Source organism: Comamonas sp. (genome assembly GCF_036643215.1).
In the GTDB taxonomy this organism is placed as follows: Bacteria; Pseudomonadota; Gammaproteobacteria; order Burkholderiales; family Burkholderiaceae_C; genus Comamonas.
Genome location: NZ_JAVXSJ010000003.1, coordinates 1 through 115,343, shown reverse-complemented (window position 1 = coordinate 115,343; position 115,343 = coordinate 1). Strand labels below are relative to the sequence as shown.

At 59.6% G+C, this 115,343-nt stretch carries 94 protein-coding genes, 1 pseudogene and 1 riboswitch (1 of these 96 running past the window's edge); of the genes and pseudogenes, 32 read left to right on the top strand and 63 right to left on the bottom strand.

The genetic code is table 11. The features are described 5' to 3' along the window. Positions 1-1,734: the 5' portion of an Hsp70 family protein gene (locus RSF91_RS03625; RefSeq protein ID WP_332567131.1), read on the bottom strand. 246 nt of this gene lie to the left of the window's left edge; only the first 1,734 of its 1,980 coding nucleotides appear in the window; its start codon is at positions 1,732-1,734; its stop codon lies off the left edge, out of view. 3 nt (positions 1,735-1,737) lie between these two features. Continuing rightward, on the bottom strand, positions 1,738-2,415 hold the full coding sequence (locus RSF91_RS03620) for a DUF2760 domain-containing protein (RefSeq protein WP_332567130.1): 678 nt from the start codon (positions 2,413-2,415) through the stop codon (positions 1,738-1,740). A gap of 264 nt (positions 2,416-2,679) precedes the next feature. Here RSF91_RS03620 and RSF91_RS03615 point away from each other — a divergent pair, with 264 nt between their 5' ends. The 3 genes from RSF91_RS03615 to RSF91_RS03605 all read left to right on the top strand — a co-directional run bounded on the left by RSF91_RS03615 (position 2,680) and on the right by RSF91_RS03605 (position 4,695). Then, entirely contained in the window at positions 2,680-2,859 is a 180-nt protein-coding gene (locus RSF91_RS03615) for a hypothetical protein (protein WP_332567129.1), read from the top strand. A gap of 147 nt (positions 2,860-3,006) precedes the next feature. Next, the gene (locus RSF91_RS03610; protein ID WP_332567128.1) at positions 3,007-3,906 is read left to right on the top strand and encodes a hypothetical protein; all 900 of its coding nucleotides are present in this window, start codon (positions 3,007-3,009) and stop codon (positions 3,904-3,906) included. 84 nt (positions 3,907-3,990) lie between these two features. Next, on the top strand, positions 3,991-4,695 hold the full coding sequence (locus RSF91_RS03605) for a riboflavin synthase subunit alpha (protein WP_332567127.1): 705 nt from the start codon (positions 3,991-3,993) through the stop codon (positions 4,693-4,695). A 106-nt stretch (positions 4,696-4,801) separates the two neighbouring features. On the opposite strand, the gene RSF91_RS03600 is transcribed toward RSF91_RS03605, so the two are convergent. The 5 genes from RSF91_RS03600 to RSF91_RS03580 all read right to left on the bottom strand — a co-directional run bounded on the left by RSF91_RS03600 (position 4,802) and on the right by RSF91_RS03580 (position 12,033). Beyond that, on the bottom strand, positions 4,802-6,739 hold the full coding sequence (locus tag RSF91_RS03600) for a sensor histidine kinase (RefSeq protein WP_332567126.1): 1,938 nt from the start codon (positions 6,737-6,739) through the stop codon (positions 4,802-4,804). 60 nt (positions 6,740-6,799) lie between these two features. Beyond that, entirely contained in the window at positions 6,800-9,283 is a 2,484-nt protein-coding gene (locus RSF91_RS03595) for a heavy metal translocating P-type ATPase (protein WP_332567125.1), read from the bottom strand. Between the two features lie 103 nt (positions 9,284-9,386). Next, on the bottom strand, positions 9,387-10,325 hold the full coding sequence (locus tag RSF91_RS03590) for a 2-hydroxyacid dehydrogenase (RefSeq protein WP_332567124.1): 939 nt from the start codon (positions 10,323-10,325) through the stop codon (positions 9,387-9,389). A gap of 74 nt (positions 10,326-10,399) precedes the next feature. After that, complete coding sequence (locus RSF91_RS03585) at positions 10,400-11,170, bottom strand: class II aldolase/adducin family protein (RefSeq protein ID WP_332567123.1); 771 nt, start codon at positions 11,168-11,170, stop codon at positions 10,400-10,402. Further along, positions 11,152-12,033: a TauD/TfdA dioxygenase family protein gene (locus tag RSF91_RS03580; protein ID WP_332567122.1), complete on the bottom strand. Its 882-nt coding sequence runs from the start codon at positions 12,031-12,033 to the stop codon at positions 11,152-11,154. Before RSF91_RS03580 ends, RSF91_RS03585 begins: the two co-directional genes overlap by 19 nt. Before the next feature lie 243 nt (positions 12,034-12,276). Between RSF91_RS03580 and RSF91_RS03575 the strand changes: the two genes are divergently transcribed. Then, positions 12,277-12,951, top strand: a complete 675-nt coding sequence (locus tag RSF91_RS03575; protein WP_332567121.1) for a TetR/AcrR family transcriptional regulator — start codon at positions 12,277-12,279, stop codon at positions 12,949-12,951. 17 nt (positions 12,952-12,968) lie between these two features. On the opposite strand, the gene RSF91_RS03570 is transcribed toward RSF91_RS03575, so the two are convergent. The 6 genes from RSF91_RS03570 to RSF91_RS03545 are packed head-to-tail and all read right to left on the bottom strand — an operon-like array spanning position 12,969 to position 19,483. Next, complete coding sequence (locus tag RSF91_RS03570; RefSeq protein ID WP_332567120.1) at positions 12,969-14,690, bottom strand: acetyl/propionyl/methylcrotonyl-CoA carboxylase subunit alpha; 1,722 nt, start codon at positions 14,688-14,690, stop codon at positions 12,969-12,971. A 9-nt stretch (positions 14,691-14,699) separates the two neighbouring features. Continuing rightward, positions 14,700-16,343, bottom strand: a complete 1,644-nt coding sequence (locus RSF91_RS03565) for an urea amidolyase family protein (protein ID WP_332567119.1) — start codon at positions 16,341-16,343, stop codon at positions 14,700-14,702. 5 nt (positions 16,344-16,348) lie between these two features. After that, positions 16,349-17,116 (bottom strand): LamB/YcsF family protein, encoded by a 768-nt coding sequence (locus RSF91_RS03560; RefSeq protein ID WP_332567118.1) that lies wholly within the window; start codon positions 17,114-17,116, stop codon positions 16,349-16,351. Positions 17,117-17,135: 19 nt separating this feature from the next. Next, positions 17,136-17,801, bottom strand: coding sequence for a pyroglutamyl-peptidase I (gene pcp, locus RSF91_RS03555; protein WP_332567117.1), 666 nt, complete (start codon positions 17,799-17,801; stop codon positions 17,136-17,138). Positions 17,802-17,813: 12 nt separating this feature from the next. Continuing rightward, a complete protein-coding gene (locus tag RSF91_RS03550; RefSeq protein WP_332567116.1) occupies positions 17,814-18,767 on the bottom strand; it encodes a DUF979 domain-containing protein in 954 nt (317 codons plus the stop codon). Then, positions 18,764-19,483, bottom strand: a complete 720-nt coding sequence (locus RSF91_RS03545) for a DUF969 domain-containing protein (RefSeq protein ID WP_332567115.1) — start codon at positions 19,481-19,483, stop codon at positions 18,764-18,766. The genes RSF91_RS03550 and RSF91_RS03545 overlap by 4 nt, the downstream gene beginning before the upstream one ends. 302 nt (positions 19,484-19,785) lie before the next feature. Here RSF91_RS03545 and RSF91_RS03540 point away from each other — a divergent pair, with 302 nt between their 5' ends. After that, the gene (locus tag RSF91_RS03540) at positions 19,786-20,463 is read left to right on the top strand and encodes a GntR family transcriptional regulator (RefSeq protein ID WP_099738895.1); all 678 of its coding nucleotides are present in this window, start codon (positions 19,786-19,788) and stop codon (positions 20,461-20,463) included. A gap of 186 nt (positions 20,464-20,649) precedes the next feature. Next, positions 20,650-21,930: a hypothetical protein gene (locus RSF91_RS03535; RefSeq protein WP_332567114.1), complete on the top strand. Its 1,281-nt coding sequence runs from the start codon at positions 20,650-20,652 to the stop codon at positions 21,928-21,930. 207 nt (positions 21,931-22,137) lie between these two features. On the opposite strand, the gene RSF91_RS03530 is transcribed toward RSF91_RS03535, so the two are convergent. Together RSF91_RS03530 and RSF91_RS03525 are read right to left on the bottom strand one after the other, a co-directional pair. Further along, positions 22,138-23,442 carry a sensor histidine kinase gene (locus RSF91_RS03530; RefSeq protein ID WP_332567113.1) on the bottom strand — a complete coding sequence of 435 codons (1,305 nt, stop codon included), beginning with the start codon at positions 23,440-23,442 and terminating at the stop codon, positions 22,138-22,140. Next, positions 23,435-24,127 carry a response regulator transcription factor gene (locus tag RSF91_RS03525; RefSeq protein WP_332567112.1) on the bottom strand — a complete coding sequence of 231 codons (693 nt, stop codon included), beginning with the start codon at positions 24,125-24,127 and terminating at the stop codon, positions 23,435-23,437. Before RSF91_RS03525 ends, RSF91_RS03530 begins: the two co-directional genes overlap by 8 nt. Positions 24,128-24,208: 81 nt before the next feature. Here RSF91_RS03525 and RSF91_RS03520 point away from each other — a divergent pair, with 81 nt between their 5' ends. Genes RSF91_RS03520 through RSF91_RS03500 form a run of 5 tightly spaced genes read left to right on the top strand, consistent with a single transcriptional unit; the run spans position 24,209 to position 29,479 of the window. Continuing rightward, complete coding sequence (locus tag RSF91_RS03520; RefSeq protein WP_332567111.1) at positions 24,209-26,266, top strand: TonB-dependent receptor domain-containing protein; 2,058 nt, start codon at positions 24,209-24,211, stop codon at positions 26,264-26,266. A gap of 13 nt (positions 26,267-26,279) precedes the next feature. Next, positions 26,280-26,624 (top strand): DUF3649 domain-containing protein, encoded by a 345-nt coding sequence (locus tag RSF91_RS03515; protein WP_332567110.1) that lies wholly within the window; start codon positions 26,280-26,282, stop codon positions 26,622-26,624. Between the two features lie 35 nt (positions 26,625-26,659). Next, positions 26,660-28,306: a PepSY-associated TM helix domain-containing protein gene (locus RSF91_RS03510; RefSeq protein ID WP_332567109.1), complete on the top strand. Its 1,647-nt coding sequence runs from the start codon at positions 26,660-26,662 to the stop codon at positions 28,304-28,306. Beyond that, on the top strand, positions 28,306-28,653 hold the full coding sequence (locus RSF91_RS03505) for a DUF3325 domain-containing protein (RefSeq protein WP_332567108.1): 348 nt from the start codon (positions 28,306-28,308) through the stop codon (positions 28,651-28,653). The genes RSF91_RS03510 and RSF91_RS03505 overlap by 1 nt, the downstream gene beginning before the upstream one ends. Positions 28,654-28,687: 34 nt before the next feature. Beyond that, positions 28,688-29,479 (top strand): DUF4198 domain-containing protein, encoded by a 792-nt coding sequence (locus RSF91_RS03500; RefSeq protein ID WP_332567107.1) that lies wholly within the window; start codon positions 28,688-28,690, stop codon positions 29,477-29,479. Positions 29,480-29,704: 225 nt separating this feature from the next. Here the strand turns inward: RSF91_RS03500 and glmS are convergent, their stop codons facing one another. Further along, positions 29,705-31,621 carry a glutamine--fructose-6-phosphate transaminase (isomerizing) gene (glmS, locus tag RSF91_RS03495; RefSeq protein WP_332567106.1) on the bottom strand — a complete coding sequence of 639 codons (1,917 nt, stop codon included), beginning with the start codon at positions 31,619-31,621 and terminating at the stop codon, positions 29,705-29,707. Positions 31,622-31,757: 136 nt separating this feature from the next. Here glmS and RSF91_RS03490 point away from each other — a divergent pair, with 136 nt between their 5' ends. After that, the gene (locus RSF91_RS03490; RefSeq protein ID WP_332567105.1) at positions 31,758-32,276 is read left to right on the top strand and encodes an Lrp/AsnC family transcriptional regulator; all 519 of its coding nucleotides are present in this window, start codon (positions 31,758-31,760) and stop codon (positions 32,274-32,276) included. Between the two features lie 98 nt (positions 32,277-32,374). Further along, entirely contained in the window at positions 32,375-33,511 is a 1,137-nt protein-coding gene (locus RSF91_RS03485) for a GGDEF domain-containing protein (RefSeq protein ID WP_332567104.1), read from the top strand. Between the two features lie 34 nt (positions 33,512-33,545). Here the strand turns inward: RSF91_RS03485 and RSF91_RS03480 are convergent, their stop codons facing one another. Both RSF91_RS03480 and glmU read right to left on the bottom strand, forming a co-directional pair. Beyond that, positions 33,546-34,340, bottom strand: a complete 795-nt coding sequence (locus RSF91_RS03480) for a sensor histidine kinase (protein WP_332567103.1) — start codon at positions 34,338-34,340, stop codon at positions 33,546-33,548. After that, positions 34,340-35,770, bottom strand: coding sequence for a bifunctional UDP-N-acetylglucosamine diphosphorylase/glucosamine-1-phosphate N-acetyltransferase GlmU (gene glmU, locus RSF91_RS03475; RefSeq protein ID WP_332567102.1), 1,431 nt, complete (start codon positions 35,768-35,770; stop codon positions 34,340-34,342). The genes RSF91_RS03480 and glmU overlap by 1 nt, the downstream gene beginning before the upstream one ends. Before the next feature lie 105 nt (positions 35,771-35,875). On the opposite strand from glmU, the gene RSF91_RS03470 reads away from it, so the two are divergent. Then, entirely contained in the window at positions 35,876-36,862 is a 987-nt protein-coding gene (locus RSF91_RS03470) for a LysR substrate-binding domain-containing protein (protein ID WP_332567101.1), read from the top strand. A gap of 187 nt (positions 36,863-37,049) precedes the next feature. Here RSF91_RS03470 and tyrS read toward each other — a convergent pair whose 3' ends face one another. After that, positions 37,050-38,282, bottom strand: coding sequence for a tyrosine--tRNA ligase (gene tyrS / locus RSF91_RS03465; protein ID WP_332567100.1), 1,233 nt, complete (start codon positions 38,280-38,282; stop codon positions 37,050-37,052). Positions 38,283-38,473: 191 nt separating this feature from the next. Here tyrS and RSF91_RS03460 point away from each other — a divergent pair, with 191 nt between their 5' ends. Continuing rightward, complete coding sequence (locus RSF91_RS03460) at positions 38,474-39,832, top strand: M23 family metallopeptidase (RefSeq protein WP_332567256.1); 1,359 nt, start codon at positions 38,474-38,476, stop codon at positions 39,830-39,832. A 136-nt stretch (positions 39,833-39,968) separates the two neighbouring features. Continuing rightward, positions 39,969-41,108: an anhydro-N-acetylmuramic acid kinase gene (locus RSF91_RS03455; protein WP_332567099.1), complete on the top strand. Its 1,140-nt coding sequence runs from the start codon at positions 39,969-39,971 to the stop codon at positions 41,106-41,108. A 46-nt stretch (positions 41,109-41,154) separates the two neighbouring features. Here the strand turns inward: RSF91_RS03455 and RSF91_RS03450 are convergent, their stop codons facing one another. The 7 genes from RSF91_RS03450 to rplM form a co-directional block, all read right to left on the bottom strand. Next, positions 41,155-42,456: an NCS2 family permease gene (locus RSF91_RS03450; protein WP_332567098.1), complete on the bottom strand. Its 1,302-nt coding sequence runs from the start codon at positions 42,454-42,456 to the stop codon at positions 41,155-41,157. Positions 42,457-42,567: 111 nt separating this feature from the next. Beyond that, positions 42,568-44,994, bottom strand: a complete 2,427-nt coding sequence (gene xdhB, locus RSF91_RS03445; protein ID WP_332567097.1) for a xanthine dehydrogenase molybdopterin binding subunit — start codon at positions 44,992-44,994, stop codon at positions 42,568-42,570. A 1-nt stretch (position 44,995) separates the two neighbouring features. Further along, positions 44,996-46,597 carry a xanthine dehydrogenase small subunit gene (gene xdhA / locus RSF91_RS03440; protein WP_332567096.1) on the bottom strand — a complete coding sequence of 534 codons (1,602 nt, stop codon included), beginning with the start codon at positions 46,595-46,597 and terminating at the stop codon, positions 44,996-44,998. 311 nt (positions 46,598-46,908) lie between these two features. Continuing rightward, positions 46,909-48,441: a multidrug transporter subunit MdtD gene (gene mdtD / locus RSF91_RS03435; RefSeq protein ID WP_442878795.1), complete on the bottom strand. Its 1,533-nt coding sequence runs from the start codon at positions 48,439-48,441 to the stop codon at positions 46,909-46,911. 7 nt (positions 48,442-48,448) lie between these two features. Next, complete coding sequence (gene erpA / locus RSF91_RS03430) at positions 48,449-48,814, bottom strand: iron-sulfur cluster insertion protein ErpA (protein WP_198460819.1); 366 nt, start codon at positions 48,812-48,814, stop codon at positions 48,449-48,451. A gap of 233 nt (positions 48,815-49,047) precedes the next feature. Continuing rightward, positions 49,048-49,440 (bottom strand): 30S ribosomal protein S9, encoded by a 393-nt coding sequence (gene rpsI, locus RSF91_RS03425; RefSeq protein WP_099738928.1) that lies wholly within the window; start codon positions 49,438-49,440, stop codon positions 49,048-49,050. Between the two features lie 9 nt (positions 49,441-49,449). Further along, complete coding sequence (gene rplM / locus RSF91_RS03420; RefSeq protein WP_332567094.1) at positions 49,450-49,878, bottom strand: 50S ribosomal protein L13; 429 nt, start codon at positions 49,876-49,878, stop codon at positions 49,450-49,452. A gap of 323 nt (positions 49,879-50,201) precedes the next feature. Between rplM and RSF91_RS03415 the strand changes: the two genes are divergently transcribed. Continuing rightward, complete coding sequence (locus RSF91_RS03415; protein ID WP_198460817.1) at positions 50,202-51,071, top strand: 23S rRNA (adenine(2030)-N(6))-methyltransferase RlmJ; 870 nt, start codon at positions 50,202-50,204, stop codon at positions 51,069-51,071. A 218-nt stretch (positions 51,072-51,289) separates the two neighbouring features. On the opposite strand, the gene RSF91_RS03410 is transcribed toward RSF91_RS03415, so the two are convergent. The 5 genes from RSF91_RS03410 to RSF91_RS03390 all read right to left on the bottom strand — a co-directional run bounded on the left by RSF91_RS03410 (position 51,290) and on the right by RSF91_RS03390 (position 57,352). Beyond that, the gene (locus RSF91_RS03410; RefSeq protein WP_332567255.1) at positions 51,290-51,973 is read right to left on the bottom strand and encodes a septal ring lytic transglycosylase RlpA family protein; all 684 of its coding nucleotides are present in this window, start codon (positions 51,971-51,973) and stop codon (positions 51,290-51,292) included. 139 nt (positions 51,974-52,112) lie between these two features. Next, complete coding sequence (gene metF / locus RSF91_RS03405) at positions 52,113-52,940, bottom strand: methylenetetrahydrofolate reductase [NAD(P)H] (RefSeq protein WP_332567093.1); 828 nt, start codon at positions 52,938-52,940, stop codon at positions 52,113-52,115. A 71-nt stretch (positions 52,941-53,011) separates the two neighbouring features. Next, entirely contained in the window at positions 53,012-54,211 is a 1,200-nt protein-coding gene (locus RSF91_RS03400; protein ID WP_332567092.1) for a TlyA family RNA methyltransferase, read from the bottom strand. 211 nt (positions 54,212-54,422) lie between these two features. Beyond that, complete coding sequence (gene ahcY, locus RSF91_RS03395) at positions 54,423-55,853, bottom strand: adenosylhomocysteinase (protein WP_332567091.1); 1,431 nt, start codon at positions 55,851-55,853, stop codon at positions 54,423-54,425. 76 nt (positions 55,854-55,929) lie between these two features. Next, positions 55,930-56,026: riboswitch (S-adenosyl-L-homocysteine riboswitch) on the bottom strand. 54 nt (positions 56,027-56,080) lie between these two features. Next, complete coding sequence (locus RSF91_RS03390) at positions 56,081-57,352, bottom strand: MFS transporter (RefSeq protein ID WP_332567090.1); 1,272 nt, start codon at positions 57,350-57,352, stop codon at positions 56,081-56,083. A 247-nt stretch (positions 57,353-57,599) separates the two neighbouring features. Between RSF91_RS03390 and RSF91_RS03385 the strand changes: the two genes are divergently transcribed. From RSF91_RS03385 to RSF91_RS03355, 8 genes and pseudogenes are all read left to right on the top strand, one after another. Continuing rightward, positions 57,600-59,228 (top strand): peptide chain release factor 3, encoded by a 1,629-nt coding sequence (locus tag RSF91_RS03385; protein ID WP_332567089.1) that lies wholly within the window; start codon positions 57,600-57,602, stop codon positions 59,226-59,228. A gap of 69 nt (positions 59,229-59,297) precedes the next feature. Beyond that, on the top strand, positions 59,298-60,098 hold the full coding sequence (locus tag RSF91_RS03380) for an HAD-IIB family hydrolase (protein ID WP_332567088.1): 801 nt from the start codon (positions 59,298-59,300) through the stop codon (positions 60,096-60,098). Between the two features lie 390 nt (positions 60,099-60,488). After that, positions 60,489-60,578: pseudogene (locus RSF91_RS19805) on the top strand (ESPR domain-containing protein); the annotation flags it as partial. A gap of 39 nt (positions 60,579-60,617) precedes the next feature. Then, positions 60,618-64,112 (top strand): autotransporter family protein, encoded by a 3,495-nt coding sequence (locus RSF91_RS03375; protein ID WP_332567087.1) that lies wholly within the window; start codon positions 60,618-60,620, stop codon positions 64,110-64,112. Positions 64,113-64,295: 183 nt separating this feature from the next. Further along, positions 64,296-65,282 (top strand): TRAP transporter substrate-binding protein, encoded by a 987-nt coding sequence (locus tag RSF91_RS03370; protein ID WP_332567086.1) that lies wholly within the window; start codon positions 64,296-64,298, stop codon positions 65,280-65,282. A 190-nt stretch (positions 65,283-65,472) separates the two neighbouring features. After that, entirely contained in the window at positions 65,473-65,988 is a 516-nt protein-coding gene (locus RSF91_RS03365) for a TRAP transporter small permease (RefSeq protein ID WP_332567085.1), read from the top strand. A 21-nt stretch (positions 65,989-66,009) separates the two neighbouring features. Continuing rightward, complete coding sequence (locus RSF91_RS03360) at positions 66,010-67,296, top strand: TRAP transporter large permease (protein WP_332567084.1); 1,287 nt, start codon at positions 66,010-66,012, stop codon at positions 67,294-67,296. A gap of 128 nt (positions 67,297-67,424) precedes the next feature. Beyond that, a complete protein-coding gene (locus RSF91_RS03355) occupies positions 67,425-67,937 on the top strand; it encodes a hypothetical protein (RefSeq protein WP_332567083.1) in 513 nt (170 codons plus the stop codon). Here RSF91_RS03355 and RSF91_RS03350 read toward each other — a convergent pair. The 6 genes from RSF91_RS03350 to RSF91_RS03325 all read right to left on the bottom strand — a co-directional run bounded on the left by RSF91_RS03350 (position 67,931) and on the right by RSF91_RS03325 (position 82,150). Continuing rightward, positions 67,931-68,536: a 4'-phosphopantetheinyl transferase family protein gene (locus RSF91_RS03350; RefSeq protein ID WP_332567082.1), complete on the bottom strand. Its 606-nt coding sequence runs from the start codon at positions 68,534-68,536 to the stop codon at positions 67,931-67,933. The genes RSF91_RS03355 and RSF91_RS03350 overlap by 7 nt on opposite strands. A gap of 4 nt (positions 68,537-68,540) precedes the next feature. After that, positions 68,541-72,614, bottom strand: a complete 4,074-nt coding sequence (locus RSF91_RS03345) for a Pls/PosA family non-ribosomal peptide synthetase (protein ID WP_332567081.1) — start codon at positions 72,612-72,614, stop codon at positions 68,541-68,543. Positions 72,615-72,746: 132 nt separating this feature from the next. Continuing rightward, on the bottom strand, positions 72,747-78,695 hold the full coding sequence (uvrA, locus tag RSF91_RS03340) for an excinuclease ABC subunit UvrA (protein WP_332567080.1): 5,949 nt from the start codon (positions 78,693-78,695) through the stop codon (positions 72,747-72,749). 150 nt (positions 78,696-78,845) lie between these two features. Then, on the bottom strand, positions 78,846-79,031 hold the full coding sequence (locus tag RSF91_RS03335) for a hypothetical protein (RefSeq protein ID WP_332567263.1): 186 nt from the start codon (positions 79,029-79,031) through the stop codon (positions 78,846-78,848). 168 nt (positions 79,032-79,199) lie between these two features. Beyond that, a complete protein-coding gene (locus RSF91_RS03330) occupies positions 79,200-80,210 on the bottom strand; it encodes a porin (protein ID WP_332567079.1) in 1,011 nt (336 codons plus the stop codon). Between the two features lie 257 nt (positions 80,211-80,467). Next, positions 80,468-82,150 (bottom strand): MFS transporter, encoded by a 1,683-nt coding sequence (locus RSF91_RS03325; RefSeq protein WP_332567078.1) that lies wholly within the window; start codon positions 82,148-82,150, stop codon positions 80,468-80,470. Positions 82,151-82,443: 293 nt separating this feature from the next. Between RSF91_RS03325 and RSF91_RS03320 the strand changes: the two genes are divergently transcribed. Then, positions 82,444-82,752 carry a DUF485 domain-containing protein gene (locus RSF91_RS03320; RefSeq protein ID WP_332567077.1) on the top strand — a complete coding sequence of 103 codons (309 nt, stop codon included), beginning with the start codon at positions 82,444-82,446 and terminating at the stop codon, positions 82,750-82,752. Then, complete coding sequence (locus RSF91_RS03315; protein WP_332567076.1) at positions 82,749-84,482, top strand: cation acetate symporter; 1,734 nt, start codon at positions 82,749-82,751, stop codon at positions 84,480-84,482. Before RSF91_RS03320 ends, RSF91_RS03315 begins: the two co-directional genes overlap by 4 nt. A gap of 108 nt (positions 84,483-84,590) precedes the next feature. Here the strand turns inward: RSF91_RS03315 and RSF91_RS03310 are convergent, their stop codons facing one another. Then, on the bottom strand, positions 84,591-85,511 hold the full coding sequence (locus RSF91_RS03310) for a LysR family transcriptional regulator (protein ID WP_332567075.1): 921 nt from the start codon (positions 85,509-85,511) through the stop codon (positions 84,591-84,593). A 391-nt stretch (positions 85,512-85,902) separates the two neighbouring features. Here RSF91_RS03310 and RSF91_RS03305 point away from each other — a divergent pair, with 391 nt between their 5' ends. Next, complete coding sequence (locus RSF91_RS03305) at positions 85,903-87,024, top strand: NADH:flavin oxidoreductase/NADH oxidase (RefSeq protein WP_332567074.1); 1,122 nt, start codon at positions 85,903-85,905, stop codon at positions 87,022-87,024. Between the two features lie 45 nt (positions 87,025-87,069). Here the strand turns inward: RSF91_RS03305 and RSF91_RS03300 are convergent, their stop codons facing one another. The 12 genes from RSF91_RS03300 to RSF91_RS03245 form a co-directional block, all read right to left on the bottom strand. Further along, on the bottom strand, positions 87,070-87,705 hold the full coding sequence (locus tag RSF91_RS03300) for a 2-hydroxychromene-2-carboxylate isomerase (protein WP_332567073.1): 636 nt from the start codon (positions 87,703-87,705) through the stop codon (positions 87,070-87,072). Positions 87,706-87,736: 31 nt separating this feature from the next. Further along, positions 87,737-88,036, bottom strand: a complete 300-nt coding sequence (locus RSF91_RS03295) for a DUF1289 domain-containing protein (protein ID WP_332567072.1) — start codon at positions 88,034-88,036, stop codon at positions 87,737-87,739. Next, positions 88,033-88,530, bottom strand: coding sequence for a YbaK/EbsC family protein (locus tag RSF91_RS03290; protein ID WP_332567071.1), 498 nt, complete (start codon positions 88,528-88,530; stop codon positions 88,033-88,035). The genes RSF91_RS03295 and RSF91_RS03290 overlap by 4 nt, the downstream gene beginning before the upstream one ends. Before the next feature lie 49 nt (positions 88,531-88,579). Then, on the bottom strand, positions 88,580-89,116 hold the full coding sequence (locus tag RSF91_RS03285) for a DUF2799 domain-containing protein (protein WP_332567070.1): 537 nt from the start codon (positions 89,114-89,116) through the stop codon (positions 88,580-88,582). A 42-nt stretch (positions 89,117-89,158) separates the two neighbouring features. Beyond that, positions 89,159-90,067, bottom strand: a complete 909-nt coding sequence (locus RSF91_RS03280) for a hydroxymethylglutaryl-CoA lyase (RefSeq protein ID WP_332567069.1) — start codon at positions 90,065-90,067, stop codon at positions 89,159-89,161. A gap of 142 nt (positions 90,068-90,209) precedes the next feature. After that, positions 90,210-91,133 (bottom strand): 2-hydroxyacid dehydrogenase, encoded by a 924-nt coding sequence (locus RSF91_RS03275; protein ID WP_332567068.1) that lies wholly within the window; start codon positions 91,131-91,133, stop codon positions 90,210-90,212. 177 nt (positions 91,134-91,310) lie between these two features. Beyond that, a complete protein-coding gene (locus RSF91_RS03270; protein WP_332567067.1) occupies positions 91,311-93,338 on the bottom strand; it encodes an acetyl/propionyl/methylcrotonyl-CoA carboxylase subunit alpha in 2,028 nt (675 codons plus the stop codon). Between the two features lie 60 nt (positions 93,339-93,398). After that, positions 93,399-94,151, bottom strand: a complete 753-nt coding sequence (locus RSF91_RS03265; RefSeq protein WP_332567066.1) for a DUF4126 domain-containing protein — start codon at positions 94,149-94,151, stop codon at positions 93,399-93,401. An 80-nt stretch (positions 94,152-94,231) separates the two neighbouring features. Next, positions 94,232-95,014, bottom strand: a complete 783-nt coding sequence (locus RSF91_RS03260) for an enoyl-CoA hydratase/isomerase family protein (RefSeq protein WP_332567065.1) — start codon at positions 95,012-95,014, stop codon at positions 94,232-94,234. Beyond that, on the bottom strand, positions 95,011-95,937 hold the full coding sequence (locus RSF91_RS03255; protein ID WP_332567064.1) for an alpha/beta hydrolase family protein: 927 nt from the start codon (positions 95,935-95,937) through the stop codon (positions 95,011-95,013). Before RSF91_RS03255 ends, RSF91_RS03260 begins: the two co-directional genes overlap by 4 nt. A 20-nt stretch (positions 95,938-95,957) precedes the next feature. After that, positions 95,958-97,565: a carboxyl transferase domain-containing protein gene (locus RSF91_RS03250; RefSeq protein WP_332567063.1), complete on the bottom strand. Its 1,608-nt coding sequence runs from the start codon at positions 97,563-97,565 to the stop codon at positions 95,958-95,960. 75 nt (positions 97,566-97,640) lie between these two features. Next, entirely contained in the window at positions 97,641-99,359 is a 1,719-nt protein-coding gene (locus tag RSF91_RS03245) for an AMP-binding protein (protein WP_332567062.1), read from the bottom strand. An 85-nt stretch (positions 99,360-99,444) separates the two neighbouring features. Here RSF91_RS03245 and RSF91_RS03240 point away from each other — a divergent pair, with 85 nt between their 5' ends. Together RSF91_RS03240 and RSF91_RS03235 are read left to right on the top strand one after the other, a co-directional pair. Further along, entirely contained in the window at positions 99,445-100,521 is a 1,077-nt protein-coding gene (locus RSF91_RS03240; RefSeq protein ID WP_332567061.1) for an AraC family transcriptional regulator, read from the top strand. Positions 100,522-100,535: 14 nt separating this feature from the next. Next, entirely contained in the window at positions 100,536-101,231 is a 696-nt protein-coding gene (locus RSF91_RS03235; RefSeq protein ID WP_332567060.1) for a DUF4336 domain-containing protein, read from the top strand. 13 nt (positions 101,232-101,244) lie between these two features. Here the strand turns inward: RSF91_RS03235 and RSF91_RS03230 are convergent, their stop codons facing one another. Together RSF91_RS03230 and RSF91_RS03225 are read right to left on the bottom strand one after the other, a co-directional pair. Beyond that, positions 101,245-101,970, bottom strand: coding sequence for an HAD family hydrolase (locus RSF91_RS03230; RefSeq protein WP_332567059.1), 726 nt, complete (start codon positions 101,968-101,970; stop codon positions 101,245-101,247). A gap of 160 nt (positions 101,971-102,130) precedes the next feature. Next, entirely contained in the window at positions 102,131-102,544 is a 414-nt protein-coding gene (locus RSF91_RS03225) for a YchJ family protein (RefSeq protein WP_332567058.1), read from the bottom strand. Between the two features lie 132 nt (positions 102,545-102,676). Between RSF91_RS03225 and RSF91_RS03220 the strand changes: the two genes are divergently transcribed. After that, complete coding sequence (locus RSF91_RS03220; protein ID WP_332567057.1) at positions 102,677-103,168, top strand: DUF421 domain-containing protein; 492 nt, start codon at positions 102,677-102,679, stop codon at positions 103,166-103,168. A gap of 2 nt (positions 103,169-103,170) precedes the next feature. On the opposite strand, the gene RSF91_RS03215 is transcribed toward RSF91_RS03220, so the two are convergent. From RSF91_RS03215 to RSF91_RS03165, 11 genes are all read right to left on the bottom strand, one after another. Then, positions 103,171-103,962 (bottom strand): alpha/beta fold hydrolase, encoded by a 792-nt coding sequence (locus RSF91_RS03215; RefSeq protein WP_332567056.1) that lies wholly within the window; start codon positions 103,960-103,962, stop codon positions 103,171-103,173. 179 nt (positions 103,963-104,141) lie between these two features. Further along, positions 104,142-105,272: an acyl-CoA dehydrogenase family protein gene (locus tag RSF91_RS03210; RefSeq protein WP_332567055.1), complete on the bottom strand. Its 1,131-nt coding sequence runs from the start codon at positions 105,270-105,272 to the stop codon at positions 104,142-104,144. A 46-nt stretch (positions 105,273-105,318) separates the two neighbouring features. After that, positions 105,319-105,990, bottom strand: coding sequence for an SDR family oxidoreductase (locus RSF91_RS03205; protein WP_332567054.1), 672 nt, complete (start codon positions 105,988-105,990; stop codon positions 105,319-105,321). A 77-nt stretch (positions 105,991-106,067) separates the two neighbouring features. Further along, the gene (locus RSF91_RS03200; RefSeq protein ID WP_332567053.1) at positions 106,068-106,697 is read right to left on the bottom strand and encodes an MSMEG_1061 family FMN-dependent PPOX-type flavoprotein; all 630 of its coding nucleotides are present in this window, start codon (positions 106,695-106,697) and stop codon (positions 106,068-106,070) included. Next, positions 106,694-107,806, bottom strand: coding sequence for a hypothetical protein (locus tag RSF91_RS03195; RefSeq protein ID WP_332567052.1), 1,113 nt, complete (start codon positions 107,804-107,806; stop codon positions 106,694-106,696). Before RSF91_RS03195 ends, RSF91_RS03200 begins: the two co-directional genes overlap by 4 nt. Positions 107,807-107,914: 108 nt before the next feature. Next, positions 107,915-109,099 carry an acetyl-CoA C-acyltransferase gene (locus RSF91_RS03190; protein WP_332567051.1) on the bottom strand — a complete coding sequence of 395 codons (1,185 nt, stop codon included), beginning with the start codon at positions 109,097-109,099 and terminating at the stop codon, positions 107,915-107,917. 41 nt (positions 109,100-109,140) lie between these two features. Continuing rightward, positions 109,141-110,988: a bifunctional isocitrate dehydrogenase kinase/phosphatase gene (gene aceK, locus RSF91_RS03185; protein ID WP_332567050.1), complete on the bottom strand. Its 1,848-nt coding sequence runs from the start codon at positions 110,986-110,988 to the stop codon at positions 109,141-109,143. 101 nt (positions 110,989-111,089) lie between these two features. Beyond that, positions 111,090-111,752: a carbonate dehydratase gene (can, locus tag RSF91_RS03180; RefSeq protein WP_332567049.1), complete on the bottom strand. Its 663-nt coding sequence runs from the start codon at positions 111,750-111,752 to the stop codon at positions 111,090-111,092. A 53-nt stretch (positions 111,753-111,805) separates the two neighbouring features. Then, positions 111,806-112,993 (bottom strand): isovaleryl-CoA dehydrogenase, encoded by a 1,188-nt coding sequence (locus RSF91_RS03175; RefSeq protein ID WP_198460770.1) that lies wholly within the window; start codon positions 112,991-112,993, stop codon positions 111,806-111,808. A 47-nt stretch (positions 112,994-113,040) separates the two neighbouring features. After that, a complete protein-coding gene (locus tag RSF91_RS03170) occupies positions 113,041-113,499 on the bottom strand; it encodes a PaaI family thioesterase (RefSeq protein WP_332567254.1) in 459 nt (152 codons plus the stop codon). 48 nt (positions 113,500-113,547) lie between these two features. After that, positions 113,548-113,952: a MerR family transcriptional regulator gene (locus RSF91_RS03165; RefSeq protein WP_332567048.1), complete on the bottom strand. Its 405-nt coding sequence runs from the start codon at positions 113,950-113,952 to the stop codon at positions 113,548-113,550. A 120-nt stretch (positions 113,953-114,072) separates the two neighbouring features. Here RSF91_RS03165 and RSF91_RS03160 point away from each other — a divergent pair, with 120 nt between their 5' ends. After that, positions 114,073-115,158, top strand: coding sequence for an MBL fold metallo-hydrolase (locus tag RSF91_RS03160; RefSeq protein ID WP_332567047.1), 1,086 nt, complete (start codon positions 114,073-114,075; stop codon positions 115,156-115,158). The last annotated feature ends 185 nt before the right edge of the window (positions 115,159-115,343 follow it).

Sequence of the window (115,343 nt, the reverse complement as noted above, 5' to 3'; positions counted from 1 at the left end):
GCGCACAGACGAGCCAAAGAAGCGCAGACGCACGGGCTCGCCCACAACCAGACCCAGCTCCAGATCGCTCAGCGCGACTTCGGTGCCCTCTTCCATGCCGAACGGTGCAAGGCACAGGGCGGACATGGGCGGCTCCATGCCGGGGATGGCGGGCATGTTCGATTCCACGCCTACGTAATACGACTGCGCCGTGCCGCCACGGATGCGCACGCCGCGGCCGCTGGTGGCGATGTGGCCGTAGTAGGCCGCGCCACGGGCTACGGCCAGATCCAGGTTGGCACCATCCAGCAAACGGGCGGGCTCACAAGCCTCTTCGTCCAGCCAGCCGTTGATGACTTCCAGAATGCGCTGCTCGATTTGCGGCGCCTTGAGCACGCCGCCGTTGAACAGAATGGCCGTGGGGTGCAGGAAGGTGGAGCCGTCGGTCTGCTCGGCGTTCAGGCCGTCAATATCGGCCAGTGCGTTGACCTGGCGGCTCAGGAAGGCAGCCAGATGGCGCGTGACTGCGGCATCTTGTGCATAGGGCAGGCCCAGCTGTGTAAGCGCTGCGCGGGCACGGGTCTGGGGCTTGGCGCTGACCGCGACCTTGGGGAAGAAGCCTTCGACCAGCATGGCCAGCACTTCGTCACGCGTGACTTCGGTGCGGATGCTGCCACCGATGAGCTTGCTGCCCCGGCTAGGCACAACCACAGGCACGGATTGCAGGTTCGCGTCGGCCAGCAATTGCTCTTTGGCCGCACGGCAGCCGTGTGCAAGAGCACGGGTTTGCCAGGCGTCGAGCTGCTTGCCCTCTTGCGCCAGCTTGCGGGCCACGCCGTAGGCCAGCGCCAGATCCATGTTGTCGCCGCCGAGCAAGATGTGCTCGCCCACGGCAATGCGTTGCAGCTCCAGATTGCCTTCGCGCTCACGCACAGCAATCAGCGAGAGGTCGGTGGTGCCGCCACCTACGTCCACCACCAGAATGATGTCGCCGTGCTGCACTTGCTTGCGCCATTGGCCGCCGCTGGCCTGAATCCAGCTGTAGAGCGCGGCTTGCGGCTCTTCCAGCAAAGTCAGGTTGGCAAAGCCAGCCGCCTTGCAGGCCTCGGCCGTCAGCTCACGCGCAGCGGGGTCAAACGATGCGGGGATGGTGACGGTGATGTCTTGCTGGGAAAACGGTGCCTCGGGGTGGGCTTGCTCCCACGCCCAGCGCAGGTGCTCCAGATAGCGAATCGAAGCGCTCAGCGGCGAGATGCGGCTGACTTCTTCGGGGGCATCGGCGGGCAGCAGGGGCGAGCGACGGTCCACGCCGGGGTGGCAGAGCCAGCTTTTGGCGCTGCTGACCAGACGGATGGGCGTGGCCGCGCCACGGCTGCGGGCGAATTCGCCGATGATGAAGTCGCTGGATGCGGCGCCGGGCAGCGTGCGCTCGGCCTCGCTCAGCTCGCTCTCATGCGGCAAGTACAAAAAGGATGGCAGCAGCGGCAAGGCTTGCACGCTGGCGGGCGCGGTGAGCTGGGGAAGGTCCAGCACGCCTTGCACCACCTTGTCGCCGTCGCTGGCAGTTTTGTCCACATAGGACAGTGCGCAGTGCGTGGTACCTAGGTCAATACCGATGCTGAACTGCGCACCAGAATTTTGAGTGTTGTTTTGGCCTGTAGCGCTTACAGGTTGAGCGGCAGCAGCTACAGAATCAGGAGTAGATACAGCATTTTGAGCCGCGCCGGATGCGGCGATGGAGGCAAACATATTCATGGCTTACAGCTCCACTTCAGCTTGGGCGATTACCTTGGCGGCCTGAATGTCGGTCAGCTGCGGCAGCTTCACGTCGGTGACCTGCCAGCCGCGGTGGCTCAGCGTGCCGGTGAACGGGGCCTGGCCGACCACATTGCCGGTCAGGCGCACGGAAGCGGCGTCAAAACCGGCTTGCAGGGTGATGCGGCTGCCTTCAGCTTCGCTACGCACGGGGGCAATGGCGAAATGCTCGCGCAGCACCTTACGGCAGCCTTCGTGCACTACGCGGGCGGCGGCACCAATTTCAGCGTCGGTGTATGGGGCCACGTCTTCTTGAATAAAGTCCACAAAACGGGCTTCGCGCTGCATCAGGCCCAGCAGCTGCAGGGCGGCCGTGTCGGTAGCCACCAGTTTTTCAACTTCGATGGTTTTTTCGACCAGCTTCTCGACGGGGACTTCAACACGTTTCTCTACCGTTTTTTCGACAATCTTCTCGACCGGCACTTCCACACGGACTTCGACAATCTTCTCGACTGGTACTTCAACGCGCACTTCCTTGGGGGCAACGTCAGCGGCAAAAGCCTCACCAGCGCGCACACGGGTCACATCGGCGGCCAGACGTCCGTTGCCGAGGATGGCGAAAAAGCTGCCGATCGCGATGGCGATGCGGCTTAAAAAAGAAGGGGGGGTGTTTTGAGTCATGACTGGTCTCAACGCCCAGACCCGATCAAGGCGGGTCTGTGGCTGCAATTTCAGGGCAAGGCGCTGTGCATTTCAAGGCTGTGGCCTGAGGGCCCAAGAGCCATGCGCGCGCCCGCAAGGGGAGCTGATGTTACCTAAAGCAACGATGCCTTGCGTTGCACACGGGAACCGGCGCGCCAAGGCGCTAACACGCCACGCATACCAGTGCACAAGACTGCAAAAAACCGAGAAGGCATAATTGCGGCTCTATTGCTCCATCTATCCATGGCCTGCACCCACCTTTCCACCGCCGCCCGTTTGCGCCGCTCTGCCTTGATTGCAGAGCTGCCTGCCCGTGCCTGCGCGCTGCGAAAGCTGCACACCTGCCGCCATGGCATTCCGACCGCATTCGTGAGCCTCAGCGGTGTCACGGCCATGCTTTCCGCCGCCGTGCGGATGGCATAGAGCAACGCTCTCACATCCTCCGCACGGCCTTCCAGAACAAGCACACCCCAGGTGCATGGGAAAGGTACGTCCAAGACCGCTACGGTCACGTCCTGCCACGCGCCGCACCTTGCTCAATGGACTCAGCGAACGACTCGGAGGTCAGCCATGGATATGGAACTCACACAGAATTTTTTGCGCGGGAAAAACCCTTGCGCCATGGGTTACCGCTGGTTTGTGCGCAACAACCTGAGCGGCGGCGACTATCAGGCCGCCATGGATACACAGGTGGCCGCAGGTCGTGTGGATGACGCCCGCTGGCTGCTGGAGAACTTTGGCGCGACCCATAGCGTGCTGGAAGTGGATCACCTTGAGGCAGACAACTTCGTCTACGCCGGCACGCTGATTGTGCGCGGCGATGTGCGCGTGCCGGGGCAGTTGCTGGTGGGCCGTGGCCTGCAGGTGGGCGGCGGCATACGCGCGGGCAAGCTTGAAGTGGGTGAAGACATTCAAAGCGGCGGCGCCATCTTCTGCAATGAGCTGCTGCAGGCAGGCGGCAGCATCAAGGCAGCGTGGAGCGTGGAAGTACAAGGCGATATGTCCGGCAATGCGCCCGCCCATATCCGCGCCGCAGAGCTGCGCGCGGGCTGGGAGCTGGTGTGCAGCGGCAATGTAGACATCAAGGGCGGCGCCCAGATTGACCGCGAAATCGACGTGCAAGGCACGCTGCGCTGCGGCAAGGGCCTGCGCGCCACAGGCGCGATCACCGTGCAAGGCTTGCTGGAGGTGGGCCACGGCATTGCCAGCAATGACCACATCGAGTGCGGCAACCATATTCAGGCGGGCTGGGGCATCAAGTCGCTGGGCGACATTCGCGCGGCCTGCAGCATTCGTACGGGCGAGACCCTGCAAGCCGATGGTGTGATTGCCGCCGGCCCCGGCTATGGCGTGTTTGCTGGCATGAATGTGCAGATGGATGCCTGGCCCGATTGTGCATGGGTGCGCGCCCTGAAAAAGCCTGAAAGCTTAATCAGCGGCTTCTGGGAAGGCCAGTCCGCCTTCGCCTGAAGCACTGCCGCAACGCAGGCAAAATAGCTGTTTTGAACCAAGGCCCGCGCCCTGCGCCCGCCTGTTGAGAAGAGAGACAGCCCCGTGTTCACCGGCATCATCCAAGCCGTGGCAAGCATTGCCGCGCTGCGCGACCAGGATGGTCTGCGCACCTTCACCATGGAATTCCCCGGAGGCTTTTGCGAGGATCTGGCCATTGGCGCCAGCGTCTCACACGACGGCGTGTGCCTGACGGTGACCGAAAACCTCTCGCCCACCAGCGCCACCTTTGATGTGATGCTGCAAAGCCTGAACATCACCACGCTGGGCCAGTACCAGGTGGGCGATGTCATCAATGTGGAACGCGCTGCCAAGGATGGCGCCGAGATTGGCGGCCACCCGTTGTCGGGCCATGTGGACTTCACCGCTCCGCTGCTGGAAATCGTCAAGACCGACACCAATCACAAGATCCGCTTTGGCATTCCTGAAGCCTTCCGCCCGTATGTGTTTGCCAAGGGCTATATCGCCGTCAATGGCGCCAGCCTCACGGTCGCTGAAGTCAACCGCAAGGAAGGCTGGTTCGAGGTCTGGCTGATTCCCGAAACTTTGCGCATGACGGTGTTTGGCGACAAAAAGGTGGGTGATCTGGTGAACATCGAGATCGAGCGCAGCACGCAAGTGGTGGTCGATACCGTTCGCGAAACGGTGGAAGCGAGTCTGGGCCGTTTGAAACCCGTACTCGAAGCGCTGCTGGCCGAAAAAGGCCTGAGCCTGGATGATTTTGTGGATGTGCCGCAGATCAAGAAGTGAGGCACTTCACCCGCAAAAAAGGCGCTGACTTCAGCGTCTTTTTCATATCAAATCAGCCTGCAGCGCTTATTTAATAAACGCAAGAAGCTCACAAATAAATAGCAAATCAAGTCTCCCAAAGCGGAATGACCTTGATGTGAATACACGCCGTTAACAGCGTGCAGCCCGGCTGCGACTGCACTTGCACCGATCCACCAATGCGGGCAATACGGGCCTGCATGCTGCGCATACCCACACTCATGCCGGCTTGCTGCACGGCATTCCAGTCAAAGCCCACGCCATCGTCTTGCACGCTCAACACCCATGTCTGCTCATCAGGCTGAACGCAGACCACCTGCACCTGCTGCGCACGGGAGTGCTTGATGATGTTGGCGAACGCCTCTTCCAGAAAACGCAGCATGCCCAGACATTGCAAAGCCGTGGGTGTGGCGCGCCACCGATCATCGACCTGCCACTGGGCCTGCATGTTCAGCTCATCCAGAATATGCGTGAAACGATGGCGCAGCGGTGCAATCCAGCGCGCAGGGGTTTCAGGCACCGTCACGCCGCTGCTGGAGCCCGTGTCAATCACCTGCCGCAAATCGTCACGCAAGGTCTTGAGCAGCGACATCACGCGGTCGTTCGACAGTTGCTGCGGCGCCTGCTCTATCAGCGCCATGGATCGCACCAGACTGCCACCCAGCCCGTCGTGCAGGTCATGGGCCAGTTGCACGCGCTCCTGCAGCTTGGCGCTTTGCAAGTCCTTGGCGTGCTGGCGCTCCAGCGCCTGAGCAAGATCGGCACGGGCCTGGGTCACATGCGCGGTCAGCTCCGCATTGAAGCCATCGACGCGCCGCATATGACTGGCCACCTGCCAGCCCAGCAACAAGGCCAGCAAAACCATGTTCAACGGCCAGCCGAGGTAGGACCAGGTCTGGTCGTTGTCCCAGTAGCGCAAGGCCACCCGGGTATCGTGCAAAGCCACCACGACCATTGCCGCGCACCCTGCGCCCAGCAAAAGGTGCGAGCGTGCGCGGGTGCGCAAGCCCTGGTAGATGGCGTACAGGCAGCCGCTCATGAACACCGCCGAGCCCCAGACCAGCGACAGATCGCTCATGCGCCGCGTGGGGCTGATCCCTGTCCACATATAAGCCACCCAGAGCGCCAACGCAACCCAGAGCGCACGCTCCAGATGGACTTTGCGCTGTCCGTGAAAGCGCAGCACAAAGCTCAAAAAGCAATGACCATAGAGCATGAAGAAAACCACGTTCAAGCGCGAGAGCCCCAGGCTGCTGATGCCAGGCCAGGGCTCCAGGCTGAGGACGACGCTTAGATAGAGCGTCCAGAAAATCTGCATCAACCCCATCCAGAGATAGATTTTTTCACGGCGCCGCCACAACCACACCGCCAGCGCCACACAGGCAATGGTCAGCGACAACCCTGCCGTCAGCACATAGCTGGTGCGCTGGTGCCAGTAGCGCGAAGCATAGGCATCCTGAATCGCGCTCATATCGCCCAGCTCGACATAGCCGACCCCCATGGCTTCGGCCTGCATGCCGACCACGCGGATCCACGCGGTCTGCACGGCCTGCGTGTCTTGCACAGACACAGGCCACCAGCGCGGCATATTCCAGCTGCGTGAGTACGGCTCCACCAAGGATTTATCGCTCCACAGCAGCATGTCGTTCCAGTACACCGTGCCCGCCGCGCGAATGCCGGACACGGCCAGCGCCAGTTGCGCATCGCCCGGTGCCACATCGGGTTGGCAATGCAGCTGCCAGTCAAGGCGATACCAGACGGGCACGCGCGAGCCTGGCCACAGCTGGCCGGAGTTGTGAGGAATCGATGCGCTCTGCCAGCCGTCGGCAGGTCGCCGGCCTTCATGGGTCTCAGGAGCGCCCCAGCTGCCCAGAAACTGTGGTGTGCAACCCAGCGCGGAAGAAGCGGCCAGGGCACTGCTGCAGGCCAGCACCCACAGCAATGCTGCGCCCAGCAGCCAGCGCTGCAGGGCAGACAAAAAACAAGGCATCCGCAATGCGGATGCCTGAGGGGATAGGCCGGTCATGGCCTGCATCGTAGAACAAAGCCTGCTGCGAAAGATGACACCGCAGCCAGCTTTCAGTATTTACAACACAGGCTTGAAACGCTTGAGTCGCAGCGCATTGCTCAGCACAAAAACGCTGGACAGCGCCATGGCCCCGGCCGCAAACACCGGCGACAGCAGCGTGCCGTTGAACGGATACAGCAGGCCAGCGGCGACGGGAATCAGCGCCACGTTATAGGCAAAAGCCCAGAACAGGTTTTCGCCAATGTTCTTCATCGTGGCCTTGGACAGTGCAATCGCATTGGGCACACCCGAGAGATCGCCGGACATCAGCACCACATCAGCCGCCTCAATCGCAATATCGGTGCCCGTGCCAATGGCGATGCCCACATCGGCCTCGGCCAGCGCAGGCGCATCGTTGATGCCGTCGCCCACATAGGCCAGCGTGCCGTGCTCCTGTTTCAGGCGCTGCACCGCATCCACTTTGCCGCCGGGCAGAACCTCGGCCACCACTTCATCAATCCCCAGCAGGCGCGCAATCGCTTCACCGGTGCGACGGTTGTCGCCGGTGATCATCACCACCTTCAGGCCCAGCGCATGCAAGGCATCAATCGCAGGTTTGGTGGTGTCTTTGATCGGGTCAGCCACGGCAATCATGGCGGCCAGCTGGCCGTTGATGGCGGCGTACAGCGGCGTCTTGCCTTCGTCGCCCAGACGACCCGATTCCGCTGCGAAGTCATCCACATTCAGACCCAGCTTGCGCATGAAGCGATCAGCGCCAATCTCGACCTTGCTGCCATCAACCACGGCACGCACACCAAAGCCAGTGACCGATTCAAAATCGCTGATGGCTGGAATCTGCAAGCCCTCGGCCTTGGCTGCATCCACAATGGCTCGCGCAATCGGGTGCTCGCTGCGGTCTTCCACAGCGGCAACCTGCGCCAGCACCTGGCCCCGCTCAAAGCCTGCGGCCAGCACCAGATCAGTCAGCTCGGGGCGGCCCTTGGTCAGCGTACCCGTCTTGTCCACGGCCACCACCTTGGCGTCCTTGAGCTGCTGCAAGGCTTCACCCTTGCGCAGCAACACGCCCATTTGCGCAGCGCGACCCGTGCCCACCATGATGGAAGTCGGTGTGGCCAGACCCATGGCGCAAGGGCAGGCAATGATGAGCACAGCCACGGCGTTGACCATCGCAAAGCTCAGCGCGGGATCAGGCCCCCAGATCAGCCAGACGCCAAAAGTCAGAAGCGCAGCGGCCATCACGGCCGGCACAAACCACATAGTGATCTTGTCCACCAGCGCCTGAATTGGCAGCTTGCTGCCCTGGGCCTGCTCCACCATGCGAATGATCTGCGCCAGCAGCGTATCGGCACCCACCTTGGTGGCCTTGAAGGCCAGCGCACCATTCTGGTTGACGGTACCGCCCACCACTTCAGCGCCCAGCATTTTCTCGACCGGAACGGGCTCGCCGCTGATCATGGATTCATCGACAAAGCTCTGGCCTTCGATGACTTCACCATCGACCGGAATGCGCTCACCGGGGCGTACCTCAATCACATCACCGGCATGCACCTGAGCAATGTCGACTTCCTGCACCACGCCATCGCGGCGCACGCGGGCAGTCTTGGCCTGCAGTTGCACCAGACGGCGAATGGCTTCCGAGGTATTACCTTTGGCCCTAGCCTCCAGAAAACGGCCCAGCAAGATCAGCGCCACGATGACAGCTGCAGCCTCAAAGTACACATTGACCGTGCCTGCTGGCAGCAACGTCGGCATGAAGGTAGCCACCACCGAATAGGCAAACGCCGCCGAGGTGCCCACCGCCACCAGCGAGTTCATGTCGGGCGCACCGCGCAGCAAGGCAGGAACACCCTTTTCAAAGAAGCGGCGACCAGGGCCAAACAGCACCAAGGCCGTCAGCACAAACTGGATGTACCAGCTGTTTTGCGTGCCAATCGTGCCCGCAATCCAGTGGTGAAAAGCGGGCACCATGTGGCCGCCCATTTCCAGCAGAAACACAGGCAGCGCAAACACGGTGGCAAAGATCAGAGAGCGCTTGAGCGACTCACGCTCCGCCGCCTGGCGCTGGGCGGTGGCATCTTCGCCAGCCACACCGGCGCTTTGCACCACGGGCTGGGCTTCGTAGCCCGCTTTTTCAATGGCGGCAATCAACGCGCTCACATCGGTATCGCCCTGCCACTGCACGCTGGCGCGCTCTGTCGCCAGGTTCACGGTGGCGCTTTGCACGCCGGGCACTTTCTTCAGCGCACGCTCCACCCGGCCCACGCAGGAAGCACAGGTCATGCCGCCGACTTGCAAGTCCACGCTTTGCGCGGGCACGGCATAGCCGGCTTTTTCAATAGCCGCCACGACCTGCGGCAAGATGACCGAAGCCTGAGCCGGGTCCTCGATGGTCAGGCTGGCCTTTTCAGTGGCCAGGTTGACCACCGCGCCTTGCACGCCCGGCACCTTTTTCAGCGCGCGTTCCACTCGGCCTACGCAGGATGCGCAGGTCATTCCTTCCACCGACAGCTCGAAAGCGCCGTTCTTCGTCAATGCATTCATGGCTTTCTCCATTCACGTTGATAGCCACTGTAGAGATTGACATCATGTAAAGGTCAAGCACCTGACTTAAACCTTGGTTAGCGTGGCAGAAACTTGATCTTGCTCAGTCTGTTGCGTCAGTCATGCCGAAGTGCTCAAGCAGATGCGTCTGCGCCTGCTCCAGCATGGCTTGTAGACCTTGCTGGGTAGCGCTGGCCATGTGCGGTGTGAGCACGATATTGGGCAACTCCCTCAAGGCGGGTGACACTTCGGGCTCGTTGACAAAGACATCCAGCGCTGCATAGGCAATCGTGCGGCTTTGCAGCGCCTGTACCAAAGCAGCCTCATCCACGATGGAGCCTCTGCCGATATTGACGATCACACCCTGCGGGCCAAGAGCCTGCAGCACCGAGGCATCAATCAATCCCTGCGTCTGCGAGCCTCCACTGGCGCAGACAACCAGAAAGTCCACCGCTGCGGCCAGCTCCTGCACGCTGTCATACCAGCGATATTTGATATCCGGTTTAGGAGTTCTGCCTGTGTAAGCGATCGACATATCAAAGGCCTGCGCGCGTCTGGCCACGGCGCTGCCGATGCGCCCCAGACCGACAATGCCCATGCACCGGCCTGAAAAGCGCATGCCGGGCGGATAACGCCCCTGCAACCAATGCCCCTGCTGCACAAACTGATGCGCCTGCACAATCTGTCGCGTGGCTGTCAGCAGCAAGGCCAAAGTGTGGTCCGCAATATCTTCGGTGGACACATCGGGCGTGTTACGCACTGCGATGCCTTGCGCCGCAGCAGCCTTCAGATCAATGCCGTCCATGCCCACACCGATAACAGAGATCATCTCCAGCGCAGGCCATTGCTGCATCTGCAATCTACTGACCGCAGACTGCGCGTTGCACAGCATGGCGCGCACCTTTGCAGCAAGGGTCAGGCGCTGTCCGGGGTCCAGCGCCGCATCGTCATGCAGCACAAAATTCTGGCTCAGTCGCTCACGCAGCTTGAGCGGAACGGGCGTCACCAGCAACAGATGAGGTCGCAGGCCTGGGTCAGTCATAAAAACAGCTTTCAGAAAAGCAAAAGAGTTCTTCACTTCCCACCAGCGATGCAGCAGAAAGTGAAGCATTGGGCTTACTCAAGCACTGAAGGATCGCGGCGGATTTCCTCCCTGCACATGGCTTCCCACAGGAAGGGGAAGCCATGCAGGTCCGTGCGCCCACCCGTGGCCTGCACCACCTCTGGCGACAGCGGGTTACCACCGCCCAGCGCCTGCACACGCCATGCCAGTCGGCAGCGCCATTCCAGCGTGATGGCACGCAGATGCGCCTGACGAACACTGCCGCCTACAACCACCGCACCATGGTTGGCAAGCAGCGCCCATTTGTTCTGCCCCAGCGCCGTGGCAACGGCATTGCCCAGTTCGCGCTGCTCTACCGTGCCGCGATACTCGTCATAGACCACAGGATCAGTATCAACCAGCGCCGAGGTCTGGTCATACACGGGCGGCACCTTGCCAGTGGCAGACCAGACCGAACTCCACTCGGGATGGTTGTGGATAACCACGCGCACATCGTGGCGCTTTTCATGCACATCCACATGCAACTGAATGGCGGGAGTGATGTTCCACTCGCCCTCGATCACATGACCTTTGGCATCCAGCCGCAAGATATCGGAGGCTGTCAGCTCGCTCCAAGTCAGCTCCCAGGGGTTGGCCAGATACGTTCCATCATCCAAGCGCAGCGTAATATGCCCCGCGATATGGTCGTTATAGCCTTCTCGCGACAGCACGCGGCATAGCAACGCCACCTGCTGGCGCTCCGTCAGCTCGGGCAGCAAAGGCTTGCGACCTGGGCGCGGTGCGTACTGGGAAAGCAGTTCCTGATTCAGACCGTCGTGGCGCATACGGCCTCCTTTTTCTCTTGCTTGTTGGTGGTAGCGGGCTGATGTGCGAACACCGATGCACGGTGCATGCGGCGCTGGTGCGGTGCGTAATCCATGATGGCGTTGTGCACCACACTGCGGTTGTCCCAGATCACCATGTCACCCACGCTCCAGCGGTGCTTGAAGAGAAACTCCACCTGCATGCAATGCCCATGCAGGTAAGCAAGAACGGCTCGGCTTTCGGCCTGCGACAGCCCCTCGATATGCGTGACATAGGTGGGACTGATGTAGAGCGCCTTGCGCCCGGTGAGCGGATGAACGCGCACCATCGGGTGCAAATGCCTGCGGTTCTGAGACACCACTTCCACATAGCGCTCATGCGTGACAACGCCCTGCTGCAGCGCTGCTGTCATGGGTGCATTCATGTCATGCCATGCCTGCAGACCTTCAAGGTACTGCTTCATGCGCGGCGACAGTGCATCGTAGGCACTGGTCATGCTGATCCAGCAGGTGTCGCCACCAGTAGGTGGCAAGATCTGCGCATGGGTCATGGTGACGATGGGCGGGCTGGGTAGAAAACTCTCGTCGTGGTGCCACATATCGGCACGGTCACCGAGCTTGGAGTCAATCACCGTGATCTGCTCGTAGCCCGCACCCAGATTCGGGTAGAAGGTATGTACCTCGGCCTGGCCAAAATGCCTGGCAATTGCCAAATGCTGCTCAGGCGTCATATCCGGTGCATGCAGCACCAGAGCTTCATGCTTGATCAGCGCTGTCTCCAGCTCGGTCAGCGTCTTTGCAGACAAGGCTCCGGCCAGATCCAGTTGCAGAGCCTCGGCGCCAATGCGCGGGCCCAGCGGTTTGACGGTCAACGGAATGGACAACTCTCTCTCCTTCAATGGTGGCTGCCAGTCCTGCTGATGCGCTTCTTGTCTCCTCCACAGCGCAGCGCAGAACTCTTTACAGTGATGAATGCCGCTAGGATTGGCCCAGCGCCAGACACAGTCTAGAGAGCCCAAACCGCTTTTTCCACTCGCATTGCCGCGCACGGACTACAGCCGCAAACCGTTGCTGCCAAAGCAAAAAATCCAAAAACAGCAGATCACCAGATACAGGACTTGCATTTCATGGAATCGCGAACAACGCAACTCCCCAAGGACCAATTGCCCCAGCCACGCAAGCTGCCTGTGCAGGCCCGCTCCAAAGCGCTGGTGGATGCCATTGCCGAATCCTGCCTGCGCATCCTGGACAAGGAAGGCGAAGACGCCTTGACGGTGAACCGGATTGCCGAGGTATCGGGGGCTACCGTGGGCTCCATCTACCAGTACTTTCCGAACAAGGAATCGATGATTGCAGCGGTCTATGAGCGCCTGCTCGATCAAGAGTCGGTACAGCTCTACCAGATGCGCGAGCGGCTGCATGGTCTGCCTCTGCATGCCGTACTGCGCCAGATCTTTGCCAACATGATTCGCGTGGAGCTTCGGCTGCATGGACTCAGCCCCGGCTTTCATGCGCGCTATCGATCGGCCCTGCACCTGGGCCTGTGGCATGCGCCGCAGGCCAGCACGCAGGAGTTCATCAACACGACCTGGCTGCCGCTGCTGCAGATATATGCCGACGAAGTGCAGACGGACCAGCCAGAACTGGCCGCCTACCTGCTGGGAAAGGGCCTGCGCGAAATCATTCACAACGCAGTGCAGGACATGCCCGCGCAGGCTCGATCTCACGCTTTTCTGGATGCACTGGTGACCATGGCCCTGAGCTGCACCCAAACAAAACGCGGCCCTCAGGCCGCGTTGTGAACTGAGTACATCAAGTCTCAGCGGATATGTGCAATCACCGCACCCAGCGTTTGTGCTGTACCCGCCTGCACAGCCATGGTGATGCGACCAGAGCGATGTGCAGACACCTGCATTTCCATCTTCATGGCTTCCATCACGGCAATCACGTCGCCTTCTTTGACTTCATCGCCATCTGCCACCTTCCAGACATGAAGGTTGCCGGCAATCGGCGAAGCCACGGCATCAGGGTCCACGCTTTGCTGCGCTGCTTGTGAAGCGACTGCAGTGGGTGCAGACAGGCCTTGCAGCAGCATGGCGGGCAAGCCCAGCGATACACGGCGGCCATCGATTTCGATAGCGGTGCGCAGCAGGCTGGTGTCTGCCACAGGCTCGGCGCGGGCAGCTGCAGCCAGCGGCTCGGCAAACTCCGTTTCAATCCAGCGGGTGTGGACATGGAAGCCATCTGCGCCCACAAAGTCAGGCTGATTGAGCACGGCCTTGTGGAACGGCAGCACCGAGGCCACGCCTTCAATCTGGAACTCGGCCAGCGCGCGGCGGGCGCGGGCCAACGCCTGTTCACGCGTAGCACCCGTCACGATGAGCTTGGCCATCATGGAGTCGAAAGTGCCCGGAATGATGGAGCCGGTTTCAACGCCCGAATCCAGACGCACGCCGGGGCCGGATGGGGGCGCAAAGCGCGTGATCAGGCCAGGCGTGGGCAGGAAGCCACGACCTACATCTTCGGCATTGATACGGAACTCGATGGAGTGCGCACGCGGTGCAGGCGTCTCTCTGAAAGACAGCGGCAGGCCATCGGCCACGCGCAGTTGCTCCTGAACCAAATCGATGCCCGTGGTTTCCTCGGTCACCGTGTGCTCCACCTGCAGGCGGGTGTTGACTTCCAGGAAGGAAATCGATCCATTGCCACTGAGCAGAAACTCCACCGTGCCAGCACTGATATAGCCAGCCTCCGCGCAGATCGCCTTCGCCGCGCTGTGAATACGCGCGCGCTGTGCTTCGCTGATAAAGGGCGCTGGCGCTTCTTCTACCAGCTTCTGGTTGCGGCGCTGCAGCGAGCAGTCGCGTGTACCCAGCACCACCACATTGCCATGCGTGTCGGCAATCACCTGCGCTTCGATATGGCGTGGCTTGTCGAGGAACTGCTCGACAAAACATTCGCCACGGCCAAAGGCGGTCACGGCTTCGCGCACGGCGGACTCGTACAGCTCAGCCACCTCGTCCATGCGCCAGGCGATTTTCATGCCGCGACCACCGCCGCCAAACGCGGCCTTGATGATGATGGGCAGACCGTGCTGCTGGGCAAAGGCCAGCACTTCATCGGCACTGGTGACCGGATCGGCCGTGCCCGCCACCAGCGGCGCACCGACCTTGAGCGCAATCTTGCGGGCTTCCACCTTGTCGCCCAGCTTGGCGATGGTGTCGGGCTTGGGGCCAATCCAGATCAGACCGGCATCCAGCACAGCACGTGCAAAGGCTTCGCTTTCCGAGAGAAAGCCGTAGCCGGGGTGCACAGCATCTGCGCCCGAGCGTTTGGCAATCGCAATCAGCTTTTCGATATTGAGATAGGTCTCAGCAGGCTTGTCGCCATCCAGCCCATAGGCCTCATCGGCGCGGCGCACATGCAGGGCGTCGATATCGGCGTTGGCATAGACGGCGACGGACTTCACACCATAGTCGGCGCAGGCGCGGGCGATACGGACGCCAATCTCACCACGGTTGGCAATCAATACTTTTTTCATACAACTTCCTCAATCCGCCACGGCAGGTGACAAATCTGCAAATGCACGAACAGGGTTAAAACGAATCCAGGCGCCCACAGGGATTTGCCCTGCAAGATCCAGATGATGAGCGGCCACACAACCAATGACGGGATAGCCCCCAGTCAAAGGGTGGTCGGCCAGAAACAGCACAGGCTGGCCGCTGGCAGGCACCTGAATGGCCCCCAGCGGTGTGCCTTCACTCGGCAGTTCGGTGGTGATAGCGCGGCTCAGCGCCTGCTCGCCTGCCAGTCGCAAACCCACGCGGTTGGACTGAGGCGTGACCTGCCAGCGCTGGCTGGCCAGCAGGGCCACTGCCTCTGGCGTGAACCAGTCGGTGCGCGGGCCAAGCTCTACATCAAGCACCACTTCAGCATCGGCAGCGGGCAATCCTTGCACGGGCAAAGCAGCATCAGCCACAACGGCGTGGACTGCTGGCTGCACGCCCAGCCACTGGCCGCGCTGCAGCGCGGGTGGGCCGACATGGGCCAGCGTATCAGTCGCGGCGCTGCCCAGCACGGGCTGCACCTGATAGCCGCCGCGAACCGCCACATAGCAGCGCGCACCGGCCGTGGGCTGGCCAATAGTTACGGTGTCACCATCCGCCAGCGCCAGCGCACAGTAGCTGGATGCGACCCAGCTCTGACCCGCTGCATTGGTGATGGTGATGGGCGATTGAGCGCCGGTAATAGCCAGCACCAGCTCACCACGGCTTTGCAGGGACAGGCCACCGCCCACGGTCTCCAATGCGGGCAAATTACTGGCATTGCCGACCAGTCGATTGGCGGTCTTGAGCGCTGCCTGATCCATGGCGCCCGAAGCCGATACGCCCTGCCCGGCCTGACCGTGTCGACCCAGGTCCTGAAACAGCGTCATCAGACCGGTGGCACGGACTTGCAGGGCTGGAGCACTCTCTGCAGGCGCTTCCATATTGCTAGCTGCTTGCACTTGAGGAATAGCGCTTTCAGATACCTTCACTGCTGCATTGCTTGAATGATCAGCGCCAGAAGCTTCTTTTTCAATAGCATCCATGTCCACAAAACGCACGCGGTAGCCAGGCTGCAGCAAGGCTGGCAAGTCACGCGACAAGTCCCACATGGCTTCATCGGTGACACCGATGATTTGCCAGCCGCCGGGGCTGGCCTGTGGATAAACAGCGCTGAATGTACCCGCCAATGCCACAGCGCCCGCAGGCACCTTGGTGCGCGGCGTGGCACGGCGCGGTACGTTGAAGATGGGATCTCCGCCGCTCAGATAGGCAAAGCCCGGCGCAAAGCCGGTAAAGGCCACCGACCATTCGCTGCCGGTGTGGCGGCTCACGACTTCTTCAGGGCTGATGCCCAGAATCTGTGCCACCTCGGCGAGATCTTCACCGTCGTAACGGACGGGAATCTGCACCAGTACATCGGAGCGCTGCACTTCGCCATTCAGATCGCAAGCCGCAATGCGATTGACGAGCTGCGCGGTGCTGATGATGTGGGGGGCGAACTGTACAAGAATGGTGCGCGCGGCTGGCACCAGCTCCTGCACACCCTCAATGGACTGAGCCTGCAGCGCCCCCAGCAGTGCCAGCGTTTGCTGCAGGTCGGCCAGCTCCACCAGAATGCTCTGGCGATTGACAGGAAGAAAACGCATGGCGCTCATTGCGCAGCTCCCACGAAGGAGTCAATGTTCACGCCCTCTTGCTCAAAGCGCTGGCGAATATTACGGGCAATCGCCACGGCACCGGGGCTGTCGCCATGCACGCAGATGGAGTCAGCCTCCACGCGCACCATGCTGCCATCCACTGCTTCAATCACGCCTTCGCGCACCAGCGTCAGCATGCGCTGAGCAATCAGTTGCTCATCGTGCAGCACGGCACCGGGTTCTCGGCGTGAGACCAGTGCGCCCTGTGGCGTGTAGCCACGGTCGGCAAAGGCTTCGGCCACCACGGTCAAACCGGCATCGCGCGCCCAGCCAATCAGTGGCGCGCCCGCCAGAGCCATCAGCACCAGGCTGGGATCAATCGCCTTCATGGCCGTGATCACATCCATGGCCTGGCGCTTATCCTGGGCAATTGTGTTGTAGAGCGCGCCATGCGGCTTGACGTATTTCACAGTCGTGCCCGCAGCCTGCGCCAGACCTTGCAAAGCGCCAATCTGGTAGATCACATCGGCCACCAGATCACTGCTGGCCACATCCATGTTGCGGCGACCAAAACCCGCCAGATCGCGGTAGGCCACATGCGCGCCGACCACCACATTGCGCGCCTTGGCGGCCTTGAGTGTGGACAGGATGCCTGCCGCATCGCCAGCATGAAAGCCGCAGGCTACGTTGGCGCTGCTGACGATGTCGAGCATGGCGGCATCGTCGCCCATAGTCCATGCGCCAAAGCTCTCGCCCAGGTCGCTGTTCAAATCCATTTTCATCATGCGTCTCCCGGCCAGCTCAATGCAGCTGACCTGCGTGTTCCTGCAAATCCTCTTGCACCGTCATGGCCGTTTGGATGGCGCTGCGTATGCCTTGCACCTGAGTCTCCAGCGCCATGCTGGCCATGCCGGGGTGCTGTGCTGCCTGCTGTGGCAGCGCGGGGATGTGAATAAAGCCGCCACGCACACCCGGCCCAGCTCTGCGCGCAAGGCGATGCATCAGTGCGTAAAAAACATGGTTGCAGACGAAGGTGCCTGCGGTGTTGGACACCGAAGCAGGTATGCCTGCATCGCGCAAATTTCGCACCATGGCCTTGATAGGCAGGGTGGAGAAATAGGCAGCCGGTGCCTCGCGCACCACGGGCTGATCTACCGGCTGATTGCCCGCGTTGTCTGCAATGCGTGCGTCATCCATATTGATGGCCACACGCTCTGGCGTGATCTCCGTGCGCCCGCCCGCCAACCCCAGGCTGATGATGAGCGTGGGCTGCAACTGCGCCAGAGCCTCATCGAGCACCGGCATGGCCGCACCAAACACGCAGGGCAGTTGCAGGGCGTGCACCACGCCACCGGCAATCAACTCCCCATCCAGCGCCCGCGCCACTTCCCACGAGGGGTTGACGCTATCTTTATCGAAGGGCTCAAAGCCGGTGAGCAGAATTCGCTTGACAGTGGCAGCAGTCATGGCAGCACTCTCTTAACGGAACATCAGGAAGTTAAGCAGGAACACGTTAACAATCAGCAGCGCAATAGCCGTTGGCACCTGCGCACGGATCACCGCATTCTTGTCAATTTCCAGCAACGCGGCGGGTACCAGGTTGAAATTGGCCGCCATAGGCGTAAGCAGCGTACCGCAGTAGCCAGACAACATGCCCACCGCAGCCATCACAGCCGGATCACCGTGGTACACACCCACCAGCACGGGCACACCCACACCACCGGTCATGACGGGGAAGGCGGCAAAACCATTGCCCATGATGACGGTGAACAGCGCCATGCCGATCACATACACAGCCACGGCCACAAAGCGCACATCCATGTTGATGTAGGTGGTGGTCACATAAGCCACGGCCTTGCCCACACCGGCATCAGAAAACACCAGACCCAGCATGCCCAGCATCTGCGGCAGCACCAGCGCCCAGCCCAGAGCGTCGATCAGGCGGTGCGACTCACGCAGACCCTGCATGGGAGTTTCGCGCGTCATCTTGCAGGCCAGAGCCAGCGCAATGACACAACCAATACCCAGGCTGACCAGCGTGCTGTTTTTGGGATCAATCAGGGGAACGCCACCGAACACCAGATGCTTGGCCGACAGCGTACCGACCATGGTGATGAGGGGGATGGCCAAAGCAGGCACAAACAGCTTGTTGCCCAGACGCTTGGCACTTTCCATGTACTGCGCATCCGTGCGCGGCTGGTGCTTGCCGCCCAGCACACCGCCAAAACCGGCGATCAAGGCCATAACGACAGCAATGACGCCTACCCACGCGGTTGGCAACAGGTCACCAACCAGAAACACCAGCGCATACAGTGCCCAGAACAGGCCTGCCGAAAAGCGACGCGGGTTGCTGGCATCGCGCAGCGTCATGACGGCCGTGACCGCCAGCACCACGCCGACAAGGTAGTACAGGTATTGAATGGTGATGGTCATGCCTGTTCTCCCTGAGCGGCTTTCTGTTCTGCAGCAATTTCACGCGCCAGCTGCTTGTCCAGACGATGCAGACGGAAAGCATGAATGGCAAAGGCGGAGGCTGCCGTGGGAATGCCCCACAGCGCGACATGAATCGGCTCGACCTCGATGCCCGCTTCTTTGAGGAAAGTCGTCATGAGCACAATGGCACCAAACGCAACGAAGATATCTTCGCCAAAGAACAGGCCCACATTGTCTGTAGCAGCCGACATAGCGCGCAGCTTTTCACGCACCTTGGTCGACAGCTTGCCGTAGCGGCTTTCGGTCGCACCTTCAGCCATGGGCGCCAGCAGCGGGCGCACCATCTGGGGGTGACCACCCAGGCTTGTCAGGCCAATGGCCGCAGTCAGCTGGCGCGCAGCCAGATAGACGATGAGCAAGCGGCCAGCAGTCGCCGACTTGATGGAGCTGATCCAGTTCTGCGCATGCTGGCGCAGACCATGGCGCTCCAGCAGGCCAATCACGGCTAGCGGCAACAAGATGATGAGCGGCAGATTGCGCGTCTTGATAAAGCCGGCACCAATCGCAGCCAGCACCTTATCGAGCGGAAAGCCCGCCGCAAAGGCCGTGCCGATCGCGGTCACGATGACCACCAGCATGGGGTTAAAGCGCAGCGCAAAGCCCGCAATGATGATGAGCACGCCTATCAGCGGCCACAGGTTTACGTCAACAGGCATGGGAGCCTCCGGGAGTCATGCCCATATCCGCTGCGCGGTGGGCTGTGAGTGCTACGCCAAAGGCGGGAACACTCTCAGCAGCCCCGCCCAGCTCTTTTGAAGAAAGCTGGGCACCCCTGTTCTAGCGCTGCTCAACCCCTCAAATTGTTGAACAATCAATAAAGATTGATTCCACAAATATTATTTTCTGCAGAACAAATAACCATGCGTAATAGAGTAAACCCTAGCTTCGGTCTCTCTTCAAGATTTTTTGGCTCAACAAAACGGTAGCTACACTCGGACGTCAACACGAAGGAATCGCCATGAAAGCCCCAGCAGAGGTCCAGAACCTGACCGAGCGCATCGCCGAAGAAATACGCAGTCAGCTGGTCAATGGCGCGCTCACTCCCGGTCAGCGTCTGTCTGAAGCGGCGCTCAGCGAATCGCTGGAAATCTCGCGCAACACCTTGCGCGAGGTGTTCCGCATGCTGACCAAAGAAGGTCTGCTGGTGCATGAGCCCAACAAGGGCGTATCGGTGGCCGTGCCCAGCATGGCATCCATCATCGACATCTACCGCGTACGTCGCATGATTGAATGCCAGGCGCTGGCTCAGGCCTACCCCATGCACCCTGCCCTGTCGCTGATGCGCGAAGCGGTAGAGACCGCGAAATTGCTGCGTGACGAAGAAAACTGGTCAGAAGTGGGCACCGCCAATATGGCGTTTCACAAAGCCATCGTGGCGCTGGCTGACAGCGAACGCTTGAACGAAATGTTCTCCCACCTGCTGGCCGAGCTACGCTTGGCCTTTGGCCTGCTGCGCGACCCGCATTTTCTGCATGCCCCCTATGTGGACATGAACCAGAAAATTCTGCAGCTCTTTGAAAACGGCAAACCCAAGGAAGCGGCAGAAGAGTTGAGTGCCTACCTGGTGCATTCAGAGCGAATAATCCTGGCCGCCTATGCGCGGCGACTTGCGGAAGCGGGCATCAAGGCCGCTTGACTCCAGAAAGCATCGCAAACCTTTGCCTCATGAAAAAAAGCGCTTCATTTCTGGAGCGCTTTTTTGATTACACCGAATTAAGTCCACCGGAAATTTCTGGGCCACCGCTGCCGCATTTTTTATTGGACGGCCGCTAACCTAGCCAGGCAAACATTTTCAAGATATCTTGCGCATAGGAGGCAGTCCATGAACGCTTCGGAGATGGCGACAAAACTCGCGTATGCACTCACCGCCACGAAGAATGGTGCGATAGCCCCCCGACTGCACGATTACATGCACAGCTTGTGCATATGGGCCAGGGTCTGCTCCTCACTCAACAGCCTGCAGCACTCCCTGAAATTGCGGAAGGTCCAAAGAGGTTTATCACGGCCAAGCAGACAGGAGAGTCGCAATGAGACATCTCTCCTCAGCGGCGTAGATGTGCGAATGCTTATGGTCTGGAGCGTGACAGCTATTTTCTTGACCGGGTGCATTCCCTCGCGCGAAAACTCCGCAAACTATATGGTGGCGCTGAATCCTGATGGCTCACGCGTGGCGGTTGGGAAAAGTCAAAAAGGTTCAGGCTGGGTTTTGCTGGAAGGAAATCTGCAGCAACCACTGCGGTTGGTCAGCATACCTTCTGGCGTCAATGCGACGGGCGTATTTACCTATGCTCCTGATGGCAATGACCTGTTCTACGCCACCACAACGCCAAGCGAAGCACATGTGCCAGCAGACAAGCCTTCTCAGGCTAGTGGCGATGGGCGCATTGGCACGACCGAAACCCTGTGGCGACAGCGGCTGGGCGATGACGAGACATCGCCCCCCATTAAGCTCTTCGAGCATGCTGGTTTCAGCAACCTCCTACCACTATTGGATGGTTCCATCGTTTTTATGGGGGCGGTGAGGCTTCTGAAAAGTCACCAGCCCACGATGTTTGTTGGCCATCGCGAGTGGACTATCTACGGCTGGATGCTGCGCAAGCCTGACGGAAGTATGGAGGCCATCAGCCCACGGGAATACGCTTTCTTTTCAAGTGCTAGCCTGATCCGTGATGAGGCAGTGTTTTTTATCCAAGAGTCTCGCCGCGGCGGTCAATCTCTCAATCCAAGAGAGTATGAAGTCGATAGCACAGCGCTCAAGCCCGGTGCCAATCTGTCTGCCCTGGCTCGCTTAGGTGCGATGCAAGACAGTCGAGGGGGTCCAAGCTTGCTGTGCGATTGGGCTGGAAGGACCTGTGCCCGGGTCATGACTTACAACAAGGACGGCTACTTCGCCCATCAGTTAGAAATCATCCAGGACGGCAGGGCTTGCAAAGTAAGCGACTTGCCTGACCGACTGGAAAAATTCTCCATCGCCAGAAATGGCAGTGCCATTGCGCTGATCACACGCCCCAATCCGTATCGCGAAGTTGGCTACCAACTTGCTCACGTCACGATTGACGAGAGCGGATGTGCCGGTGAGAAGAAGTTTTTTGCGCTCCCGTGATTCCCTTGGAAGAGCCTTGGAAGAAATCGGCGTGCCTGCATCTGCAGGTCTGTTATATAGCCGTGACCAGTGTTTACAGACTTTAATTGCGGAATAACGAGCTGGCTCCATGCGGCTTACGAGACCGTTAACTTTATCGCTTGCTCAGCGAATGTCGTAAACACTCACGATTGGTCTAGAACGCGCAGACCCAAAGATCCACTCTGACTATCGAGGAAATTGCAGCTGAAGTTGTCCATGGCGCTGATCCAGAAAACGCGCATCACCGCCCAGGTTCCGCATAATCTGCCGCGTGATGGCCAATCCCAATCCCGCCCCTTTGCTGCTTTGCGTGCCTTTATGAAAGCGCACAAACATCTGCTCACACCGCTCGGCAGGCACTCCCAGGCCTTCATCTGCCACCGTCAAGTAAACGCACTCCGAATCGCAGCGCATGCTGACGCAAACTTTGCCTTTGCCATGAAACAAGGCGTTTTCCAGCACATTACGAAACGCCGTATTCAGCAGGCTGGCATTGCCCCTGACTTGCATGCCATCGATCAGTTGCACCTCCACTTGCCGCCCCTGCTCATCAAACAAGGCCAGCATCGAGGCGGTAACTTCGCGGACCATACGCGATAGCTGCGTGGTGCTGGATTCTTCTTTCTGCTGGGAATCGAGCCCGCGCTCCTGGCGAGCCAGCAGCATCAGCTGGCTCGTGAGTTGGCGCAGATACGCCATATCGGCATCAATACTTTTCCAGTCTGGGCGCTCATCCAACCGGGCTTGCTGCAAGCGCAAGTCCAGCACCGTCAACGGCGTGCGCAGCTCATGCGCTGCATCGGCCACCAACTGCTTTTCATGGGCCAGCGCATGCGTCAGTTTGTCCAGGGCTTGGTTGGCGGCCTGGGCCAGCTGATGCATCTCGCTAGGCAATTTTTCTGTCGGTATGGGCTGCGGGTTGCTCGACGAAATATTCTGAGCAAAGCGCGCAGCATCCTGCACCGGTTTCAGAGTCCAGCGCATCATTGCGTAAATCAATGCAAACGCCAACAAGCAAATGGGCAGCAGAATCAGCAGGCTCTGCTGCATCTTGGTGTGCAGCAGCTGGCCAATGGTCTGGCGCTCCAGCACATCGCGCTTGGCCACCATTAAGGTCGCACCATCGGCCAGTGGCGCGGCCATATTGATCACTTCACCACTGCGAATGGGCATTTGAAACAGCGGTGGCTCTGGCGACATGGGCTGACGCAAACGGCGCGGCCTGCTGAGATTGTCTGAAAACCACAGCGCCTGCCCTTCCGGGGAATACAGCGTGTACGACAGCTCACCACCCGCATAGCTTTGGGGCAGTGTGGCCGGGTCGCTTTGCATGGTGAACCCTGCGCTGATTTCACGCGCCTGGATGTTCATCACTACGCGCCGAAGTTGATCGCGGGTATCGTAGAGCGACAGCGCTAACGAGCCAGCACCAGCCCCAAACGCCAGCACCATTCCTAGCAAGACACGCCTCTCCAGGCTTGGCTTAGGCATTCGCCCCGGTTTCTACAGGCAGCACCATGCGGTAGCCAATGCCGCGCACGGTATCAATCTGCACATCGGCTCCACCTTCTCTGAGTTTGCGACGCAGGCGAGAGACCAACGCCTCCACGGCATTGAGGGTGACGCTTTCGCGCGAGGCATAGAGATGCTCTTCCAGTCGCTCCTTGACGGTAATGCGCGGCCAGACTTTGAGCATTTCCTCCAGCAGCATGGCTTCGCGGCGCAACAAGTCGACCTGTTTGCCATTGACTGTCGCAAAGCGCGACTCTGTCTCAAACGCCACATTGCCTAAACTGAGCTTTTGCTGGTGCACAGCTTGCGCTCTGCGCAACACGGCCCGCAGCCGGGCTTCCAGCTCAGTCATTTCAAAGGGCTTGAGCACATAGTCATCCGCGCCACCGTTAAGGCCAGCCAAGCGGCTTTCCAGCGCATCGCGTGCAGTCAACAGAATGCAGGGAATGCGCTTGCCGATTTTCTGGCATTGCTCAAGCACCTCCATGCCATCGATATCAGGCAGACCAAGGTCTAAAAGCATGGCGTCGTAGTCACCCATGGCTATGGCGTGCAAGGCCTTACGCCCCGTGGACACCGCATCAACCGCAAAGCCTATGCGCTCCAGATGCCGGCACAGCAGCGCATTCAGCTCTTGGTGATCTTCAACTATCAGCAGCTTCATCGGTCAGACGTTGATCAGGAATTGCGATTACAAATGAAAGTGATACTCATTTTAGATGTAATTTAACGAGACGAGGGTTTGATGAGAGAGCAGTTTTTTGAGCGCCCATCTGCAAAACTGGCACGGGGCGCTGTGGTGCTTGCACTGCCGCTGGCCACCACTTTGGCCTATGGCCAAGGCACCGAAAAAATCGCAGAAACCACAATGGAAGCGGTGACCGTCACAGCTTCGGGTTATGAGCAAGATGTCAAAAGTGCTCCGGCCAGCATCAGCATACTTACGCGCGAGGAACTGGAGAGCAAGCAGTTTCGCTCCCTGACCGACGCGCTGCGTAATGTGCCCGGCGTTGGGGTGATGGGTGGCGACAAAGGCGAAATCTCCATTCGCGGCATGGAATCAAGTCATGTTCTCATCATGGTTGATGGCCGCCGCCAGAACACCGGCGGTGTCACGCTCAAAGGCGGGGTTTCCGAAGGTCTGAGCAATAACTGGATTCCGCCCATTGAGGCCATTGAGCGCATTGAAGTCGTGCGCGGCCCCATGTCTACGCTGTATGGCTCCGAAGCCATGGGCGGCGTGATTAATATCGTCACCCGCAAAGTAGCCAAAAACTGGTCGGGTTCGATCTCTGCCGAGCACACTTTTCAGGATTCAGGCAAAGCAGGCGATACCAATCAGGGTGACCTCTACCTGTCCGGCCCATTGATCGCCGACACGCTGGGTCTACAGTTCTGGGGCTCAGACAAGCGCCGCCAAGAAGACTCCGTGCTGGACGGCTTTGGCAAGTCCAAGCGCCAGACCGGCAATCTGCGCCTGTGGCTCACGCCCAATAAAAACCATGAATTCATGCTGGAAGCAGGCCGTTCCACCCAGGAATTCTGGACCACGCCTGGCCGTACTCTCGCACCTACCGCCAGCCGCAATCAGAACGAATACATCCGTGAAAACTATGCACTGAGCCACAAGGGGCGTTGGGGCTTTGGCGTGTCCGACCTGAGCCTGTCGCAAGAAACTGCGGTGCGAGAAGGCGAGCTGCAAACTGCCAAGCCCAAGACCCGCAATACCGTGCTGGATGGCAAGCTGGCCGTGCCGCTGGGCAATCACATGCTGTTGACCGGGTTTCAGGTACGCCGCAACGAGTTGAAAAGCGATGGCTATTACGCCAACCCTCTGGGTCTGGGCCAGGGCATTGATGCTTCGTTCACCGAGAAATCGCTGTTTGTGGAAGACGAATGGGCGATTACGAACAGCTTTAGTCTGACAGGCGGCCTGCGCCTGGATGACAACGAATTCTTTGGCCGCCACTGGACCCCGCGCCTGTACGGTGTATGGAATCTCAGCAGTGCATGGACTATCAAGGGTGGCGTGGCAAAGGGCTTCCAGTCTCCGAGCATTGCCCAGATCAACCCCAACATCGGCCTGCCCCAGCGCGGCGGCGCACAGACCTGGGGCAACCCAAATCTCAAGCCCGAAGAAAGCATCAACCGCGAAATCGGCGCTTACTACGATGCTGGCGGTGCATTCCGTGGCAATGCCACGATTTTTGACACCGACTACACCAACAAGATCGTCAACACCGGCTCGCGCCAATTGGTCTACCCCGACGGCACACCTGTGCCCAACGACCCCTATACCGGCCGTGTTTTCAGCACCTACTTCAACATCACCAAGGCCAAGATTCGCGGCCTGGAATTGGCGGGCAGCTACCAGTTCAGCCCCTCGCTCAAGCTGTCGGGCAACTACACCTTGACCGATTCCAAGGTCAAAAGCGCGGGCGTCAACATTCTGGGCTTTGGTTACCCCTTGGCTGACGGTCAGCCCTTGGTCGCTGTACCCAAGCACGCAGCCAGCGCTACCCTGAACTGGAAGGCGATGGAAAACCTCTCCGCCTTTGCCACCGTGACTTACCGCGGTCGTGAATCGCTGATCAGCTGGGGTTCGGGCGGTGCAGTGTCTGAATCTGTGGGCTCGGTCGCTACTCTGGATTTAGGTACGGCCTGGTCGCCACGCAAGGACCTGACCGTGAACGTCGTGGCATACAACCTCACCAACAACGTACGTCCGCGCAACACCAGCGCGGCCTATTCCTATGCTGAAGATGGCCGCCGCCTGTGGGTGAAGATGGCTTACCGCTTCTGAGATGACTGCCACCATGCCTGACCAACAAACCCTCGGACATGTCACAGGCCCTGCTCGCAGCGGCATGTCCACGCTATCGCACTATCGCTGGACCATTGCTTCGCGCGCCGTAGCCGCCATCGGTGGTGGATACGGACTATCTGCGCTGTTCTGCGCCAGTGCCGGGCTGGCGCTCACCCATCTGGGTGTCAGCCGCATCAATGCCGTGATGACCGCCACCATGCTGGCCTTTGTGGTTCACTCCATCGCAGTCATCTGGGCTTTCCGCGCCCGCAGTACCACCAGGGTTTGGCTGGGCATGTTGGTGATGGCCGCATTGTTCGGTGGCTCAGCCGTATCCATGGGGTGGCAGCCATGAGAGTTGACGGCAAGCCTGAAGGACTGAGGCAGTCCATGTCCTGGCTGCACACCTGGTCCGGCCTGCTGCTGGGCTGGCTGCTGTATGCGGTTTTCTTCACAGGTACGCTGAGCTATTTTCTGGACGAAATCAATGTCTGGATGAAGCCTGAGCTGCACCAGTCACAGCCATCCGCCAACACCGCTGAATTGGCTCTGCAGGGCATGCAGCGCCTGGCTCCCGATGCTGCGACCTGGACACTGTCCTTGCCCGGAGAGCGCCATCCTACGGTGGAGGCAAGCTGGCGTGCAAAGGATGCACCCGCAGGCAAAGCAGGCACACAGCGCGCCGAACTTGATGCAGCGACCGGTGATGCAATTGCCGTGCGTGAAACACGCGGCGGCAGCTTTCTCTACCGCTTTCACTTCGAGCTCTACGCCATGCCCCGCATCTGGGCACGCTGGATTGTGGGCATCGCCACCATGTTCATGTTGGTGGCCATCATCAGCGGCGTCATCACGCACAAGAAAATCTTCACCGATTTTTTTACGTTTCGCCCACGCAAGCAGCAGCGCTCATGGCTGGACGCCCACAATATGACGGCCATTCTGGCCTTGCCCTTTCACATCATGATTACCTTCAGCGGCTTGCTCCTGCTAATGATCATGCTCATGCCCTGGGGGGCCAGCGCCGTCTATGAAGGAGATACACGCGCCTACTTCAACGAGATGCGTGGCAGCACCCGCCCTGCAGCAGACCAGCCTCAGCGCAAGCGTGGTGTAGAGAGTAATGCGGCGGACGCGGCTCCAGTCACCATGACCCCCATTGCACCGCTGATGGCGCAAGCGCAGCAGCGCTGGCCAGATCGTGGCGTAGGCACGATTGTGGTGAATCAGCCCAATACCGTTGGCGCGCGCATAGAGCTGCGGTCACAAGGCGGTAACAGCCTGATCAACCGTGGTGCCAGCGAGCGCATGGTGTTTGATGGCATCAGCGGCAAGATGCTGGACGCACCCGCAGCCAAACCCATTTCCACACCCACGGCCATCTACAACGTTCTGACCAGCTCGCACCTGGGGCGCTTTGCCGATCCGCTGCTGCGCTGGCTGCTGTTCCTCAGCGGTGTAGTGGGCACGCTGATGGCTGCTACAGGCATGGTGCTCTGGGTGGTCAAACGCCTGCCTGAACGGCGCAAGCTTGGCCGAACGCCTTTATCGCACCGTCTGGTTGAAGTGCTGAATGTGGGATCGATTTCGGGTCTATCCGTTGCCACGACTGCATACTTTTTTAGCAACCGCCTGATCCCTGTGGGCACCACTCAGCGGTCCGACTGGGAAATTCGCTGCTTCTTCCTTGTCTGGGTCCTGTGCGCCGTTCACGCGCTGCTGCGCAGTCACCGCCGAGCCTGGACCGAGCAGTTGGCTTTGGCCGCATTGCTCTATGCCTGCCTGCCTTTACTCAATGCCGCGACTGGAGGGCTTCCTCTGCCTGCAGCCATGTCCGCTGGGTTGTGGAGCGTAGCGGGCTTTGATCTGGTCGCACTCGTGCTTGCCGCCATCCATGGCTTTGCGGCCTTCAAATTGCTGCACTTACCGCTCCCCGTATCGCCAACCAGCAAGGCTGCAGGCAAGCATGCCCCACAAGCCATAGGCAGTGGTGCAACTGCCACGCTGGCACCGCAAGCTAAGGAAAGGCAAGTTTGATGCAACCCACTGTTTTGATGGCTTTGGTGGCACTGCTGCTGAGTTTTTCCGCTTTTGCCACCTTGAGCGTGGCCATGGAAAGACACCAGGAAGAGGTACTGGGGCGCACTCTGGCTCGCTCAGCCAATCACGGTCTACGCGTAGCTGGCACAGCGTTGCTGACATTGGCTTTAGCTGCCTGCATGGTGGGCCAAACCGGATCTGTTGCCGCAATCGTATGGCTGGGTTTGCTGACGTTCGCAGCGCTCCCCGTCGCTGCGCTGCTGAGCTATTCCCCGCGAATTCTGCTACCGGCGTCTGGCATCGCTTTACTGATTGCCGCGACCATGGCTTTAACTCTTCTCTAAAAAAATGACTAGAAAAAATACATGCATAAGGTCTGTGTGCAAAGCATTGGCCATTGCACATTTGCTGGCTCTGCCGCTGCTGGCGCAAGCTCACCGCTCGTTTCTCGTTCCCTCATCCACCGTGCTGTCGCCCACGGCCCATCAGTGGGTGTCTATCGATGCCGCGCGCGGGAATGACTTGTTCTTCTTCAACCACAACGCACTGCCGTTGGAGGGCCTGCAAATAATCAGCCCAGCAGGCGCTGCTGTAGAGCCAGCCAAGCTTGAACGCTTTCGGTACAAGGCCGTTTTTGAATGGCAGCTCACTGCCCCCGGCACTTGGCGGGCTGCCGTAGTCAATGACGGTTTGCGTGTGCAGTGGCAAGACAATGGTCAGCCCAAGCGCTGGAATGGTCCTGCGGCAGACTTTGCGCAGTCGGTACCTGCTAATGCAGAAAATCTGTCGGTCAACGAGGTGGCTTCGCGCGTAGAAACCTTTGTCACCATGGGCAAGCCTTCGCCACTCACACCCAGCGGCAAAGGACTTGAAGTGCGCTACGACACCCATCCAAATGACCTGGTGAAAGGCGAGCCTGCCACGCTCACTTTTTTGCAGGATGGACAGCCCGCACCCAAGCTCAAAGTCAGCATCCACCCTGGCGCAGCACGTTACCGCGACGGCACACAACAAATGAACCTGGTGACTGATGAACAAGGGCGCCTGCAAATTCATTGGCCCAGTGCAGGTCTGTACTGGATCAGCGCTGCAACCAAAGTGGCAGCAACATTTCCACAGGCCAAGCAAAAAACGCTCAGCTACGCAGCAACACTAGAAGTTCTGCCTTAAGTTTGAATCGCTCCAGCTTTCCTGGGCAGCGCTGGCCGCAGCCGTTTGTGCGAAAGCCGCTCTTCAAGCCAGTAGCCACTTTATGCAACAGCGCCGCAAAGCTCTAGACATAAAAAAAAGCGCTCACATCTGAGCGCTTTTTTGCGGCGGCTAGCTCAAGCAAAGAGTGGGATACCCTGCTGCTCGGCTAACTTTATTAGCTCTAATAATTGCTAAGTGTGTCGCTTATTCCACTGTCACACTTTTAGCCAGGTTACGGGGCTTGTCCACATCGGTACCACGCACCAGGGACGTGTGATACGCCAGCAACTGCAGCGGCACCACATGCAGGATGGGGCTGAGCGCGCCGTAGTTTTCAGGCATGCGAATCACATGCATGCCTTCTGCACTTTCAATATTGCTCTTGGCATCGGCCAGCACGTACAGCACACCTCCACGCGCGCGCACTTCCTGCATATTGCTCTTGAGCTTTTCCAGCAGTTCGTCGTTTGGCGCCACGATAGCCACGGGCATATTGCTATCCACCAGCGCCAGCGGGCCGTGCTTGAGCTCACCCGCAGGGTAGGCCTCGGCGTGGATATAGCTGATTTCCTTGAGCTTGAGCGCACCTTCCAGCGCGATGGGGTAGTGGATGCCACGGCCCAGGAAGAGTGCATTTTCTTTCTTCGCAAAGTCTTCAGCCCAGCTGATGATTTGCGGCTCCAGAGCCAGCACCGATTGCAGTGCGACAGGCAAATGGCGCATGGCAGTCAGGTACTGCTGCTCTTTCTCTTCAGTCAGTCGGCCCTTGGACTGTGCCAGTGCCAGCGTCAGCAGGAACAGACCTGCCAGCTGGGTCGTAAAGGCCTTGGTCGATGCCACGCCAATTTCCACACCTGCGCGGGTGATATAGGCCAGTTCGCATTCACGCACCATGGCACTGGTGGCCACGTTGCAGATGGTCAGCGTGTGCTTCATGCCCAGGCCTTGAGCATGGCGCAGGGCTGCCAAAGTGTCGGCAGTCTCACCCGACTGGCTGATGGTGACGATCAGTGTCTTGGGGTCGGGCACGCTGGTGCGATAGCGGTATTCACTGGCCACTTCCACGCTGCAGGGGATTCCGGCAATGGCTTCAATCCAGTACTTGGCGGTGCAGCCGCTGTAGTAGCTGGTGCCACAAGCCAGAATCAACACGCGATCAATTTCCTTGAACACACGCCATGCAGCTGCGCCGGTCTTGCCTTCAGGCGTGACTCCATCAAACAGCTCGGGGGCAATGTTTTCCACACCTTCAAGCGTGTCGCCAAAGGCGCGGGGCTGCTCGAAGATTTCTTTTTGCATGTAATGGCGGTAAGGGCCCAGCTCGGCAGCGCCGCTGTGTGCGTGCACGGTCTTTACAGGGCGCTGCTTTTCAGTCAGGCGCTCACCGCTCTTGCTCACAATCCAGTAACGGCCGGGCTGCAGGTCAACCAGGTCGCCTTCTTCCAGATAGATGATCTGGTCCGTTACACCGGCCAGTGCCATGGCATCGCTGGCCAGGAAGTGTTCAGCACCTTCCTTGCCCACACCCAGAATCAGAGGCGAGCCTGCACGGGCACCCACCACGCGGTGCGGCTCGTCCTTGTGCATCACGCCAATGGCAAATGCGCCATGCAGACGGGTCGTTGCAGCCTGCACCGCTTCAAACAGATCGCCGCTGTAGAGGCTGTCCACCAGATGAGCAATGACTTCCGTATCGGTCTGGCTTGCAAACACATAGCCCTTGCCTTGCAGTTCGCTACGCAGAGCTTCGTAGTTTTCGATGATGCCGTTGTGCACGAGTGCTACGCGGGCTGGTGCATCGGCATCAGCCACAGCCGAAATGCCGGGGCCATGGCTGAAGTGTGGGTGGGCGTTGCGCACAGCAGGTTCACCATGGGTAGCCCAGCGAGTGTGGGCAATACCTGTCAGGCCATCCACATGCTCGGTCTTGACCTGTTCTATCAGCTCTGCCACGCGGGCCGTAGAACGGGCGCGCTTCAGACCCAGACTCAGGCCATTGGCATCGAGCGCCTGCACGGCAACGCCGCAGGAGTCATAGCCACGGTACTCCAGTCGCTGCAGACCCTGGACCAGAACAGGAACGATATCGCGGTCAGAAACCGCAGCAACAATGCCACACATAGATGTACACCTCGGGTTGAATTGCTGGGCATAGTACCCGCTGAAATATTAAATATTCATTCAAATAACTACATATATTGAATTAATATTTCATAAATTTGAAGAGTTGATTTTTTATTCAATAAAATTACTTTTAATGAATGAAAATTCCATCAACCTAGATGCTGTTGACCTTCAACTGCTGAGGCAACTTCAGCGAGATGCCAGTCTCAGCAATCATGCCCTGGCCCAGTTGCTGCATCTGTCCGCCCCCACCTGCCTGCGCCGCGTCAAGCGCCTGCAAGAGCTTGGACTGATCGAGAAACAGGTCGCCATCCTGAGCAGCGAGCAACTGGCCAAGCTGACCGGTCATGGCCTGCAGGTCATTGTGGAAGTCTCACTGGACCGGCAAGACAGCACGGCCTTGCTGCAATTCGAGCACAAAGCCGTTGCCGAGCCCTGGGTGCAGCAATGCTGGCGTGTATCTCCTGGCCCCGACTTCATTCTGATCATCGCAGCGACTGACATGCCTGCCTACCTCGCCCTCAGCCAGAAGCTTTTTACCCAAGACTCGAATGTGCGCAATGTCAAAGCGTTCTTCAGCATAAAGCGTGCAAAGTTCAGCACTGAATTGCCAATTCCTGAAATCATCATTAGCAGGTATTTATGCTCTTGATGTGTGGCAAATATGCTGCGCTATTGCTTTAAGTTTTGATACAAATTGTTATTAATTAGACTATTCTCACCACTTTGACTTAACGCAAGTTTCGCCAGATGCCCCTGCATCGAGAGATTCACCGCCGTACCTACCCTTTGCGCGCCTCCTATTTGACATTGGCGGGCATTGTGGTGGCCGCAAGTTTGGCGTATCACCCGAGCAATATTGCATGGTGGGCATTCACTGCGGTAAGTGCTCTCGTCTGGCCTCATATTGCCTTTCTGCATTCACGGCACCACCAAGACCCGTTTCATGCGGAATATATCAATTGCCTGGTCGATGCCCTGATCATCGGCAGCTGGGTCGCACTGATGCACTGGAGCCTGCTGCCCAGCTTCTGTATCCTGGCCATCGGCGTGGCTGACCGCTTCTACACCGGACTCAAGCGCCGCTGGCCTTCCACATTGATTGCCTTACTCATAGGCATGCTGCTGATGTCTGCGCTGATTCACCCTTCTCCGCAGTGGGATGCACCTCTAGTCGTTCAGCTGAGTCTGCTGCCATTAATCATCTTGCACAGCGCCTATGCCAGCTGGTCCACTCGCAGCATGCTCAAGACGTTGGCCAAGCAAAATCTTCAGCTCAGATTACTAGGCCGCATTGACCCTCTGACCACGGTTTACAGCCGTGATTACTGGTGGAAAAAGGCCCGCACTGCACTGCAGCAGTATCGAACCTCTCAAGAGCAAACCAGTCTGCTTGTCATTGACATTGACCGCTTCAAAACCGTCAACGATGTCTACGGCCATATTGTGGGCGACGAGGTTTTAAAGCAGATTGGCCTGAGCATTCGCAGTTGCCTGCGTAGCCACGATATTGCTGGCCGCTACGGCGGCGATGAATTCACCGTCCTGTGCAAGCACGCCAATGCAAAAGAGGCATATTCCGTCGCCCTGCGCATTTGCGACAAGCTAGCGCAAATACGCATTCGCGAATATCCAGAATTACGTGTCAGTGCGAGTATTGGTGTTGCCGCTGCAGATGCCAGCATTGGCTCGGTCACTGAATGGGTCAAGGCCGCCGACAGCGCGCTCTACAGCGCCAAAAATGCGGGCCGCGATCAAGTGTTTGACGTGTCAGCCAGCATGCCCCTGAATTCTCACAGCCCGGCAACCATACCGATGCGGTTTGAAGCCACCCTGACGCCTGCTTCCTCACAGTCACAAAAGCAGCAGGAGCGAAACAGCGCCTGATATAGACCTATGCGGGCTGCGAACGGCTCGCTTCTCAGGCCTTGGGCCAGCTCATCTGCAACTGGCAACCCGCATTGGGTTGGGCCTCAATCTCAGCGTCGCCACCGTGGCGGCGGCAAATATTGCGCACCAACACCAGGCCCGTGCCCACACCTTCAAAATCGGCCTCGCGGTGCATGCGCTGAAACACGCCAAACAGCTTGCCTGCGCGTGACTGATCAAAGCCCACGCCGTTATCCGCAATCGCGATCAAGCAATCCCTGCCCTGCATCTCGTAGCGCACATCCACTTGAATCCTCGCCTGCGGCACAGACCGGGTGAACTTGATGGCATTGCTCAGAGCAGCCGTCAGCGCCAACTCCAGCAAATACGGGTCCGCCTGCACTGCCGGCGCAGTCGCTGGCAAGCACCATTCAATCTGCCTGCCCTCTGCATCGGCCTGCAAGCGCTTCTTCACGCTATGCAGCACAGGCAACACATCCACGGACTGCAACTGCAGTGCATGGCGATCGGCCCGCGACAATTGCAGCAAGCCATCAAACATGACGGCCATGCGCTGGGCCGACTGGTCCATGGTCTGCAAAAAGCTGAGCGCCTCTTCCAGATCATCCGCACTGGGGTTGGGCGACTGCAGCAACTCGGCAATCAGCGGGTTGAAGGCCAGCACATGGCGCAGCGGTGCGCGCAAGTCGTGCGACACCGCATGCACCCATTCCTGCTGCGCGCTGCGCAGGGCCGCCAGCTCGGCATCGCGCCGGACCAGCAGCGCCAGCGCCTCTTCCAGCGTCTGCGGCGCTATGTTTTCAAAAGCGTGTTGCGCTTGCTCCATCAGGCTTTGGGCTGCTTTTCAGGGCGATTCCAGTTGCTGATGCTGATCTGCTTGCCACGGCTCACGGTCAGCGCACCAGCTTCTGTGCTCTTGGTCACCGTAGAGCCACCGCCCACTGTGCCGCCAGCACCAATCGTCACCGGAGCCACCAGCACGCAGTTGCTGCCAATGTGCACATCGGCCTCAATCACGGTGCGGTGCTTGTTCACGCCGTCATAGTTGGCGGTGATGCTGCCTGCCCCGTAGTTCACGCGTTCGCCCACCATGGCATCTCCCAGATAGGCCAGATGATTGGCCTTGGCACCATCGGCCAGCGTCGAGTTCTTCACTTCCACAAAGTTGCCGATATGTACTTCGCGGCCCAGCTTGGCGCCGGGGCGCAGGCGGGCAAACGGGCCAATCAAGGCACCCGCGCCCACTTCCACGCCCGCCTTTTCGCCGTCGATATGCGTGAAGGGGTGAATGACGGCATCTTCGGCAATGCTCACACTGCTGATATGGCAGTTGGCACCAATGCGGGCACCCGTGCCAATCGTGACATGGCCGGTAAAGACACAGTTCACATCAATTTCTACGTCCTGGCCGCAGCTCAGGCTGGCCTTGGTGCCACGCACATCATCGCGCAGGTCAAAACGAGCAGGATCAGCCATGCGCACCCCCTGCTCCATCAACTGGCGCGCCTGGCGCAACTGGTGCGCCCGCTCCAGCTCTGCCAGCTGCAAGGGGCTGTTGATGCCTGCGACCTGCAGCACATCGGTAATGCGGTGGCCCACCACGGGCACGCCATCCGCCACAGCCATGGCGACGATGTCAGTCAGGTAATACTCGCCCTGAGCGTTGTTGTTGCTGAGTTTGGACAGCCATGCCGTCAGATGCTTGACAGGCACAGCCATGATGCCGCTGTAAATTTCGGTGATGGCGCGCTCGGCGTCATTCGCATCTTTTTGCTCCACGATGCGCTGCACGGTGCCTGCTTCGTTGCGCACGATGCGGCCATAGCCAGTGGGATCAGGCATGGTCACCGTCAGCAGCGCCATCTTGTCGTTGCCTGCAGCGTCGAGCAGACCCTGCAGCGTGTCGGCAGTGGTCAGCGGCACATCTCCAGACAGCACCACGACCAGACCATCATCCTTGAGCGCAGGCACGGCCTGCTGCACAGCGTGGCCGGTGCCCAGCTGGGGTTCCTGGCGCACAAACTTCAGGTCAAAACCACCTTCACCACTGTTGGCGGCGGCAATGGCGGCTTCCACTTCTGCCGCACCATGGCCCGTCACCACCACCGCAGAGCGCGCCTTCAGTTGCGCTGCCGTATCCAGCACATGCTGCAGCAGAGCACGTCCGGCCAGCTTTTGCAGCACTTTGGGATGGCGGCTTTTCATGCGGGTGCCTTTGCCGGCGGCCATGATGACGATGTCCAGAGGTGCAGTCATAGTTCTTGTGAAGATAAAAAACCACCCAATTATCGACTCATACCAGCATCAGGCTCTTGCAAGAGCCTGCAAGAGCCGCATCAAACACCGTATGCTTTCGCGGCAATGCCCCACGCTACCACCAGCCCGACCCCGCTGCTTCGCACCCGCGCCATTGGCGCAGGCCATCTTCGCGCCTTTCTGGCCGTGGCCCGGCACCTGAACTTTCGCGCCGCCGCCGATGAACTGGCCCTGACACAGTCGGCCGTCAGCCGCCAGATTCAGTCGCTGGAAGACGAGGTCGGCATCCCCCTCTTTCTGCGCCACTCCCGCGCCGTGGAGCTGACGGGTGCCGGAGCCCAGTTGCTGCATGCCGTGCAACCCGCGCTCGAATCCATTGACAGCACCGTGCGCCAGATTCGCCAGACGGCGGGGCGTAAAAGCGTGGCCATCACCACCTGGGCCAGCTTTGCCGCCATGTGGCTGATTCCGCGCCTGGAGGCTTTTCAGCGCAGCCACCCGGATATCGACATACGCATCGACACGGGCGACGCCGTAGTCGATCTTGAAACCACTGATGTCGATCTGGCTATCCGCTACAGCAAGGCCGTCGATGCATCTGCTCGATCTGCCCAGCCCTTGTTTGGCGAAGAGCTGGTACTGGTCGCCAGCCCCGCACTATTAAAGAGCGGCCCTGCGCTGCGCACCCCCGCCGATGCTGCCCACTACACGCTGATTGAAACCGGCGATGTGCACCGCATGCCCCACCTGGAGTGGCTGAGCTGGCAGCGCTGGTTTGCCGCCAACGGCTGCGACCAGTTGCAACCGCCGCGCTGGCTGTACTTCAACTACGCCCACCAGATCGTGCAGGCCGCACTGGCCGGGCAAGGACTGGCCATTGCCCGCCTGCCGCTGGTCGCCGATGCACTGGCCGCCGGTGACCTGATCGAAGTGCTGCCTGACCACCGGCTGGCGTCCCCTCTGTCGTACTGGTTGCTACAAGGCCCGCGCAGCCATGAGCGGGCCGAGGTGCAGGCGTTTTGCCAATGGCTGATGACCGAAGCCGACAAAACCCGCGCCGCCATGCAGGACGAGCAAACGATCAAGCCATAAACAAAAAGAGAGCTGCTCACGCTTGATCTGCAAAGGTTTCAAACACAAAATGATTTGAAACACAGCAGTATCAAGCGTAAGCAGCTCTCTTTTTAGAGATATTTCCCTTTAACGCACCGAGGGTGTCCTCCTTCCTTAGCGCGATGCGCGCAGGGAAAGAGGGGAAAGCGCAAAGCGCCTCAGGGGGTTAGCTCAATGTGACTCGCGCAAACTTGCGCTTACCCACTTGCAGCACAAAGGTGCCCGCGTCCAGCTTCAAGCCTTTATCGCTGATCACCACGCCATCAACGCGCACACCGCCGCCATCAATCAGGCGGTTGGCTTCGCCATTCGACGCGGCAAGGTTGGCTTGCTTGACTAACGCAGCAATGCCCATGGGGGCACCCGAGAAGGCTACTTCCGGAATCTCATCAGGAATGCCGCCCTTGGAGCGGTTGATGAAATCCTGCTCGGCCGCATCGGCGGCTTCTGCACTGTGGAAGCGCGCGGTGATTTCCTTGGCCAGCGCCACCTTGGCGTGCTTGGGGTTGCCACCGGCTTCGATCTCGGCCTTCAGCGCCGCAATGTCGGCCAGGCTCTTGAAGGACAGCAGCGTGTACCAGTCCCACATCAGCGTGTCGGAGATCGACAGCACCTTGGCGAACATGGTGTTGGCATCTTCGGTAATACCGATGTAGTTGTTCTTGGACTTGGACATCTTGTCCACGCCATCCAGACCGACCAGCAAAGGCATTGTGAGCACGCACTGAGCCTCTTGCCCGAACTCCACCTGTAGGTGGCGCCCCATCAGCAGATTGAACTTCTGGTCCGTTCCGCCCAGCTCCAGATCGGCCTTGAGCGCCACCGAGTCGTAACCCTGCAGCAGCGGGTAGAGAAACTCGTGCAGGCTGATCGAGCTGCCTTCGGTGAAGCGGGTGTGAAAGTCGTTGCGCTCCATCATGCGCGCCACGGTGTACTTAGCCGACAACTGAATCATGCCGCGCGCGCCCAACTTATCGCACCATTCGCTGTTGTAACGAACTTCGGTCTTGGTCGGGTCCAGCACCTTGGCAGCCTGGGTGTAGTAAGTCTCGGCGTTGACCTTGATCTGCTCGGCAGTCAGGGGCGGGCGAGTCGAGTTACGGCCCGAGGGGTCGCCAATCAGCGTGGTGAAGTCACCGATCAGGAAAATGACTGTGTGACCCAGATCCTGCAACTGGCGCATCTTGTTGAGCACCACGGTGTGGCCCAGGTGGATGTCAGGAGCCGTTGGGTCCAGACCCAGCTTGATGCGCAGAGGCACGCCAGTGGCTTCGGACTTGGCCAGTTTCTTGATCCATTCGTCCTTGGGCAACAGTTCGTCGACCCCACGAAGAGTGACTTCCAGCGCTTGGTTCACTCTGTCGGTCACGGGGAAACTTGTAACAGCAGATTGATTCATAAGGGTTTTTCGGCAGGCGCGGTAGGACGCGGTCGATATACTTGGGGGTTTGGTGTTACGGTCAATTCTAGACTGCTCCCTCATATAGACCTCTGCGGATGGACTTATGGAACGGTTGAGCTGATGGAGTCGTGTCGACCGCAACAAATGCCAACTCAACAGACACGCTCTCCCAAGGATTTGAAGTTTTGATTACTGGCTTGAAAAATGCCGGCGTTGCCCTGTGGGTGCAGCTGACATCGGCCCTGCAAAAACACCCCAAGCGCGCCACGGCTGCGCTGGCAACTGTTTTGCTGACCGGTGGCAGTGGTGCCTTTGCTGTGGCCAGCCTCGGCCCGGACCCCGCCGACCTCCCCGTTCGCACGCTGACTGAAACCGTTCCCTCCCTGGCCGCTGGTCAGGATCTGGCTGAACTGACAGACGTGCAGTCGTTCTCTCTTTACCGCTCTGAAACCACCCGTGGCAACGACACGGCCGAGTCGCTGCTGCAGCGCCTTGGCATTGCCGACCCACAGGCCGCCGCCTTTCTGCACAGCAACGATGCCATGCGCCAGAACGTGCTCGGCCGTGCCGGTCGCCTGGTTTCCGCCGAAACTACGCCCGACCACCAGTTGAGCCAGCTGACCGTGCGCTGGGCCCCCAACGAAGATGGCACCTTCCTGCGCCTGACCGTGGACCGTGTTGAAGGCAAGCTGCAATCCAAGATCGAGACTGCCAAGCTGACGGCCACCCCTCGCCTGGCCGGTGGCGTCATTCGCTCCTCGTTCTTTGCAGCAACCGATGCAGCCGACATCCCAGACTCCGTCACCATGCAGATGTCTGATATCTTTCAAGGTGATCTGGACTTCCGCCGCGGCCTGCGCAAGGGCGACCGCTTTGCCGTGGTCTACGAATCGCTGGAAGCCGATGGCGAGCCTCTGCGTGCTGGCCGCGTGCTGAGCACCGAGTTCCACAACAATGGTAAGACACATCAGGCCATGTGGTTCCAGGAAGCCAGCAAAAAAGGCGCCTACTACACGCTGGACGGCAAGAGCCTGCGCCAGGCCTACCTGAACTACCCGGTGGAGTTCTCCCGCATCAGCAGCGGCTTCTCCATGCGCGTACACCCCATCCACAAAACCTGGCGCGCCCACCTGGGCACCGACTTTGCGGCAGCCACTGGCACCAAGGTTCGTACTGTTGGCGACGGTACCGTGTCCTTTGCCGGTGTGCAAAACGGCTATGGCAATGTGATTTTTGTCGAGCACGCCAACCATCAGACCACCGTCTACGCTCACCTGAGCCGCATCGATGTCAAACAAGGCCAGCGTGTCGAGCAAAGCGACATCATCGGTGCCGTGGGCTCCACCGGCTGGGCCACCGGCCCGCACCTGCACTTCGAGTTCCGTGAAAAGGGCGAGCAGCGTGACCCGCTGACCATCGCCAAAATCACCGATGCAGCCCAACCCATCAGCAAGGCAGCACGCCCTGATTTTGACAAGCTGGCTGCGCAGATGCGCATTGAGCTGGATGCCGGCACGCAATCCTATGCCGTGGCCAGCGTACGCTGATCTGGCCAGACACCATCCCAAAGGGCTGCAATTGCAGCCCTTTTTTATGATCAAAATGGGCTGTAGCGCTTGCTGTACATACGCTATCCGCTACAGCTAAGATAGTGAATACTGCGCCAACTCTGTGACCTGCACCATGCCCAACGCCATTGAACAAGCCGCCCAAAGCTCTCTGTATATCGGACTCATGTCCGGCACCTCGCTAGATGGGGTCGATGGCGTTCTGGTCGATTTCAGCCAAGGCACCCAAGTGCTGCAACACGCCAGCTGCGGCTTTGATACAGAGCTGCGCGCCGATCTGCTGGCCTTGAACACACCGGGCGGCACCGATGAACTGCACCGCGCAGCCTTGGCCGCCAACGCACTAGTGCGCCATTACGCCAAAGTCGTTCAGACACTGCTGGCCGGCAGCGGCGTTGCAGCCAGTCAGATCACCGCCATAGGCGCGCACGGCCAGACGGTGCGCCACCGCCCGCAGATGTTTGATGGCACGGGCTACACCCTGCAGCTCAACAGCCCCGCCCTGCTGGCCGAGCTGACAGGCATCACCGTAGTCGCAGACCTGCGCAGCCGCGATGTGGCCGCTGGCGGCCAGGGCGCACCGCTGGTTCCCGCATTCCATCAAGGCTTGTTTGGCTTGGCTGACCAGACAGCGCTGGTGCTCAATATCGGCGGTATTGCCAACCTCAGCGTGCTGGGTGCGGATGGCCGCGTACTGGGCTTTGACACCGGTACCGGCAATGCACTGATGGACGGCTGGTGCCTGCGCCACACCGGCAAGGCCTACGACGAAAGCGGTCAGTGGGCCGCAAGCGGCCAAGTCATCCCGGAGTTGCTGGCCGCCATGCTCAGCGACCCGTACCTGGCCCAAGAGCCGCCCAAAAGCACCGGGCGCGATCTGTTTCATGCCGACTGGCTGGCCCAGCACCTGCTGCACCATGCAGCGCAGGCTGCGCCTGTTGATGTTCAAACCACCTTGACGGAATTCACCGCTGCCAGCTGCGCCCATGCCGTGCAGCACTTTGGCAAAGGTGGCCAGCAATTGCTGGTTTGCGGCGGTGGCGCGCTCAACACCCACCTCATGCAGCGCCTTGCCGCGCTGCTGCCCGGCGTGGCCGTCACCACCACGGCAGAGCGCGGCCTGCCGCCCCTTGAGGTAGAGGCTGCCGCCTTTGCCTGGCTGGCGCGCCAGTGCATGCTGGGCCTGCCGGGAAACCTGGCCAGCGTCACCGGTGCCAAAGGCCCACGCATTCTGGGCGCCATCTACCCGGCATGAAAAAAGGCGGCCCTTGCAGGCCGCCTTTTTATTTCAGTGCGTTCACTCAGTGACCGCCAATGTAGACAAACTTAAACAGGAACAGCGCAGCAATCACCCACATGATCCAGTGCACTTCCCTGACCTTGCCGGTGAACAGCTTGAGCACGGCGTAGGTGATGAAACCAAAGGCCAGGCCGTTGGCAATCGAGTAGGTGAAAGGCATCATCAGCGCGGTGACCACGGCGGGCACAGCTTCTGTGGTTTCATCCCACTGCACTTCGGTCAAGTCGCGCAGCATCAGGCATGCCACAAACAGCAGCGCAGGGGCCGTGGCATAACCGGGCACCACACCGGCCAGCGGCGCGATGAACAGGCAGGCCAGGAACAGCACAGCGACTGTCAGCGCCGTCAGGCCCGTGCGGCCACCGGCCTGCACACCGGCAGCGCTTTCCACATAAGCCGTAGTGCTGGAAGTACCCAGCATGGAGCCCACAAAGATGGCACCAGAGTCGGCCAGCAGCGCACGGTTCATGCGGCCCATGCGCTCAGGCACCAAGAGACCTGCACGGCGTGCCACGCCCATCAGCGTGCCTGTGGCATCAAACAGCTCGACCAGGAAGAACACCAGCACCACGTTGAGGAAGCCGGTCGTCAGCGCCGTCATGATGTCCAGCTTCAGGAAGGTGGGTGCTATCGACGGAGGCATGGAGAAAATGCCGTGGAAGGTGTTGCCACCAAAGAAGAACGAAGCCACGGTCACCGCCAGAATGCCGATCAGCAGCGCACCCGGCACCTTGAGGCGATCCAGCACCACGATCAGCAAGAAGCCGGCAATCGCCATGATGGCCTCGGGCTTGTGCAGATCGCCCAGCGTCAAATACGTATTCTTGTCAGGGGCGACCACACCGGCTGTCTTGAGCGCAATCAACGCCAGGAACAGGCCCAGACCCACGGTGATAGAGACGCGTATGGACTGCGGTATGCCTTTGATAATCAGCTCTCGCAGGCCGAACAAGGTACAGATCAGGAACAGGCAGCCCGAGACAAACACCGCCCCCAGCGCCGCCTCCCATGTGTAGCCCATCTTGAGCACCACAACATAGGCGAAGTACGCATTCAGCCCCATGCCCGGCGCCAGCGCGATCGGGTAGTTGGCGTAGAGCGCCATGATGGTGGAGCCCAGCGCCGCAATCAGGCAGGTCGCCACAAACACTGCGCCCTTGGGCATGCCCGCGTCACCCAGAATGGATGGGTTGACGAACATGATGTAGGCCATCGAAAGAAAGGTCGTCAGCCCCGCCACCAGTTCTGTTCGCACGTTGGTGTGGTGCTCGTTGAGTTTGAAAATCCGCTCTGTCCAGTTCATTGCATAGTCTCCGTGTTGTTTTACAGGCAAGGCACAGCCTTGCCCCGCGGCAAACAGCCATGATTCAGAACGGCTGCCGCCCCGCGGGGCGACAACACCCGATGGGAAAAGTCAGGGAGTGTGCCCTTGAACGGCTTCCACTGCTCTCAGGATGGCCTCTGCAGTCGCGGGTGCACGCAGAGGCGGATTGATTTGGTGCGCGGCCACTGAAGACACCGCATCGCGGATCGCAAAGAAGACCGAGAACGGCAGCAGCAATGGCGGCTCGCCTACGGCCTTGCTGCGGTGAATCGAGTCTTCGAAGTTATCGCCCTCAAACAGGCGCACGTTAAACACGGGCGGGCAGTCATTGGCGGTGGGGATTTTGTAGGTGCTGGGGGCATGCGTCATCAGCTTGCCGTTTTGCGGATGCCAGACCAGCTCCTCCGTCGTCAGCCAGCCCATGCCTTGAATAAAGGCTCCTTCCACCTGGCCCACATCGACCGCAGGATTCAGCGAGCGGCCCACATCGTGCAGCACATCGGCGCGCAGCAGCTTCCACTCACCGGTCAGCGTGTCGATCACCACCTCACTCACCGCAGCGCCATAGGCGAAGTAGAAGAAGGGGTGGCCCTTCATGGCCTTGCCGTCCCAGTGCAGACCCGGCGTGGCGTAAAAACCATCGGACCACAGTTGCACGCGCTGCAGATAGGCGCTGCGCACCAGCTCGGCAAACGGCACACTCAGTCCGTTGACCTGCACCGCATCGTTGGCAAAGCGCACATCTTTGGCATCGCCGCCATGCAGGCGCGCTGCACACTCCGCCAGCCGCACGCGCAACTGGCTGGCCGCATCCTGCGCGGCCTTGCCGTTCAGATCAGCTCCGGTAGATGCCGCCGTAGCTGAGGTATTCGCCACCTTGGTGGTGTCCGTCGCTGTGACGCGCACTTTTTCAAACGCCACGCCCAGCTCATGCGCCACGACCTGCGCCACCTTGGTGTTCAGGCCCTGACCCATTTCCGTGCCGCCATGGTTCACCAGAATCGAGCCATCGGTGTAAATATGCACCAGCGCACCGGCCTGATTGAAGTGGGCCACATTGAAGGAGATACCAAACTTTAGCGGCGTCAGCGCCAGCCCGCGCTTGAGCACAGGGCTTTGCGCGTTAAAGGCATTCACCGCCACACGCCGTGCGCGGTAGTCGCTGGTCTGCTCCAGCTCGGCCACCAGTTCGTGAATGACGTTGTCAGTCACCGGCTGCTGGTAAGGCGTGATGTTGTTCTCGGTCTTGCCGTAGAAGTTGACGCGGCGCACATCCAGGGGGTCGCGCCCCAGATTGCGGGCCACCGTGTCCAGAATGCTTTCAATCGCAATCGCGCCCTGCGGCCCACCAAAACCACGAAAAGCCGTGTTGCTCTGGGTATTGGTCTTGCCCATATAGCCATGGGCGCTGACATTGGGCAGCCAGTAGGCATTGTCAAAGTGGCACAGCGCCCGCGTCATCACCGGCGCAGACAGATCAGCCGAATGCCCTGCGCGCGAGACCATGGAAATCTCAGCGCCCAGCACACGGCCTTCATCGTCATAGCCCACTTCGTATTCGTACCAGAAGCAGTGACGGCGACCGGTAATCATGAAGTCGTCATCGCGGTCCAGCCGCAGCTTCACCGGCCTGTTCAGGCGCACAGCAGCCACCGCCGCCACGCAGGCAAACAGCGCCGATTGCGATTCTTTGCCGCCAAAGCCACCGCCCATACGGCGGCATTCCACATGCACGCTGTGCGAAGCCACGCCTAAAGCATGCGCCACCAGATGCTGCATTTCGCTAGGGTGCTGGGTAGAGCAATGCAGGTGCACCGCGCCATCTTCCTTGGGTGTGGCGTAGCTGATCTGCCCTTCCAGATAAAACTGCTCCTGCCCGCCCACATCCCATGAGCCTTTGACACGATGCGGCGCTGCATCAATGGCGGCGCGTGTGCCACCAGCGTGCGTGCTGCGCTCCAAGTGCATGGGCGGCATCACGTACTGGCCCAGCTCGTGGGCTTGTTGCGGCGTCAGCACGGGCGGCATCTCGGTAATCGTGGCTGCGCCCTTGGCCAGCGCCGCTGCGCGCCTTGCCGCCTCACGGGTGCGGGCAATCACGGCAAACAGGGGCTGACCCACATAGCGAATCTCACCGTCGCACAGAATCGGGTCGTCATGAATGATGGAGCCGCAGTCGTTGACACCGGGAATATCGGCAGCGGTAATGACATCCACCACCTCGGGCATGGAACGAACCGCTTCCAGCGCCAACGCAGTCAAGCGGCCATGGGCCACGGGCGACAGGCCCAGAGCGCAGTGCAGCGTGCCTTCCAGCTCGGGCAGGTCGTCGATATAGGCAGCCTCACCTGCCACGTGCAGGTGGGCAGATTCATGCTTGCGGCTCACGCCCACGCGTGCGCCCTGGCTCTGGGCCGTGGCTTCTGCGCCCTCATCAATACGGTTAGCCAGGTTCTTGCGGTAGTCGGCAAAGGCTTCGGCCACCAGTTCATTCGTCAATTCGCGGGGATTGTTCATCTCAGACTCCTTGCTCCACGGCGGCGGGGATGACATGGGGCATCACGCTCCACACGCTGGTGGCATCCAGATTCAAGGGCTGGTCAGTGCGCGTTTCCAGCCACAGGCGCTGGATTAGGTTCTGCGCCACCTTCAAGCGGTAATCGGCACTGGCGCGCATATCGCTCATAGGCTTGAAGTCCTGAGCCAGTGCGGCTTGCGCAGCTTTGACGTTTTCAAGGCTCCACACCTTTCCAACCAAGGCTGCTTCTGCGCCCGCCGCTCTCTTTACCGTAGCAGCCATGCCGCCAAAAGCCAGTCGCACGGCCTTGACCACATCGCCCTCCAGCTCCAGCGCAAAACCTGCGCACAGGGCCGAGATATCGCAGTCAAAACGCTTGCTGATCTTGTAGCCGCGCACCTGGCGCTGCATGGCGGCCAGCGGCACGGCCAGCGCCTGCACAAACTCGCCGCTCTCCAGCTGGTTCTTCATATAGTCCAGATAGAAATCCCGCAGCGGCATGCGGCGCACGCGCTCGCCCTTGCGCAGCTCAATCTGCGCATCCAGCGCCATCAGCACGGGCGGCGAATCACCAATGGGTGAGCCATTGGCCACGTTGCCGCCCATGGTGCCCGCGTGGCGTATGGGCTTGGAGGCAAAGCGCAGCCACACATCGGCAAGGCTGGGCCAGCGCTGCACCAGCGCACTCCATGCTGCCTCAAGCGATGCGCCTGCGCCTATGTATAGCTCGCCGCCCTCAGCGTCCTGCCGAACCTCAATGCGCTTCATATCGGCCACATCACCCACGTAGATGATGTCACCCAAGTCTCTGAACTGCTTGTTGACCCACAGCCCCACATCGGTAGAGCCCGCCACGATGCGCGCCATGGGCTTGGCCTCATACAGGCTGGCCAGCACATCCAGCGTGAGCGGTGCGTGAAAGTGATCGGTGCGCAGGCCTTGGCTGTACGCATAGTTCAGCCCCTCGGCACTGCCTTGCAGGTTTTTCAGCGCAGCGACTACTGGCGCGGTATCGAGGCGTACCTGTGGCAAATCAAACATGCGCTGGCCCGCATCCAGAATGGGGCGGTAGCCGGTGCAGCGGCACAGATTGCCCGACAGCTCATCGGCCAGTTGCTGGCGCGTGGGCTGGGTGCTTTGCTGTTGATGAAGCTCATAGCTGGACCACAGCGACATGACGATGCCGGGCGTGCAAAAGCCGCATTGCGAGCCGTGGCACTCCACCATGGCTTGCTGCACGGGGTGCAAAGCTTGCGCGGCAGGCTTGCCCGCACAGGCGGCCTTTCCTGCGCACTGGGTCTTGAGGTCTTCCACCGTGAACAAGGCCTTGCCATGCAGGCTGGGCAGAAATTGAATGCAGGCGTTGACGGTCTGCAGCTTCAGCCCGTTGATGGCCTGCACATCACCGGCCTCGGCCAGCTCGCCGATGACTACCGTGCAGGCACCGCAATCGCCTTCGTTGCAACCTTCCTTGGTGCCCGTGCAATGCGCATCCTCACGCAGCCACTGCAGCACCGAGCGGGTGGGGTGCGGGCCTTGCACTTCGACCACCTCGCCGCGGTGGTAGAAGCGTATGGGTTGAGAGTTGTGACTGGTGCTCATGATCGTGGGACAGAATTAGGTGGACTGCCTGTATGCAAAATACATACCAAGCGTAGTCTTCATCGAGAGACTACGCGCGCATCAGCAGCTTCTCATATAGCCCCGCTCATATGGGCTATGCCGCACGCGATATATCCAGGACCAAAATCAAGGGAGAACCCGTAAAAAAAGCGCCTCTCCTCGGGAAAGTACCGAAGAGAGGCGCTATCGCGTGTTTCTACATTGATAGCTGCAAGCGCTTGTTAATCAAGAATTTCAGGCATCAAATAGTCTGAAACCTATATTAAGCATGCGCCACCAGCTATTAATTTTTAAGCATCGCCACCATCGGGCGCCGGGCGCACGGGCTCATCGCTATCGAGCTGACTGAACACCAGCGTGGCGGCCAGCGTCATCAAGGCCACAGTCACAAAAGTGGCACGAATCGACAGCAAGCGGTCGCTTCCCTGTGCGGGCCACATATCGCCAAAGCCCGTCAGTAGCGCACCGGCCAGCGCCACGCCCATGCTCATGGCCAGCATCTGCACCATGGACAAAAGGCTGTTGCCACTGCTGGCAAACTCGCCTTCCATATCCTTGAGCGTGACCGAGTTCATGGCCGAGAACTGCATGGAATTGAAGCCGCCAAAGATGAACAGCTGCACCAGCAGCAACCAGGTTGGAGTGCCCTCAGCCACCAGACCAAACGAGGCCAGCATCAGGGCCAGCATGACCGAGTTGACCTGCAGCACGCGCTTGTAGCCAACGTGCTGCACAGTGCGCACGGCAATGCGTTTGACGAGCATGCTGCCCAGCACGGTGGCCAGCATCATCATGCCGGCATGCATGGGCGACATCTTCAAGCCAATCTGCAGCAGCAGCGGAATGAGAAACGGCGCAGCACCACTGCCAAAGCGCGTAAATAGATTGCCCAGCAGACCCACGCGCAGCGAGCGCACTTTAAACAGCGCAGGCGGGAACAAAGGCTCATCAACCCGCAGCGCATGCATCCAGTAGCTGGCGAGGCTGGCCAGACCAAACACCATAAGCACAACGACCAGCGCCATGCCCAGCCCCATACCCGACATGCCATCCAGCGCCACCGAGATGGCCACCATGCCAAAGGCCAGCATGCTGTAGCCCTTGATATCAAAACGATGAACGACCACCGGTGCGCTTTGCGGAAACCAGCGCCATGTGGCCCACAGACCGATCAGACCCACGGGCACGTTGATCCAGAAAATCCAGTGCCAGCTGGCGTACTCCACCATCCAGCCTCCCAGCGTGGGACCCAGCAGCGGCCCCACCTGCCCCGGAATGGCGATAAAACTCATCGCGCGGATGAACTCTCCACGCGGATAGGTGCGCAGCACGGCCAGTCGCCCCACAGGCAGCATCATGGCGCCGCCCACACCCTGCACCACACGCGCCGCAATCAGAAACGGCAGGCTGGGCGACAGCGCGCACAGTACCGAGCCCAGCACAAACAAGCCAATCGCCAGACCGTAGATGCGCCGCGTGCCAAAGCGATCAGCCACCCAGCCGGTAGCGGGAATCAGCATGGCCGTGGTCAGCGCATAGGCCACGATGACGGACTGCATCTTCATGGGGCTCTCGCCCAGCTCCTGCGACATGGCAGGCAGTGCCGTGTTGAGGATGGTGGCATCCAGCGTCTGCATGAAAAAGCCAATGGCCACCAGCCAGAGCAATCTCTCTTTGTGGGGCGCACTGCTGTGCGTGAGGGGCGTCTCGCTCATGAGCGACTCCGGACAAAAAGCGTGCGGCAACAAAAAAGCCGCTGACGAGCAGCGGCTTAAACGGTGTGCAAGCGCCAGAACCGGAGTGGCTGGCGTGCACACATGCATAGAGGACTTAGACCGAGAAGCTGGAGCCGCAACCGCAAGTGGTGGTGGCGTTGGGGTTCTTGATCACAAACTGCGCACCTTGCAGGTCTTCCTTGTAGTCGATCTCGGCACCCAGCAGGTACTGGTAGCTCATGGAGTCGATCAACAAGGAGACGCCACGCTTGGTCATGGTGGTGTCGTCGTCGTTGGTGATTTCATCGAACGTGAAACCGTACTGGAAGCCAGAGCAGCCACCACCCTGCACAAAAACGCGCAGCTTCAGATCAGGATTGCCTTCTTCGGCGATCAGATCCGCCACCTTGGCAGCAGCGCTGTCGGTGAAGACGATGGGGGAAGGCATTTCAGTAGTCGTGGTTTCAGCAACGGCGCTCATGGCAATACTCCGTAGGTTCTTGATTGAGCGAAATGGTACAGCAACGGGCTCGGGAATTCAGACCGCATTTCTTTGTCGCCAAACCAAGTGGGGACATTGCCCCAAAGCGCCTTCAAGCGATGCAAACAGGAATGAAGAGGAATACAGCGCCCATAAAAAAACCGCCCTGAACTTGCGTTCGGGGCGGTTTCTCGCGGAAAGACTCCGGAGAGTCTCTCTGGCTGGGAAACGAATTAACGCTTCGAGAACTGCTTGGCGCGACGAGCACCACGCAGACCAACCTTCTTACGCTCAACTTCACGAGCATCGCGAGTCACGAAGCCGGCTTGGCTCAGTGCAGGCTTCAGAGCTGCGTCATAGTCGATCAGAGCGCGAGTAACGCCGTGACGAACTGCACCGGCTTGACCGGATTCGCCGCCGCCATGGACGTTCACTTGGATGTCGAAAGACTCCAGGTTCTCTGTGAGAGCCAGGGGTTGCTTTGCGATCATGATGGAGGTGCCGCGGCCGAAGTACTCTTGAATGTCTTTGCCATTCACAGTAATTTTGCCGGAGCCCTTCTTCAGGAACACGCGAGCGACGCTAGATTTACGACGGCCAGTGCCGTTATTCCAATCACCAATCATCTCGACTCCTTAGACTTCCAGCACTTTAGGCTGTTGAGCGGTGTGAGGGTGCTCAGCACCACCGTAAACCTTGAGCTTCTTGATCATGGCGTAGCCCAGAGGACCCTTGGGCAGCATGCCCTTGACGGCCTTCTCGAGAGCACGGCCAGGGAACTTGGCTTGCAGGTCGCGGAAGTTGGTGGCAGTGATGCCGCCGGGGAAACCGGAGTGACGGTAGTACACCTTGTCCAGGTTCTTGGTACCAGTGACCTTGAGCTTGGAGGCGTTGATGATGACGATGTAGTCACCGGTGTCAACGTGAGGTGTGTAAATGGCTTTGTGCTTGCCGCGCAGACGGAGTGCCACTTCGCTGGCGACACGTCCGAGCACCTTATCGGTGGCGTCAATCACAAACCACTCGTGTTGCACCTCAGCGGGCTTTGCGCTGAATGTAGACATGAGTTTTCTCTTTCTAGAGGGTTTGGCGGTCCCTTTTCCGCGGTCGGTGCTTCTTCTAGAAAAAGACGAATCTTTTAAAGGAAGCCTCTTAGGCGGGGTTACTCGGACCGAAGCCTGAGCCTTCGCCGCGGGAACCATAAAATCGCTGCGAAGCCCGCCATTATACAAAAACGCCAGAACCTGCGTTTTTTCGTGCAGCAGCCTGTTGTGAATGAGCCCATACGACCTCATTCCCACTCTGCACACAGGCGTCAGCAGCCTTTAAAAACCACAGGGTAAAAAGTGCTGTTCCTCTTTTACCCTGCTGGTTACCATCCTTCTCTATGTTCAGTTACCGCCACGCCTTTCATGCAGGCAATCACGCTGATGTGCTCAAGCACTCCATCCTGATTGCTACTGTGCAATACCTCACGCAAAAAGAGGCTGCGCTGACGGTGCTCGACACCCACGGCGGTGCGGGCCTGTACCGCCTCGACGGCGACTACGCCAGCAAGAGCGGTGAAGCCGAAGACGGCATCATGCGGCTGGTTGCCGCCAAGGAATCCGAGCTGGCTCCTATCTTGCAGAACTACATGCAGATGGTGCGCAGCTTCAATCAGGGCAATGCGATTCGCAACTACCCCGGCTCGCCCTTCATTACGCAGGCGCTGCTGCGCGGTCATGACCGCCTCAAGGCCTTTGAGCTGCACCCCACAGACATGCGCTCACTGGCGGGCAATATGGCTCAGCTGGAAGTGCCTCGCCAAGTCAATATTCTTATGGAAGATGGCTTTGAGGGTGTGAAAAAATTCCTGCCCCCACCGTCGCGCCGCGCTTTGCTGCTGTGCGATCCCAGCTATGAATTAAAGACGGACTACGGCCGCGTGCTGGATATGGTGGCGGACAGCTTGAAGCGCTTCCCCACCGGCACTTACGCCGTCTGGTACCCCATCATTCCTCGCCCTGATGCGCATGACCTGCCCAAGCGCCTCAAGACCATGGCGACCAAAGCCGGTAAGAGCTGGCTGCACGCCACGCTCACCGTCAAGAGCAACAAGACCTCCGAGCGCGGCGGTCTGCCTGCCAGCGGCATGTTCCTGATCAACCCGCCGTTCAATCTGAAAGAACAGCTCAAGCCCGCCATGCCTCAGCTCGTCAAGCTGCTGGGTCAAGACGAAAATGCGGCGTTCACACTGGAATCCGGCGGAAAGTAACTAGCCGCAGATATCAGGGCGCAGTCACCAGGCTGCGCCTGCATTGGGGCTTCCGCACAAGCAAGATAGCTTTCCAGCGCCCAACGACGTGAGTGTCAACCTGAGCGATTCGCTGAACGGGCCCAATTGCTGTGCACGCCTCGTGCAACAAGGCTCATTGAACTGCACATGGGGCAAATACTGGGCTCTAGCCTACGCTCGCCCCCATCTCTGGCAGCTCAGCGCCTTTGCTTGGCAGTCTGAGAAACTTTGCGAGCAGGCTTGCTTGCCGATGCGGCACGCACCTTGGCTCCCTTGGCGGAAGCGCTTGCAGCCATCTTGGATGAGCGCTTTTTGCTTGCTGTCGAGAGACGAGCCGGGCACTCATCTTCATCCGATTCGAGCTGCCACAGCTCCACTGGCTTGATGCCAAGGCCCAGCATGCCCAGTTCTTGGGCTGCAGCCTTGCTCAGGTCAATAATGCGACCGGGCGCAAACGGGCCGCGGTCATTGATTCGCACCACCACGCTTTTGCCAGTCACTGCGCTGCGCACGCAGACACGTGTACCAAAAGGCAGCGTCTTGTGAGCCGCCGTCAGGTCCATGCTGTCAAAGCGCTCGCCACTCGCCGTCTTACGACCATGAAATTGTCCGCCATACCAGGAAGCCAGACCCGACTGGTCACTCTCGCGCGGCACGCTCAATTCGTATTTATTGCTGTCTTCGGGGGTATCGGCCTGATCGGCATCGACAGGCTTGTTGGCCTTGATGCCCAGACCTTTGTCGCGGGCGTTGCTGCGTGTGTAAGCGTCGGGCCGCAAAGGTGCCGAGGCACTGGGTTGTGCCGCGCCCTTTGAAGGACGGCTCTGAACGCCTGCAGCCTGATCTGCCGTGTTTTCAGCCAGCGGTGCACAGCCCGCCATGGTCGCAGTGACGACGGCAAGGCCTATCCATTGATAACAACGCAAGCGCGAAAATTTTGGTTGCACGGGCGCAATCTCCTTGAAATCTCAAGTGAGAGCCGCCAAAGACTGGCCGCCTCGCAGCCAGCAAGCTTATGGCTTACAGACCCAGACGATCGCAGATCTCCAGAGTGGCGACGCTCTGGTTCATCGTATAGAAGTGCAACCCGGGAGCCCCCTGGCTGCGCAACTGCTCGCAAAGATGTGTCACGACATCCAGTCCGAACGCACGAATGGAAGCGGTGTCATCTCCGTACGCCTGCAGACGCAGACGAATCCAGCGCGGAATCTCGGTGCCGCATGCATCCGAGAAGCGCATCAGCTGTGTAGAGCTGGTGATTGGCATGATTCCCGGCACGACTGGAACGTCGAGCCCAAGGGCCTTCACCTCATCTACAAAGCGCATGTATGCGTCGGCATTGTAGAAGTATTGCGTGATGGCGGAATCTGCACCAGCCCGAACTTTAGCAACAAATGCGTCCAGATCACTACGTGGGGACTTTGCTTGAGGGTGAGTTTCGGGGTAAGCGGCTACTTCGATGTAAAACCAGTCACCAAATTCCTGTCGGACAAATGCAACGAGATCGCTGGCGTAATGGAACTCTCCGCCCAGTCCATAACCGCTGGGCAAGTCACCGCGCAGGGCCACGATGCGCTTGACGCCCATGGCCTTGAGCTGTGTGAGTTCTTCGCGCACCGAGTCTTGAGTGGCACCGATGCAGGAGAAGTGCGAAGCCGCGCTCACCCCTTCGTTCTGGATGTCCTGCACCATGGTGAAAGTGCCCGCCTGCGTAGAGCCGCCCGCACCATAGGTGACGGAGCAGAACTGAGGCTTGCGCGCATACAGCGCCTGACGCACGGCCACATGCTTTGCCGCGCCTTCAGGCGTCTTGGTGGGGAAAAACTCGAAGCTGACGGGGTAACTCATGGCTGCACTTGTCTCTGAATCTTATAGGTCATGGGCGAGCGCTGAAAACTCAGCGCTCATGGCGTTATTGCTTAGCGCTCGTTACGTTTTTTTTGCTTGCCGCGACCGGGGCCGGGTTGACCAAAGCTGGCCACCTCGGGGTCTGCATACAGCTCTTGCTTGGCGCGCTGGGCCTTGATGTCGGCACGCGATGGGCGCTTGGCTGCAGCCTTGACTGCGGGCTTGGCCGTTGCCTCTTCATCTGCAGCCGCCTGAGGGGCGGGAGCCTTGATTTCAGCGCCCTGCTCGGCCCAAACGAAGAATTCGTGGTTGCCGTCGCCGCCTTCAATAGGCGAATCCATCCACTGCTTGACGGTCAAACCAAGGCCCGTGAGGCATTCGCGAATGCGCTGCTCGACTTCAACGTACAAAGCCTTGTCGCGCACAATGCCGCCCTTGCCGATCTGGCCGGGTTGCAACTCGAATTGAGGCTTGACCAGCATCAGCAGCTGGCCATGGGGCTTGAGCACCTGCACCACGGAAGGCAGTACCAGCGTCAGCGAGATAAAGGACACATCGCCGGTGACAAAGTCAAACGCGGGCGTGATGTCGATGTTCTGGGTGCCAGGGCGGCGGCGCAGTTCCACAGGAGCCACACCGTCAGACTTGGCCTTGGCCTTGGCAATGCGTTCGGCCTTGAAGGACTCAATGTCCTGCTCCTTGGCGTCGTCGCTGTCGTCATAGTCTTCGTCGATTTGACCGCCGTTGCGCATCCAGGCGTAAGGAGCCTGGGGCTGGGTGTCGTTGTCTTCTTCTTCTTCGATGACATCGCACAGCGCTTCGTCGCAGGCAACTTCCAGAGATGCGGGGGTCAATGTGCGGGCGTTGAAGCTTTCCACACAGATCACGCGCTCGTCGCTGCGCAGGCGCTCGTGCAGCTGGCTATGGCCCACGTCCACGCCCACCACCTGGGCGGCACCAGCCTGCAGCAGGCAGTCGGTAAAGCCGCCCGTGCTCTGACCCACATCCAGGCAGCGCAGGCCCTTGACGGCAATGCCTGTGGCAGCCAGCGCGCCTTCGAGCTTGAGACCACCACGCGAGATGTACTTGGCTTCAGCCGCATCCAGCAATTGCAGCTCAGCGCCAGCAGGAATGTCGTCACCGTTCTTGGCAACCTTCTTCCAGGGTGCCAGCGGCGTCAGGCGCCACTCCACGCCCGAAGCAATCAGGCGCTGGGCCTGTGAGCGTGTCGAAGCATGGCCTGCTTCCACCAAAAAAACATCTGCGCGCATAGCGTCGCTTCCTTTGAAATTAACCGGTGCCGGGCACTGCACAGAGGTGCAGCGAGGCGATAGAACTATGTTTTATGTAGCTTCTTGCGCTTGATTCAATTGAATTTCAGGTCTTAACCTATATGAATTCCAATGAAATCAAGCGCTAGTAGCTAGCAAAATATTGAGCAGTGCAGTCAACCCAGGCTGACTGCACTGCATGGCCGCTGGCTTAGTAGCGGTAAGTTTCAGGCTTGTAAGGGCCTTCCTTCTTCACGCCAATGTAGGCGGCTTGTGTGTCGCTCAGCTCGGTCAGCTGGGCGCCAACCTTTTTCAGGTGCAGGCGGGCCACCTTTTCGTCCAGCACCTTGGGCAGCACGTAGACCTTGCCCACTTCGTAGGCTTCAGGGCGGGTGAACAGCTCGATCTGGGCGATGGTCTGGTTGGCGAACGAGGCGCTCATCACGAACGATGGGTGGCCGGTGGCGCAACCCAGGTTCACCAGGCGGCCCTTGGCCAGCAGGATGATCTTCTTGCCATCGGGGAACTTGATGTGGTCAACCTGTGGCTTGATTTCTTCCCACTCGTACTGCTCGATCGAAGCAACGTCGATTTCGTTGTCGAAGTGACCGATGTTGCAGACGATGGCCTCATCCTTCATGGCAACCATGTGCTCGTGGCGGATGATGTCCTTGTTGCCGGTGGTGGTCACGAAGATGTCGCACTTGTCGGCGGCATATTCCATGGTCACGACCTTGTAGCCTTCCATCGCGGCTTGCAGGGCGTTGATGGGGTCAATCTCGGTCACCCACACTTGGGCGCGCAGAGCGGACAGAGCCTGGGCGCAGCCCTTGCCCACGTCACCGTAGCCAGCCACTACAGCGACCTTGCCGGCGATCATCACGTCGGTGGCGCGCTTGATGCCGTCCACCAGCGATTCGCGGCAGCCGTACAGGTTGTCGAACTTGGACTTGGTCACCGAGTCGTTCACGTTGATGGCGCGGAACAGCAAAGTGCCCTTGGCCGACATTTCGTTCAGGCGGTGCACGCCGGTGGTGGTTTCTTCGGTCACGCCGCGAATCTCAGCCGACTTGCGGGTGTACCAGGTGCTGTCAATGGCCAGCTTGGCCTTGATGGCCGCGAACATGATCTTTTCTTCTTCCGAGCCGGGGTTGGCCAGCACGGAGATGTCCTTCTCGGCCTTCTGGCCCAGGTGCAGCAGCACGGTGGCATCGCCGCCGTCGTCCAGAATCATGTTGGGGCCTTCGCCTTCAGTGCCCTTGGCGCCGAACTCGAAGATGTTGTGGGTGTAGTCCCAGTAATCCTTCAGCGACTCACCCTTGATGGCGAACACAGGCGTGCCGGTGGCAGCGATAGCAGCGGCGGCATGGTCCTGGGTCGAGAAGATGTTGCACGAAGCCCAGCGCACGGTAGCGCCCAGGTCCTTCAGGGTCTCGATCAGCACAGCCGTTTGAATGGTCATGTGCAGCGAGCCGGTGATGCGCGCGCCCTTCAGGGGCTGGGCAGCGGCGAATTCTTCGCGGATGGCCATCAGGCCGGGCATTTCGGTTTCAGCGATATTGATTTCCTTGCGGCCCCAGGCGGCAAGGGTAATGTCGGTAATGGCCGAATCAGCAGGGTTGAAGCGAACAGCAGCGTTCATGGTTTTTCTCCAAAATTTGAATGAGAAACCACGTTCCGCGGAAGAAGGAGGGAATGCCATCTCACCGCACAGAAAGCGTGGGTGAGCGTCGTTGCGAGATGAAATCCGAGCCTCACGCCCCACTGCGGCCGGTGTTAAACCGGCTGGGGAACGCTGCAACGCTCCTCGGATGGAGGGCGATTATAAGGGAATCCCCTTCCCGTCCGCCAGGCGATAACCGACTGAATTCAGGCCAATCGCCCCTTTGCTGCCTGCACCGACAGCCACTGCACGCGCAGCGCCAGAGCAATCACCAGCGCCAGCACCAGCAAAGCCACAGAGCCGACCCCTGACCAGCCCCAGCGCGACCAGAACCAGCCCGCCCCGGCCCCCAGCACACTGGAGCCCATGTAATAGCTCCAGAGATACAGCGAGGACGCATGCCCCTTGGACTGCGTCGCCAGCCGCCCCACCCAGCCGCTAGCGACCGAGTGCGCCACAAAAAAACCGGCCGTCAGCAACACAACGCCGGTGACGATGACCGCCAGCGGCTCAAAAAGCGTCAGCACCACTCCTAGCGCCATGAGCAAAGTGCCCGCAATCAGAACCGGGCCGCGCCCCAACTTATCGGCCAGCCCGCCAGCGATGGGCGATGCCGCCGTGCCCAGCAGATAGGCGTAGAAGATATGGCTGATCTCCAACTGGCTCATGCTGTACGGCGATGCACTGAGCAAAAAGCCCGCGTAGTTGTAGATGCTGACAAACACGCCCATCAGGCCAAAAGCGATGAAAAACAGCAGTGGCAAGCCCTTGTGCTGCAAATGCCGGCCCCAGGCCTGCAGGTGATACCTGGCACCCAGCCCCGTCTTTTTCACGAAGTTGCGCGAGTTGGGCAGCAACCAGACAAAGCCCAGCGCCGCCAGCAAATCCAGCACCGAAAGCGCGGCCAGCGCGTGGCGCCAGCCCCAGAACTCCGTCATGGCGCTCATGCCCACGCGGCCCAGCATGCCGCCCAGCGCGGTACCGCCCACATACAGGCCCATGGCAAAGCCCAGGCCCGGCGGGTCAATCTCTTCAGACAGATAAGCCATGGCCACCGCAGGCACGCCACCCAGCAGCAAGCCCTCTAGCGCCCGTGCAGCCAGCAGTGCATGCCATTGTGGCAAAAACGAGGCCCCCAGATTGCACAAGGCGGCCAGCGCCATGGAGATGAACATCAGCTTGCGCCGTCCCAGCCCCTCGGACAGCGCCCCGGCCAGAACAATGGAAACCGCCAGACACGCCGTGGACACCGACAGCGCCAGCGCGCTCTGGGCGGGGCTGACCGCAAAGGTACGCGCCAGCTCGGGCAGCAGTGGCTGCACACAGTACAGCAGCGAGAAGGTGGCAAAGCCCGCCAGAAACAGCGCCACGCTGACCCGCCAGTAATCGGGAGTTCCGCGTTTGATCCAGACAGGAGCAGCCAAGCCTTGAGGCTCGGTCGGCAAGGGGGTATTCACATCCTGCGGGGAACGGTTCATGACTGAGCAACGAAAACCTGAGGCGATGCGGCTATTGTGCTCCGCATACCGGCCGGCCAAGGCGCGCGGCAAACAGCTCATGCCCGCCCCGTCGCCATGAATTGCCCCTGCCGTTAAAATAAGCGCCCTCAAGCCTTATTCACAGGCCTGCCCTGCATGGGCGCGGGCCTTGTGCAGCCAATCGATCGCTGCACCTTTTTTGTGGTCACAGCCGGCATCTCCGGTTGTATTTACAGCTCTCAATACCGTGTCATACGCCCCAGAAACTCAGCGCCGTCGTACGTTCGCCATCATTTCCCACCCGGATGCGGGTAAGACCACGCTGACCGAAAAGCTGCTGCTGTTCTCGGGCGCGATTCAGATTGCCGGTGCGGTGAAGGGGCGCAAGGCCAGCCGCCACGCCACCTCCGACTGGATGGAAATTGAAAAGCAGCGTGGTATCTCGGTCGCATCGTCGGTGATGCAGATGAGCTACCGCGACCACGTCATCAACCTGCTCGACACCCCCGGCCACAAGGACTTCTCGGAAGACACCTACCGCGTGCTGACAGCCGTGGATTCGGCCTTGATGGTGATTGACGCGGCCAACGGTGTGGAATCGCAAACCCGCCGCCTGATCGAAGTCTGCCGCCAGCGCAACACGCCCATCATCACCTTCGTCAACAAGTTTGACCGTGAAGTGCGCGACCCGCTGGACATCATGGACGAAGTGGAGCGCGAGCTGGGCATGCCCTGCTGCCCCATCACCTGGCCTGTGGGCCAGGGCAAGAGCTTCGGCGGCATCATCAATCTGCGCACGCAGAGCATGACGGTGTTCACCCCCGGCAGCGACCGTGGCCCCAAGGACTTTGAAGTCATCCCCCTGACCGAAGCCGATAAGCTGCGCGCACGTTTTGGCCAAGCCTTTGACGACGCCCTGGAAAGCATGGAGCTGGCCGTAGGCGCATCCGCCGAGTGGAGCCATGAAGCCTTTCTGGCCGGCAAGCTGACACCCGTGTTCTTCGGCTCCGGTGTGAACAACTTCGGTGTAATGGAAGTGCTGGACGCCGTGGTCGACATGTCGCCCCCGCCCGGCCCGCGCGTAGCGTTCACGGAAGTGAACCGCGTGCGCGAAGAAAAAATTGTTCACCCCGAGGACAAGAACTTCTCCGGCGTGGTGTTCAAGGTGCAGGCCAACATGGACAGCAACCACCGCGACCGCATCGCTTTTGTGCGCGTGGCCAGCGGCAAGTACACACCCGGCATGAAGATGAAGGTGCAGCGCACCGGCAAGGAACTGCGCCCCACCTCCGTAGTGACCTTCATGTCGCAACGCCGCGAAGCGGTGGACGAAGCGTTTGCCGGCGACATCATCGGCTTCACCATTCACGGTGGCGTGCAGCTGGGTGACTCGATCACCGACGGCCCCAACCTGCAATTCACCGGCCTGCCTTTCTTCGCGCCTGAAATGTTCATGACCGTGGTGCTGAAGAACCCGCTGCGCACCAAGCAACTGCAGCAAGGCCTGATGCAGCTGGGCGAAGAAGGTGCGATTCAGGTGTTCAAGCCCGATGTCGGTGGCAATATGCTGCTGGGCGCCATCGGTCAGCTGCAGTTTGAAGTCGTTCAGCACCGCCTGAAGACCGAGTACGACTGCGATGTGCGCCTGGAAGGCTGCCAGTACACCAGCGCCCGCTGGATTACGGCCGACAACGCAGCCGATCTGCGCGAGTTTGAAAATGCCTACCCGCTACGCCTGGCCCACGATGCGGCCGACACGCTGGCCTATCTGTGCACCAGCCCCTATGACGTGCGACTGGCGCAGGAGCGTTTCCCCAAGATCCACTTCCATCCGCTGCGTGAACACGCTGGCCTGTCTCTGGGCTCTGCAAACTGATCTCCACTCAATAAGCGACACAGCCCGCATCTGCAGCGCACATGCGGGCTGATTTATTTGGATAGAACCGTGAGCCAAGAATTTCTGCGCCCCTTGTCTGAACTGCAGACCCCCGCCAAGCTACTGGGCGTGCTGACCGATATCGACGACACGTTGACTACTGATGGCGTGGTGCCAGACCACGTGGTGGCCGCCATTGCCCGCCTCAAAGACGCGGGCCTGAAGGTAGTGCCCATCACCGGCCGCCCCGTGGGCTGGAGTGTGCCTTTTGCATCGGCCTGGCCCGTAGATTCCATCGTGGCCGAAAACGGCGCTGTGGCCCTGCGCCGCAATGCGCAAGGCCGTCTGGACAAGCTCTACCAGCAAGGCGCCGAAGAGCGCGCCAGCAACTTTGCCAAGATGCAGACAGTGCTGGAGCAAATCGAAGCCACCGTGCCCGGCGCCGCACGCGCCACAGACTCTGCGGGCCGCGAGTGCGACATCGCCGTGGATCACAGCGAGTTCACGAACCTGCCCCAGGCGCAGATCGACCAGTGCGTGGCCATCATGAAGGCCGCGGGCATGAACGCGACTGTCAGCTCCATCCACATCAACGGCTGGTTTGGCGAGCACAACAAGCTGGAAGGCGCTCGCTGGATTGTTCGTGAACTATTCAATATCGACCTGGACGCCACGCTAGGCCAATGGGTCTACATCGGCGACTCCACCAATGACCAGCTGATGTTCCAGCACATGCCCCACAGCGTGGGCGTGGCCAACATCGAGCGCTTTGTGCCCCAGCTCAAGCACCTGCCCCGCTACGTCACCATCGCCGAGCGCGGTGATGGCTTTGTACAACTGGCCGATCAGTTGCTGGGCACTCAAAAGTAATAGCAGCTTGCGCCTGCTTCTATTGCGATATGCATTGATACCCCGCTGAGATTCAAACAGAACAAACGCTAAACGCTCATCTTTTTAAAGGCCTGCAACATATTTGCAGGCCTTTTGCGTTTCTGTAGTCCGGGTACCCATTCATTTCCTCAGTCAGCCGCCCAGATCAACCACGGCAATGCGCAAGCCAACTGAGGCGGGAATTCGCCCGCACCCTCTGAAATGTCAAGAATTCTTAGATGAACCTCAAACAATGGACCCGCTTGAAAAGTAGGTCCGGGCTTACAAAGCAGAAAGCAAAACACCTTCCTTCATAACAACTTTTAACCTAAATAAACAGTTTCATAGAAAACATCTAATTCACCAAAATCTATTTGATCAGGTGAATTAATGAATAAGTCCTATCGATCTGTTTGGAACCAAGCGCTGGGCGCCTGGGTAGCAACGTCAGAGATTTCACGTGCGCGCGGCAAAAGCAGTAGTGTCAAAAAAATGGTGCTTTGCAGCCTGCTGCTGGGAATGTCTGGTGTAACCTCACAAGCCCTGGCCGAATGCATAGACAACCAGTCTTCGCCGAACTGGAGCGTTGGCGCCACCGACAGCTCCAACTGCAGCGCCATACACACCACCTACTCCAGCGCCAACACGGTCTACGTCTTCTCCGGCGGCGTGCTGACCTTTACTCAGCCCAAGGTCTCGATCCTGGCCTACAACGGCGGGCAAATCCACGGACTGAGCATCAATGGCAACGCCTCTCCCAACCCCAATACCAACGGCGATAAAAGCACGATCAACGCCCAAAATATTTATATTGGTAGCTCTGGCCGGGGCTACACAAGAACGGTGTATATCGCTGCTGGGGGCACCATGAATGTCAGTGGCAACATGTCCGCTTATCGCTGGGACTACAGCAATCAAAACCTAGGTTCCGCAGCACTTGAGCTGGCCAACGGCAATCTCCATGTAGCCGGCAACCTTGACGTGGGGTTCTACAGTGACCAGCCTGTAGGCGAAGCCCTTCGTATTGGAGGCGCCAACCACTTGACCGTTGGCGGTCTGCTTTCAAGCACTGCCGGCCAGTACCCTTGGGGCAGTACAGTAGATGTACAACAGCAGGTTAAACCCGGTGGAAGTAGCTACAACGCCAATCTGGGCGCAAATACCAACGCGATCACCTCGGACAGCTATACCAACGCCGACATCAATGCACTGAAGGCCACGACCTTACAAAACACGCCTTACAACTGGCGGCATACGGCTAACGGTGGTTCAGGCCTGATCCAAGTTCATGAAGCCGCGACATTCAACACGTATGGAAGTGGCACCAACGCATTATTCACCTTGCTGCAAGGCTCAAGCACTAACGAAAGTGGCGTGATAGCGTTGGGCACAGCATCTGCTCCAGCCGGACAAACGGGAACGTTCCAGCTTCATGTGGGAGATAAAACCACATTCAATGCGCTGGGTGCCAGCAACACCGCAGTCGCGCTGGCATCAACAACAGCATCCACCGCCAATGCCAGCATTCAGATTGACTCTGGCGCGTCCTTTAATCTTCAGCAAGCTAATAGCACAGGCGTTGCCCTCAGCCACGCAGGCGCTGGGCAGTTGAACCTAAACAACGCTGCCAATATCTCCGCCACAGCGGCAGCCGTAAACCTGCCCACCTCCGGTGTGGGCAATACCGGCATCGTCAACAGCGGCACGCTGAGCTCTTCCAGCACCACGCTGGGTGCGCTACAAATCGCCGATGTATCTGCCACAGCAGGTACCGCTCGCATTATCAGCATCGACAACAGCGGCACGATTTCTGGCGCACGCTCGGCCATTCTGGCGGCTTCGGGTGAGGCCACTACGCAGGTCAGCCTGAGCAACAGCGGCCAGATCCAAAAGACAGCGGCTGACAGCAATGCGGTCATTGACCTCTCTGCCACCCAAGGCAGCAACAGCTTTGCCATGAAGGGCGGCTCGGTGGGCATGCAGCCAGCTCAGACACCCAGCACCAGCGCGGCCTATCTTGGCGGCAGCGGCGCAGACCACATTACCCAGACAGGTGGTAGCTTTCAGGGCGATGTATTCACCATGGCCGGCAACGACAGCTTTACCGGTACTGCAGGTAACCTGGTCGGCACGCTGAACATGGGGGAAGGCAATGACTCCGCCTTGTTTGCAGCAGCTTATGACTTGAGCCAGACACCCCGCCTGGATGGTGGTGCAGGCACGAACACGCTGACCCTGCAAGGCAAGAGCCTCGACATCTATAGCGCAGCCGCCGATACGCCCGCACAAGGCGTGAATGTGCTGAACTGGCAGACACTCAATCTGCAAAATGCCAGCGCCGCGCGTTTGACCGGCGATATCAATCTGGGTGGCCCCACCGGGCAGCTCAATATCGACTCCACTTCGTCGATGGCAATTGCAGGTGCCGCCTCCACCGCCCGAACGATTGCAGGCAGTGTGAACAACGCCGGTACGCTGGATCTGCGCAACAGCGCAGCCAATGCCTTCAACACCTTGACGGTACAGGGCAACTATGCCGGCAATAACGGCAAACTGCTGATCAACACACAGCTGGGCGACAGCAGCTCACTCACAGACAAGCTGATCATTGACGGCGGAAAAGCCAGCGGTAACACCGCCATCGATATCACCAACAAAGGCGGTCTAGGCGCGCAAACCACAGGTAACGGCATCCAGGTGGTGAATGCCATCAATGGCGCAACAACCGACACTGGCGCCTTTGCCCTTGCGGACGGTGCCGCAGTCGTCTCCGCCGGTGCCTACAACTACAGCCTGGGTCGCAATGCCGATGAAAGCTGGTACCTGACCAGCAAAGTGCCTCCTTATATCGATCCGCGGACGGGTGAGCCACCTGCACCAGCTCCTTCGCCCACGCCATCACCCACTCCGGCGCCATCGCCTGCGCCTGCGCCAACACCGACCCCGACTCCTGCACCATCCCTTGCGCCGACTCCTGCGCCTGCACCTCAGCAGAACTACAGCGCACAGACCGCCGTCATGGCTGCTGCGCCCACACTGGCACTGCTGCATGGCGCAGCCACGATGGACACATGGCAAGAGCGCATGGGCGGCCGCGTCTATGGCTACGGCTTGAAAAATCAACCAGTGCAAGAGCAATCGGCTCCCGGCTGGGTGCGCGTGATTGCCCAGGGCGGCAGCCGCGATGGCGGCAAGCGCTATGGCACAGGAGCAGGCGACCAGAGCGTGTCTCCGGGCATCGACTACAACACCTACATCGCACAACTGGGCATGGACTTCTACCGCAGCCAGTCCGGCAACGCCCGTCAGACGGCAGGTGCTTATGTGGCACTGGGTCAGACCAGCGGTGATGTCAATTACCTGAACTACGGCACCCAGCAATGGGGCAATGCAGGCAAGACCCGCATCGAAGGAAAGACACTGGGTCTGTACTGGAGTCGCATTGCCGAACAAGGTCAGTATCTGGATGCCGTGCTGCAGTACACCGACTATGACGTCAAGACCAGCGCACATGGCGCCAGCGGCACCAAGAACGGTGGCAAAGGCTTTGGCGCATCGATTGAAGGCGGCGTACCTTTTGCTTTGAACTCCGATTGGACGCTGACGCCTCAAGCACAACTGCGCTGGCAGCATGTCTCGCTGGATAAGGTCAATGTGGTCGAAAGCGGTCAGCGCATTGGCAGCTATGACTTTGGCAGCGGTAACTCTCTGTGGGGCCGTCTGGGTGTGCAAGCCACCTACCAAACAAAGCCAGACTCCAAGCTGTGGGTGCGCGCTGATCTGATGCATGAGTTCAAGGGCGAGACACAGGCTCGCTACATCTCGGCACAGGGCGGTGCAGAGCCAATCTTCAAGAACTCACTCAAAGGCACGGCCGTGGGACTGACTGGCGGCATTGATCAGCAGATCAACAAGCAGCTGGCCGTCTATGGCTCGCTGTCCTATGCCACGGGCGTTGGCGGCAACAAGGGCGATGCATGGGCTGCCAAGGCGGGCCTGCGCTGGAACTGGTAAGCCTTCCCCCGAGCCCCTAAACCTCTAGCCCGCAGGCCTGCCCTGCGGGCTTTTTCATGTCACCCCATCGCAAACCGCGATGAGCCAGTGCGTACAAGACGACCACCCTATCCGTACAAACCCATGGTTGGCACTCACTACAATTTTTGATTCATTTCAAAACATTTCAGAGAGACCTAAACCATGCGCATGATTCGCCGCACTTTTGTCGCCACGGCCGTAGCCGCCACTGCAACGCTGGCTGCCGGCACTGCTTTTGCTCAGGGCAAGGAAGTCAAGATTGGCTATGCGCTGGCGATCAATTCGCACTACGGTGCAGCCGCCAACGCCTGGGGCGAAGGCGTGGAAAAAGGCACGAACGGTGCCTACAAGTTCAAGCAGTTCCCTGCATCCGCGCTGGGCGGCGAACGCGAGCTGATCGAAGGTCTGCAGCTGGGCACCGTGGAAGCGGCTATCGTCTCCACCGGCGCACTGAGCAACTTTGTGCCTGACGTGGGCGTGGTGGACATCCCCTTCCTGTTCCGCGACACACAACATGCACGCGCCGTGATGGATGGTGCTTTTGGTCAGGACCTGCTAGCCAAGTTCCAGAAGCGCGGTCTGATCGCTCTGGCCTGGGGCGAGCAAGGCTTTCGCCACCTGAGCAACAACAAGCATGCCGTCAACGGCGTGCCCGACCTCAAGGGTCTGAAGATTCGCGTGACCGAGAACCCCGTGCACATCACGGCCTTCCGCACCCTTGGCGCATCGCCTACCCCCATGTCCTGGCCCGAAGTGATCGGCGCTCTGCAGCAAGGCACGATCGACGGCCAGGAAAATCCTGTGTCCGTGCTGGTGTCCGCCAAGCTGTGGCAAGTGCAAAAGCACCTGACTCTGACTTCGCACGTCTACGCCCCCATGGCTCTGATCGTGTCGCCCTCGTTCTGGGGCTCACTGAACGCCAGCCAGAAGGCAGCCTTCACCGAAGGTGCCAAGAAAGGCGCCATCGCATCGCGCGGCTTTGTGGACAGCGTGGAAAAGAAGGGTGTTGAAGAAGCCAAGGCCAACGGCATGAAGGTCGTTGAAAAGGTGGACCAAGCCGCCTTCCGCACCGCGCTGGAACCCGCCTACAAGGAATACGCCAAGAAGTTTGGCCAGAAGACCCTGGACTCCATCACCAGCGTGAAGTAATTCGCGTCTGAGTCCTTACAGCCGGTGGCACACGTCACCGGCTTCTCCATCTGAGTGCCATGCGCATCAGACGTTGAGGACTGCGGGCACTCCGAATGGAAACTCATGCCTTGCGCGGCATGATGACCTCATCTCTTTTCTGCTCTTCAACACGGCACTCACCGTGCACGCTGTTGACGCCCCACTTCCTATGCTTGATCGTATCGAACGCACTCTTGTCGCTGGCAACCGCTGGCTGCTCATCGTGCTGTTGCTGGCCATGGCCTGCATCGTTTTTGCCAATGTGGTGCTGCGCTACACCACGGGTGACTCCATTGTCTGGGCCGAAGAAGTGGCTCGTCACATGATGATCTGGGTCACCTTTCTGGGTGCCGGTCTCGTGCTGCGCTTTGGCGGCCATGTGGCCATCGACAATCTGCACCGCAGCGTCAGCACCCGCAGCGCCCAGTACATTCGCGGCTTTGTCGTCATCAGTCTGCTCGTGTTCTTTGCCGTGATGACCGTCGCGTCTTCGCAGTATGTCTATGCCACGCGCTTTCAGACCACGGCGGCCACGGACATCCCCATCTCCTACATCTACGGCGCCATGCCTGTTGGCTTTGTGCTGATGTTTGTCCACCTGCTCTTCATTTCCCGTGGCTATATCAAGGCCGGCGACTTTGCCGAGTCCGACGAAATGGACGCCGACGCAGCCGCGTCCATCTAAGACAGCACAGGTTCACACATCATGGGTATCACTTTATTTATTGCCATCATCGTCCTGCTCACGCTGGGCTTTCCGGTGGCATTCGCGCTGGCTATCTCAGCAGCGCTGGCGGTGTTTGTTGGCGGACGTTATCCACAACTGATCGTCTTCAAGGAAATGTTCACGGGCATCGACAGCTTTCCGCTGATGGCTGTTCCCTTCTTCATTCTGGCCGCCGAGCTGATGTCAGGCGGTGCGCTCACGCATGTTCTGCTGCGCTTTGCGGCGCAGTTTGTCGGCCATCTGCGGGGCGGCCTCGGTTATGCCAACGTCATGTCGCTCACGCTGTTCTCGGGCATCTCCGGCTCGGCGCTGGCCGATGCAGCTGGTCCCGGTTCGATGATGGTCAAGATGATGGACAAGGCCGGCTACAGCCGCCCCTATGCTGCGGCTCTCACCGCGAGCACCGCCATCGTCGGCCCCATCATTCCGCCATCGGTCAGCATGATCATCTATGCGCTGCAGGATGAAAACGTGTCCGTGGGCGGCCTGTTCATGGCGGGTTTTATCCCCGGCATTTTGATTGCGCTGGCCATGGCCGCCGTCAACTGGTGGGTCTGCAAAAAGCGTGACTACCGCTCGACAGAGCCTCGCCCTTCGGCACGCGAAATGTGGGTCAACAGCTTCAAGGCCATCCCTGCGCTGATGCTGATCGTGCTCATCGTCGTTGGCATTCGTTTTGGCATCTTCACGCCCACAGAAGCCTCTGTGGTCGCCGTGTTCTACGCACTGGTCTGCGGCAAGTGGGTGTACCGCACGCTGCAGTGGTCGGCCATGCCCGGCATTCTGGCGCGCTCAGCCATGCTCACCGCATCCGTGCTGCTGGTGATGGCGACTTCGGCCGCCTTTGCCTGGGTGCTGACGGTGGAAGGCATTCCACAATACCTGTCCGAGCTGATCGTGAGCTGGGAGCTGTCCCCCGTGATGTTCCTGGTCGCGGTGAACATCTTGCTGCTGGTCTTCGGCATATTCATGGAGCCGCTGCCAGGCGTGATGATTCTGGTGCCCATTCTGGCCCCCATCGCTTTCAGCCTTGGCATTGATCCCACGCACTTTGCCATGGTGGTGATCGTCAACCTCACACTGGGCATGATTACGCCGCCCGTGGGTGGCCTGCTGTTTGTGACCTCGGTTGCCACGCGCGTCTCGATTACCGACCTGACGCGCGAGATGCCGCTGTTCCTGCTCGCGCACTTTGTCGTGCTGTGCATGCTGACCTTTATCCCCCAGATATCGACCTGGCTGCCGCACCTGCTGGGCTTCCAGTAAGACGCTGAGTAAGCCTAAAAGGGCTGCCCAATCGCAAGATTGGCAGCCCTTTTTCATGGCCGCAACTGCAATAGTTCAAGTTCGACTGGTGGGCACAATAGAAGCATCTCTCCACAAGAACACCGTCCATGAAGCAACTTCTGTCTTTACTGGCACTGCTGGCCATCAGCCCCGGAGCCTTGGCCATCATGAAATGCAGCAATGGGACTCAGACCTGGTATCAGGATGCACCCTGTCACTCCGGCATGCAGGCCACGGAGATTCAGACAGCGCCTGCGCCCATACTGGCTGCGCCGCTGGCGGGTAGTGGCCAGGTCGTGACGCTGCCGCAAGAGCCCACCCGCCCATTACCGCCGCCACCCGCGCACATTCCAGCCAGCGTCTATGAGCAAGAGGCCAAGCTCTGCCTGGCCTGGTACCAGAAGGAAATGCAGCTGCCACCCGGCACCCAATATCTAGACTTCACCAAAGAGCAACGGGTGCTGACCATCACCATTCCGGTGCGCGCATCCATCGTCAACCAATTTGGCATCGTGAACGAGACGACGTTCAACAAAAAAGCCTCGTGCGAAATTCACAACGGCAAGCTGGACAACGACTGGACGCGCATCCACGCCAAGCGCGGCGGCTGGATTCAGTGATCTACGTGGTCTGAACGCCGATGCCATGCAACAGTGCCTGCATAACCATCCGCCAGCGCCACGGGTGTGCATTGCAGGCATGCCAGAGAGGTTTCGAGTTCTGCGCTCCACTCCACCAGCCCCACACCCGCGCATTTCAAACGAGCTTCCTGCGTTGCCCACGCGCTTGCAAAAGCTTTGAAAAACAGAGCATCTTGCGCAACACCATCAAGCGCTTGAACCGCATTTGGCGCTAAGAAAATTTGAGCCACCGCCAGTAATTCACGGCGCGATACTCCATCGTTCACGGCCTGAATATCCACGCCCACCGGCCCGCCGTCATGCCAGGCCAGCAGAGCCAGTCCCGGCGCATGGCTGATAGAGCAAAAGGGCTGGCCAAGCCTCTCGCCATACAGCCACAGATGCGGTGCCTCGTTGCGCTGGTTGCTGATCTGCAAGGCAGCTTCAGGACAGCCCAAATCCTGGGCCAGACAGCTGCGCAAGGCTGCACGGACCTGCAATCGCGCCTGCTCTCTGTCATGGCTCAAGCCCTGCACCAGCCGCAACTGCGGGGCAGTGTGCAGGGATTCGCCATCTACAAAGCAGTGCTGAACCTGCATTCGCTTATGCCGCCCTGGGCACGACCGGAGCAGCGGGGGCACCTTGCCAGTGCGTGGCCGCAGGCAAAGCCTCGCCCTTCATCACCAGCGTCAGCGGCCCCAGCTGCACGCCGTCACCCACCGTTGCGCCATACAGCACCGTGCAGCGGGCACCCATGGTCACGCGGCTACCTATGAGTACCTGGTCGATCTTCATCACCCGGTCTTCAAACAGATGCGTCTGCGGGCAGCAAAGTGCATTGAGTTCGCTGTGCTCACCGATCTGCACACAGTCGTGCTCGGTGATGTCTGTGGTATCGAGCCAGGCACTGGAGGCAATGCGGCTACCCATCAGGTTCAGGGCAAGCGGCAGCCAGGGCGTGCCGCGCAGATAGCGCAGGAAATTGGGAACCGCCAGGCCTTCATACAGATTGGTAACCGCTTCAGAGAGCCAGACAAATGGCGTCCACATGGGCACGGCTGTCTTGCTGTAGCGGCGCACGGCCAGCCATTTGAAGAGCGCCACCAGCACAAAGACCACCATGCCAAAGATCACCCCTGAAATAGCCAGATCCAGCACCACAGCGCCCCAGCGATCGGCAGAGGCCAGCGGCATAGCATCCAGCACCACGGCGTAACCCACGGCAATCACCAGCGCATGGGGCACGGCGATGCGAAAGGCCTCCACCAGCCCGCGCCCCACGCGCCGCCACAGCGACGGTGTAAACGTCAAATGCTCGGGGTAGCCCTGAGCCACCTCGCGCGCAGGCAGGTTGATGGCAGGCGAGCCCAGCCAAGTATCGCCACTCTGCATATCGGCATTGCGCGGCACGGCCGTCATCACGCCGACGAGCACGTTCTCGGGGATGGTCGAGCCATCAGGCACATAAGCCCCGTTGCCAATAAAACTGCGGCGCGAAACGACCGTGGGTTTGACCGTCATCCAGCCGCCGTCGATATGTTCATCGCCCAGCATCACCGCATCGGCCACAAAGCATTCATCGCCCAGCGTCAGCATGTCGGGCACCACGCCCAAAGCGGTAGACAACTCCGTCTGCTTGCCCACCTTGGCACCCAGCAGTCGGTACCAGGTCGATGAATACACCGTGGCATAAATGCCGTGCAGCGTACTCAGGCTAGCCTCTTGAATCTGGTTGACCATCCACTTGCCCAGATAGCGGCGGCTGTGAATGGACCAGGTGCCCGCCTTGGTGCGTGGCAAAAACAGATAGCGCACCAAGGCCGCTACCAGCACCGTGCAGGCCACCAGCACCGCGCTGGCAGGCAGGGCCAGCAGGAAGAATTTAATGAAGCGCAGCACAAAGGCACCGCCCGCATCGACAATGCCTTGCTCCAGCAGCGGCCTGACCGAAATTTCCTCAATATCCAGAATATCGATCAGCATGAAGGTCGGGAAAACCGGCATGAAGAACAGCGTAGCAACCAGCAGACCGCCAGTCAGATAGACCAGCATTTCAACGGCCTTGCGCAGGCGGCCCACCAGGTGGCGCGGCTGCAGGCTGGCAGGATCGAAACGACCTACTTCTCGCGCAGGCGACCCCGCCCACACGCTGCGTGCAGGCAGTACCGTGCCATCGGCCAGTGCGGACTGGCCTTCTAGATGCGCCCAGTCTTCCAGCCGCGTATTGCCTTCAATCACCACATACGAGCCAATGCAGACTTCATTGCCAATATCGATGTGGCCCAGCACCAGCTCGCCGCCTTCAACGCGGGCATTCTCCAGACTGACCGCATTGCCTATGCTCGCGCCGTCGCCAATGCGCAGCAGATCAGGGGCACGCACCGTCATCGAGCCCAGATTGCATTCATGCCCCACCTTCGCGCCCAGCATGCGCAGCCACATCGGGTGCAGCGATGAGCCGGTAATCATGGCCAGTGGCACGGCGTCCACCAGCCTGTCGGCCAGCCACCAGCGGAAATACGTCAAGCCCCACAGCGGGTAGCGGCCCGGCTTCAATCGCCCTGCGATCAGCCACTTTCCGGCCCCAGCAATCGCGAACTCGGCCAGCGTTGCAATGGCAAATGCCAGCACCGACATGGCGACGGCAAACGGCACGGAGTCCATCTCATCGCCGGTGAAGAAATGGTAGGTAAAAAACGGCGCCAGCCACTGGGCCATCTTGATAAGCACCAGCAGCGGAATCACCAGCGCCTGCGCCGCCCCGCAGCGCCAGCGCCGCCACGCGGAGTGAATACGGAAAGGGCGCTCCTGCGCCTCAGCATCCCCCACGGACATGACCGCCTGCAAGGCCTCGGCAATCAAACCGATCTTTCGCTGCTGATAAATCGTGCTCACGGTCGCCTGCGCAAAGCGCGGGTCAGCGCGCAGCTGCGAGATCAAGCGTGCGGCAAACAGCGAATGCCCACCCAGGTCGCTGAAAAAATCCAGCCCACGACGCACCGGCTGCCCGGGGAAAAGTTGAGCCAGTGCGGCAAACAGCAGCTCCTCGGCCGGCGTCTCTGGTGTATCGGAATCTGACAATTCCGCCACCGTGGACAGCGGCATGGCCTTGAGCGCCTTGCGGTCGATCTTGCCCGAGGTCAGGCGCGGCATCTCGCTCAAGGCATCAAAGCGGGCGGGCACCATATAGGGCGGCAGCCGCTCGGCCAGCGCGCTGCGCAGCGCCGATGGCGTGGGCGGTTCATCGGTGGGCACGTAAAAGGCCACCAGTTGATCCATGCCGTCATCCTTGCGCAGCAGCACCGCCGTGGTGCCCACGCCCGGTTGCTGCGCCAGCACGGCTTCAATCTCGCCCAGTTCCACCCGAAATCCGCGAATCTTGACCTGATCATCGGCCCGGCCCAGACAGTGAATCTGCCCCTGCTCATCAATGCGTGCCAGATCACCCGTGCGGTACAGGCGTTCGTCCTGCGGCCCATTGGCCCAGGGGTTGTGCAAAAATTTCTCGGCCGTCAGTTCTGGCCGGCCCAGATAGCCTGCCGCCACTCCGGGGCCGGTAATGCACAGCTCGCCCACCTCGCCCTGCGGCAGACCGTACAGCGCGGGTGCTGTGCCTGCGGCAAAGCTGTCCGCCTCAATCACCTGCACCACCACCATGGCGTAATTGGGCAGGGGCGAGCCAATGGTCACGGGCTCGCCCGCCTTGAGTTCAGCCAGACTGGCCGATACCGTGGCCTCGGTAGGCCCGTAGGTGTTGAACATCTGACGGGACGCATGGGCCCAGCGCGCCACCAGTGTTTCAGGGCACATCTCACCGCCCAGATTGATGAGGCGCAGACTGGGCACATCCTGCGCGAACAGCGCCAGCAGCGTGGGCACGGCATGCAGCACCGTGACCTGCTGCGCAATCAGCGCCTGAGGCAGGGCCTCGGGGTCGCCAGCAATTTCGCGCGGGGCCAGCCATAGCGTGGCCCCCACCAGATAGCTGATCCAGATTTCCTCGAACGACATGTCAAAGGCCACCGAGAAGCCTTGATACACCTTGTCGCTCTGGCGCACGCCAAGGCGTGCATTCTCACTGCGCAAAAAATGGCAGATGCTGCCCTGCGTGATGGCAATACCTTTGGGCTTGCCCGTGGAGCCGCTGGTGTAGATCACATAGGCCGGGTGGCTGGGCAGTGCGCCCTCACGGCGGCGCAGATCAACACCTTGGGGCAATGCCGCCAGCAGATCAACTTCTGAAAATATCTGCGCCGTAATGCTCTGCTGCGCTTGTACTGCTTGCGTATGCAGCTGCGTAATCAATAGCGCCTTGGCCTGTGCATCTTCAAGGCAGGTCGCAATGCGCTCCAGCGGGGTTTCAGCATCAAAGGGCAGCCAGGCTGCCCCGGTCTTGGCAATGGCCAGTTGCAGGGTCAGCAACTCGATGCCGCGCGGCAGCCACAGGCCCACCATGTCGCCGGGGCGTATGCCGGCCTCGATCAGCCGGTGGGCTGCAAGGCTGGCCTCGGCATCCAGCTGGGCATAGCTGCGTTGCCGCAGCTGATCGCCCTGCCCCTCAATCAGCACAATCTGCTCAGGATGGGCAGCAGCCGTTGCTTCAAAAATATCCGCCAGCACCTCATGGCGCAGCAAGTCCGGCCTTTCAGGCCCGCGCAAGACAACCGTTTCAGACATGGATTCAGCAGCAACCCCGGATGCAACCACACACCCGGACACCGTGGTGCCACTCATTTCTCCACGCTGATTATTCGGAGCAGCGTGGAGTTTCTGTGTAGTGCTCAACCCTTGATCAATATTTTTATTGCATCACTGCCGTGCCAGAACCGGAGCCAATGCCTTGCCTGTGTGGGTACCGATCTTGACCAGCTCCTCTGGAGTGCCCTCAGCCACGATGCGGCCGCCGTCATTGCCGCCTTCAGGGCCCAGATCAATGATCCAGTCCGCCTCGGCAATCACGTCCAGGTCATGCTCGATGACGATGACGCTGTGGCCACCATCCACCAAGCGGTGCAGCACGTGGATGAGCTTGTCCACATCCGCCATGTGCAGTCCCACTGTGGGCTCATCCAGTACATACAGCGTATGCGGTGCCTTCTGGCCACGGCGGCCAATCTCGTCACGCACCTTGGTCAGTTCGGTCACCAGCTTGATGCGCTGGGCCTCTCCACCGCTCAGCGTAGGCGAGGGCTGGCCCAGCGTGAGATAGCCCAGCCCCACATCCTTGAGCAGCTGCAGCGGGTGCGCAATGGAAGGCATGGCGGCAAAGAACTCCACCGCCTCATCGACCTCCATCTGCAGCACATCACCAATGCTCTTGCCGCGCCAGGTCACGGCCAGCGTCTCGGGGTTAAAGCGCGCGCCGTGGCAGACTTCGCAAGCCACTTTCACATCGGGCAAAAAGCTCATTTCGATGGTGCGCACGCCCTGCCCTTCGCAGGCCGGGCAGCGGCCTTCGCCGGTGTTGAAAGAGAAGCGCCCCGCCGCATAGCCGCGCGCCTTGGCCTCCAGGGTCTCGGCAAACAGCTTGCGGATCGTGTCCCAGAAACCGATATAGGTGGCCGGGCAGGAGCGCGGCGTCTTGCCAATCGGTGTCTGATCGACTTCCAGCACGCGGTCCACCGTCTCGAAGCCCTTGATGCCCTTGCAGCCGACCAGCTTGGGCGACTGCCCCGCATCCATGGCATCGCGCCCGGCCTTGGTCGATCGCTGCTGCACCCAGGCCGCCACATTGGTCAGCAACACATCGCGCGCCAGCGTGGACTTGCCGGAACCAGACACACCCGTCACAGCCACCAGTCGCTTGAGCGGCACGCGAGCATCCACGTTCTGCAGGTTGTGCAGATTGGCACCCAGCACGCTGAGCCAGCGCAGTGCATTACTGTCCTCAGACACTACATTTTCAATAGCTGCTACCACCTTCTTTTTCTTGGTTTTAGATGGTTTTATCTCTGAAACCGCTACATCAACGGCGCTAGTAGCTTCTGCATTGATAGCAGACGACTCTGCAACCGATGCTGCTGGCGGCTCGCCCTCGCCCACCCACAGGCGTGGCTTGAAGGGGTGGCGCATGGCGTGCAGCAGGTAGCGGCCAGTGACGGATTCCTCGGCTGCCATGATGTCAGCCACCGAACCTTGAGCGACCAGACGACCGCCACGAATACCAGCACTGGGTCCAATATCGATGATGTGATCGGCACGGCGAATCGTGTCCTCGTCATGCTCCACCACCACCAGCGTATTGCCCTTGTCACCAAGCTTGTGCAGGGCGTTCAGCAGGATCTGGTTGTCGCGTGCATGCAGGCCAATCGTAGGCTCATCCAGCACATAGCAGACGCCCTGCAGATTGCTGCCCAGCTGGGCGGCAAGGCGAATACGCTGCGCCTCGCCGCCACTGAGCGTAGGCGCGCCACGGTCCAGCGTCAGATAGTTGAGGCCAACCTCTTCGAGGAATTCAAGACGGCTCTGAATTTCAGGAATCAGGTCGCGTGCAATATCGCTTTCACGACCCGACAGCGCCAGCTGCTGCACCCAGCGGCGCACATCGGTTACCGAGAGCTGCGCCACATCGGTAATGCCGACATTGTGAAATTTCACGGCCCGCGCCGTGGGGTTCAGTCGCGTGCCATGGCACTTGGGGCATGCCACTTCGGCGAGATCTTCCACTTCCTGGCCCTCGAACTTCACTTCGCGGCCCCGGTTGTCTTCGGCCAGCAAGGTGTCGTCATAGACCTTGCGCTGGTCCTTGGTCAGCTTCACGCCCGTGCCCACGCAGTCGGGGCACCAGCCATGCTTGCTGTTGTACGAGAACAGACGCGGGTCCAGCTCGGCATAGCTGGTGGCACAAACCGGGCAGGCGCGCTGGGTGGAGAACACCTGCAGCGCACCAATACCCGCCGTGCTCTGCCCACCCTGCATGGCATCGGCCAGATTTTCCAGGCCTGACAGCACATGCAGCACACCTTTGCCAATCTCCAGCGCCTGACGCAGATGAGCGCGCAGCTCTTTCTCGGTGGCAGCAGTCACCGTCACGCTGGCCACGGGCAGCTCGATCGTGTGTTCCTTGAAGCGGTCGATGCGTGGAAAACCCGTGGTCGGCAGAAACTCGCCATCCACCCGCAGATGGGTGTAGCCCTTGGGCCTGGCCCAGTCGGCCAGCTCGGTATAGACGCCCTTGCGGTTGACGACCAGCGGCGCCAGCAGGCCAATGGTCTGGCCACGGAAGTTCGTCATCAGCTGCGCGGCAATGCTTTCCTCTGTTTGCGGCTGCACGATGGCATCGTCGTGAATACAGTGCTGAATGCCCAGTTTGACGTAGAGCAAGCGCAGGAAATGCCAGACCTCGGTGGTCGTGCCCACCGTGGACTTTCGCCCACCGCGAGACAGGCGCTGCTCAATCGCCACCGTCGGCGGAATGCCATACACAGCATCCACTTCGGGCCGGCCTGCGGGCTGGACGATGGAGCGTGCATAGGCATTGAGCGATTCGAGATAGCGGCGCTGGCCTTCGTTGAACAGAATATCGAACGCCAGCGTGGACTTGCCCGAGCCTGAAACACCCGTCACCACATTGAACTTGCCGCGCGGAATATCCACGCTTAGCGACTTGAGGTTGTGCTCTTTGGCGTTGACGATTTCAATCGCATTCTTGGCCTGTGGCGCTTGTGCCGCCTTGGCTCTGCGCTCTGGTTTGTAGAGCATGGGGGCGACTTCACGCACCGCCTCGCCGCCCACACCCATGGCCAGGTCGTATTCACGCAGGGCCTGCGCCGTGTGCGATGCCTTCACATGGCGCACATCTTCAGGCGTACCTTGGGCCACGATCAGACCGCCGCCGTCGCCGCCTTCGGGCCCCAGATCAATCAGCCAGTCGCTGGCGCGAATCACGTCCAGGTTGTGCTCGATGACGATCAACGAATGCCCGGCTTCGAGCAGCTTTCGCAGCGCACGCATGAGCTTGGCAATGTCTTCAAAGTGCAAGCCCGTGGTGGGCTCGTCAAACAGGAACAGCGTGCCTTTTTTGGCCAGCGACTGCTTGCTTTTGGACTGCGCCTTGGCGGCCTCGGCCAGAAAGCCTGCCAGCTTCAAACGCTGGGCTTCGCCGCCCGATAAGGTAGGCACGGGCTGGCCCAGCTTCACATATTCCAGCCCCACATCAACAATGGGCTGCAGCGCACGAATCACATCACGGTCTTGAGAGAACAACAACGCAGCTTCGGCGACGGTCAAATCCAGCACATCGGCCACATTCAAGGACTGACCATTGCGCTCGATTTTCACTTCCAGAATTTCGGGGCGATAACGTGTGCCGTTGCAGTCGGGGCAGCGCAGATACACGTCCGAGAGAAACTGCATCTCCACATGCTCAAAGCCCGATCCACCGCAGGTAGGGCAGCGCCCGTCACCGCTGTTGAAGCTGAACTTGGAAGCGGTGTAACCGCGCTGGCGCGACAGCGGTGCCACGGCAAACAGCTCGCGCAGCGCATCCCAGGCCCCCACATAGCTGACCGGGTTGGAGCGCGCCGTTTTGCCAATGGGCGACTGGTCGACAAACATCACATCGGCCAGATGATCCGCGCCCATCAGGCGCTCAAACGCACCAGCCGCATCGGTCGGTTTACCAAAGTGGCGCATCAGTGCGGGAACCAGTACATCCTGAATCAGCGTGGATTTTCCAGATCCTGACACGCCAGTAATCGTCACCAGACGCTGCAGCGGAAAGTCCACGCTAATGTCTTGCAAGTTGTGCTCGCGCGCGCCTTCCAGAATCAGACGCGGCGTGGAATCAAGCACCATGCGTTTGAGCCCGAAACCGACTTGCTTGCGCCCCCCCATATAGGCACCGGTCAAGGTGTCGGCAGTGCGCAGCTCATCGGGTGTTCCGTCAAACACGATATTGCCGCCGCGCGCACCCGGGCCGGGGCCCATGTCGATCACGCGGTCAGCGGCAAACATGACAGCCGGGTCATGCTCCACCACCACCAGCGTATTGCCGGCATCGCGCAGGCGCTGCATGGCTTCGGTGATTCGCTCCATGTCACGCGGGTGCAGACCAATGGATGGCTCATCGAGCACAAATAGCGTGTTGACCAGCGAGGTGCCCAACGCCGTGGTCAGGTTAATACGCTGCACCTCGCCGCCGCTGAGCGTGCGGCTCTGACGGTCTAGCGTGAGATAGCCAATGCCCACGTCGCACAGATACTGCAGTCGCGTCATGACTTCTGCGTGCAGCATTTTGAGCGCCTGCGCCTCGCCATCGTTCTTATCGGTATCGGCGCTTGGTGCCAGCTGAGCAAAGAATTCGCGCAGCCGCGTAATGGGCAGTCGCATCAAATCATGGAGGCACAGGCCGGGTAGACCTTCCAGTTGCTCGCGACTCCACTTCACGCCCTGCGGCATAAAGCGCTGGTATCGACCACTGTCATCATGGGCGGGAAGCACCGCATCGGCAGCCTGCTTGCCACCGATGCGCCAGAGCAAGCTCTCGGTCTTGAGGCGGGCACCGCCGCAAGTGGGGCATTCGGTGTAGCTGCGGTACTTGGACAGCAGCACCCGGATATGCATCTTGTAGGCCTTGCTTTCCAGATATTCAAAGTAGCGGCGAATGCCGTACCAGGTCTGGCTCCACTTGCCGTTCCAGTTGGGCGAGCCTTCGATCACCCAGTCTTTTTGTTCTTTGGTCAGCTTGGCCCAGGCGGTATCGCGCGGAATGCCTTCGGCCTCGGAGTGGCGCATCAGGTCATCTTGGATTTCCTTCCACGCCGGGGTCTGAATCGGCTTGATGGCACCCGTGCGCAGCGTGAGCTTGTCGTTGGGAATGACCAACCCCCAGTCCACCCCGATCACGCGGCCAAAACCGCGACAGGCATCGCAGGCGCCCACGGCCGAGTTGAAGGAGAACAGCGAGGGAATGGGCTGCAGGTAAGTCAGATTGCTTTCGGGGCAATGCAGGCCTTGCGAGAATTTCCACAGCTCAGGCTCGGCCTCGACTCCACTCTCAGGCAGCACATAAACCGTGAGACGGCCACTGCCACGCTTGAGGCCGACTTCAATCGCCTCCATGACTCGCACACGCTCCGCCTTGCTGAGGCGAAAGCGATCAGCAATCACATCCAGCACCTTGATTTTTTCAGGTGCCGCTTTGGTCTTCTTGCCCTTGGCGGGAACGTCTTCACCCGCTGGCAGAGCACGCTCTACCTCTCGCTCGGCCTGTACCTTGGTAAAGCCGCTGGCAGACAGCCATTGCTCCACTTCTTCTGCTGTCGTATTGGCAGGCAGCTCGACCGGAAAGGTGATGGCAATACGCGGGTCGCCCGCCGCTTCGCAGCGCTGCGCCAGAGCGGCATAAATGGTGTCTGCCGTATCGTGGCTGACTGGCAGTGCCGTCTCTCGGTCAAACAGACTGCCAGCACGCGCAAACAGCAGCTTGAGGTGATCGTTAATCTCCGTCATCGTTCCCACAGTAGAGCGGGAGTTACGCACGGGATTGGTCTGGTCAATCGCAATCGCGGGGGGTACGCCTTCGACCTTATCCACCGCAGGCTTGTCCATGCGATCCAGGAACTGACGCGCATAGGCCGAGAAGGTCTCTACATAGCGGCGCTGGCCTTCGGCGTACAGCGTATCGAACACCAGGCTGGACTTGCCCGAGCCACTGGGGCCCGTGACCACGGTCAGCTCACCGGTGCGGATATCGATGTCCAGATTGCGAAGATTGTGCTGGCGTGCACCACGGATACGAATCAGGCCCTGCGTCATGTTCTGCGGTCTTTTCTATGGAGGCCAAACATTCTAGGCAGTCCTGACATGTACCGCAGATCTACACGTGCATTACGACTTTGCAAAATCACTAAGTCACCCAAAAGAAAAAGCCCCGACTTGCGGGGCTTTCATTTGATATCAGGCTTCTCACTTGGTTTCTGCCGGGGCAGAGATGGCATCTGCGCCATGCTTTTCACCACTCATATCCACCTTGTCGCCCGCCTTCATGATGACGAACAGCGACACCGCTGCAAACACGATAAATCCAACCACCAGCTTCCACATGCTTGTCTCCAGTCTTTTGATGTTGTCGCGAACGGCTGCACTTTCCATGCACTGATCGCTATCCATTGAAACCGGCACACATTTCTCGGAGCTTACTGACGCAAGCCGAATGCATAAGAAAAAACCCCATGTCTTTCGACATGGGGTATGAACTTGGAGTAATGGTCTGCATTATCAGCTGCAGGTGCTGGATACACCGCTTACGCGGTGCACAAATTAGAAGTTGTGGCGCACGCCCAGAGCGAAGGAGCTGAAGTCTTGACCAGCCGCACCAGTCATGTAGCTAGCACCCGCCTTGTTGTTGACCTTGGTGTAGTAACCGTAAACCTTGGTGCGCTTGCTCAGGTTGTAGTTGTAGCCCAGTGTGTATTGCAGTGCGCTGCTCTCAGGCACATTTTTCAAACTGCCTGCACGGCCTACGTTCAAATGGAACTCGCTGGCACCCAAGAAATAGGCACCCGACAGGCGATAGGCAGTACGCGTACCAACCCCAGCAGCTGGTACCTGGTCAAAGCCAAAGTTCTTGCTGCGCTGCACATAGCCGCCGAGGATGATAGAGCCAAAGTTGTAAGAAGCGCGAACCGCGTACTGCGAGGCATCGTCGAATTTGGTATAGCCTGCGCCCAGACCCAGGCCACCATTTTCATAGTTGGCGGCTACGTCATACTGGTTCTTTTTACCAAATTGGGCGGGATTTTTTTCGTGCAGATAGGCGCCGGCTTCCACATTGAAACCACCAAAAGTGGGAGTCTTGTAGCTGATGCCGTTAGAGCTGTAAGGCTGCGAATTCTTGTCGTTGGTTCCGTAGGCGTAAAACGCATCGGAGGACTTGCCTGTGTCGTGGTTGTGCATGCTGATGTAATCAGCAGTGACGTAGTAGGATGGCGCCAACCAGTGACCCAAACGCAGCATACCGAAATTGCCAGACAGGTTCACTTCAGATTGACGATTGAAAGACAGTCCACCACCAGCACCAGCACCAGTATCAGACGCAAACCCAGATTCCAGAACGAACCCGGCCTTCAAACCACCGCCGAGATCTTCGGTGCCCATCAGGCCAAAACGCGAAGCATTGTTCTCCATCTTGGTGTTGTTCACATCACCAATCTTCTGGCGCTCAACAGTGGTGTTGATACGGCCATACAGCGTCACGCTGCTCTGTGCCATTGCGGTCGTTGCGCCCATCACAGCCAATGTGGCCAGTGCGATGCGAGTCATCTTGGTCATTCAATGCTCCTGTATCTTGAGATAGTGTTTTTGCACCGCATTGGCTGTAGGTTTGATGCCTTACCGCGGCTAGGATTGATTCTAGGTGTGCCACTCGAAAAAGCTTGATCTGCATCTCAAAAAATCGCCGCGATGATGCTTTGTTGCCACACCTTTGTCACAACCCATCTCTAAGTAAAAACGATAATGCCCGCGCGGCATGAGCCTTGCGGGCATTGAAAATGGTGCTGCGTAATTTGCAGCACCCGTCAAACAAATCAGTCTTCTGCGTAGATGTCGCGGTCCTTGGTTTCTGGCACAAACAGCGTACCAATCACAGCGGTCACGCCCGCGATGATGATGGGGTACCAGAGGCCGTTATACATATTGCCAGTCTGCGCCACGATGGCGAACGACATGGTCGGCAGCAGACCGCCAAACCAGCCATTACCGATGTGATAGGGCAGGCTCATCGAGGTGTAACGGATGCGTGTGGGGAACAGCTCTACCAACATGGCTGCGATAGGGCCGTAGACCATGGTCACCAGCAGCACCAGATAGAACAAGATGGCTACCATCAAGGGTTTGTTCATCTTGCTGGGGTCTGCCTTGTCAGGGTAGCCATCCTTCTTCAGGGTCTCGGTCACGGCCTTGTTGAATGCAGCACTCTTGGCCTTCAACTCGTCGCCACTCAAACCAGCCAGTGAATAGCCGGGGATGGTGTCGCTGCCGATCTTGATGACCGCAGACGTTCCGGCAGGCGCATCTTCACTTTCATAGCTCACCGAGCGGTTGGCCAGGGCTTGCTTGGCCACGTCACAGGAACTGGTGAACTTGGATGTCCCGGTCGGATTGAACTGGAATGAGCATTCCGCAGGGTCAGCAACGATGACCACCTTGTTCTTAGCCTGTGCAGCAGCCAGGTCAGGGTTGGCCGCTTCAGTCAGTGCCTTGAACGCGGGAAAGTAAGTCAGCACAGCCAGAATACAGCCCAGCATGATGATGGGTTTGCGACCAATCTTGTCCGACAGCGTACCGAAGATCACAAAGAACGGCGTGCCCAGCAGCAGCGCAGCCGCAATCAGCAAGTTGGCCGTCACAGCGTCCACCTTGAGCTGCTGCGTCAGGAAGAACAGCGCGTAGAACTGCCCCGTGTACCAGACCACGGCCTGGCCTGCCGTCAAACCGACCAGCGCCAGAATCACGATCTTGAGGTTCTTCCACTGACCGAAAGACTCCGTCAGAGGCGCCTTGGACACCTTGCCTTCCGCCTTCATTTTCTGGAAGGCAGGCGACTCAGACAGCGTCATGCGAATCCACACAGAAACCGCCAGCAGCAAGATGGACACCAGGAAGGGAATGCGCCAGCCCCAGTCCACAAAGGCCTCTTCGCCCAGAGATGTGCGCACACCCAGAATCACCAGCAGCGACAGGAACAAACCCAGCGTGGCCGTGGTCTGAATCCAGGAGGTGTAGGCACCGCGCTTGCCGTCCGGCGCATGCTCGGCCACATAGGTAGCAGCACCGCCGTACTCACCGCCCAGCGCCAGGCCTTGCAGCATGCGCAGCACGATCAGGATGATGGGCGCAGCCACACCAATGCTGGCATAGGTTGGCAAGATGCCCACGATAAAAGTGGACAGACCCATGAGCAAAATCGTCACCAGAAAGGTGTATTTGCGCCCGATCATGTCTCCCAGGCGGCCAAACACCAGTGCACCGAATGGGCGCACGATGAAGCCCGCCGCAAAGGCCAGCAGCGCAAAGATAAAGGCGGAGCCTGAATCCAGACCACTGAAGAATTGCTTGGCGATGATGGCCGCCAACGAACCGTACAGATAGAAGTCATACCACTCGAAAACCGTTCCGAGTGATGACGCAAAGATGACTTTGCGCTCCTCCGGGCTCATCGGCCGCGGGGCCGACTTACCTCCCACATTTGCTGTCGCGTTGATGGCCATGGTTGTCTCCTTGATTTTTGAAATATCAGGCGCTGCCAACTCACCTGCTTGCCCAATATCAAAGCGACAACTGACCGCTAACTTACAAAAATTCGCTTTCCAAAATTTCAAGACAGGGCTTTACCCGACCCTCTCCGCACTTACCCGGGTTCATTTTTTCCCGATGTGAAAAACCGGGTGGAAACACCGATAACGTAAGTAAGGAGGCGGTCAGACGGGCTTCTCAGAATGCACCGACCAGCAAGCCATTCGCACTGGATCGCTGGCTGTAAATATTCGAAGGAGACAACGCTGTGAGAGACCCGGTGATAGAGACCATCCAAAACAACCCCGCCTACAAGGAACTGCGCCGCAAACGCAATCGCCTGGGCTTTTCGCTGACCTTGCTGATGCTGGTCGTGTACTACGGCTATGTCGCGCTGATCGCATTCGACAAAGAGCTACTCGCCACGCCCATTGGCGCTGGCGTGACCACGGTGGGCATTCCCATCGGTATGGGCGTCATCATTTTTTCCGTGATCATTACCGGCCTCTATGTGCGTCGCGCCAACAACGAATTTGATCAGCTCACCCGCGACATTCTCAAAGGCGTCAAATCATGAAGCAGCGCAACTCTTTGCAATGGCTGGCAGGCGCTGCGGCGCTGGCTGCTGCCGCTCCCGTGCTGGCAGCCGGCGGCGATGTGGGCAATGCCGCCAAGCAGGCCACCAACTGGACGGCCATCATCATGTTCACCGCCTTCGTGGTGGCCACCTTGTGGATCACCAAGTGGGCAGCAGGCCGCACCAAATCTGCAGCGGACTTCTACACTGCTGGCGGCGGTATCACCGGCTTTCAGAACGGTCTGGCCATCGCGGGCGACTATATGTCGGCCGCCTCGTTTCTGGGCATTTCCGCCTCCGTCATGGCCAGCGGTTATGACGGCCTGATCTACTCAATCGGCTTTCTGGTCGGCTGGCCTTTGCTCACCTTTTTGCTAGCAGAACGTCTGCGCAATCTGGGTCGCTTTACCTTTGCCGACGTAGCTGGCTACCGCTTTGCGCAAGCGCCCTTCCGCATCTTTGCGGCCTGCGGCACGCTGGTCGTTGTGGCGTTCTATCTGATTGCCCAGATGGTCGGTGCGGGCCAGCTCATCAAGCTGCTGTTCGGTCTGGACTACTGGATTGCCGTGGTGCTGGTCGGCGGCCTGATGATGGTCTACGTGCTGTTTGGCGGCATGACGGCCACCACCTGGGTGCAGATCATCAAGGCTTGCCTGCTGCTTGCCGGTGTGACCTTCATGGGCTTCATGGTGCTGGCCAAGTACGGCTTCAGCCCCGAGGCACTGTTTGCCGAAGGCGTGAAGGTGCGCACCCAGATTGCGGCCAATGGCGGTGCCGAGCCGTCCGTGGCAGAAAAGCTGGGCCTGGCCATCATGGGCCCGGGCGGCTTCATCAAGGACCCCATCTCCGCCATCAGCTTCGGCATGGCGCTGATGTTCGGCACGCTGGGCCTGCCCCACATCCTGATGCGCTTCTTCACCGTGCCTGATGCCAAGGAAGCGCGCAAGAGCGTGTTCTGGGCCACCACCTGGATCGGCTACTTCTACGTGCTGATCTTCATCATCGGCTTTGGTGCCATCACCCTGGTGCTGACCAACCCCGAAATGGCCGACACGGCCAAGGGCATCATTCACGGCGGTGCAGGCACAGCCAATATGGCGGCCGTGCTGGTGGCCAAGACCGTGGGCGGCGATGTGTTCTACGGTTTCATCTCGGCCGTGGCATTTGCGACCATTCTGGCCGTAGTGGCGGGCCTGACCCTGTCGGGAGCCTCCGCCGTGTCGCACGACCTGTACGCCACGGTGGTCAAGAAGGGCAAGGCTGACAGCGCTTCCGAACTCAAGGTTTCGCGCATCACCACGCTGTGTCTGGGCGTTGTTGCAGTGCTGCTGGGCATTGTGTTCGAGAAGCAGAACATCGCCTTCATGGTCTCGCTGGCCTTTGCGGTGGCAGCTTCGGCCAACTTCCCACCGCTGCTGCTGTCCGTGCTGTGGAAAGACTGCACCACCAAGGGTGCTGTGATCGGCGGCTTCATGGGTCTGGTCTCCTCGGTGGGCCTGACCGTTGTGTCGCCCTCGGTGTGGGAAGGCACGCTGGGCAACCCAGCTGGCTCGGCCTGGTTCCCCTATGCCTCGCCCGCACTGTTCTCCATGGCGATTGGCTTCTTCGGCGTGTGGCTGTTCTCTGTGCTCGACAAGAGCGCGCAGGCCGCCAAGGAGCGTGAGGCTTTCGCTGCGCAGCAAGTGCGTTCGGAAACCGGCCTGGGCGCAGCCGGCGCATCGGGTCACTGATGACGAACAGGCCCGGTGCAAAGCCGGGCCTTTGAGGTTAATTACGCCAACGGAGCTTTGAGTTCCTCAAATGGCCCGCAGAAACGCTGCTGTTTCTGCGGGCCAATTTCATGGCGTGCCCAGTCCGCCGTTTTCCGCCAGCTCAAACAACAGCTCTCTTGCCCACTGGTGGCCGGGCGAGCGATGCGTGCGCTCATGCCAGGCCGCCGTCTTGGTGAAGCCCGGGATCTCCAGCGGCGGCTCCAGCACCACCAGACCCGAGTCCGGCGTGACCAGGCGCTGCGGCACGACAGCGATCAAATCGCTGCTGCGCAGTATCTCGGGCAGCACGAGAAAACTGGTGACCGATAGCGCCACACGTCGCTGACGACCAAGACGCTCCAGCGCCTCATCCGTCACGCCGCGAAAGCTGCCACCGCCGTAAGAAACCAGCGCATGGTCGAGCTCGCAAAAGCGCGTCAGCGACAAGCAGCGCCTGCGCGCATCCGGATGATCGGCTCGCATCACGCAGACATAGCGTTCATCGAAAAGGCGGCGCGCATGCAGATCTGGAGCCGTGTTTTCCGGCGTGATCAGCGCCAGATCGATATCGCCGCGCTCCAGCCGCTCGTGCAGCGGCAGATGCTGGGCTGGCACCACGGCCACGCACACGCCGGGGGCACGCTTTCGCAACACGGCCAGAAACGGCAGAACCACGGCCTGAAGCGCGTAATCCGTGGCGGCGATGCGCAGCGTCATTTGCGCCGTGGCCGGATCAAAGCCCTGGGGGCGTAGCAACGCCTCAGCATTGCACAACAGCTCCTTGAGCGGCCCGGCCAGCGCCTGGGCACGCAAGGTGGGGGCAATGCCGCGCTGCGTGCGCACAAACAGCGGGTCGTCAAAGCTCTCCCGCAGCCGCGTCAGCATGCCGCTGACTGCAGGCTGGGTCAGCGACAGGCGCTCGGCGGCGCGGGTCACGCTGCGCTCGTCCAGCAGCGCGTCCAGGGCCTTGAGCAGGTTCAAATCCAGATTTTTGATATTAGCTGGCACGATTTCATAAATCACAAATATCGATTGGATTTATTTCAACACAAGCACGATGATTGCTTCCATCCCATTCACAAAACCCCTGCTTGCATCGTCTTCATTGACCCGCCGACCATTGCCGACCCCCGACCAAAACCTTGCCTTCATTGACAAGAAGGTTGGGCCCGCGATGACAGGCTAGACGGCCAATAGGGCGCAGCAGGCAAATGCTGCACCCCCTCATACCGGCTTAACCTTCACATTTCGATAGCAGCTACCGCTTGCAAAGCATCGCTTTGATATTCAATTCATTCCTTAGAGAAGGATTGATTAGCGCCAAGTGCTATCAAATTTTCTAAAAATGCCCAAAACAAGCTGGGCATTCGGCAAACCACCCTCCCCCAAGCTTTTCACCATGTCCGCACTTTTTAACCCTTTCACTCTCAAAAGCCTCACGCTGCGCAACCGCATCGCCATCCCGCCAATGTGCCAGTACAGCGCCACCGACGGCCTGACCAATGACTGGCACCAAACTCACTACACCTCTATCGCGCGGGGTGGTGCTGGACTGGTAATCGTCGAAGCCACAGGCGTCTCGCCCGAAGGCCGCATCTCGCCGGACTGCACAGGCCTCTGGAACGATGGCCAGATTGAGGGCATGTCCCGTATTGCCGCCGGTATCAAGGCCGCAGGCTCCGTGCCCGGCATCCAGATCGGCCATGCCGGACGCAAGGCCAGCGCCAACAATCCCTGGGAAGGCGACGAACACATTGCCGAAGGCGATGCACGCGGCTGGCAGCCCATCGCGCCATCGGCCATCGCCTTTGGTGGCGGCCTGCCACGCACACCTCGTGCCATGACGCTGGAAGACATCGCCCGCGTGCAGGCCGACTTTGTGGCCGCTGCCCGCCGCGCACTGGAGGCTGGCTTTGAATGGCTGGAGCTGCACTTTGCCCACGGCTATCTGGCACAGAGCTTTTTCTCGGCCCATAGCAACCAGCGCACTGACGCCTACGGCGGCAGCTTCGACAACCGCGCACGCTTTCTGCTGGAGACTGTGGCTGCCGTGCGCCAAGTCTGGCCCGAGCACCTGCCGTTGACGGCACGTTTCGGCGTCATCGAATACGACGGCCGCGACGAGCAAACTCTGGAGGAATCCATCGCCGTCACCAAGCAGATGCGCGAGCGCGGGCTGGACCTGCTCAACGTCAGCGTCAACTTCGTGATTCCCGATGTGAAGATTCCATGGGGCACGCCCGCCTTCCTCGCCCCCATCGCCCAGCGCGTGAGCCGCGAAGCCGGCATCCCCGTGGCATCGAGCTGGGGCATGGATGACCCGCAAACTGCAGAGCGCATCGTGGCGGATGGTCAGGTTGAACTGGTCATGATCGGCCGCGCCCATCTGGCCAACCCGCATTACACGTACCAGCTAGCCCAGACTCTTGGCGTGGATCGTCCTGACTGGACATTGCCCGCACCCTACGCTCACTGGCTGGAGCGTTACCGCGGCGCAGGCAAGCTGGCCGCAGCGAAGTAACTGACTGGAAAGATACCTACAGCGCAGCAGGTCTCCGTGTCTGCCTCAAATCAGGCCAGACTTCACATGGGCCACTGCCTGCCAATGTGCATCAAACCAGCTATCACCTTCAAGATAGCTGCGCAGCATGGGCAGTGCATCCAGTCCCCAGAAGACATGGCCATCCACCTCCCACGCGGGTACGCCAAACACACCGGCCTTGCTCGCTTGCTCGGTATTGGCACGCAGCCATTGCTTTACTTCGTCACCGGCTTCGTCATGGCGCTTCTGTTCCTGTAGCAGGGTGCGCAAGCTCTGCAAGCGCTGTGGGTCATTCGCATCCTCACCACCCACCCAGACATGCTGCATGACCGCCTGAGCCACAAAGCGGTTAATACCGCCATCACGCCCATGGGCCAGCGCCAGCCGCAGCAAAGGCGTGGGCTTGAATGGGTGCTGCGCCGGCATCTGCAAGCCAATGCCCAGCGAATGCCCCAGCCATGTCGCATGCCGGTAAGTCCACAGCCTTTTGGCTGGAATGCCTGCCGGGCCGGGGTTTGCATTGCCCTGCAGCAACGCACCCAGCAGCACCGGGCGATATTCCACGTGATAGCTGAGGCCTTGCAACGCCTTGGGCATCTGCTCCAGCGCCAGCCAGGCATAAGGGGAAACAAAATCCAGATAACAGGTGATGTGCTTCATGCCGGCTCGCATTTTGAGAACGGGTTAATCGTCAGACTTCAGATTCGCGCGGATCTTTCAAGCCCGCGCGCTGCAGCAGCTGCCCCCAGATCTGTAGACGCAGCTCGCTGTCGCCCTTGGACCAGGCACGAATTTCATCAATGGTTCTGAAGCAGCCCTTGCAGTGGCTGCGATCTTCCGTCATGCGGCAGACATTGATGCAGGGCGATGCCACGGGTTGATCGGCCTCGGCCCAGACCAGGGCTACCTCGGCCTTATTGGCCAACTGCACCAGTTGTTGCGCTTGCTGTTCTTGCAGCTCTTTTTGCTCTTGAAGAAGTTCTGTACTCATGCCTGCACCACCACATCCGACCAGGGAGCGTCCGTCAGTTGCTGCAACTGCTCAGGAGACGCGGGAAACACACCATAAGGATGCCCTGCGGCAGCCCACACCGTATCAAAGCGCTGCAGCTCGGCATCCATCAAAGTGACGACCTTGCTGGCATGGGCCACAGGGCTTACGCCGCCAATCGAAAAGCCGGTGCTGGTTTTGACAAAGTCCGCATCAGCACGCCCTACAGGGCCAACCAGCGCGGCGACTTTTTTCTCATCCACACGCTTGTCGCCCGATGTCACCACCAGCACGGCCACGCCATCCATGCGGCGCTTGAAGATGATGCTCTTGGCCACCTGCCCCACCAGAATGCTGAGCTGATCGGCGGCCTCTTGCGCAGTGCGCGCAGCACCATCCAGCATCTGCGGCGCATGAGGATGGCCGGCATCCTGCAAAAAGCGACTGACGCGCTGCACACCTTCCGGCAGCGCATGAAGTTCTGACCCACACATTGTTTTGTTTTCCTGGAAATAGCGCCGCACCCAAGCAGCGCCCTAGCCTCTACTGTGCCAGTTTGAATTTGAGCTGCACCAGCTCCAGCTGCAAATCACGCAGGTCTTTCTGGACATAGGCGATATGGCTGGCACTGTTCTTGGCATCCCGTGCCTCGCGTAATTCTTTTTTCTTGGCGCTGATGCGGCGCTCCAGCTCTCTCGCATGCTCCTTGGCTTCAATGATTTCACGCTCGGGGCTATAGCCTTGCAAAAAGGCTCCCTCGACCTGAGCGGGACAGTAGCCGTACTGATACTTGTTGCCTGCCTCGGCATAAGCCTTACCGCTTTGGGGTGTGCAGAAGTCCCGCAGACCGCGCATCCAGCCTTGCTGATAGGCGCGTGTGTCCATCTGCACGCCTTTGTCCTTGCAGGTTCTGAAATGGCGCTTGGCGCGGGTGTTGATATCTTGCTTTCCATCCATGGCGTCGAGTTGCCCCAGATAGGCCCAGTCGGTGTCTTTGCACTCCTGTGCATCCATGGTGCTGCAGCCCGATAGCACCAGCGCGAAACACAGTGCCAGAGAAAAACGAAATCTTGCTTCCATGGGCCTGATAGTAACAACGCCCATGCGGCTTACGTCACAACATCAGCCTGCGCGTTTGGCGAGCAATGCCCTGGCTACGCGCGACTGCGTGGGGCGGCCCAGATGCTCGCTGATGAACTGGCCTGCGTCGATGAGCTTGTCGAGGTCGATGCCCGTCTCAATGCCCATGCCGTGCAGCAGATAAACCACATCTTCGGTCGCGACATTGCCCGTTGCACCCTTGGCATAAGGACAGCCGCCAAGGCCGGCCACCGAGGACTGAAAATTCCACACTCCCAGCTCCAGCGCCGCCAGCGTGTTGCTCAATGCCTGGCCGTAGGTGTCATGAAAATGACCCGACACCTGATCAACCTCGAAATGCGCCAGCGTGGCCTGCAGCGCCTTTTGCACCTTGATGGGTGTGCCCACGCCAATGGTGTCGGCCACATCCACGCGCTGCACGCCAATACCCTTCATCAGGCCTGCCACATAGCCCACTTTTTCAGGCGCAATCTCACCTTCATACGGGCATCCCACGGTGCAGCTCATGGCTCCGCGCACGGCAATGCCCGCATCCAGCGCGGCCTGCACCACGGGGGCAAAGCGCTCAATGCTTTCGGCAATCGAGCAGTTGATGTTCTTCTGACTGAAAGCCTCGCTGGCCGCGCCAAACACCACGATTTCATCGGGCTTGCTCGCCAGAGCGGCTTCAAATCCTTTGAGATTGGGTGTGAGCACCGAATAAAGCACCCCGCTCTGGCGCGCAATGCCCGCCATGACCTCGGCGTTGTCCGCCATCTGCGGCACCCATTTGGGTGACACATAGCTGGTGACTTCGATCTCTTTGAGGCCCGCGTCCTGCAGGCGCTTGACCAGCTCGATCTTCACGGCGGCTGGTACAGGCTGCTTTTCATTTTGCAGGCCGTCGCGCGGCCCTACATCGATGAGTTTGACGCGTGCGGGGTACTTCATTTCGTTCTCCTATCGTTTCTTTACGCTGACTATTGAACAAGCACACCCCTTGCGAGAGACGCCTAGCAAGGGCCGCCCCGCAGCGTTGGTGTCGTCCCCCTTCCGAAGAGAAAGGGGGAAGCCGCGCAGCGGCTCAGGGGGTTCAATATCCTTTTTTAAGGTCTACACGTCCGGTCACAGCTTCGCCCCGGCTCATGGCGGCCACCTTGCCCACAATCTGGGCAATGCTGTCTGCCGCCAGTGTGCGGGCCGAGGTATGGGGCGTGAGGATAATCTTGGGGTGCTTCCAGAACGGATGATTGTCCGGCAGCGGCTCCTCACGGAACACATCCAGCATGGCGCCGCTGACATGGCCGGCATCCAGCTGCGCGATCAGGTCTGCGTCCACCACATGACCGCCGCGGCCCACGTTGATCACATAGGCACCGGTACGCAACTGGCTCAGCGTGTGGGCGTTGATGATGTTTTCGGTTTCTGCATGCAAGGGCAGCAGGTTGACGAGGATGCGGGTCTCGCTCAAAAAAGCATCCAGCTGATCCATGCCGCCAAAACACTTCACGCCTTCCATCTCGCGTAGCGACCGGCTCCAGCCATTCACCGGGTAGTCAAACACCGTCAGCGCCTTGGCCACGCGCTCGCCCATCTTGCCAAGACCCATCACGCCCACGGGGTAGTCCACCCGCTTGGGGTTGCGCTGGTGCTGCCACACGCCCTGCGCCATATCGGCCTCGTACTGATCCAGCCCACGGAAGAAGCGAATCACGGCCTGCGTGACATACTCAGCCATCTGCACGGCCATGCCCGCGTCTTCCAGCCGGTAAACGGGCAGCGCAGCGGGAATGGTCAGCGGCAGTAGCGCATCCACACCCGCGCCGATGTTGAATAGGGCCTTGAGGCCCGCGGCCTGCTCATCAATGAACTGCTGGGGCGGAGCCCAGACCAGCGCATAGTCGGCCTGAGCCGCGCCCGGCTCCCAGATGCTGATGTCTGCACCCGGCAGCGCATCATGCAAACCTTTGAGCCAGGGTTCTGGCCGCGTATCGTCACAGCAAAATGTTACTTTCATGGGCGTGAAGCCTAACGGTTTGGCGCTGGCATTGCAGCGCCGCCCGAATCAATTTTGCTATCAATAAAGAAGCTCCTAGCGCCTGTCATCATTCGGCTTCAGTATGAAAAGACTCTGAAATCCATGCATGACAAGCGCAAACTGCTCTTTTTGTAAAACAGTTCAACCCACTCGTAATCAGGCCGCGACTTCGATGCGCAGCAGCTCCGCGCCTTCGCTGACCTGATCGCCGGGGGTGTAGAGCAGCTCCAGCACCACGCCATCGCCGGGGGCGGCAATCGTGTGCTCCATCTTCATGGCCTCCATGACCGCAAGCGGCTGGCCCTTGCTGACCTTGTCGCCCGCCTTGACGTTGAAGGACACAACCTTGCCCGGCATGGGTGCCGTGAGGCGGCCGGCTTCATGGCCGGTATCGCCGGCATGGGCTAGTTGATCCACCACGGTGATCTGGGCGCTGCCCGCCTCGGTGAAGATGGACAGTTGCTCGCCTTGGGCGTGGACCACGGTCACCGTGCGCTTGCCGCCCAGATTCAGCTCCAGTCGGCCATCAGGCAGAGCACGCCACTGCAGCGCGGCTTCGGTGCGGCTATCGCCCTCACCCACGCCGACCTGATATGTCTGACCATCACGGCCATAAGCAAGGCCTGCGCTGAACTCTTCACCCCGGTACACAAAGCCGAACGAGCGCTCATAGCGGCCCGACATGCGCCAGCCATCACGGCGACTGAAGGGGTCTGTGCCTTGCGCGGCCTGCTCGCGCTGCAACTGCCAGGCCATGGCCGCAGCCACGGCCAGATCGCGGCCCACAAAGTCTTTGCCAAACAAGGCATCGCGTTCGCGCTCGATCAGCGCCGTGTCCAGCTGCGCATTGCTGAACGCCTGACTCTTCACCACCTGACGCAGAAACTGCACATTCGTCGTCAGCCCCACGATATTGGTCTGAGTCAGCGCCGCATCGAGTCGCGCCAGCGCCTGCGCGCGGTCATCGCCATGGACGATGAGCTTGGCGATCATGCTGTCGTAGAAGGGGCTGATGGCATCGCCTTCGCGCACGCCGTCATCCACGCGCACATCGCTGATCTCAAAGCTGGAGCACGCAGGCTTGCGGTACACGGCCAGCGTGCCGGTGGCGGGCAGAAAGTTGTTTTCGGGGTTCTCGGCGCAGATACGCGCTTCAATCGCATGGCCGATGATTTTCAGCTCGCTCTGCAGCTTGGGCAAAGGCTTGCCAGCCGCCACCTGCAGTTGCCACTGCACCAGGTCTTCGCCGGTGATGGCTTCGGTTACCGGGTGCTCCACCTGCAAGCGGGTATTCATCTCCATGAAGTAGAACTTCATGGCCTCGGGCTGGTCATAACCACCGGGCTGCTCGACGATGAACTCCACCGTGCCAGCACCTACATAGTTCACGGCCTTGGCGGCGGCCACCGCGGCTTCGCCCATTTGCTTGCGCAGCGCTTCGGTCATGCCCGGCGCAGGGGCTTCTTCCAGCACCTTCTGATGGCGGCGCTGCACCGAGCAATCGCGCTCGAACAAATACACGCAGTTGCCATGCGTGTCGCCAAACACCTGAATCTCGATATGGCGCGGGCGCAGCACATATTTTTCAATCAGCACGGCATCGTTGCCAAAGCTGTTAGTGGCTTCGCGCTTGCAGCTTTCCAGCAGCGCGGCGAAGTCTTCGGACTTCTCCACCAGTCGCATGCCCTTGCCGCCACCGCCCGCGCTGGCCTTGATGAGCACGGGGTAACCAATGCGGTCAGCCTCTTGGTGCAGCATGGCCGGGTCCTGGCCTGCGCCGTGGTAGCCGGGCACCAGTGGCACACCAGCCTTTTCCATCAATTGCTTGGATTCGGCCTTGAGGCCCATGGCGCGAATGGCACTGGCAGGCGGGCCGATAAAGACCAGCCCCGCCGCTTTGCAGGCGTTGGCAAAGTCTTCGTTCTCAGACAGAAAGCCATAGCCGGGGTGAATGGCCTCAGCACCCGTGGCCTTGGCGGCTTCCAGGATGCGCTCCCAGCGCAGATAGCTGTCTTTGGGTGCGCTGCCGCCGATGTGCACGGCCTCATCGCAGGCACCCACATGCTTGGCCAGCGCGTCTGCATCGGAATAAACGGCGACGGTTTTCACACCCATGCGGCGGGCGGTAGCGGCTACGCGGCAGGCGATTTCACCGCGATTAGCAATCAGAATTTTCTTGAACATATCGTCTCCAAATATTTATGCCAAATCGCCCGCTAGCGCCTATCAATCAAGCGCAAGCAGCTATGTTTTTTGTACTGCATCCTGCACAGCCGTATCGCCACGCAGGCGTCTGAAAATCGCCTTGAGAAAACGCCACAGCGCCCAGATCACCAGCCACATCACGATGACCACCACCAGCAGCACGCCACCAAACACCAGCGGGTTGGCCAGCGCCAGCCAGACGGCACCCAGCGATACCGTGTCTTCCGCCAGACTGGCACCCACGTTGGAGAACGGTTCTGGCGATGTGTTGATCAGTGCGCGCGTTGTGGTCTTGGCTGCCTGACTGGTGGCAGCCAGCGTGCCGCCCATCAGCGCGGCAGCCATGGCCATGGTGGTGTTGTCCGCACCAAAGACCGAGGCGGCCAGCGCCGCACCGGCAGGAATGCGCAGCACGCTCTGAAACAGGTCCCAGACCGAATCAACCACGGGAATCTTGTCCGCAAAGAACTCCACAAACAGCAGCCCGCCGCTGATGACCAGCACCATAGGGTGGGCCAGCACATGCAAGCTACCGGGCAAGGGCATCACGCCCGTGGCGCCCAGCATGCCCACCACAAACACCACGGCATAGAGCCGAAAGCCGCTGGCCCAGCCCAGTGCTGCGGCCAGCGCCAGCATGGCTCCCATGTCCATCTGGCCCACAGCCTGGCCTGCCTTGGCGGCGACGTCGCCCACCTGCGCGGCAGCATCGCCCACGGCTTGCGCCGTGTCTGGGTCAATGTGCAGGCCTGAGCGGTGCAGCCAGCTGATGATGGTTTGCCAGATATCCATGGTGCTTTTCCTTATGCAGAGGCGAGACTCTAAAACGACTCTGGCACAAGGTTTGTCAGTTCAGTCCTGTTCTGCGCTGTTTATCCGGGCAGCCAGCTGGGCTTGCGTTTGTTGAGAAAGGCCTGAACGCCTTCGCGCCCCTCGTTGCTGGCGCGAATGTTGGCAATCGACTCCACGGTGGTAGCAATCAGCTGCTCGTTGATTTCTTGCTCGGCCACATCCAGCACCAGTCGCTTGCAGGCGCGCACCGCCGCCGGGCCTGCGCTGAGCAGATGTTTGAGCCAGCCGTCGACCACGGAATCCAGTCCATCTACATCAACCACCTCGTGCACATAGCCGATGCGGTGCGCCTCTTGCGCCGAAAAGCGCTCGCCCGTCAGAAAGTAGCGGTGCGCCGCCCGCGCGCCCATGGCCCGCAGCACATAGGGGCTGATAGTGGCGGGGATGAGGCCGATCTTCACCTCGCTCAGGCAAAAGCCTGCGGTATCCACCGTCACCGCCATGTCGCAGCAGGCCACCAGGCCCATGCCGCCGGCATACACATCACCCTGCACGCGCGCAATCGTGGGCTTGGGGCATTCGTAGATGGTGCGCAGCATCTCGGCCAGCAGGCCGGCATCCACGCGGTTTTCATCGCGGGAGTAATCGGCCATGCGGCGCATCCAGTTCAGATCGGCACCCGCACAAAAGGCCGGGCCTTCGGCCGCCAGCACCACGGCGCGCACATCGGCGCGCTCACCCACTTTGTGAAAGGCTGCGGTAATTTCGGCAATGCCGGTATCGCTGAAGGCGTTGCGAATCTCGGGCTGGGCCAGCGTGATGCGGGCAATGCCACCGTCCACAGTCAAGGTCAAAGCGGTCATGGTTTGTCTCCCATCGAGTGATTGCTTTGCAGTGCAGCCGTCGCTGTGACCGGCATTTGCTGCGCGAGGAATTCACGCACCTGCGGCAGCCACTGGTCTATGTTGGCTGGCAGATCAAAAAAGCGGTGGCCTTCATTCCCGCTGGGCGGCACAAAAACCAGCGTCAGAGGGTGTCCGGCCTGTTGATAACTTTGAGCCATCTGCCGCACCAGTGGTGGGCGGAAGTAGCTATCGTTTTCTGCATAAATCCACAGCTGCGGCACACGGCTGGTGGCGGCAAAACTGGCCACGGTTTTCAGTAGTTCAGGCTCTCCGCACACGCGGCCTTTTTCACGCATCTGCGGCTGGGAACCACGCCCCCCAGCAAAATTGATGACGCCGCGCAAACCCGCAGGCTGCTGCGCGGCCAGCGCCAGCGAGGCAAAGCCCCCGGCAGACTTGCCCAGCAACACCACCTTGGCGGCATCCACATCGGGCAGCTTCTGGCCATAGACCATGATGGCCGCCACATCACGCGCGGCCTCTTGCGCAGCGTGGATGTAATCCGGCGCATCGCAGCGGCCATAACGGTCGGCCAGCGGCCCATCCGATGCGCCATAGCCCCGGCGCAAACCCGTCACCACCACATAGCCCAGTGCCGCAATGGCGCGGGCCTGCGGGGCATAGCGCTCCGTCAATGCCTCGCGGGCCTCTTTGCCGCTGGGTGTGCCGTGGCTGAGCACCACCAGCCCCCACGGCCCGGCAGCCTGTGGCCGGTAGATATGGCCCGCAAGCTCTGCCGTGTGCGCGGGCGATGCACCAGCAGCAGGCACGGCGACGGGAATACGCACATCCACTTGCTGCACAGCCAGCTCTGCCCTTGCCGCCATGGGCAAAGCCAGCAGCAGTGACGAGAGAGTGATGAAAAAATGGCGGCGCTTCATGATCTGAACCTTGGCGTTTTTTACATGCGGAAGACGCCGAACCGGGTGTCTTCAATCGGTGCGTTGCGCGATGCCGCCAGCCCCAGCGCCAGCACGCGGCGCGTGTCGGCCGGGTCGATCACGCCGTCATCCCACAGGCGGGCAGTGGCGTAGTAAGGATGGCCCTGGTCCTCGTACTGCTGGCGAATCGGGGCCTTGAAGCCTTCCTCCTCCTCAGCGCTCCAGCTGGCGCCCTTGGACTCAATACCGTCGCGTTTGACGGTGGCCAGCACGCTGGCGGCCTGCTCACCGCCCATGACGCTGATGCGCGCGTTAGGCCACATCCACAAAAATCGCGGCGAATAAGCGCGACCGCACATGCCGTAATTGCCTGCGCCAAAACTGCCGCCAATGATGATGGTGAACTTGGGCACCGCCGCCGTAGCCACGGCCGTCACCAGCTTGGCGCCGTGGCGGGCAATGCCCTCGTTCTCGTACTTGCGGCCCACCATGAAGCCGGTGATGTTCTGCAAAAACACCAGCGGTACCTTGCGCTGGCAGCACAGCTCAATAAAGTGCGCACCCTTGACGGCCGATTCGCTGAACAAAATGCCGTTGTTGGCGATGATGCCGACCTGCATGCCTTCAATGCGCGCAAAGCCGCAAACCAGCGTGCTGCCAAAGCGCGCCTTGAATTCATCGAACTGGCTGCCGTCCACGACGCGGGCAATGATCTCGCGCACATCAAAAGGCTTGCGGGTATCGACGGGTATCACGCCATACAGCTCATCGCTCTCAAAAAGAGGAGCTGCTGGCGCTTGATCTGCCTGCGCTTGCGGCTTGCTTCTATTCAAATTGGCAACGGCCTGGCGTGCCAGCGCCAGCGCGTGCAAATCGTTCTCGGCCAGATGATCGGCCACGCCAGACAGGCGCGTATGCACATCGCCGCCGCCCAGATCTTCAGCACTGACGACCTCACCCGTAGCGGCCTTCACCAGCGGCGGGCCGCCGAGAAAAATCGTGCCCTGATTTTTGACGATGATGGACTCGTCGCTCATGGCCGGCACATAAGCGCCACCCGCCGTACAACTGCCCATGACAACCGCTATCTGCGAGATGCCCTGGGCACTCATATTGGCCTGGTTGAAGAAGATGCGGCCAAAGTGTTCGCGGTCGGGGAAGACCTCATCCTGATTGGGCAGGTTGGCACCGCCCGAGTCCACCAGATAGATGCAAGGCAGATGGTTCTGCGCCGCAACCTCCTGCGCGCGCAGGTGCTTCTTCACCGTCATGGGGTAGTAGGTGCCGCCCTTCACGGTGGCGTCATTGCACACAATCATGCAATCCACACCGCTGACGCGGCCCACACCGGCAATGACGCCCGCACCCGGCGCATCGTTGCCGTACATATTGAGCGCGGCCAGTGGCGAGAGCTCCAAAAACGGCGTGCCCGCATCCAGCAGGCGCTGCACACGCTCGCGGGGCAGCAGCTTGCCGCGTGCCACATGCTTGGCGCGGGCCGCTTCATTGCCGCCCAGCGCGTTCAGGTCGCAGCGCGCATGCAGATCATTCACCAGCGTCTGCATGGCGGCGGCGTTGGCCAGAAAGTCCGCCGAACGCGAATTCAGTTGTGTCCCCAGAATGCTCATTGCTTGCCTTTTGAAGGTTGGGCTCTCAGAGCGATCACGCTCCATTAGCTTGTTTTTTCTGCCCCTGCTTGTCGCTCAGGCGGTCTTTATCACACGCAAATCCAGCAACTCGATCATCTCGTCGCGAATCTTGAATTTCTGAATCTTTCCCGTCACCGTCATCGGAAAAGCCTGCACAAAGCGTATGTAGCGCGGCACCTTGTAGTGCGCAATCTGGCCCTTGCAGAACTCGCGCAGCTCGTCCTCTGTCAGTGCCTGCCCGGGCTTGGTGATGACCCATGCGCACAGCTCCTCGCCATAGCGCACATCGGGCACGCCAACCACCTGCACATCCTGCACCTTGGGGTGGCGGTAGAGAAATTCCTCAATCTCACGCGGGTAGATGTTCTCGCCACCGCGAATCACCATGTCCTTGATGCGGCCCACGATGTTGACGTAACCCTGCTCATCCATGGTCGCCAGATCGCCTGTGTGCATCCACTGCTCATCGTCAATGGCTTCACGGGTCTTAGTCTCATCACCCCAGTAACCATGCATGACGGAGTAGCCGCGCGTACACAGCTCACCGGACACACCGGGCAGCGTGATCTCACCCGTCACCGGGTCAATCATCTTCACCTCAAGGTGGGGCTGCACCTTGCCCACCGTGGAGACACGTTTTTCCAGCGGCGTATCGGCATCGCTCTGGCAGCTGACGGGGCTGGTCTCGGTCATGCCGTAGGCGATGGTGATTTCGCTCAGGTGCATATCGCGCACCACGCGCTTCATCACCTCGGTGGGGCACGGTGATCCGGCCATGATGCCGGTGCGCAAGGTGGACAAATCAAACTCCGCAAAGCGCGGGTGATCCAGCTCGGCGATAAACATGGTGGGAACGCCATGCAGGCCTGTGCATTTCTCCGCCTGCACGGTCTCCAGCACGGTGAGGGGATCAAAGCCGTCATTCGGGTAGACGATGGTCGAGCCATGCGTGAAGCAAGCCAGATTGCCCAGCACCATGCCAAAGCAGTGATACAGCGGAACAGGGATGCAGAGCCGGTCTTCGGGCGTCAGCTTCATGCATTCGCCAATGAAGAACCCGTTGTTCAGAATATTGCGATGCGTCAGCGCCGCACCCTTGGGGAAGCCCGTGGTGCCACTGGTGAACTGAATGTTGATGGGGTCGTTGTTGCTCAGCGTGGCAGCAATGGCGTTAATGCGTTCATCCCCGCTTTCACCTTGCGCCAGCAGCTCTGAAAAACGCAGCATTCCGGGCTGCTCGTCGCCTTGGCCTGCTACATCAATCCAGACCACAGTGCGTAGCTGTGGCAAGCGCTTGGCCTGCAACTTGCCAGGCTCGCTGGTCAGCAGCTCAGGCGCCAGTTCGCGCAACATTCCAAGGTAGTCGCTGGTCTTGAATTGCGGCATGGCAACCAGCGCTTTGCATCCTACTTTGTTGAGCGCGTATTCCACCTCGGTCGTGCGATACGCCGGGTTGATGTTGACCAGAATCAGTCCTACCTGCGCAGTCGCCAGTTGCAGCAGCACCCACTCAGCATTGTTATGGCTCCAGATGCCAACGCGGTCGCCTTTGACCAAACCCAGATTCAGCAAGGCACTGGCCAGCTGGCGCGTGGCAGCATGCAGCTGGCCATAGCTGTAACGCAGGCCTTGATGGCGGCTGACGAGCGCATCACGGCTGCCCTGGCGCTGTGCCATGTCGGCAAAAAAGTCGCCAATGGTCTGTTCAATCAACGGCGCATCTGTACGCCCCTTGGCGTAGCTGGCGGTCAGCACGTTCACTTGCGATGGCATCACGGGTCTCCTCGGCACCGAATTCAGCCCAGAATAAGGGCAAGCCCTGTTCAGATAAGGTCAGGTAGGTTGCAATAATTGCCAAATGCTGACGCCTTCACTGATCAAGACTCCACTGCCACACCATGCCAGTTCTGTGCTCAAGTCGCACCCGGCAATTACCCCCATGGCGTTTGTTCAGCCCATCATTAGGGCCTATGAACAAAGGCAGATGTCGCCGCTGGCCGCACTTGAAAAGGCACAAATCCCGCCAAGCCTGGTAAACAATGCGAGCGAGTGCATCACAGCCTTGCAGATGGAGGCACTTTCAGACGCTGCCATGCGCGAGCTGGACGATGAAGGGCTGGGATGGTTCGAACGCCGCCTGCCCTGGGGCAGCTACGGCATGCTGGCCCGCGCCAGCATCAGCGCACCCAATCTCGGTCTTGCTCTGGCGCGCTGGTGCCGCCACCACTGGCTGATTACGGGCGACATTCAGCTGCAGCTCAGCGAGCAGGCTGGCACGGCCACACTCACCCTGCATGAAAGCCGTGCGCTGGGTGCCATGCGCGAGTTCTGCATGGTGTCAGTGCTGCGCAATATTCATGGTTTTGCCAGCTGGCTCATCAACGAGCCCATCAGTCTGCTGCACGCCAGCTTTCCGTTTGCCACGCCGGCCCATGCCAATGTCTACAAGGTGCTGTTTGCGCCGGGCAGCATCGGGTTTGATGCGCCTGTTGCCAGCCTGCAGTTTGAGGCGCGCTGGCTGCAGGCCCCGCTGGCGCGCGATGAGGCCGCACTCAACCACATGCTGCAGCGTGCCTTGCCCATTCAGGTGCGCCCCTATCAGCGCGAGAAAACACTGGTGCAGCGCGTGCGCCAGTTACTGGCCGCCAGCGGTGAAGAGCAGCAGACGGCCGAGACCCTCTCGCGCCAGTTGCATCTGTCGCAGCGCAGCCTGCACCGTCAGCTCAAAGAAGAGGGTATTTCGCTGCAAGCGCTGAAGGACGATATTCGACGCGAGCGTGCGATTGCGCTGCTGCTGCGCACAAGCCGCCCCATCAAGCGCGTGGCGCAGGCCTGCGGCTTTATGAACGACAAAAGTTTTATCCGTGCCTTTAGGCTGTGGACGGGACTGTCGCCCTCAGAATTTCGCAAGACCGCCGGTCAGCGCGCCGCATAAGCCAAGGAGCCAGCATGCAAGAGTCCACAGAGAAATGGCAAGCCATCACAGATGGGGTATGGAGTCTCTGCTATCCATTCACCAATGCCGGAATGAAGGTCAGCACGCGCATGACGGTGATACGACTGGCTGATGGCAGCCTGTTCTCGCACTCCGCCGTGCCGCTGTCGCCCGCACAAAAAGCGGCGCTCGATGCCATCGGGCCGCTGCGCCACATCGTCGCCCCCAGCGCCATGCACCATCTGTTTGTAGGCAAGCTGGCCAAACTTTATCCACAGGCCAGGCTTTATGGAACAGCGGGCGTGCTGCGCAAGCACCCCGACCAGCCACTGCTGGAGCCATTACCCTCCGACCACGAAGCGCCCTGGGCGGGCGAGTTGCAATGCATACATCTGGACGGCATTCCGCTGCTGGATGAAACGCTGTGGTTTCACCCCGCCAGCGGCAGCCTGATCGCCACCGACGTTCTGCAATGCTGGCAAGGGCCGCTGAGCCTGCCGGTGCGCATGTATCTGGGGCTGACGGGTGGGCATGAACGCCTGACCGTGCCGCGCACCGTGCGCCTGCTGGTCAGGGACAAAGCCGCCGTGCGCGCATGGGTGCAGCAGGTCAAAAACCTGCTCGTGCAGCGCGTGATACTGCTGCACAACAGCGTTATTGATGATCAGCCCATACAGCGCCTGCGAGAGGCGCTATCAATCTGGGACTGATCAACGACCTGCTTTACTGGATCTCGTCCTCGTCGCCATCGCCCGCAACCATGCTGGCTGCGCTCTTGCGCACCGCATCAAACATGGCGGGCAAGTCGCCCATGTCGCCAAACACGCAGGCAGCACCGGCCTCCAGCAATTGCTCTGCCGATGCGTGACCCTGATCCGCAGGGAAGTAGCCCCAGACGGTTGCGCCCGCAGCAACGCCCGCCTGCACGCCCGTCACCGTGTCTTCCACCACCAGGCATTTGGCAGGGTCGGCGTCCAGCGCCTTGGCGGCTGCCAGATACACATCGGGGAAGGGCTTGCTGCGCGGCATCTCATGACCGCTATAAACATGGCCTTCAAAGTACGCCGCCATGCCAACCTTGGCCAGCTGCATCTCCACCTTGGCGCGGTCTGCACCCGAGGCGCAGGCAATGCGGCCGTTGCACATCGCATGCAACTGCTTGACGGCCTCCAGCGCGCCATCAATCGCCACCAGCTCGGCATTCAAGGCGGCGTTGCGGCGGTCGTAAAACTCGGCCATCCATGCATCGGTCAAAGGCTTTCCGGTGTGGGCTTCAATCACCGCTGCCTGGCTGCGCACCGTCTTGCCGATGAAGTCACGCGTGCACTGCTCCTGGCTGATGGCCCAGCCCGATTCATTGAGCATGGTGCACAGCACGCGGTTGGTGATGGATTCGCTGTCGACCAGCACGCCATCACAGTCAAAAAGCACAGCATCAAAAGCAGTCATAAGTCTTCATCCGCACCAGCGCATGGCGATGCAAAAAGGCGCCCTCTGGCGCCTTTGGTCATACAAAAAAGGTGGGGCCGATTATGCGGCCAAGACATTTTTCTTGTGTAGGGAATGGAAACCAGCGTCAGCATCGGTATGCCGCCAGCATTGCGGCGCCTCAGAACTGCTCGCCATCCACGTAATACCAGCGCCCGCCCTCGCGCACAAAGCGGCTGCGCTCATGCAGGCGCACGGCGCGGCCAGAGATGCGGTAGCGGGCAACGAATTCAACCTCGGCCGCATCCTCACCCGTCACCTTGAACTGCTTGACATCCAGCCCCAGCCATTTGGTGGCCGCATCAAAATCCAGATCAGCTGGGCGCTGACTTTCATGCCAGGTCGCTTGCAGATAGGTTGGGTTCTCGCGCACGAACGCGCTGTAGCGCGAGCGCATCAGCGCCTCGGCATCCGGCGCGGGTTGCGTATCCCAATTATCGATATAGCGACCACAGCAATCGGCATAGGCCAGCAGCTTGCCTTTGGAATTTTTACGTCCGCAGGGACAGTCCAGCTTGTTTTCGACTTCTTTCACAACACCTCGTTATCTGCCCTGAAATGAGCGTGGTCAGCAACGCGATATTGTCGGCCCAATGCGGAGCATGCAGGCTTCGCTTGCACAGACCTGCACGCAAGCGCAAAGTGCTCGCAGTTCAAAGGAGTGTCTATGTTGGCCATGGCGGTTCCCTGGTGGGAGTTTGTGGTTCGCGGCGTCGCCGTCTATCTGTTTTTGCTGGTGTTTCTGCGCATCACCGGCAGGCGCCAGACAGGGCAGTACGCCCCCTTTGATCTGGTGCTGCTGCTGATACTTTCCAACGCGGTACAGAACTCCATGAATGCGGGAGATAACTCGCTGATTGGCGGCCTTATCAGCGCCAGCACGCTCATCGCCTGCCATGCGCTGCTCTCGCGCCTGACTTATCACTTTGCCAGTCTGCGCAAGCTGGTGAACGGCAAACCCATGGTCTTGATTCACCAGGGATTGGTGCAGCCAAACCTGATGACGCAAGAGCAGATTACGGCGGAAGACCTGGCGGCTGCCCTGCGCTCCAATGGCTGCCTGAACGCCCATGATGTAGAGCGCGCGACCATCGAAACCAATGGTCAGATCACCGTGGTTTTGCGCAAGCGCAGCGCGGCGGACCTGGGCGAAGCCTGAGTTCAGTGCAGCTGATCCAGAAACTGCTGGATGGCGGCATTCACAGGTTCTGGGTGCGTGAGATTAGCGGCATGGCCTGCGCCCGCCACATCCACCCACTGTGCATTGGGCAAGGCCTTGAACATGGCCCGCGCGCGCTCTACGCTGATCGCCGCATCTTTATCGCCATGGATCACCAACGCAGGTACTTTGATTTCTGCCAGACGCGGGCTGATGTCATCACGCAGCGCCAGCGCCACAAAGCTCTGCCCCAGATTGACGGGGGAGGCCTGCTTCCATTTGGCACGCCACTCCGCAGCGCCCTCCCAGCCCTGGCCAAGAATAATCTGCTCCACAGTGCTTGCCATATCGTCAGACAGGCCATGCTCCATCCACGCTTTGAGCAAGGCTTCGTGATGCGGCAGCAGCTCGGGGTCTTCCAGCATGGCTTGCGTATCTATCAACACCAGCGCCCCCACCACCTCAGGGTGAATCAGCGCGCAGCGCATCGACAGATAGCCGCCTTGCGACATGCCCACCAGCACGGCTTTATCCACGCCCAAATGCTTGAGCAGCGCCGCCAGATCATCGGCAGAGTCGTAATAGGTGAACGACTCACAATGCTCGGGATCCGCAGTCTGCCCATGGCCGCGCTCGTCCCAGCTGATGCAGCGGTAGCGCCCCTGCAACGCCTGTATCTGCGGCTCAAACATGGTGTGATCCATGAGCAGGCCATGCGAGAACACAATCGCCGGGCCGCGCCCTCCTGTGTCTTCGTAGTAGATGTTCTGGCCATTGACCTGGGCAAAAGGCATGCGCTGGACTCCTGCTTCAAATGGTGGAAACCCTTGGGACCTCTCGTAGAAGATCGATCCCACTGATCACATCCTAGGCAGGCCTTGTGACATCGGCAACCGGCTTGGCCCTAGAGCACCACAACACCGGCGGTGGCGGTTGACAAGTGTGGGCATTTGCGCGCAGCCCCGCTTGCGCATCAGGCCAGCGCGCGCTGGATGAGGATTTTCTGCACGTCGCTGGTCCCTTCATAAATCTGGCACACGCGTACATCGCGGTAAATGCGCTCCACGGGGAAGTCGTTCACCACGCCATACCCGCCCAGCGTCTGGATGGCCGCGCTGCACACACGCTCGGCCATTTCGCTGGCAAAAAGCTTGGCCATGGCCGCTTCTTTCAAGGATGGCAAGCCTGCATCACGCAGGCTGGCCGCATGCCAGATGAGCTGCCGTGCTGCTTCAATTTGTGTAGCGCATTCCGCAAGCCTGAAGCCAACGGCCTGATGATTGAAGATGGGTTGGCCAAAGCTCTCGCGCTCTTTGCTGTATTGCAACGCGCATTCAAATGCAGCACGCGCCATGCCCACGCTTTGGGCGGCGATGCCGATGCGCCCGCCTTCCAGAGCGCTCAGGGCAATCTTGTAGCCCTCGCCTTCCGCGCCAATTAAGTTAGCAGCGGGAATACGGCAGTTTTCAAGGTTGATCTGCGCCGTATCGCTGCTGTGCTGGCCCAGTTTTTCTTCCAGCCGCGCGACCTGATAGCCGGGGTTGCTGGTGGGCACGATAAAGGCGCTCATGCCCTTCTTTCCCGCCGCCTTGTCCGTCACGGCAATGACGATGGCCACATCGCCATTCTTGCCGCTGGTGATGAATTGCTTGACACCGTTGATGACGTAGTCGCCTCCATCACGCACGGCCGTGGTGCGCAGCGCCGACGCATCTGAGCCCACATGCGGCTCGGTCAGACAGAAAGCGCCCAGCATCTTGCCTTGCGCCAGCGGACGCAGCCAGAACTCCTGCTGCTGGGCGTTGCCGTATTTCATCAAGATCGCGTTGACCGGGCAGTTGGTCACGCTGATGACGGTGCTGGTGCCGCCGTCGCCCGCTGCAATCTCTTCCAGCACCAGCGCCAGACTCAGATAGTTCATGCCCGCGCCGCCCAGCTCCTCAGGCACACAGATGCCGTAAGCGCCCAGTGCGGCCAGCCCCTGATGCACATCTTTGGGGAAGTGATGCTCCTTGTCCCAGCGCGCGGCGTGTGGGGTGATTTGCTCACGCACAAAGTCGCGCATGGCATCGCGGATCATTTCCTGGTCCTGGTTCAGCAGCATGAATGTCTCCGATATTGATAGCTGGATACCTATGTTCTAACTTGGCTCAAGCACCCAAAAGCTCTGTTTTTGTGCCGTCGTAGCGCCATAAGCTGCCACGGTCTTCGGGCTGCACCTGCGCCAGCACATTCATCAGCCCTTTGACGCTATCAGCCAGAGGCACGGTGGCACCGGGGCCGCCCATGTCGGTCTGCGTCCAGCCGGGGTCCAGCGCCAGCAAGGTCAGGCCCGGCCATTGCTGGCAGGCAGAGGCCACCGCCATATTGAGCGCCGCCTTGCTAACGCGGTACAGCCATGCGCTTTCGTCGGCACTGCCGAGCAAAGACATCTCGCTGGAGAACGCTGCAATCACGCCGCCTGTTTCTTGCACCATGGGCGCAATCTGCGGCAGGGCCTGCATAAAGCCCAGCACATTGCTGTGCATGACCTTGTCAAACTGCTGCTGCGTGGGCGGCACGCCAGCGGCATGACCATCCCAAACGCCTGCTACATACAGAGCGAGATTGATGCTTTTGCCATCAAGCTGCCAGGCCAGACCGCTGACGCTGGCGGGGTCAGCCAGATCGACCTGCAGCACCTGCGCACCCAGCGCTTGCAGCGGGGCCATGTCTTCGCTCTTGCGCACGGTAGCAATCACGCGCTGGCCCTGTGCCAGATAGGCCTCTGTCAAAGCCCGCCCCAGCCCGCGCGAGGCGCCCAAGATCAGTATTGATTTCATAGCTGCTTGCGCTTATCGAGAATGGATTTCAATGTTGTTTTCATAAAAATTCCTTTGAAATAAAGCGCTAGCCGCTATCAAGTTTTCTTCAGTTCCTCGGCTGCAATCACGGCCTTGTAGCGGGCGACCATCAGCTCCTGTGCTTCAGGCTCGGTGGTGATGCCCATCTGCGACTGAATGATCTGATTGAGCGAGGGCATGACATTGCGTGACACCTGTGCCTCGGCGCTCCACAGCTTGGATCGCATCAGCGCCTTGGCACAGTGCAGATAGGCCTCTTTCACATTGACTTCAATGACCAGCTTGGGCCGAAAGTAATCACTGGCAAACAGCGCTGTGTAATGCGCCTCATCGCGCAACTGGGCCGTGCCGTTAACGCGCAAGGTCTCGTCAAAGCCCGGTACAAAAAACAGCAAACCCAGACGCGGGTCGTCGACCAGATTACACAGACTATCCAGCCGGTTGTTGCCACCCGCATCGGGGATGAGCAGCGTATTGGAGTCTGCAGCCTTGACGAAGCCGGGCTTGCCGCCACGCGGCGACGCATCCAGCAAACTGCCGTTGCTGCCGCCCGTGGACATGACCAGAAATGGCGACAGGGCGATAAAGCGCAGGCAGTAGCGGTCAAGCGCCCACTGCTGCTTGAGCAGAGCTCGCTCCGCAGGCGCTGCATAAAGCTGCTGCAATTGCTCACGCGAAGTGATCATGAAACGAGGGCCTCCTGCTGGCGATCATTGCGATGAACAGCGGCGTACAGCGACAGATATTCGTTCCACGAAGGATCAAAAATCACCGACAGCTGCGGCTCCAGTCCCGGCGCATTCTGCTTGGCCAGTTGCTGCGCTAGTTGCATGGCATGGACGGGGTCTTCCACATAGTACGTGGCAACGCGCGAGCGCATGTCTTCAATGCGCGAGAACGCCAGAATGCCGCGCTGCTGGCTGCTGAGCTGCTCATCCAGCGCATCCTGCGCATCGCGCACGCCGTCTAGCTCTTCCTGACTGGAAAAGCGCATGCGCCACTCCAGAAAGTGCGACAGGTCGGCACGTGTGGCCACGGCATTGGCACCGTCGTGAAAGGTCAGAATATCGGGCGGTGAGTCTTCAGCAGCGCCGTGGGCACGGACTTCCAGAGAAATCCAGCGGTCGGTATCTTCTTGCGGGAACTCGTAGCTGCGCCCCAGTTGCTTGCGAATGAAGGCATCAAAAATGGGGGGGAAGTCAGACAGCAGCGCCGTGCCATGCACATCATCAGGCACTTCATCGACAAACTCGACCGGACCTACGCGCACTGAAAAGTCCCACTCACCCAGCACATGGTCCAGCATGATGAAAGTCATGTGCTGCGCTTGCTCGATCATGTCTGGCGCAATGCTTTTCTCAAACGAGAGCTTGAGCCCGGTGATACCGCCGGCATTGAAGTAGCCCACGCGCACATCGGAGCAGGCCAGCTCGAAACCATCCATGCGCATGCCAAAGTTGCTGCCCAGCGCACGGCTGCGAAATGCCTGCACGCTGTAGTGCTCAAATTGCGGTGCTTTGCGCACCATGGCCTGAGCATTTTCAAACTGAGCGGTATTGCCATGGGCAGAAATCACCAGCTTGGAGCCAGGCTCCTTGAGCTTGCCTTCGAGCTCCAGACTCAGACCCGGCGCGTATTGCTGCAGCACTTCATTGGCGCGTTCCACAAATTCGTGGCCATCCAGTGCCTCCAGCTCGCTCAGCTGACTGGAGAAGTCGCTCCAGAAGGCCTCAATCTGCTGCTGTGTCAGCGGCTGCTCAGTGTCACTGTGCTCGTGTGGAAGGTCTGCGCTCATGGGTGATTTCCGCAAAATGATCTGCACGCATTCACAAACGAATGCGTGCAATCCGTTGAACATGCGATCACTGTAGAGCAATCCAGTGACGGTTCAACCCAAACAGCGTCAGATCAGCTCAATCGCCATGGCCGTGGCTTCACCGCCACCAATGCACAACGTGGCCAGACCTTTTTTCTTGCCACGCGCTTGCAGCGCATGGATCAAGGTGACCAGAATGCGCGCACCGCTGGCACCAATGGGGTGACCCAGGGCGCAAGCTCCGCCGTTAACGTTGACCTTGTCGTGCGGCACCTTCAAATCGGCCATCAATGCCATGGGTACGACGGCAAAAGCCTCGTTGATTTCCCACAGGTCCACATCGCCCACCGCCCAGCCAGCCTTCTTCAGCGCCTTCTCGGTGGCGCCCACAGGGGCCGTGGTAAACCACTCAGGTGCCTGCGCAAACGTGGCGTGAGAGACGATGCGCGCCAGCGGCTTGCAACCCAGTTGCTTGGCGGTAGATTCGCGCATCAGCACCATGGCAGCCGCGCCGTCGTTGATGCTGGAGCTGGAAGCGGCAGTGATGGTGCCGTCTTTCTTGAACGCTGGTTTGAGGCTGCTGATCTTTTCGGGCTTGGCCTTGCCCGGTCCTTCATCCACGCTCACCGTCACATCGCCCTTGCGGGTTTTGACAGTGACAGGCGTGATTTCAGCAGCAAACGCACCGCTTTCTGTGGCGGCCTGGGCGCGCTGCACGCTGGCGATGGCAAAGGCGTCTTGTGCCTCACGGGTAAAGCTGTATTTGGCAGCGCAGTCTTCACCAAAAGTGCCCATGGAGCGGCCCTCTTCATAGGCGTCTTCAAGACCGTCCAGCATCATGTGGTCGAAGATCTTGTCGTGACCCATGCGGTAGCCACCACGGCCTTTTTTCAGCAAATAGGGCGCATTGGTCATGCTTTCCATGCCACCGGCAACCATCACGTCACGACTGCCAGCGATGAGTTGATCGTGCGCCAGAAGCGTTGCCTCCATGCCCGCGCCGCACATTTTGGAGAGCGTTACCGCCCCCGTGCTTTGCGGCAGCCCGCCTTTAAAGCCAGCCTGGCGCGCAGGCGCCTGACCTTGCCCAGCCATCAGGCAGTTGCCAAACAGCACTTCCTCTACCAGCTCGGGCTTGATGCCTGCGCGCTCTACCGCGGCCTTGATGGCTGCGCCACCCAGGTCATGGGCGGCCAGATCGGAAAAATCACCTTGAAACGCGCCCATTGGTGTGCGGGCGGCGCTGACGATTACGACGGGGTCTTGATGCACGGTTTGTCTCCTTCAAAGATGGATAGGTACGATCTGCCTCTTCAGTTGAGGCTATTAGCGGAAATATTGAAAGTGTTCGTGTCCAGCCCGGCATCCCCTTCATGCAGAAAGCGGCTGCGCTCATACGGGAACACATCGACAAAGTGGCCATCGCGAATGCGGCTCTGGTGAGCACGCCAGAAGTCGCTCTCCAGCAAGTCCGCGTGGTGGCGCATGAAGATGTCACGCACGGCAGGGTGGCCCAGCAAAAACGGGCCAAAGGTTTCAGGAAATACATCCTTGGGCCCGACCGAATACCAGATGTCGCCAGACATTTCTTCTTCCTCATTGCGCGGCTCAGGCACGTTGCGGAAGTTGCAGTCAGTCAGGTACTCAATCTCGTCGTAGTCATAGAAAACAACTTTGCCACCACGCGTCACGCCAAAGTTCTTCCACAGCATATCGCCCGGGAAGATATTGGTGGCGACCAGATCCTTGATGGCGTTGCCATATTCGAGAATAGCGCGCTCCATGGCGGCGCGGCGGGCCGGTTTGGTATCAGCCTCTGCCAGGCACTCCATCAAAAACAGGTTCAGTGGCACCAGTCGCCGCTCAATGTAGAGGTGACTGATGATGACCTCTTCCTGCCCATCACCATCGCGGTCGCTGATCTCGATTTGATCAGGGGCTTGCGCCTGCAGCTCGGCCAGCAGCTCTTCACTGAAGCGGCTGCGCGGGAAGGAGACAAGGCTGTACTCCATGGTGTCCGCCATGCGGCCACCACGGTCATGCTGCTTGACCAGCAGGTACTTCGCCTTGACCTGCGCACGGGTCACATCCTTGCTGCTGGCGATGCGGTCTTTGATGAGCTTGAAGACGTAGGGGAAACTGGGCAGATCAAACACCAGCATGACCAGCCCTTTGATACCGGGCGCAATGCGCAGCTGGTCGCTGGAGTGGCGCAGGTGGTGCAGAAAATCGCGGTAGAACAGCGTCTTGCCCTGCTTGGCCAGCCCCAGCGCGTTGTAAATCTCGGCACGCGGTTTGCGCGGCATGAGACTGCGCAGAAAGCTGACATACGCACTGGGCACTTCCATGTGCACCATGAAGTAAGCCCGGGCAAAGCTGAAAAGCGCATGCAGGTCATCTTCACCAAACAAGGCCGCGTGCAAGATGAGCTGGTCTTTATTGCCATGCAGAATGGGAATGGCCAGAGGCAGCTCTGTGTAGCCGGTGATGATCTTGCCCACCAGATACGCGCCTTTGTTGCGATAGAAAAGGTTGGAGAGCACCTGTATCTGGAAGTTGGCACGCAGCGTCAGCCCGGCCAGTTTTTCACGCACGCGCTCAGCCAGCAAATGCACATCGCGCGGCAAATCCTCAAAGGGGCCAAGCAACTGCAGCTGCTCTAACGCGGTTTGCAGTGCGCCTTCCAGTTGCTCAAGGTTGACTGGGTAATAGACCTGATATGTCGGTACAGCACCCGGCGCAGGGTTCTCTAAATACTCGGTACTTACTGCAGCACGCACGAAGATGAAGTCGTTCTGAAAGTGCGTGCGGTGCAGAATTTTGGTGGTGACGGAGTTAAAGAAAGTCTCCGCCAGATCAGGCTGCAGATGGTCGACCATCAAGCCGATGTAATGCAGCTTGACTTGCTGCCATACCGCCATAGATTGCTGGCTGGTTGCAAATTCGCCCTCGAGCCTTTCAATGCAGGCGCGCACCTGCAGGTCATAAAGCTTTATGCGCTCTCGCTGGGCCTGCTGCTGGCTCTGCCAGTCCATGGACTCAAAGCGCTGCTTGGCGTTGGCAGCCACCGCATTGAACGTGCGGTAGTAGAGGTTGAAGCCATGCATGAGAGCCTGTGCAATGGCATAGGCCTCGGGGGCGTCCAGTCGTTGCGGAAACATGGCGGGCCAGTCGCTCCAGTATCAATAAAGCAGTGCCGCCAAGCTGGATGCGGCCAAGGCCCACACCCAGCGCTGGAGCACTATTGCGCGCAGGGCAGCAATCAGCCGCGCTTGCGGGTTGCGACTTTTTCAATCGCCTTGTTATAGACATCTTCCATACCACCCACATCAGGCACCGTCATTTCGAGGTTGGTGATGTGACCATTGTTCAGGCCATAACACCAACCGTGCAGCGTAACCTTCTGGCCACGCGCCCAGGCATCCTGCATCACCGTTGACTGGGCCACGTTGACGACCTGCTCAATCGCGTTCAGCTCACACATTGCATCGTGACGAAACTGGGTGGAGATGCCTTCCAGCAGCTTGATGTGCTTGTCGCGCACGTCACGCACGTGGCGAGTCCAGTTGTCCACCAGACCCAGACGCAGGTTATTCAGTGCGGCATACACGCCACCGCAGCCGTAATGGCCGACGACCATCAGGTGCTCGATCTTCAGGTGATCGACGGAGTATTGAATGGTGGACAGGCAGTTCAGATCGCTGGGCACCACCACGTTCGCCACGTTGCGGTGCACAAATACCTCGCCGGGCTCCAGACCTGTGATCTGGTTGGCAGGGACGCGGCTGTCAGAGCAACCGATCCACATGTACTTGGGCTTTTGCTGCGCCATCAGTCCGGTAAAGAAACCAGGACGATCACGCTCCATCTGGTCTGCCCATTCGCGGTTGTGGACAAACAATTCTTCGATGGAGGTCGTTGTCATGAAGCTATCCTTCTTTTTTTGGTGGTTGAAAGAATGGCGCAGCTCCTGCTTTTTCAGCAGGTTTCAGCAAACAATTCGCGACCAATCAACATGCGGCGAATTTCGCTGGTGCCGGCACCAATCTCATAGAGTTTCGCATCTCGCCACAGTCGGCCGAGCGGATACTCGTTGATATACCCATTGCCACCATAGATTTGTACGCCCTCGCCAGCCATCCAGGTGGCCTTCTCGGCGCACCAGAGAATGACGCTGGCGCAGTCTTTACGGACCTGTCGGACATGGTCAGTTCCCAGAAGATCAAGATTTTTAGCGACCGTATAAGCAAAAGATCGGCCCGCTTGCAGCACGGTGTACATGTCTGCCACCTTGCCCTGGATGAGCTGAAACTCTCCAATACTCTGGCCAAATTGCTTGCGGTCATGAATGTACGGAACCACGTTATCCATCACGCTTTGCATGATTCCCAGTGGTCCGCCTGTGAGCACAGCACGCTCGTAGTCCAGTCCGCTCATCAACACCTTGGCACCCATGTTCAGGCCGCCAAGGATGTTTTCAGCCGGCACTTCCACATTCTGGAACACCAACTCACCCGTGTGGCTGCCACGCATGCCCAGCTTGTCCAGCTTTTGCGCAATCGAAAAACCGGGCATGCCTTTCTCGATCAAAAAGGCCGTCACCCCGCGCGCGCCCATTTCAGGTTCACTCTTGGCGTAAACCACCAGCGTGTCTGCGTCGGGGCCATTGGTAATCCACATCTTGCTGCCATTGAGCAGGTAATAGCCGCCCTTGTCCTCAGCCTTGAGCTTCATGCTGATGACATCTGAGCCAGCACCCGGCTCGCTCATAGCCAGAGCGCCCACATGCTCGCCGCTGATCAGCTTGGGCAGGTACTTGGCTTTTTGCGCCTCAGTGCCGTTGCGGTTGATCTGGTTCACACACAAATTGCTGTGCGCCCCGTAAGACAGGCCCACGGAAGCACTGGCACGCGAGATTTCCTCCATCGCAACCATGTGGGCGAGATAGCCCATATTGGCCCCGCCATACTGCTCAGAGACGGTGATGCCCAGCACGCCCAGCTCACCAAACTTGCGCCATACATCCATGGGGAACTGGTCAGTACGATCAATTTCAGCCGCACGCGGCGCAATCTCGCTCTGCGCAAAGTCACGCACGGCATCGCGCAGCGCATCAATATCTTCACCGAGCTGAAAGTTCAGTCCTGGCAGATTGGCAAGGCTCATGGTTGTCTCCTGTAGGTATTGGTCTGGCGGGTCTCAGTTGTGAATCTCTAGTTATTGATGCCCTCACGATGCTGCACACACATCAAGGTGCAACTCATCGTGGCAATCAATTTTTCTTTTCCCTGATCAATGGCAAACGCTTTGCCCTCAGATACGGTAATCGTGCGCCCCGGCTTGATAACGCGGCCTTCCATGCGAAAGCGCTGGCCCTTGGCTGGTGCCAATAAATTGATTTTGAATTCAATCGTAAGCACCGCTGCATCGGCGGGCATCAGCGTCAGCCCTGCATAGCCACAGGCCGAATCCAGCGCAGTGGACACCATGCCGGCGTGTAAAAAGCCATGTTGCTGGGTCAACCCGGACGCCCAGTCAAGACAGATATCCACAGTGCCAGACTCGATACGGGTCAGCTCGGCCCCAAGTGTGCCCATGGCTCCTTGGCGGGAAAAGCTTTCCCTCACCCGGCTCGCGAAGTCCAGAACCTCATCCGCACCCAAAGCTGACATTGGCAACTCCCAGTAGCAAAGCTCTATCAATTGACGTTTACGTAAACGTCAATTATGCGGCATTTTGCTCTCGCTTTTCTTCAACAAGCTACGCGCTTCTTTCTCCTGCTCACGCACCTCTTCCAGAGTCACCTGCAGATCAGCCATCTGCCCTTCAAGCTGTTTGCGGTGCACAGCCAGCACATCCAGAAATTTGCGCAACTGCACGCCGGTATCGCGCGGGCTGTCATACATATCAATGATTTCCTTGGCCTCCGAAAGCGACAAGCCCAGTCGCTTCGCTCGCAATGTCAGGCGCAGACGTGCGCGGTCTCGGGCCGAATACACACGATTACGCCCCCCAGTTCCCGAGCGCTCGGGCTGCAGCAAGCCCATATCCTCATAAAAACGAATCGCCCGTGTGGTGAGATCGAACTCTTTGGCAAGATCGCTGATGGTGTAACTGGTCAACATGATTCTGTCTGGGTGAAGTCTTGCATCACTCAGGCGACTACAAAGAGTGGCCTGGTCCCTAAAATGCTTTTATAAAACTGACGTTTACGTTAACGTCAATGCTAAACGATATCCTGCACTATGAAATCAAGCCACGAATCCGCACTCCATTACCCTCTGGATGACACTTTGCCAGGCCTCGCTGAAACCATCGAGGTAGCTCCCGGCATCAAATGGATTCGCATGTCCCTGCCGTTTGCGCTCGACCATATCAACCTGTGGCTGCTACGTGATCGGCAGGTCGACATGCACGGCGAGATACGCGAAGGTTGGACTATTGTGGATTGCTGCGTCAACCGCAGCGAAGCACGTCAGCAATGGGAGCAGATTTTTGCAACCCAGCTCGAAGGCTTACCGGTTCTTCGCATCATCGTCACCCACATGCACCCAGACCATATCGGCCTAGCCGGATGGCTTAGTCGACATTGGGATGCCCCCCTGTGGATAAGTGCTACCGACTACAACGTAGCCCGTGTCGCCATGAAAGACCAAGATGGCTTCGGCGGCGAATCCGGTGCGGATTTCTACAGCCTGCATGGGCAAAGAAACGAAGAATTTCTCCAGCATGTACGCACCCGCAGCAGCTATTACTCCTCGCTGGTTGCGCCCATTCCAGACACCTATCACCGCATCATGGATGGCTTTGACATCGATATCTGCGGCCGCAACTGGCAATGCATCGCAGGCTATGGCCACGCCCCCGAGCACATGGCCTTATTCTGCCCAGACCTCAATCTACTCATCAGCGGCGATATGGTGCTGCCACGCATATCGGCCAATGTCAGCGTGCACTCCAGCGAGCCTGAAGCCAATCCACTTCAACTATTTCTCACATCACTGCAGCGCTACTTTGCACTGCCTATGGATACTTATGTACTGCCCTCACATGGCAAACCATTTACAGGTCTCCATCAACGAATTCAGCAACTACTAGATCACCACCAAGAACATCTGAACGGCATCATGGAAGCGGCACAAACCCAGTCTCTCAGCGCCGCAGACATTTTGCCCATCCTCTTCAAACGCCAGCTAGACACACACCAGATGACATTTGCCATGGGCGAAGCTCTGGCTCACCTCCACTACCTGTGGTTCAGCAAACAGTTGGAGCGCAGAGTAGATCAGAAGGGTGTTCTCCGCTTCCAACTACCCGCTATGACTCAATAACTTCCCCATAAAAAGAGAGCGCATAGCGCTCTCTTTTTATGGATTTTCAGGTTGTTTGGCTCCGAATCCCAATCACAGCGAGCGTAAGCTCGCTCTGCTTTTTAATGGCCCAGCCTTCAGCGTTTTTGCGTTCCGCAAATAAAAAACCCCGTAATCTTTCGATTACGGGGTTTTTCTCTGTAAGA

Coding starts and splice junctions, on each gene's coding strand:
- RSF91_RS03240 (WP_332567061.1), top strand. CDS start 99,445: ATGCTGACGCCTTCACTGATCAAGACTCCACTGCCACACCATGCCAGT.
- RSF91_RS03390 (WP_332567090.1), bottom strand. CDS start 57,352: ATGAACCGTTCCCCGCAGGATGTGAATACCCCCTTGCCGACCGAGCCT.
- RSF91_RS03220 (WP_332567057.1), top strand. CDS start 102,677: ATGTTGGCCATGGCGGTTCCCTGGTGGGAGTTTGTGGTTCGCGGCGTC.
- RSF91_RS03205 (WP_332567054.1), bottom strand. CDS start 105,990: ATGAAATCAATACTGATCTTGGGCGCCTCGCGCGGGCTGGGGCGGGCT.
- RSF91_RS03365 (WP_332567085.1), top strand. CDS start 65,473: ATGCTTGATCGTATCGAACGCACTCTTGTCGCTGGCAACCGCTGGCTG.
- RSF91_RS03360 (WP_332567084.1), top strand. CDS start 66,010: ATGGGTATCACTTTATTTATTGCCATCATCGTCCTGCTCACGCTGGGC.
- RSF91_RS03250 (WP_332567063.1), bottom strand. CDS start 97,565: ATGAGCATTCTGGGGACACAACTGAATTCGCGTTCGGCGGACTTTCTG.
- RSF91_RS03165 (WP_332567048.1), bottom strand. CDS start 113,952: ATGTTGACCAGTTACACCATCAGCGATCTTGCCAAAGAGTTCGATCTC.
- RSF91_RS03280 (WP_332567069.1), bottom strand. CDS start 90,067: ATGAAGTACCCCGCACGCGTCAAACTCATCGATGTAGGGCCGCGCGAC.
- RSF91_RS03565 (WP_332567119.1), bottom strand. CDS start 16,343: ATGCGTTTTCTTCCTGTCAATCGCCAGAGCATTCTGGTGGAGCTGGCC.
- glmU (WP_332567102.1), bottom strand. CDS start 35,770: ATGACTGCACCTCTGGACATCGTCATCATGGCCGCCGGCAAAGGCACC.
- RSF91_RS03295 (WP_332567072.1), bottom strand. CDS start 88,036: ATGAGTACAGAACTTCTTCAAGAGCAAAAAGAGCTGCAAGAACAGCAA.
- RSF91_RS03470 (WP_332567101.1), top strand. CDS start 35,876: ATGCCCCACGCTACCACCAGCCCGACCCCGCTGCTTCGCACCCGCGCC.
- RSF91_RS03485 (WP_332567104.1), top strand. CDS start 32,375: ATGCCCCTGCATCGAGAGATTCACCGCCGTACCTACCCTTTGCGCGCC.
- RSF91_RS03410 (WP_332567255.1), bottom strand. CDS start 51,973: ATGGCGGGCTGTGCACCGCTGGCTGAAAACACGGCAGATCAGGCTGCA.
- RSF91_RS03490 (WP_332567105.1), top strand. CDS start 31,758: ATGAATGAAAATTCCATCAACCTAGATGCTGTTGACCTTCAACTGCTG.
- RSF91_RS03175 (WP_198460770.1), bottom strand. CDS start 112,993: ATGAGCCTTGCCAATCTGCCAGGACTGAACTTTCAGCTCGGTGAAGAT.
- RSF91_RS03525 (WP_332567112.1), bottom strand. CDS start 24,127: ATGAAGCTGCTGATAGTTGAAGATCACCAAGAGCTGAATGCGCTGCTG.
- RSF91_RS03195 (WP_332567052.1), bottom strand. CDS start 107,806: ATGAGCGCAGACCTTCCACACGAGCACAGTGACACTGAGCAGCCGCTG.
- RSF91_RS03480 (WP_332567103.1), bottom strand. CDS start 34,340: ATGGAGCAAGCGCAACACGCTTTTGAAAACATAGCGCCGCAGACGCTG.
- RSF91_RS03260 (WP_332567065.1), bottom strand. CDS start 95,014: ATGACCGCTTTGACCTTGACTGTGGACGGTGGCATTGCCCGCATCACG.
- RSF91_RS03335 (WP_332567263.1), bottom strand. CDS start 79,031: ATGGAAAGTGCAGCCGTTCGCGACAACATCAAAAGACTGGAGACAAGC.
- erpA (WP_198460819.1), bottom strand. CDS start 48,814: ATGAGCGCCGTTGCTGAAACCACGACTACTGAAATGCCTTCCCCCATC.
- RSF91_RS03325 (WP_332567078.1), bottom strand. CDS start 82,150: ATGGCCATCAACGCGACAGCAAATGTGGGAGGTAAGTCGGCCCCGCGG.
- tyrS (WP_332567100.1), bottom strand. CDS start 38,282: ATGAATCAATCTGCTGTTACAAGTTTCCCCGTGACCGACAGAGTGAAC.
- uvrA (WP_332567080.1), bottom strand. CDS start 78,695: ATGACGCAGGGCCTGATTCGTATCCGTGGTGCACGCCAGCACAATCTT.
- RSF91_RS03305 (WP_332567074.1), top strand. CDS start 85,903: ATGTCCGCACTTTTTAACCCTTTCACTCTCAAAAGCCTCACGCTGCGC.
- RSF91_RS03415 (WP_198460817.1), top strand. CDS start 50,202: ATGTTCAGTTACCGCCACGCCTTTCATGCAGGCAATCACGCTGATGTG.
- RSF91_RS03245 (WP_332567062.1), bottom strand. CDS start 99,359: ATGCCATCGCAAGTGAACGTGCTGACCGCCAGCTACGCCAAGGGGCGT.
- RSF91_RS03590 (WP_332567124.1), bottom strand. CDS start 10,325: ATGACTGACCCAGGCCTGCGACCTCATCTGTTGCTGGTGACGCCCGTT.
- ahcY (WP_332567091.1), bottom strand. CDS start 55,853: ATGAACGCTGCTGTTCGCTTCAACCCTGCTGATTCGGCCATTACCGAC.
- RSF91_RS03510 (WP_332567109.1), top strand. CDS start 26,660: ATGTCCTGGCTGCACACCTGGTCCGGCCTGCTGCTGGGCTGGCTGCTG.
- RSF91_RS03345 (WP_332567081.1), bottom strand. CDS start 72,614: ATGTCTGAAACGGTTGTCTTGCGCGGGCCTGAAAGGCCGGACTTGCTG.
- RSF91_RS03330 (WP_332567079.1), bottom strand. CDS start 80,210: ATGACCAAGATGACTCGCATCGCACTGGCCACATTGGCTGTGATGGGC.
- RSF91_RS03230 (WP_332567059.1), bottom strand. CDS start 101,970: ATGACTGCTTTTGATGCTGTGCTTTTTGACTGTGATGGCGTGCTGGTC.
- RSF91_RS03170 (WP_332567254.1), bottom strand. CDS start 113,499: ATGTCAGCTTTGGGTGCGGATGAGGTTCTGGACTTCGCGAGCCGGGTG.
- RSF91_RS03350 (WP_332567082.1), bottom strand. CDS start 68,536: ATGCAGGTTCAGCACTGCTTTGTAGATGGCGAATCCCTGCACACTGCC.
- aceK (WP_332567050.1), bottom strand. CDS start 110,988: ATGTTTCCGCAACGACTGGACGCCCCCGAGGCCTATGCCATTGCACAG.
- RSF91_RS03620 (WP_332567130.1), bottom strand. CDS start 2,415: ATGACTCAAAACACCCCCCCTTCTTTTTTAAGCCGCATCGCCATCGCG.
- RSF91_RS03270 (WP_332567067.1), bottom strand. CDS start 93,338: ATGTTCAAGAAAATTCTGATTGCTAATCGCGGTGAAATCGCCTGCCGC.
- RSF91_RS03530 (WP_332567113.1), bottom strand. CDS start 23,442: ATGCCTAAGCCAAGCCTGGAGAGGCGTGTCTTGCTAGGAATGGTGCTG.
- RSF91_RS03400 (WP_332567092.1), bottom strand. CDS start 54,211: ATGCGCGCAGATGTTTTTTTGGTGGAAGCAGGCCATGCTTCGACACGC.
- xdhA (WP_332567096.1), bottom strand. CDS start 46,597: ATGAGCACCAGTCACAACTCTCAACCCATACGCTTCTACCACCGCGGC.
- RSF91_RS03505 (WP_332567108.1), top strand. CDS start 28,306: ATGCAACCCACTGTTTTGATGGCTTTGGTGGCACTGCTGCTGAGTTTT.
- RSF91_RS03545 (WP_332567115.1), bottom strand. CDS start 19,483: ATGCCTGTTGACGTAAACCTGTGGCCGCTGATAGGCGTGCTCATCATC.
- rplM (WP_332567094.1), bottom strand. CDS start 49,878: ATGTCTACATTCAGCGCAAAGCCCGCTGAGGTGCAACACGAGTGGTTT.
- pcp (WP_332567117.1), bottom strand. CDS start 17,801: ATGACTGCTGCCACTGTCAAGCGAATTCTGCTCACCGGCTTTGAGCCC.
- RSF91_RS03615 (WP_332567129.1), top strand. CDS start 2,680: ATGGCCTGCACCCACCTTTCCACCGCCGCCCGTTTGCGCCGCTCTGCC.
- RSF91_RS03215 (WP_332567056.1), bottom strand. CDS start 103,962: ATGCCTTTTGCCCAGGTCAATGGCCAGAACATCTACTACGAAGACACA.
- mdtD (WP_442878795.1), bottom strand. CDS start 48,441: ATGCATGTGTGCACGCCAGCCACTCCGGTTCTGGCGCTTGCACACCGT.
- RSF91_RS03520 (WP_332567111.1), top strand. CDS start 24,209: ATGAGAGAGCAGTTTTTTGAGCGCCCATCTGCAAAACTGGCACGGGGC.
- RSF91_RS03290 (WP_332567071.1), bottom strand. CDS start 88,530: ATGTGTGGGTCAGAACTTCATGCGCTGCCGGAAGGTGTGCAGCGCGTC.
- xdhB (WP_332567097.1), bottom strand. CDS start 44,994: ATGAACAATCCCCGCGAATTGACGAATGAACTGGTGGCCGAAGCCTTT.
- RSF91_RS03285 (WP_332567070.1), bottom strand. CDS start 89,116: ATGGAAGCAAGATTTCGTTTTTCTCTGGCACTGTGTTTCGCGCTGGTG.
- RSF91_RS03355 (WP_332567083.1), top strand. CDS start 67,425: ATGAAGCAACTTCTGTCTTTACTGGCACTGCTGGCCATCAGCCCCGGA.
- RSF91_RS03375 (WP_332567087.1), top strand. CDS start 60,618: ATGTCTGGTGTAACCTCACAAGCCCTGGCCGAATGCATAGACAACCAG.
- RSF91_RS03540 (WP_099738895.1), top strand. CDS start 19,786: ATGAAAGCCCCAGCAGAGGTCCAGAACCTGACCGAGCGCATCGCCGAA.
- RSF91_RS03585 (WP_332567123.1), bottom strand. CDS start 11,170: ATGCGCCACGACGGTCTGAATCAGGAACTGCTTTCCCAGTACGCACCG.
- RSF91_RS03210 (WP_332567055.1), bottom strand. CDS start 105,272: ATGCTGCTGAACCAGGACCAGGAAATGATCCGCGATGCCATGCGCGAC.
- RSF91_RS03160 (WP_332567047.1), top strand. CDS start 114,073: ATGAAATCAAGCCACGAATCCGCACTCCATTACCCTCTGGATGACACT.
- RSF91_RS03535 (WP_332567114.1), top strand. CDS start 20,650: ATGAACGCTTCGGAGATGGCGACAAAACTCGCGTATGCACTCACCGCC.
- RSF91_RS03255 (WP_332567064.1), bottom strand. CDS start 95,937: ATGAAGCGCCGCCATTTTTTCATCACTCTCTCGTCACTGCTGCTGGCT.
- RSF91_RS03235 (WP_332567060.1), top strand. CDS start 100,536: ATGCAAGAGTCCACAGAGAAATGGCAAGCCATCACAGATGGGGTATGG.
- RSF91_RS03575 (WP_332567121.1), top strand. CDS start 12,277: ATGGAATCGCGAACAACGCAACTCCCCAAGGACCAATTGCCCCAGCCA.
- RSF91_RS03595 (WP_332567125.1), bottom strand. CDS start 9,283: ATGAATGCATTGACGAAGAACGGCGCTTTCGAGCTGTCGGTGGAAGGA.
- RSF91_RS03450 (WP_332567098.1), bottom strand. CDS start 42,456: ATGAACTGGACAGAGCGGATTTTCAAACTCAACGAGCACCACACCAAC.
- can (WP_332567049.1), bottom strand. CDS start 111,752: ATGACAACGACCTCCATCGAAGAATTGTTTGTCCACAACCGCGAATGG.
- RSF91_RS03550 (WP_332567116.1), bottom strand. CDS start 18,767: ATGACCATCACCATTCAATACCTGTACTACCTTGTCGGCGTGGTGCTG.
- RSF91_RS03200 (WP_332567053.1), bottom strand. CDS start 106,697: ATGATCACTTCGCGTGAGCAATTGCAGCAGCTTTATGCAGCGCCTGCG.
- rpsI (WP_099738928.1), bottom strand. CDS start 49,440: ATGATTGGTGATTGGAATAACGGCACTGGCCGTCGTAAATCTAGCGTC.
- RSF91_RS03265 (WP_332567066.1), bottom strand. CDS start 94,151: ATGGATATCTGGCAAACCATCATCAGCTGGCTGCACCGCTCAGGCCTG.
- RSF91_RS03455 (WP_332567099.1), top strand. CDS start 39,969: ATGCCCAACGCCATTGAACAAGCCGCCCAAAGCTCTCTGTATATCGGA.
- RSF91_RS03275 (WP_332567068.1), bottom strand. CDS start 91,133: ATGAAAGTAACATTTTGCTGTGACGATACGCGGCCAGAACCCTGGCTC.
- RSF91_RS03570 (WP_332567120.1), bottom strand. CDS start 14,690: ATGAAAAAAGTATTGATTGCCAACCGTGGTGAGATTGGCGTCCGTATC.
- glmS (WP_332567106.1), bottom strand. CDS start 31,621: ATGTGTGGCATTGTTGCTGCGGTTTCTGACCGCGATATCGTTCCTGTT.
- metF (WP_332567093.1), bottom strand. CDS start 52,940: ATGAGTTACCCCGTCAGCTTCGAGTTTTTCCCCACCAAGACGCCTGAA.
- RSF91_RS03600 (WP_332567126.1), bottom strand. CDS start 6,739: ATGACCGGCCTATCCCCTCAGGCATCCGCATTGCGGATGCCTTGTTTT.
- RSF91_RS03370 (WP_332567086.1), top strand. CDS start 64,296: ATGCGCATGATTCGCCGCACTTTTGTCGCCACGGCCGTAGCCGCCACT.
- RSF91_RS03515 (WP_332567110.1), top strand. CDS start 26,280: ATGCCTGACCAACAAACCCTCGGACATGTCACAGGCCCTGCTCGCAGC.
- RSF91_RS03610 (WP_332567128.1), top strand. CDS start 3,007: ATGGATATGGAACTCACACAGAATTTTTTGCGCGGGAAAAACCCTTGC.
- RSF91_RS03300 (WP_332567073.1), bottom strand. CDS start 87,705: ATGAAGCACATCACCTGTTATCTGGATTTTGTTTCCCCTTATGCCTGG.
- RSF91_RS03315 (WP_332567076.1), top strand. CDS start 82,749: ATGAAGCAGCGCAACTCTTTGCAATGGCTGGCAGGCGCTGCGGCGCTG.
- RSF91_RS03560 (WP_332567118.1), bottom strand. CDS start 17,116: ATGAAAATGGATTTGAACAGCGACCTGGGCGAGAGCTTTGGCGCATGG.